Source organism: Flammeovirga sp. OC4 (assembly GCF_000812565.1).
Classification (GTDB): Bacteria; Bacteroidota; Bacteroidia; order Cytophagales; family Flammeovirgaceae; genus Flammeovirga.
Map to the genome: position 1 here is coordinate 1 of NZ_JTAM01000024.1, position 115343 is coordinate 115343.

The 115343-nt window shown below is 35.7% G+C and carries 57 protein-coding genes (1 of these 57 running past the window's edge); 15 read left to right on the top strand and 42 right to left on the bottom strand.

The genetic code is table 11. The features are described 5' to 3' along the window. Positions 1–321, top strand: a 321-nt coding sequence (locus tag PL77_RS32005) for a hypothetical protein (RefSeq protein ID WP_044206950.1), incomplete at its 5' end; no start/stop codon positions are given. A 263-nt stretch (positions 322–584) separates the two neighbouring features. After that, on the top strand, positions 585–1781 hold the full coding sequence (locus PL77_RS15100) for an outer membrane beta-barrel protein (protein WP_044206952.1): 1197 nt from the start codon (positions 585–587) through the stop codon (positions 1779–1781). 146 nt (positions 1782–1927) lie between these two features. Here the strand turns inward: PL77_RS15100 and PL77_RS15105 are convergent, their stop codons facing one another. The 4 genes from PL77_RS15105 to PL77_RS15120 form a co-directional block, all read right to left on the bottom strand. Continuing rightward, positions 1928–3766, bottom strand: coding sequence for a transglutaminase domain-containing protein (locus PL77_RS15105; protein ID WP_044206954.1), 1839 nt, complete (start codon positions 3764–3766; stop codon positions 1928–1930). 429 nt (positions 3767–4195) lie between these two features. After that, positions 4196–5605: a TolC family protein gene (locus PL77_RS15110; RefSeq protein ID WP_172665869.1), complete on the bottom strand. Its 1410-nt coding sequence runs from the start codon at positions 5603–5605 to the stop codon at positions 4196–4198. A gap of 1 nt (position 5606) precedes the next feature. Beyond that, positions 5607–6974: an HlyD family secretion protein gene (locus PL77_RS15115; protein ID WP_044206955.1), complete on the bottom strand. Its 1368-nt coding sequence runs from the start codon at positions 6972–6974 to the stop codon at positions 5607–5609. A gap of 11 nt (positions 6975–6985) precedes the next feature. Then, positions 6986–9148, bottom strand: coding sequence for a peptidase domain-containing ABC transporter (locus PL77_RS15120; RefSeq protein WP_052444451.1), 2163 nt, complete (start codon positions 9146–9148; stop codon positions 6986–6988). Between the two features lie 413 nt (positions 9149–9561). Here PL77_RS15120 and PL77_RS15125 point away from each other — a divergent pair, with 413 nt between their 5' ends. After that, on the top strand, positions 9562–10374 hold the full coding sequence (locus tag PL77_RS15125; protein ID WP_044206957.1) for an alpha/beta fold hydrolase: 813 nt from the start codon (positions 9562–9564) through the stop codon (positions 10372–10374). Between the two features lie 487 nt (positions 10375–10861). Here the strand turns inward: PL77_RS15125 and PL77_RS15130 are convergent, their stop codons facing one another. Both PL77_RS15130 and PL77_RS15135 read right to left on the bottom strand, forming a co-directional pair. Beyond that, a complete protein-coding gene (locus tag PL77_RS15130; protein ID WP_082026560.1) occupies positions 10862–12541 on the bottom strand; it encodes a RagB/SusD family nutrient uptake outer membrane protein in 1680 nt (559 codons plus the stop codon). A gap of 18 nt (positions 12542–12559) precedes the next feature. Beyond that, a complete protein-coding gene (locus tag PL77_RS15135) occupies positions 12560–15709 on the bottom strand; it encodes a TonB-dependent receptor (RefSeq protein ID WP_052444452.1) in 3150 nt (1049 codons plus the stop codon). A 636-nt stretch (positions 15710–16345) separates the two neighbouring features. Here PL77_RS15135 and PL77_RS15140 point away from each other — a divergent pair. From PL77_RS15140 to PL77_RS15155, 4 genes are all read left to right on the top strand, one after another. Then, complete coding sequence (locus tag PL77_RS15140; RefSeq protein ID WP_172665870.1) at positions 16346–17395, top strand: PorP/SprF family type IX secretion system membrane protein; 1050 nt, start codon at positions 16346–16348, stop codon at positions 17393–17395. A gap of 21 nt (positions 17396–17416) precedes the next feature. Next, positions 17417–31057, top strand: a complete 13641-nt coding sequence (locus PL77_RS15145) for a gliding motility-associated C-terminal domain-containing protein (protein ID WP_044206964.1) — start codon at positions 17417–17419, stop codon at positions 31055–31057. A gap of 335 nt (positions 31058–31392) precedes the next feature. Then, positions 31393–31995: a DUF4382 domain-containing protein gene (locus PL77_RS15150; RefSeq protein WP_044206967.1), complete on the top strand. Its 603-nt coding sequence runs from the start codon at positions 31393–31395 to the stop codon at positions 31993–31995. A gap of 188 nt (positions 31996–32183) precedes the next feature. Next, positions 32184–32933: a hypothetical protein gene (locus PL77_RS15155; RefSeq protein ID WP_044206969.1), complete on the top strand. Its 750-nt coding sequence runs from the start codon at positions 32184–32186 to the stop codon at positions 32931–32933. A gap of 550 nt (positions 32934–33483) precedes the next feature. Here the strand turns inward: PL77_RS15155 and PL77_RS30660 are convergent. From PL77_RS30660 to PL77_RS15200, 8 genes are all read right to left on the bottom strand, one after another. Then, on the bottom strand, positions 33484–36039 hold the full coding sequence (locus tag PL77_RS30660; RefSeq protein ID WP_052444453.1) for a carbohydrate-binding protein: 2556 nt from the start codon (positions 36037–36039) through the stop codon (positions 33484–33486). Between the two features lie 2157 nt (positions 36040–38196). Then, entirely contained in the window at positions 38197–39000 is an 804-nt protein-coding gene (locus tag PL77_RS15170) for a hypothetical protein (RefSeq protein ID WP_044207080.1), read from the bottom strand. Positions 39001–39393: 393 nt separating this feature from the next. Continuing rightward, a complete protein-coding gene (locus PL77_RS15175) occupies positions 39394–40821 on the bottom strand; it encodes a DUF1214 domain-containing protein (protein WP_044206972.1) in 1428 nt (475 codons plus the stop codon). 178 nt (positions 40822–40999) lie between these two features. Continuing rightward, the gene (locus PL77_RS15180) at positions 41000–41542 is read right to left on the bottom strand and encodes an HXXEE domain-containing protein (protein ID WP_044206974.1); all 543 of its coding nucleotides are present in this window, start codon (positions 41540–41542) and stop codon (positions 41000–41002) included. A gap of 59 nt (positions 41543–41601) precedes the next feature. Next, the gene (locus PL77_RS30665) at positions 41602–42345 is read right to left on the bottom strand and encodes an AraC family transcriptional regulator (protein WP_052444455.1); all 744 of its coding nucleotides are present in this window, start codon (positions 42343–42345) and stop codon (positions 41602–41604) included. A 356-nt stretch (positions 42346–42701) separates the two neighbouring features. Then, a complete protein-coding gene (locus PL77_RS15190; RefSeq protein WP_044206977.1) occupies positions 42702–43091 on the bottom strand; it encodes a hypothetical protein in 390 nt (129 codons plus the stop codon). Positions 43092–43210: 119 nt separating this feature from the next. Then, the gene (locus tag PL77_RS15195; protein WP_044206980.1) at positions 43211–44761 is read right to left on the bottom strand and encodes a hypothetical protein; all 1551 of its coding nucleotides are present in this window, start codon (positions 44759–44761) and stop codon (positions 43211–43213) included. A 140-nt stretch (positions 44762–44901) separates the two neighbouring features. Further along, positions 44902–45285 (bottom strand): hypothetical protein, encoded by a 384-nt coding sequence (locus PL77_RS15200; RefSeq protein WP_044206982.1) that lies wholly within the window; start codon positions 45283–45285, stop codon positions 44902–44904. A 66-nt stretch (positions 45286–45351) separates the two neighbouring features. Here PL77_RS15200 and PL77_RS32010 point away from each other — a divergent pair, with 66 nt between their 5' ends. Next, positions 45352–45516 (top strand): hypothetical protein, encoded by a 165-nt coding sequence (locus PL77_RS32010; protein WP_172665871.1) that lies wholly within the window; start codon positions 45352–45354, stop codon positions 45514–45516. Positions 45517–45590: 74 nt separating this feature from the next. On the opposite strand, the gene PL77_RS15205 is transcribed toward PL77_RS32010, so the two are convergent. Both PL77_RS15205 and PL77_RS15210 read right to left on the bottom strand, forming a co-directional pair. Beyond that, a complete protein-coding gene (locus tag PL77_RS15205) occupies positions 45591–46076 on the bottom strand; it encodes a hypothetical protein (RefSeq protein WP_044206985.1) in 486 nt (161 codons plus the stop codon). A gap of 441 nt (positions 46077–46517) precedes the next feature. Continuing rightward, entirely contained in the window at positions 46518–47279 is a 762-nt protein-coding gene (locus PL77_RS15210) for a hypothetical protein (RefSeq protein WP_156152380.1), read from the bottom strand. A 70-nt stretch (positions 47280–47349) separates the two neighbouring features. Between PL77_RS15210 and PL77_RS15215 the strand changes: the two genes are divergently transcribed. Beyond that, on the top strand, positions 47350–47955 hold the full coding sequence (locus tag PL77_RS15215; RefSeq protein ID WP_052444456.1) for a Crp/Fnr family transcriptional regulator: 606 nt from the start codon (positions 47350–47352) through the stop codon (positions 47953–47955). A gap of 158 nt (positions 47956–48113) precedes the next feature. Here PL77_RS15215 and PL77_RS15220 read toward each other — a convergent pair whose 3' ends face one another. The 20 genes from PL77_RS15220 to PL77_RS15315 form a co-directional block, all read right to left on the bottom strand. After that, positions 48114–53183 carry a discoidin domain-containing protein gene (locus PL77_RS15220; protein ID WP_044206990.1) on the bottom strand — a complete coding sequence of 1690 codons (5070 nt, stop codon included), beginning with the start codon at positions 53181–53183 and terminating at the stop codon, positions 48114–48116. Between the two features lie 418 nt (positions 53184–53601). Then, positions 53602–54396 carry a family 16 glycosylhydrolase gene (locus PL77_RS15225; RefSeq protein ID WP_044206993.1) on the bottom strand — a complete coding sequence of 265 codons (795 nt, stop codon included), beginning with the start codon at positions 54394–54396 and terminating at the stop codon, positions 53602–53604. A 591-nt stretch (positions 54397–54987) separates the two neighbouring features. After that, positions 54988–56904 carry a hypothetical protein gene (locus tag PL77_RS15230; protein WP_156152381.1) on the bottom strand — a complete coding sequence of 639 codons (1917 nt, stop codon included), beginning with the start codon at positions 56902–56904 and terminating at the stop codon, positions 54988–54990. Positions 56905–56916: 12 nt separating this feature from the next. Continuing rightward, the gene (locus PL77_RS15235; RefSeq protein ID WP_044206999.1) at positions 56917–58314 is read right to left on the bottom strand and encodes a sulfatase-like hydrolase/transferase; all 1398 of its coding nucleotides are present in this window, start codon (positions 58312–58314) and stop codon (positions 56917–56919) included. A 155-nt stretch (positions 58315–58469) separates the two neighbouring features. Continuing rightward, on the bottom strand, positions 58470–61709 hold the full coding sequence (locus PL77_RS15240) for a glycoside hydrolase family 2 TIM barrel-domain containing protein (protein WP_044207002.1): 3240 nt from the start codon (positions 61707–61709) through the stop codon (positions 58470–58472). 179 nt (positions 61710–61888) lie between these two features. Then, positions 61889–64453: a glycoside hydrolase family 2 gene (locus PL77_RS15245; RefSeq protein WP_044207005.1), complete on the bottom strand. Its 2565-nt coding sequence runs from the start codon at positions 64451–64453 to the stop codon at positions 61889–61891. 2 nt (positions 64454–64455) lie between these two features. Further along, positions 64456–66042 (bottom strand): arylsulfatase, encoded by a 1587-nt coding sequence (locus PL77_RS15250; RefSeq protein ID WP_044207008.1) that lies wholly within the window; start codon positions 66040–66042, stop codon positions 64456–64458. A 1-nt stretch (position 66043) separates the two neighbouring features. Further along, on the bottom strand, positions 66044–67468 hold the full coding sequence (locus PL77_RS15255; RefSeq protein ID WP_052444457.1) for a sulfatase-like hydrolase/transferase: 1425 nt from the start codon (positions 67466–67468) through the stop codon (positions 66044–66046). Between the two features lie 24 nt (positions 67469–67492). Next, entirely contained in the window at positions 67493–69421 is a 1929-nt protein-coding gene (locus PL77_RS15260) for a sulfatase-like hydrolase/transferase (protein WP_082026562.1), read from the bottom strand. A gap of 101 nt (positions 69422–69522) precedes the next feature. After that, on the bottom strand, positions 69523–71205 hold the full coding sequence (locus tag PL77_RS15265; protein WP_172665872.1) for a RagB/SusD family nutrient uptake outer membrane protein: 1683 nt from the start codon (positions 71203–71205) through the stop codon (positions 69523–69525). A 9-nt stretch (positions 71206–71214) separates the two neighbouring features. Beyond that, the gene (locus PL77_RS15270; RefSeq protein ID WP_082026563.1) at positions 71215–74250 is read right to left on the bottom strand and encodes a TonB-dependent receptor; all 3036 of its coding nucleotides are present in this window, start codon (positions 74248–74250) and stop codon (positions 71215–71217) included. Between the two features lie 529 nt (positions 74251–74779). Further along, positions 74780–76207 (bottom strand): sulfatase, encoded by a 1428-nt coding sequence (locus tag PL77_RS15275; protein ID WP_052444459.1) that lies wholly within the window; start codon positions 76205–76207, stop codon positions 74780–74782. 4 nt (positions 76208–76211) lie between these two features. After that, positions 76212–77705, bottom strand: coding sequence for an arylsulfatase (locus tag PL77_RS15280; RefSeq protein WP_044207016.1), 1494 nt, complete (start codon positions 77703–77705; stop codon positions 76212–76214). A gap of 36 nt (positions 77706–77741) precedes the next feature. Then, positions 77742–79244 (bottom strand): glycoside hydrolase, encoded by a 1503-nt coding sequence (locus PL77_RS15285; protein WP_044207019.1) that lies wholly within the window; start codon positions 79242–79244, stop codon positions 77742–77744. Positions 79245–79299: 55 nt separating this feature from the next. Then, positions 79300–80019 (bottom strand): helix-turn-helix domain-containing protein, encoded by a 720-nt coding sequence (locus PL77_RS15290; RefSeq protein ID WP_052444460.1) that lies wholly within the window; start codon positions 80017–80019, stop codon positions 79300–79302. A 167-nt stretch (positions 80020–80186) separates the two neighbouring features. After that, positions 80187–82466, bottom strand: a complete 2280-nt coding sequence (locus tag PL77_RS15295; RefSeq protein WP_044207022.1) for an FAD-dependent oxidoreductase — start codon at positions 82464–82466, stop codon at positions 80187–80189. Positions 82467–82619: 153 nt separating this feature from the next. Beyond that, complete coding sequence (locus PL77_RS15300) at positions 82620–84284, bottom strand: sodium:solute symporter family protein (RefSeq protein WP_044207026.1); 1665 nt, start codon at positions 84282–84284, stop codon at positions 82620–82622. 294 nt (positions 84285–84578) lie between these two features. Further along, on the bottom strand, positions 84579–87629 hold the full coding sequence (locus PL77_RS15305) for a discoidin domain-containing protein (protein ID WP_044207029.1): 3051 nt from the start codon (positions 87627–87629) through the stop codon (positions 84579–84581). Between the two features lie 133 nt (positions 87630–87762). After that, entirely contained in the window at positions 87763–89250 is a 1488-nt protein-coding gene (locus PL77_RS15310; protein WP_082026564.1) for a sulfatase, read from the bottom strand. A 177-nt stretch (positions 89251–89427) separates the two neighbouring features. Next, complete coding sequence (locus PL77_RS15315) at positions 89428–90030, bottom strand: hypothetical protein (protein WP_044207034.1); 603 nt, start codon at positions 90028–90030, stop codon at positions 89428–89430. Between the two features lie 323 nt (positions 90031–90353). Here PL77_RS15315 and PL77_RS15320 point away from each other — a divergent pair, with 323 nt between their 5' ends. The 3 genes from PL77_RS15320 to PL77_RS15330 all read left to right on the top strand — a co-directional run bounded on the left by PL77_RS15320 (position 90354) and on the right by PL77_RS15330 (position 95543). Then, positions 90354–91274 (top strand): hypothetical protein, encoded by a 921-nt coding sequence (locus PL77_RS15320; protein WP_156152382.1) that lies wholly within the window; start codon positions 90354–90356, stop codon positions 91272–91274. Positions 91275–91355: 81 nt separating this feature from the next. After that, positions 91356–92921: an arylsulfatase gene (locus tag PL77_RS15325; RefSeq protein WP_044207101.1), complete on the top strand. Its 1566-nt coding sequence runs from the start codon at positions 91356–91358 to the stop codon at positions 92919–92921. A 711-nt stretch (positions 92922–93632) separates the two neighbouring features. Next, complete coding sequence (locus PL77_RS15330; protein ID WP_044207039.1) at positions 93633–95543, top strand: sulfatase; 1911 nt, start codon at positions 93633–93635, stop codon at positions 95541–95543. Positions 95544–96193: 650 nt separating this feature from the next. On the opposite strand, the gene PL77_RS15335 is transcribed toward PL77_RS15330, so the two are convergent. The 3 genes from PL77_RS15335 to PL77_RS15345 all read right to left on the bottom strand — a co-directional run bounded on the left by PL77_RS15335 (position 96194) and on the right by PL77_RS15345 (position 102031). Beyond that, positions 96194–97303, bottom strand: coding sequence for a phosphatidylserine/phosphatidylglycerophosphate/cardiolipin synthase family protein (locus PL77_RS15335; RefSeq protein WP_044207044.1), 1110 nt, complete (start codon positions 97301–97303; stop codon positions 96194–96196). A gap of 541 nt (positions 97304–97844) precedes the next feature. Then, positions 97845–99221, bottom strand: coding sequence for a hypothetical protein (locus PL77_RS15340; RefSeq protein ID WP_044207046.1), 1377 nt, complete (start codon positions 99219–99221; stop codon positions 97845–97847). A 29-nt stretch (positions 99222–99250) separates the two neighbouring features. Continuing rightward, a complete protein-coding gene (locus PL77_RS15345; protein WP_044207048.1) occupies positions 99251–102031 on the bottom strand; it encodes a TonB-dependent receptor in 2781 nt (926 codons plus the stop codon). Between the two features lie 783 nt (positions 102032–102814). Here PL77_RS15345 and PL77_RS15350 point away from each other — a divergent pair. After that, positions 102815–103873 carry a hypothetical protein gene (locus tag PL77_RS15350; RefSeq protein WP_044207051.1) on the top strand — a complete coding sequence of 353 codons (1059 nt, stop codon included), beginning with the start codon at positions 102815–102817 and terminating at the stop codon, positions 103871–103873. A 429-nt stretch (positions 103874–104302) separates the two neighbouring features. Here the strand turns inward: PL77_RS15350 and PL77_RS15355 are convergent, their stop codons facing one another. Further along, on the bottom strand, positions 104303–106825 hold the full coding sequence (locus PL77_RS15355; RefSeq protein ID WP_052444461.1) for a glycoside hydrolase family 2 TIM barrel-domain containing protein: 2523 nt from the start codon (positions 106823–106825) through the stop codon (positions 104303–104305). Positions 106826–107195: 370 nt separating this feature from the next. Here PL77_RS15355 and PL77_RS15360 point away from each other — a divergent pair, with 370 nt between their 5' ends. After that, complete coding sequence (locus PL77_RS15360; protein WP_044207107.1) at positions 107196–108749, top strand: arylsulfatase; 1554 nt, start codon at positions 107196–107198, stop codon at positions 108747–108749. Between the two features lie 599 nt (positions 108750–109348). On the opposite strand, the gene PL77_RS15365 is transcribed toward PL77_RS15360, so the two are convergent. Both PL77_RS15365 and PL77_RS15370 read right to left on the bottom strand, forming a co-directional pair. Beyond that, entirely contained in the window at positions 109349–112525 is a 3177-nt protein-coding gene (locus tag PL77_RS15365; RefSeq protein WP_044207053.1) for a glycoside hydrolase family 2 TIM barrel-domain containing protein, read from the bottom strand. 182 nt (positions 112526–112707) lie between these two features. Further along, positions 112708–114171 carry an arylsulfatase gene (locus PL77_RS15370; protein WP_052444462.1) on the bottom strand — a complete coding sequence of 488 codons (1464 nt, stop codon included), beginning with the start codon at positions 114169–114171 and terminating at the stop codon, positions 112708–112710. A 433-nt stretch (positions 114172–114604) separates the two neighbouring features. Here PL77_RS15370 and PL77_RS15375 point away from each other — a divergent pair, with 433 nt between their 5' ends. After that, positions 114605–115343 carry the 5' portion of a right-handed parallel beta-helix repeat-containing protein gene (locus PL77_RS15375; protein ID WP_052444463.1) on the top strand. The gene runs 725 nt beyond the window's last position, so only the first 739 of its 1464 coding nucleotides appear in the window; it begins with the start codon at positions 114605–114607; the stop codon falls past the right edge of the window.

The following is a 115343-nucleotide window of genomic DNA, read 5'->3' on the forward strand; positions in this document are numbered from 1 at the left end:
GAGAGTACAAATCGTTTTGCCGTTTATATGACGATAGATAAATTTGTTCCTAATTGTGGTGATGTGATTCGCTTCTTAAAAAGTAAAAAGAGAAGTTTTAGTTTATATTCAAAATTGCATATTGAACTTAATGAGGGACTAAAGACTTTGGGATATATCACTTTTACACTTTCCTTTTTTGCTCTTTTAGGACGCTTTCATGGAGAACAAACGGAAGCATTATTTACCACTTTGGCGTTTTTGAACTTGATTAGTATTGCCACATTACTGTTGGGCCCTCAACCTTTTCAAAAAGATTTATTAGAGAATTATGAAAAGTAATTTGAGTAAAACATGAGATTCACTAATTTTGAAACTGAAAGGTGAATACATTTTTTTAGAAAAGCGTTCTATTAAATACCATGCTTATATAAACTTTATCAAACAAACTCTTAAAGTCAAACATTCAAACTCTCTTCTGTAGAATTGTTACTATATACATCCAACAGAAAGTCAGTTCTAAAATCCATAAAGAGCTAGTAAATCATCGTTTTGAGCAAGAGTCACACTTTTAAATTTTTAAAATAATATTGTAAACTATTACTATGAAGAAACTATTACTATTACTTTCAACGGTATTGCTTAGTATTAATATTTATGCTCAAATTTCATTTGAAAGAGGATATTACATTAATAACTCTAACAGAAGAGTTGGTTGCTACATCAAAAATACAGCCTGGAAAAACAACCCTTCTAAATTTGAATATAGAAGTTCTTTGAATGGCAGATCTAAAAAGATTTCAATCACTTCTGTAAAAGAATTTGGTATTGGCAACAGTCTAAGATATGTCAGAAAAACAGTAAATATTGATCGCTCAAGTGGTGATGGTGGCCGATTAACTTCTAATAAAAATGCTATATTCAAACAAGAAACTCTTTTCTTAAGAATATTAATAAAAGGAAAGGGAACCTTATATCAATATTCTGACGGTAATTTAGAGCGTTTCTTTTATTCAAAAGACGGTTCTGAAGTTGAGCAATTAGTTTTCAAAAAGTTTTTAATTAATGGAAGTAAAATTGGAACTAATAACAATTTCAAAGAACAGTTATGGGATAAATTAGGATGTTCAGACCTTGATATAAACGACATTGTCACATTACGCTATGAAAGAAGTGACTTAGTCAATTACTTTATTAAGTATAACAGGTGTGAAAAAAGTAAATTTGTTAACTACAACAAAGCACAAGAGAAAGATACATTTCATATTAGTTTTAGACCAGGTTTAAATGTATCATCACTTTCAATAGAAAATACTACTGGAATTATCGATTGGAAAAATGCCGATTTCGGAACTCGTGTCAATTTTAGATTGGGTTTTGAAGCTGAAATTGTATTACCTTTTAATAAAAACAAATGGGCACTAATTGTTGAACCTACATATCATTATTTTACAACCGAAAAAGAATTATCTAATCAATCTGTTTCTATCAATTACAGCTCATTACAATTTCCTTTTGGAATTAGGCATTATTTCTTTCTGAAGAATAAGTCATCCATTTTTTTCAATGCTTCTTACAATATGGAGATGCTATTAGGTTCAGAAATTGATTATGAAACTGGAAATGATCTTGAAATTGCAAAAGTATCAAACTTTGCCTTTGGATTAGGTTATAAACCAAAAAAGGGTAAATATAGCATGGAGTTAAGATATATGACTCCCAAAGATATCTTATCCAATAAATCATTCTGGGTTTCCGATTACCAAACTTTCTCAGTGATTTTTGGCTTTTCTTTATTTTAATTAAGTGAACACTTACAAGTTAAAGTAACTTCAAACTTTAGGAGAATTAATATCATTTCACTTCCATAAGAGGTAAATCTATAACGTAATTCACCTCTTATGGAACTTATATTATCCGTTGACCAAAAAGGAAAGCACTCCCATTGTTAATTATAGGACATTTCTTTTTTAAAGTTTTTGATGTTACTCAAGTCATCATAGACTGTTTGAGTAATTGCATCACAAAATTTCTTCTCTTTTGTTTCTCGTTTCGCGATAGAGGCTATCTTTTCCTTTTTAAAAACTGACTTAATCTTCATGATATCCTTTATGATCTTTTTTTGACGTAACAATTCTTCGTTCTCATCTTGCATTGCCTCATTCGTCCAAACTGCAACTTTGTATTCTTCACGTTTGGCTAATGTCTGATCATAAAATACTTCTCTTAATCGATCATTGACTTTGTCGTATTCCTTTTTATAAGCAATTTCAGCGTTCGACATAATATAAAGACCTCTATATAAATTGAGTTTGGTATTGATCTGTTTTTTAAGTTCAGAGGTGTTTCTTGATAATTCAATATTATTTTTACTCAACTCATTATTGATTGACTTAAGAGATTTCACTAAGACATCAATACTGTTATCCACTCTTGTGATTTGATGTGATTGGTGGCCTAAAACCTGTAAAGTCACATCTACTTGTAATAATAATTTAAACTGCTGCAGGTAGCTTGTTTGAGAGTAATTCAATGATTTCTTCACTAGAATCTGTTCTCGTTTTTTATCATTCAAAATTTGATTGATAGACTTCAAATTGGCAATTTCAAGTTCAATCTCTTGAATTGTGGAATCTGCCTCTGCGATTTGTTCTTTTGTTACTTTAAAATAAAGAGAATCATAAGCTACTTTTCTTCTCGGTTTTTTCAGCGAATTATAATGCTTCTTTGATACCTTTTCCTCAAAGTGCTTAATGTTATTATTCATGCTTTTCAGGTGCATTTCCTTTTTGGCAATGTTATTTTTATCTAAAGAAAAACGATCCAAATATTTTGCTCTTTTTGCAATCGGCACACCAATATTATGCCTGATCCACAATCCTAATGCTTCTTTTTCAATTTTTGAATATAAAGAAATGTTACTACTATAGGACAACGCCGATGAAGCTGCCTCATGATAATAAATTTGTTTCTTTTGGAAGAATAAATCCTTTTCCTTTTGTGTTGCTTTAGGGTCAAAAATTAAGTTTTTCCCTTTCTCCAAACTTGATACTGCTAATTGACGATGGTTTTTAGAATTATCAGCAAAGGCATTTTTCGAACTCTCATAGAGGTAATCGGAACAATGTAAAGATATATAACGATCTAATGTTTCATTCCCTAATTTTGAATTGGTTACCCTTGAAAAGTCATTTTGAATAAACTCTTTTGAGGTAATAGTCGTTTCCAATAATTGCCAATTAGGATCTGCTGGAAAGTGGGTTTTAATCAAATCTTGAGGTAATGGACAGAAATAAGTTTCAGCTTCTTTTCCATTTTTCACTTCATAATTCACGGAGTTACCCTCAATATCAAAAGTTAACTTCTTCAGTCTGCCGTAATTACTTCCCCACAAGCAATCCACCTGATACCAATTTCCATCAATCAAAACTGCATTCCAATAGTGGTTGGGTTGATACAATACTTTAATGATCGGCTTATTTTCAGTGAAGGTATATCCTACAATTTGTTTACTCACAAGACCCGACCGATGACATAAAGAATCAAATAGGTTAGAGAATTCTTGTGCAGTACCTCTTTTGCGTTTGAGGATTTGTTGTATTGTATAACTTTTAATTTTATACCTCTCTTCAAGGATAAAATTACCCGTGATCCAATCGTAAATATTCTTAGCCTTTTTGTAATCTGATGGCTCGTTGGAAGTTAAATATCGACTTAATTGTGATAGGGATTGCTCAGCGTATTTTGGTACAAAAATCTTATTTTCAGTTTGATTTTGTGAGTACACTGAAGCACAGCTCAATGATAAAATTGTTAGGAGCAATAAAAATGTATAGAAAGATCGAGAATACATCATAGACGTTAATAATAGACATCTCATTGTTTGCACTTACAACGAGGCACCTTTTTGTTAATTAATAAAATAGATCAAAAAATTAATAACTATAGATTAATAGAGAGTACAACCTAAACCTGAAGTCAATGAAAAATATTTCTTACAAGAAGTTATGTATATAACAGATTAGTCTGATTTTTAGCATAAATTTCAGATCAAAACTGTATAAATATTTTTCTTCAAATCCAGGGTAATATTCATTTCATTTTCATAACGGTAAATATGATAAAAAATTTTATTTATCGTTAACTTTTACAAAAAAAAGGATTGAAAAACTTCAATCCTTTTTGTTTTATTGCTAATAACAAGGTATGTCAACTCTTAAAGTGTTGGTGACAAGCCTGTTGTCCAATTTAATTCAGCCACTGACTTTGCATATTCAGCCTTCATTTTGAAAAGCTTTGTTTGAGCTTCTAACAACTTACCTTCACGAACATTCATATAAAACACTGAACTTTCACCGGCATCAAATTTTTCCGTTTCACCTTGCAATAAAATCTCATAATTCTGAGACATTTCACTTTGCATATCTGTAAGTTCAACGTAATTCTGAACTGCCAAGAAGGCTTTTTTGATGTTGTTTTCTACCTTTCTCTTTGTCATAATCAGTTTAAGATCATTATCTTGGATCTTTAACTTTGTCATTTGCAATTTGGCTCTTTCTTTTCTCAAAAAGATAGGCATTGAGAAAGATGCACCAAATTTATAATTTTCATCCAAGCCATATTCCCATCCACCGATTGGTGTTGTACCAAGGTAGTTGTATTTCAAGTTTAACTCAGGCTTCACGGCCTCTTTTGCTAATCTCTGATCTACATTTAAGATGGTTCCCTTCGTTTGTACCTTAATGATATCAGGGTGCTTCATAGAAGCCTCACTCAATAACGTTTCAAGAGTAGGTAATACCTCCACTCCTAGTTCTTCTGGTAAAATATTATCCAAAAGTTCTAATGGCTTTCCTTCCTCATTCCATAAGTGATTAGAAAGAACAAGTTTGGCCTTTTGCAATTCAAGTTTCGATAATTTTAAATTAATTTCTCTATCCTGAATTGTGATTAATGCTTCCGTACCATCAATATTCGCTAAGTCACCTTGACGGACTCTTTCATCAACCGCTTCTTTTCTGAAAATGGCTAAATCATATCCCTCCTCAGCTAAACGATACTGATGATAAGCAAAGTACCAAGTCCAATAGTCTTTGGCAACCTGTAAGATTAACTTGTTGATTTGCTTGATCTGATCTGCCTCTGTCATTTGTTGCATCGCATAACCTTTTCTTAACATGGCTCTACGTTCATCCATGAGCAAACCTTTCAATACTGGAAGTTCAAGACCGATGTACATTAGTCCCTTACCACTGTTTGTATCATTTTCAGGGTTAAGATTAATGCCATCATTTCTTTCATATCCCACGTTGATCGAAGCGGCCCAAACTGGAATCTTTGCATAAGTGTTCCATTTCGTATAATAACCCTTGGTCTTAAATACCTTTTGATCGTACTTCGAGTACAACTTTGGATCTGAATATCCTTTACCCAATCGCACCTGCATCTTTCCCTGTTCAGAGAGTAAAGCAATTTGTTGTGCTACTGGATGATATACCATTACAATCTCATATAAATCATCCAAAGAAAGAATACTTTCTGTTGAATCATTTTCTGTAATGTCTTGTGTATATCCCACATTCCAGAAACTGAGACTCAATAGTAGTGCTATCACAGCTACTCTCATATTATTTCTTTTTTGATTTTGAAGATTTTGAAGACGCATCATAATTATTCAAACTTGGAGGGAAACCGTTGATCTGACGCCAAAGTTCATACCATATTGGCACCTCTTCCAACATTACCCATCCAAATACGCCTGTATCCATTCTTAATTCCATTGGCCACTCATCATCTTTCTCTTTAAGATCTTGAGTGATTAAGATTCTAAATGTTCCGTCTGCTTGGTTCACAAAATCTACTACCTCTACCTTACCACCGAAAGTACCTACTGAAACACTTGGCCAGCCTGAGAACTGAATTGATGGCCATCCATCGAACCTTAAACGAACATGTCTTCCTTCTTCAATTAAAGGTACATCCATCGTTTTCACATAAATAGCTGCAGCAAGATGAGGATTTTCGGGCATCAATGTCATTAACACTTGACCACTCTTAACGTTTTCACCAATACCGCTACTTAATGCTTGTACCACAATACCTTTTTGAGGAGCACGAATTACTCTCATTCCGGCACGTACTTCCATACTTGAAAGTTCGTTTCTAGCTTTTGCTAATGAACCTTCGCTATCTGCAATCTCCGAAAGTGTTGTACTTAATTCCGAATCCGTTTTGGCTATCTTATCCAACATCTCGTTTCTTGTCACGTTTTTACCAAGAATTGCATTTTGGTACTCGTTGATTGCCATTTCAAATTTCGTTCTAGCCCCCACTTCTTTCGAGACAGATTGTTGGTACTTACTTCTCACACCTTCCAACTTCGTCAAAGAAATCAAACCTTTATTATAAAGTTCCTGATTGGCTTTGTACTGTCTGTCGGCGTTTTTCAAGTCCACTTTAGCAGCTTCCCAAGAAATACTGTCGCTTTCAACTTTTAGTAGCGTTTGCTCAATTTTATTATCAAACTGCTTCAATTTGATTTGAAGACCATCTTCTAAAGCTGCAAGCTGACGTTCTTTTGCCAATACTTTATCTCTTTTGGCTGCAATTGCTTCACCTTTTGCCATTATACCTTCTTCCAAACGTAAAATCATGTCTGGGTCAATGTATTTGTCTTTTACTTCGGCAATGGTCAATAGCACTTGTCCTGAGTCAACGTGTTGCCCTTCTGCAACGTTCCATTTTGCAATAGTTCCATCGATCGGACATTGAATTTTTTGAGGTCTATCTTGTGGCATTAACGCCGTCATTTCTCCTCTTGCTCTGATGTTTTGTTGCCATGGCAAAAACATTACAACAAAGAATATGGCAATGATAGCCATGATCCATTGAGCAATTTTCTTTCCTTCAGAAGGGGTGTTTAATGTATTTAGAGAACCAAATCTTCTGTCAAATTCTTGCTGATCAGAAGAGTTTTTTGGAGTGATATTTAACATTTCTATCTGATTTAAGCGTTATTTGATGGTGGTAAAAAACAATGTTGGAAACTTGGATGTTGTTTCACTTCGTCTAAGGTTCCTACTGTCTCCACCTTTCCTTGTGACATGATGGCTACACGATCACATAAATTTGAAAGTATTGGGTCGTTACCTACAAAAACTAAAGTCCAAGGATTATTTTTATCGATTAAGAATGAAAGCACCTTTAATCTGATTTGACTATCCAACTCACGGAATGTCTTATTCAAAATCAATAGTTTTGGACGGTCCACAATACATCTCGCTAATAGAAAACGCATGGTTACACTTTCTGGGAATACTTTTCCGCCAGCTGTAATCAATGTATTTAATCCTTGAGGTTGTTTATTTACAAAGTCTAATAACTCTACACTTTTTAATGCCCATAGCACATCATCGTAAGAAACGCTTTCCTTACCCATTGTGATGTTTTCGAGGATAGTTCCGTCAAACAATTCTTCTTCAGAAAGGTTTTTCGAAATTTGATTTCTTATGCTATTCAAATCGACATCTTTCAACGAATAATCGTCATAAGTGATCGCACCTGTATAGTCGTTAAGCATACTCGACAAAGCAAGCATCATTGCGTCTTTTCCTGAGAAGTTATACCCTAACAAACATAATCTTTCACCCTCTTTGATATGTAAATTGACTCCATTCAACGCCTTTCTACCATTTGGATAAGAGAAATGTAAATCAGCAACTTTCACCTCAAAACCTTTACTTTCAGTAACAGGCATTGTGACACCGTTCTTTTTCTCTAATGGAAGATCCGTCACATGAGCAATTTTGTCTACCGCAGTAAGCATGTCATAAGCCACTTCCATTGATAATACTAGCTTTTCAGAAGCAGAAAGTACTAATACAATCACAATCTCTGAAGCTACGAATTGACCAAGGTTGATTTCTCTGTTGATCACTAACCAAGAACCAATAATCAATAAACCACCCGTTACTAGTGTTTTGAAAATGTAAACGTAAAGGAATTGATTGATCACTACATTGAATTGTTTCTCTCTGTAGTGTAAATAATGGTTCGTAAGGTTTTCAGTTCTTTCTAATGGAAGCGTTGTACTACCTGCTATTTTGAATGAAAGTAATGTTCTTGCCATTTCTTCCAACCAGTGTACTACTTTATACTTGTATTTTGATTCGACCATATTGGCCTCCAATGCTTTTGGACCAGTATAGTAAAATAGAATGATCAATAATGAGATCAATACAATACCAAACACGATGAAAAGTGGGTGATAGAAAGAAAGTAGTACCATACCGAACAAGATCTGTAGGATCGCACCCGATAAATCAATCAAGAATTTTGGTAAACTTTTCTGGATGGTCAACACATCAAAGAAGCGGTTCATCAACTCTGGTGCGTAGCTTCCCATCAACGACTCTAATTTTATTTTAGGCAGACGAAATGCAAATTCAAAGGCGGCTTTTACAAAAACCCTTCGTTGTAAGGTCTCCACCAGTTTTAACTGCATGATTTGTAAACCTCCGGTAAACATCGTCACCACAATGACCAAACCGATCATCACTGTAATCGAATCAATCACCACACCACCTGCTATCAATTCAATGACCGTTTGAACACCAAGTGGTAATACCAAACCGAACAATGAAATCAGTAATGCATAAATATAAATATAGGCAATGTCTTTTTTCTCTACTGAAAGTAATCGATAGAGACGAGAGATGGACCCACTTTTTTCTTTAGTGGTAGCATCAGATATCATTGGGTTATTGGAAATTGGAATAGCATATTCAATTTCCCCTGATTCCAATCTGATCAAGTTCTCTAAGGCAATCGTAAGATTTACTTCTGTTTCTTGCCCTAACACATCCACGACAGCAGCAAGGGTTTTACCGCTTTCGTTTACATAAAAAATAACCGGTAAAGTAGATCCTTCGAGCTTACAAAGCGCTACAAAAGGTGTAATACTTTTCTCTAGGTGCTGGGCCAATGAAGTTATTGTCCCTTTATTTTTTATTATAGCCAGGTTCATACCATCTGAATACCTCACCAAATTCCCCCAAAAATCCTCATCCTGATTTGGGTCAATTAATGGCTCGATTACATCTCCTTCTATTTGATGCTGTATATGTTTAGATAGTAGTTGACTAAGTTTCTTATATCCTTTATTTGTCATAAAAACAGAAGTTGTTTCGTAGTGTTAAGTCTTGAACACAAAATTACATTAAATGTTTCATGATTTAATGAGGTCGAAGTAAATATTTCAAAATTTAAGATTTATAAAAACTTTCACAATAAACTCCTAATAAATGTAAAGCTGAGTAACCTAACTTAAACAAGGAGGGTAAACTATGTTATGTGTTTATTAATCAAATTTTTCAAGAAAAAGAAATTATAACACCGTTACTAATAGCGGTATTTAAAAATATACATTTTAATCCACCAACTATTTTGAAAAACTGTTTATAAGGCAGGCATTCTAGCAATAGAATGTAAATAAGGGATCAAGTTGATCCCTTATTTTTTTATAAATGAATGAGTTGTTATTCAATTTAAAATAAGATAATTTTGTAAAAAAGAATATAAACTATGAAACCACTCATCAAATTACTTTCAACTACCGCACCCAATGTAGTAGTCAACATAGCCTATAAGAAAATATTAAAGCCTCAAGTGTTCAAACTTCGTCCACATGAGATTGAAGTATTAGATAAGGCTGAACAGAAAAAGGTGGAAATCAACGCCATTGGCATTCAAACTTATAAATGGGGAAATGGTTCTAAAAAAGTATTACTCGTACATGGCTGGGAAGGTCAAGCAGGTAACTTTTCTGATATTATTCCAAGCTTAATCGACAACGATTATACTGTATATGCTTTTGATGCTCCTTCTCATGGCTTTAGTGAGCAAGGCAGAACCACAATGTTTGATTTTAGTAATATCATCAAATACATGTTGGATCAGTATCAGATGGATAAAATTATCTCCCATTCATTTGGCAGTGTCGGTACTACACATTGTTTAGCCAATCATGGAAATATACAAATTTCTAAATATGTTATGCTTACAACTCCTGACCGCTTTGAACAACGATTAGATGATGTTGCAGCTTTTGTAGGAATCACAAACAAAGTAAAAACAAGGCTAGTGAATAAATTGGAAACTGAATTTAATTTGAAAGTTAAAGATCAAAATGTTTCTGATTTCGTCAAAAAATCCAATGTAAAAGAAGCTTTGATTTTGCATGATATTAATGATAAAGTTGTCAATATTGAACAATCGGAAAGTGTACAAAAAGCTTGGGGAAATACATGTGAATTGAGACGTATTGAAAATACAGGTCATTTCCGAATATTAAGAACCAAAAGTATTGTAGATCAAATAGTTACATTCCTTGATTAACAAATAAAAAAACCCGAATAATATATTAAGAATACTATTCGGGCCACTTAATTCTGGATAGAAATTATATTCAAAATTAAGAAATTTTCATGACATTTATGCTGTCTTTTTTGGCGACAAAGCACAGAATTTTTCAGAATCTGCGATTCAAGAACGTTAGCCAAGATTTTTATTAAGAAAAAATTAAAATTATTTTCAATTCATCACAAAATTTGGAATTATTTCTAACAAAAATCACATTACTATTTCATTTTCCACTGGTTAACGTGATTTTTATAGCACAAAATAAGTCAATCCCTCTTTTTCTAATGATCTCCCCTTATATCCATCAAAAAAAGGCTGACCCCATCACAGAGCCAGCCTTGAAAAACTAAACTGATCGCTAAAAATTAATGTTTGTCTTAATAGTGAATTGTATAACGCACTACTTTACAACTCTTTATCAAATTACCTTTTCATTTTTATTTCATAAGGTTTAATTTATAAATTAATAGCCATCGTTTTGTTTAAAACCTGCATTGAGATCTAACTCTCTTTGAGGGATGGGTAAAAATTTACGTGTCCAATTAAAAGGCACTTCGTAATCCGAAGGGACACCTACGTCACCTGTTAAGTTTTGATTATTTCTAATGTAGATAGCATCGTCATGCGTTGGAGGTGCCAATTCATAATTACTTACTGTTAATTCTTGATCAGCATACCCGCTTCCTCTTCTGATTACATCAAAGTAACGGTGGCCTTCCATTGCTAACTCCAATCTTCTTTCAAGATAAATATCATCTAATGTAACACCTGACTTTGAAGCCAAACCTGCTCTGTTTCTAATCATATTCACATATTCATCTGCTTTACCTTGGTTTCCAGCTTGCAAGTAAAGCTCTGCTCCGATCAAGTAAATATCTGCCAAACGAATATAGTGGTAGTTTTGATCGTAGTTCAATTCAGGCGTACCATTGTCCGTTCTTCTGTAAGCATGTGTTGTATACTTATAAGTAAACATACCTGTAAATGTATAATGTGCTTCTAACGATGGAGAGAAATCAGCAGGGTCATTGTCAGGATTGCTTGTAAAAACTCTATACTCTTCGTCTACTAAATCTTTAGCATACATGATCGTAGATGCTTTTCTGACATCATCAGCAGTAAATAAAGACTCAAGCTCTCTTGTAGGTCCTCCAAAACCCCAACCTTGGGCAAGGATATCGCTGTTATGACCTCTTGGTCCCGCCATTGTACACTGGTAGTTACCCAATTTATGATGTGACCAATCACCTGTTCCTGTATTGGCAAATGGGATTTCGAACAATACTTCTGGGTTGTAGTTTCCATTTTCATTAAATAAGTCTGCATAGACAGGAGATAAATACGCACCTGAATTTGTGATAATTTCATCTGCCATTGTAATTGCATCTTGAATTGTAAAGTCAGCACCGTCTTCTACAGGTAAAGTAGACTTGTTGTAAACACCTGTATAGAACATAAAGATTTTCAACAATTCAGCCTTTGCCGCATACTTTGTTAACCTACCTAATTCGTTTTCAGGAAGCTCATTAGACATTAATGGAATAGCTTCTAAAATCTCTTTTGCCACAAAAGCATAGCTTTCTTCTGGAGATGCTTGAACAACATCTTCCCAATCATCAATACCTAAAGTTTCTTTGATCAAAGGCACATTTTCAAAAAGCCTTAATACTTCAAAATAGTAATGTGCTCTTAGAAAAATTGCTTCGCCTTCATAAAAAGACTTGATATCTTCCTCATTGGATTTAAACTCAATTTTGTCATAATTGGATAGTAAGATATTGGCTCTCTGAATACCTACATAGCATTTCTTCCACGTTTTCTCACCTTGTTGACTTACTGCTCTTGCATCAAAACGCTGCATTTGTTGCCAACCCAGCATATCTGTACTATTGGCACCACCGGTATAAACATCATCTGACATTACATCTGCTGTAAGTGCTTGAGGCATTGCTTGCCAATCAAGGTTATCATTACGAAGTAATTCATAGATACCCATCAAGGATTGTCTTGCTCCAGTTGAGTTACCGAAAATAGTATCCTGATCTTGTGCATCTTTAGGTGTAATATCTAAAAACTTCGAACATGATGATGCTGTTACGACCAACATCAATAGTGCTCCTATATATAATTTATATTGTTTCATTTTCAGCTCTTTTTAAAATTAGAATGTGACGTTTAAACCCACTAAATAAGAACGTGCTTGTGGATAAGATCCCATATCAAATCCAGAACCCATTGCACCACCGTGACCCATTTCCGGATCTAAACCTGAGTATTCAGTAAATGTTAGTAAGTTGTTACCTGACACATACACTCTCAAGCGTTGTGTTCCAATTTTCTTTGCAATATGACTTGGTAATGTGTAACCTACTTGAACGTTTTTCAATCTTAAATAAGAAGCATCTTCAATGTGAACCATATCATTCATCCACAAGTAGTTGTTGTTCGTGTCATCATGGGTGAATCTTGGCATTGTGTTCGATCCATTTTCAGGCGTCCAGCTGTTCAAGTAACGTGTGTCATAGTTTTGATCACCTAATAAGTCTCTACGTGTAGAGGCATTCATCATCTTACCACCTGCTTGTCCTTGCCAGAACATCGAGAAATCAAACCCTTTGTACTCCGCACGGATGGTTAAACCGTAGGTCCAGTTATGTACTGGAGTACCAATATCAGTACGGTCGTTTTCGTCAATTACACCATCGCCGTTGGTATCTACAAAACGAATATCACCAGGTTTTGCATGAGTACCGAACATCTCATTGTAGCGGTCCGCTTCTTGTTGGTTTTGGATCACACCGTCTGTTTTGAAACCGTAGAAGAATGGCAGTGAATGACCTGTAGCCATTGCCATGTTACCTACTGTGTTGTGCAGACCGTCACCGAAGATAAAACCGTCTGTATTGTTTACAGCTGTTACTTTGTTGTCATTGTAAGCCACATTACCCGTGATAGAGTATTTGAACTCCCCTTCATTATTCTGGTAAGTCAATGCCAATTCAATACCTTGGTTTCTTACCGTTCCTAAGTTGGTGATTGGATCTTCCTGACCTGTATAATCCGGCACTGGCTTGTTGCCCAATAGATCTTGTCTTTCTCTTGAATACAAATCAATATTGGCCTGTAACATGTCATTGAATAATCCTACGTCAATACCTAAGTTGAATTCTGCTGCTGCTTCCCAACGTAAATCAGGATTACCCATTCTTACATTTCCGTAACCCGGCTGAGGTACTCCCGCAGGTCCCAATGGGAATGATGGAGTAGATACAAAAGCAGACATATAACCAAATGGAGGAATATTTTCGTTACCTACTTTACCCCATGAACCTCTTACTTTTAAGAAGTTAACTGTTTCGTTGTACTTCAAGAAATCTTCGTTTGAAATCACCCATCCTGCTTGTAATGAAGGGAAGAAACCAAATTGATGTGCTGGGCTAAAATTAGATGAACCATCATAACGCATTGTTGCACTAAATAAATACTTCTCTTTGTAATCATAACCGACTCTACCAAAGAAAGACATCAGGCGGTGATCATAAAAACCTCCATTTGTTTTTTGAGTATTATCATCAGCACCATTACCGATGTAACCATAATCCCAACCTGGAAGTTGTAAGCCGTTTCTCATCCCCCACATGTCAGTTCCTGTACTTTGACGCATCGTCATACCACCAAGAACGGAAATCTTATGATCTGCATTGATCGTCTTCTCATACATGGCTGTATTTTCCCATTGCCAAGTACTGTACTCATTCATACTTTGATTGACAGAACTATTGGCTACTTGATTGACGGAGTTATAATACACCTCTGGACTATATCCTCTGTTGGCCCATGAACCAACATCTACACCAAAGTCCGTTTTCATTGTCAAACCTTTAATGCTTACAGGCTTTACTTCTACGAATGCATTACCAATAAACTTATTAGATAAATTGGTCTCATACGTATTGTGAATTTTTGCCATTGGGTTCACAATCTCTCTTAATTGTCTCTCTGAAATACCATAATAAGCACCGTTTTCACCTGTTACAGGATTGAATTGGTTGGGGTTGTAAGCAGGACGAACAGGGAAGCTACTATATTCATTGTTCTTGTCATACTCATACACTGGCGTTAAAGGATCGTGCAATAATGCATTTTGAATTGCTCCGCCAAACTGTTCGTGCTCATTGATACCTCTTCTTTCCTCTCTTACAAAAGTAGCATTTACACCTACTTTTACTGATTCAGAAACTTTGTGTGATGTATTCAAACGGAAAGTATAACGCTCGAACTGTGATTTCTCAGGAGCTACAATACCATCTTGTCCAAAATAGCCAAAACTTGCTAAATAATTTGAATTTTCATTTCCCCCCGATGATGAAATACTGTGATTCTGGATCGGGGCACTTTGGAATAATTCGTTCTGCCAATTTGTATCATGTACAGGATTAGCAATTTGTGCATTACTATAAATAGGACTTTGACCTGCGTTCACTGCACCTTGGTTATGCAATGTCATGTACTGTTGAGCATTCAATAACGGCGACTCTCTCCATGCATTTTGAACACCATAGTAACCATCATAAGTAACAGTTGCTTTTCCTGACTTACCTTTTTTAGTGGTGATCATTACTACACCATTGGCACCTCTTGAACCGTAGATTGCTGATGAGGCTGCATCTTTTAATACTTCCATTGACTCAATATCATTAGGATTTAGGAAGTTGATGTCATCCATTTGCATTCCATCCACCACAAATAATGGGCTATTATGACCATTTGAACCTGTACCACGAATACGGATATCTACCCCTGCACCAGGTTGACCTGATACATTGGTTACTAATACACCCGGTGTACGGCCTTGTAAGGATTGTGCGGCGTTTCCTACTGGCGTTTCTGTAATTTCCTCAGATTTTACTGAAGCAATTGCACCGGTTACCACACTTTTCTTTTGGACGCCATAACCTACCACCACAACTTCTTCCAGCTGCTCAATGTCTTCTGCTAGTTGTACCGTGATATTACTTTTTGATCCTACATTGATACTTTGAGTGATATAACCAATAAAGGAGAATGATAGTACTTTAGGTCCATCTGATTCATCAATCATTAATGAAAATTTACCATCAAAATCAGTAATGCTACCGATTGTGGTACCTTCTATAGCGACATTTACTCCGGGTAATACACTACCATCTTTTGCATCTGTGACAATACCTGTAATTGTTCTTTCTTGGGCATATACATTCGACGTGAAGAATAGTCCCATCAAGAAAAACAATCCCAGTACTTTTGATAATTGTATTGGTTTTGTTAGCATAAATGTAAGTTTAGATAAAAATTTAGATTTAAGTATTCAGTGCTAATCATTAAAAAGTTTCTGCAGAAAAAAATTAGGTTTTAGCTTCATTTCATAGTGCAATACTAATAGGATTAAGTGTCAATTAAAACCTTCTTAAATATTCCTCAACATTTGTTTATACTGTTTAATAAAATTAATAGTCCATTAGTTCTCAGAAGTTTATTTTCAATGTGCTTTTTGTTGGTTTTCTATTTTATCAAATAAATAAAAACCCTCTTTTAACAAGAGTTATCAATGTGAATGTTTTTTTAAGAAAAATCGCATTGAGTTCTATAAATTCCTTTCTATTCGTAAAATTCAATTTTTACAGTTAATGTAATGAAATATAAATTTAGCACCCTGTAAACAACGCGTATATTTTAATGAAAGTTAACGCGTTGTATTCTTTATTATGTTTAGAGCTGTAGAGTTAGCTATTAATATTACTATTTAAATAAATAATATAACTATTACATTTTCAGTGTAAAACTTACATCTGTTAGAAATTTTTTTCAAATGGCATTTTTCTAATGTTTTATTGGCATGAATTTATCGTATACACCATTAGACTTTTTGTACTGACGAGAATTTTAAATTAGAATAATGCAATACCCCATGCAGTTCAGGACTTTATTAATCCTATTAATAATTTCCCTTTCTCCATTGGTAACACTAGCTCAAGACCCTCAATTTTCTCAATTTTATGCTGCACCCCTCTATCTAAATCCTGCTATGGCTGGGAATACGTATGATGGTAGGGCAACATTAAATTATAGAAATCAATGGGTGGGCTTACCTGCCAATTTTGAAACCTATATGGTTGGCTACGACCAATTCATTCAAAGTAAAAATATTGCTTTGGGTGGTACTATCCGACAAGATAAATCAAGTATTAATGGCAATAGAAGCTTTACTAATACTAGTGTTGAAGCTATTGGTAGTTATTTATTAAGTATCAATAAAAACCTAAAAATTAATTTTGGGCTTCAACTTGGTGTGATGCAATCCTCTTTGGCTTTTAATGATATAATCTTCAGCGATCAAATTAACCCAGGAGGAGGAATTAGTGGGCCAACTGCCGAAAGACTATTAAATGAAAATGCTTTTGTTCCTGATATTTCAGCAGGTGTTCTTGTATATGGTAGAGGCTTTTGGGGCGGTATGTCCTTTCATCATATCAATTCTCCAAATGTCACATTTATGAATGGGAAACAGAATTACCCACTAAAATTTTCATTAATGGGTGGATACGTTATACCGTTAGAATATGTCAACAGAAGAAAAACAGTGAAAGGTTATGATGGGAAATCCATTTCTCCAGTGGCTTTATTTATGCAACAAGGAGGCTATTCTCAATTAAGTCTCGGAGTATATGCCAATTTAGAACCTTTATTAGTTGGTTTTTGGTACAGAGGCTTACCCCTCATTAAAAACAATGAGGCACAATCTATCAATCATGATGCTATCATACTAATGATTGGCACTAAGATCAAAGGATTCAAATTTGGCTATAGTATGGATTGGACATTAACCCGCCTTCCCCAAGTGGGTGCAATGTCTCATGAAATATCATTAGGCTATGATTTAGATATATATAAAGACTATCGAAAAAAGAAAAAACGTAAGGCTGAACTACTACCATGTTCTACACCATGGGTAAACTAATTTTTTGAACTAAAGAAAATTATGAAAAGATACTTACTAAGCATATTTGTCATTTGTGTTACTAGCTTACTGTTCATTAATGATGCTAAGGCTCAACCTCCTATCGAGTTAGATGATATTTTACTGTGCGGTAAAACAAATAACGGTAACGTGGATTATGAACTTCCAGGGTATAATGGTAATGGCTATAATAACGATGAAAAATCTTATAACTTCCTATGGACGATGACCGTCGTTGAAGGAGAAATAGAAGTTAAAAATGGAGAAACTACTTCCTCTGTTAAGATTCAATTCAAAAAACAGATAGGTGGTTTTGCAATTGCAAAGCTAAAAATTGAAGTATGGGAAGATGGCTGTAGTGAAAACTCTGGAAGTAACTCTGGAGTACCTACAGGTTGTTATAATGTAAAAGAAATTTATGTTGGATTTTATGTTGCACAAGCCTTTGGCTTAAGTGTTTTAGAAGATCCAATTGATCAGTGTGCACCTGCTACCCAAACAATTAATGCAGGTTTTGATAATCTTCCAATCGATGTTTCATTTGATCCACAATGGAACTTAGAAAGTACAACAGGTTTGACTGCTACTAAAGTTACTGACCTTACCAACCAAATCAATCAAGCCACTACGAACAAAGAAACAGATCTACCTATTACAGTAGAAAATATAGATTTTGAACCCACTGCAAATACAGCAACGATAACACTTACAGCAACTTCAGCCTGTGGTGGTACTTCTGCTACTTCAGACCCTATTGTGTTGACTTTTTACAGAACTCCCGAAATCGCCGTTGGTGCCTTAACCGAAGTTTGTGCAACTAACGGTCAAAATTTAGGACAAGTCATTGCAGAAACGACTGATCCATTTACCTACGCTTGGGATATTGGTGGTGCAAGTTCAGGAACAGTGAATTTGACTGGAGGATCATTTACTTTCAATACTTCTGGCACAAACAACAGTGGATTAGTGGTCACGGATGTACAATTTGATCCCGATGTTTTACAAATGTCTGCTACATTTGATATCTCAGCAAGTGGTGCATTAGGAGGTTGTGGTGGAGCCACAGATCAAATAGTCGTTACATTTATCAATAGTGCTTTAAAAACAGTTACTTCTCCTTTTTGTTCACTTCAAAATGGTGGAAACTTTACAGTAGCGAATGAAAATACAGCCTCTTACGGTTATGATTATCAATGGTCCATCAATTCGATTACAGCAGGAGCCAATGTGGATCTTGTGGCTTTTGGTAATGACAACTCAGGTTTACGTTTAGATAATATCGTTTTCAATGGTGATGAATCAGTCATCAACCTTACTTTAGATCTTACAGTTAGTGGTTTAAATACCACATGTAATACTCAATCTTATAATGTTGTCATCAACAGAACTCCTCCTCAATTATCAGAATCAGACATTACTTTTTGTGCATTGGATGGTAGTTCTGGAAATGCAGGTGTAGCAGAAGACACTTCCCCTATTAATGGATATACATACACATGGAGTAAGGTAGGAACACCTGCCAACGGTGATTATGATATTATTCCGAGTGCTAATGGTACAGGATTCACGATTGACAATGTTGCTTTTAATAATAAAGAAGAGACAATCACGGGTGTTGCTCGATTGGATATTACAGGCTTGGACCCTACATGTGGAGACTCATTCATTGAAATTAATATCACAATCAATAGATTACCTTCTGCACAAGGTTTGACTTCAATTGTCCTTTGTGCGGATCAGAATGGAAGTTATAATGTGATCCCTGCCAATGATCCTCAAGATGTGGTCAATGGGCAAACGTATAATTGGAGCTATACTTTAGATGACCCTTCATTAGGTTCACTTACTTTATCTCCAACCACCAACTTAGATCAGTCAGGACTTGATTTTAATAATGTCACTTTTAATGGTTCAAACACCTCTTTAACCGGTCTTGTCCACCTTCAAGTCACAGGATCGATTTGTGGGGCAACAACTACTGATATTCCTTTTACAATTTATAGAAGACCGAGTGTATTAGATATTACTTCGGTTGAATTGTGTGCGACTCAAAATGAATCTTTATTAGAAATCATCACTGCACATACCGATAATTTTAGTGGATATGATTTCAATTGGACGGTAGGTGCAATAAATGGAGGAAATACTACGCCGATCATTTACGGAAATAATAATAGTGGAGTTCGTTTCCAAGATGTCGTTTTTGATCCGAATTCACAGCAAATCACTACTACCCTCGATTTAGTCATTAATGGACTTGCATCAGATTGTGGCAATACAATGTCGATTCCTGTAACGATTGATAGAAACCCTGATGTTTTAGCTAACCTTACGGATTTCACCACTTGTCAATTGGACCTTGCGACTCCTGGTATATTTGTCGTGACACCTTACACCGAGGATTTCCCTACTATCGAATACGATTGGATCAATAAAACAGAAACAGGTGGTACAACTACTCTTACCAAAACTGGAAACGACTTTAGTGGATTACGTTTAGACGATGTTGACTTTGACAATGGATCATCAGTGATCAATGGTAGTATCGAAGTAACAGTGACCGGAGCTGGGGCAGGTTGTACGGCAACTACTCAGACTTTAAACTATACGATTTATAGAATTCCTGATGGTTTACAATTTACGGCTCCTCAAGCTTGTGTGACCAATGGTCAAAATAATGTAATACTTATCCCTGCCAATACAGAAATCGTTTCAGATTTTAATTACACTTGGCAACTATTAAGTATCAACAACGGTACCGCTGATTTTAGTGGAATTGATGCGACTGACAACTCAGGTTTATCAGTAAGTAATATTGCATTCAATACCAATCAATCTCAGATCACAGCTACAATTAGAGCATCTGTAACTAATGTAGACGGAAGTTGTAACGCCTCTTCCGTGGATTTCACAGTAACTTTAGACAGAACTCCTCAAGTCACCAATATTGATGCACAAACGTATTGTTTTGTAGAAGGAGTAATTGATCAAGAAGTATCACCTGAAATCTTGGACGTACTAACAGGATATACGTATACATGGTCTCTTAATAATATTACAAATGGTACACTGACAGGAACAGCTTTTGGTAATCAGGACACTGGTTTTAAGTTGACAAATGTGACATTCAATGATAATCAAGAAACCGTTACTGCCGACGTTGATGTAGAAGTTCAGACAGCTTCTTGTGGATTAGTGACGCATACCATTCCTGTTACCATCAATAAAATTCCAGATGTCATCAACCAAAGCAATATTGCACTTTGTGCTTTTGACTTAGAAACCAATGTTCAAGCCATTACTGCAAATGCAGGAACTGATGTGATCACAGGAGCAACTTATAGCTATACAGTCAATACAACTGACGGTGTGATTACTACTTCTCAAAATGGTAGCGATAATTCTGGTTTGGTGTTTACCTCTATTGATTTTAATGGAAATAATACAACGATCAGTGGTACTATAGATGTAGAAGTAACTTTACCCCAATGTGGTACGGCAACGAATAGCATTCCATTTGTGATTTATAGAAAACCTGATCAACTTACTCTAACAGCAATTGATTTGTGTGCTGAAAATGGTTTAGCTTCGATTACAGCAGTCACTGCCAATACAGATTTCTTTGCAGGCTATACTTTTGATTGGACACTTACCGTGAATTCGGGGGGTACAATGGGTATGACCACCAACGGTAATAATGATAGCGGAGTAGATTTCACTTCAATAACTTTTAATGCCAATTCAGAAGTCATCACAGCCACATTGGATTTGGAGGTTGTTGGTTTGGACGCAAGTTGTGGAAACACAGTGAGTATTCCGGTCAATGTTTATAGAATCCCTGATGTATTTGCCAACCTTACGGACTTTGAAACTTGTATTCTAAAAGGAACTACTACTGTAGATGTCGTGGGTACATCAACGGAAGATTATCCAAATATGACCTTCACTTGGACAGAAAAAGTAGCTCCAAGTAACGGTAGTACTATCACTTTAGATCCTTACGGAACGGACGGTGAAGCCTTACGTTTTATCAATGTTGATTTCGGTAATGGAGAATCAGAAATCACAGGAACAATCACACTAACGGTCAATAATCCTGCAGGAGGTTGTGCTACTACTAAAGATTTTAATTACACCATACACCGTCTTCCTGACGGTTTGCAGATTGGAGATCAATTACTTTGTGCATTGAATGGTGACACCAATATTCAATTACAAAGCTTAAATACAGAGATTGTAGACAATTACGCTTACCAATGGAGTATCAGTAACTTTACAGGAGGTACAGCTACGGTTTCTTCTACTGCTGTTGGTGTTGGATCAGATGGATCTGATTTATACCTCAACGATATTAATTTCAATACAGGTTCATCAACGCTTACTGCAACAATTAGAGGTACTGTAATTGGAATGGACAACAGTTGTGCAGGAGCGACAAAAGATATTACGGTCACTGTTCATCGTATTCCAGATGCCTTCAGGTTAACGGACCAGTCATTCTGTTTGCAAAATGGTGCAGTGACAGAGACATTAGCTTCTCCAGAAACAGATGTGATTACAGGGTATACGTATACTTGGACACACAGTGTTACCGGTGGTACAATTACTACTTCAACAACAGGTACGAATAATTCAGGTTTAGACCTTACCAACGTTGCTTTTGATCCTTCAGCGACTCAGATTACAGGAACTGTCACCCTTACAATAGCAGGTATTGATGGTAGTTGTGGCACCAACTCTCACTCATTTAACCTTACAATCAACCGACTACCAGATAATTTAAGTACTACAGCGGTCAACCTTTGTCAACTGGATGGCGATTCAGACGTAAATGTTTTCAATCCAAACGCTGTTTCAGTAGGTACTTTTGCCTATGTATGGGAATGGGAATCTATCTCAGGAGGAACAGTTACATTGAGTGGCTATGGCAATAATAATTCAGGTTTAGAATTCGATAATATTACTTTCTCAGGAAGCTCAAATATCATTCAAGGTACTTTAAAGACAACTGTCAATAATGTAGATGCTTCTTGTAGCCCTACTCCGATTTACACTACGGTAGAAATACATAGAGTTCCTGATCTGACAGGGCATACAGGGCCTATTGAGTTTTGTGCCTATCAAGGCGATACAGATCAGTTGGTTTTAAATGAAATTGCTCAAGCAATCAACGGTTATGATTTCAATTGGAGTATTGATAATATCAGCAATGGTACTATTGTTTTAGATCCTAGCGGAAATAATAACAGTCAGTTAGAGTTTGATGATATCACTTTTGATGCCGGTGAGGTCTTGATTAGTGGAGATTTATTGTTGGAAGTGAATAATGTAGATGCATCATGTGGTACTATTTCACAAACGGTGCCTTTCTCTATTCACCTTCTTCCTGATGTATTAAAACTGACTGGCTACAGTATTTCCCTTTGTTCAAATGCTACAGTTCCATCTCTAATAATTGACAATGGAAATGACACTGCACTCAATGGATATACTTATAATTGGAGTTTCCAAACGGCTCCTTCAGGAGGTACATTTGATTTACCTACGACAGCTCAACATACCAAAGCAGATCAATCTGACCTTAATTTTTACAATATCAACTTTGATGCAAGTAGTACTGTCATCAATGCAGTGATTCGTTTGACGGTAACAGGGCTATCGACAACTTGTGGCTTCACGGAGAAACTGATTCCTGTAGTGATTGACTTGGAAGCCGATGACCTTAATCTCGTAGATCAAGTGGTTTGTGCTGAAGAGGGTGAAACTAATGTAATGGGTTATGCTGAAGATCTTAATCTATTTGCAGGTGTGACTTCTGCATGGACGATTTCGAATGTGTCAGGTGGTACTATTTCAGGCATTACACAATACGGCAATCTTAATTCGGGAGTATTATTTGATCAAGTCAACTTCGATGCTGATTCTGAACAAATCACTGGTGAATTGACTTTAGTTCAGATGACACCAAACTGTACAGATAAAACAGAAACCATCGATTTCACTATCAATAGAACCTTCGACCTTGGAAGCTATACTTCTATTGAACTTTGTACAACGGATAATGATACAAACACCACTCAGATTTTTGCTCCTATTAGTGATAACTTCCCAACAATCACTTACACTTGGGCGAAAAATGGAACCTTTACAGATGGTGATTTCGATTTAGTACCTTCTGCCAATAACACTGGACTTTCAATTCAAAATATTCAGTTTGACGATGGAAAATCGATCATCACAGGTTCGGTTACTTTAACAGTCACAACACCTGATTGTGGTGTAATCACTCAAGATATCCCTGTTAATGTCACTAGAAAAGTAGAATTGGCAGATGTTACATTAAATGATCTTTGTGTAACGGAAAACTCTTCAGGACATATTTTACATAATGAGGTTTTAGAAAATATAGCAGGATTTAGCTACGATTGGAATGTAGTGACTGCAACCGTAAATGGAGGTACTTTTGATTTGGATATTTCAGGTAATAATAACTCCTTATTGACTGTCAACAACGTTGTATTTGATAATAACTCCATCGAAATCACAGCCGATATTACTTTAAGTGTAAGCGGTTCTTGTGATAACAGCACAGTTACAAAACAAATTAGAATCCAACGTATTCCTGACCTTACAACGCTGACAGATGTTGTGATTTGTGCTTTGCAAGACACCGATGGAGAAACGATTGTCATTGAAAATACAGAAGATTTTGGAAGTGGTGTCACTTACAATTGGAGTATTGCTACTGGAACGCTATCAGGTGGAACAGTCACTTTAGTACCAAGTACCACAAACAACAATTCTGGTTTAGTGCTAGATGATATTCACTTTGATGATAGTATTGATCCTTCTTCCTCTTCTATTTCCTTTACGGTAGATTTAGAAGTCACAGGACTTTGTCAAACCTTGAATCAGTCTTTCACCGTACAGATTGACCGTGCAGTGGACATGAGTATTTTCCCTGCCTCTATCACAGAATGTCAATTGGATGAAGCCACTGATGTAGAAGTAATCGCCGTAGCCACAGAAACGATTGATAACTTTAATTACACATGGAGTATCGTTTCTATCAGTGGAGGTACTTTCAGCTTAGATCCTCAAGGAACGGACGCTTCAGGGTTACAATTGGATGCCATTCAATTTGATGATTCAACGACTCCTAGTTCAGCGACAATCAATGCGGTGATTAGAGTACAAAACACCAACGGTTGTGCGATTGATTCTAAAGATATTCCGGTGACTATCAACCGACTTCCTTCTATCAATGATGTGGTTTCCATTGAAACTTGTGTGGAAGAAAGTGCTTCGGGTGTATTGTTGATCGATCAAGCTTTTGAAGAAATAGATGGCTATGTATATTCATGGTCTTATGATAATACGACATTTACAGGTGGTACTGCAGACTTTGCAGGAGTCAATACAGATGGATCAGGTTTGGAACTGACATCGATTACATTTGATGCCAATAGTGCTACAGTTTCAGGAATCGTTACAGTCAATGTTTCCAACTCTTGTGGTATTGGTGACAAAGACATTCCATTTACTTTACATCGTATTCCTAATACCGCCTCAATCACCTTAAATACAGCTTGTGCACCTTCAAATAATGGCACAGCCACTTTATTCAACGGACTTTCAGAAACACTTACGGATTGGACTTTTGAATGGGATTTAATTGAAGGTTCAGTTAGTGGTGGTTCATTGACTTTAAATAATACAACCACTCAAAGTAATGAAGCATTAAGGGCTGAGAATATTAATTTCGATGCCAACGAAAAAACCATCACAGGTAATATTACTTTAATTATCACATCGACATCATGTAATGATCAATCGATCACACTTCCATTTACCATCAACAGAGAAATTGATTTGGATGCAATCACGCTCAATGAACTTTGTGTGGTACAAGGAAGTACATTGCAGATCTTGAATGCTGAATCTACTGAAACACTTGACGGTTATGCTTACAATTGGACTAACCTTAATATCACAAGTGTAGGTAGCTTTACAGTTGATTCTGACGGAAATAATAATTCAAGGTTATTGGCAAATGATATTACATTTGATGCCAACTCTTTAGTGATCAATGCCGAAATCACATTGGATGTTACAGGAAGCTGTAATACTGCTTCAAGAACAATTCCGATTACTATTAATAGAATTCCTGACCTTTCGAGCATCAGTAATCAATTCCTTTGTTTGGTTCAAAATACCACTGACGAGATTTTGGTCACTGCCTCTACAGAGACCTTAGGAACAATCGATTATACATGGACGATTGATGCTTCAACCTTAACAGGTGGTTCGGCTACTTTACAAGCCTATGGAAATAATAATTCAGGAGTAAGGCTTCAAACGGTCACTTTCGATACTAATTCTGATGAAATCACCTTCACAGTTGATGTCTCATTAAGCAATGCTTGTCAAGGAAGCACTACTTCATTTGATGTGACGATCAACAGACAAGTTGACTTCTCTTTATTCCCAGATACTATAGAGGAATGTTTGATAGACAATAGCACAGGCATTACGGTAATCGATCCTCAAACGGAACAAATCAATAATATCACTTTTGATTATGAAATCGTCACGGGGTCATTAAATGGCGGTAGCTTTACTTTAGAAATAAGCGGTGCTGACAACTCAGGATTGATCTTGAATGACATTCAGTTTGACAATACTTCTGATCAGATTCAAGCTAATGTAAGGGTATTTAATGAAGCAGGTTGTTCATTGGATGATAAAACCATCGCGGTGACAATCCGAAGAATGGCAGATCAAACGACATTAACAGGGGTAAATTTGTGTGTTGAGAATAATGCTACAAATACTGAAGCCATCGCTGAAAATGAGTTTGCGATTGACAACATGGTCTACAGTTATCAAATCATTAATGTAAATGGTGGGCAGATTCCTTCTTTTACTCAAAGTGGCAATAATAATTCTCAGTTGGTATTAGATCAAGTGATTTTTGATACGGATCAAACGAACATTACTGCTGACATCGTACTCACAGTCAACAACTCTTGTGATGCGACTCCTGTCACAATTCCTTTAACTCTTGAAAGAACCGTAGACTTATCGTCTATTACACTCAATGAACTTTGTGCTACTGATGAAGATGGAAGCACGATAGAACTATATGCAGAAAGCACTGAAAACCTTCCTACTTGGTCATACACTTGGACTTTGCTATCCAGTACCGTAACTGGTGGTTCATTTACACTGACACCAAAAGGAAATCAAAATAGCGGTCTTGATGTATCCGCAATCAACTTTGATGAAGGAAGCAATGAAATCACAGCTTCAGTAAACCTGACTTTAACAGGTAGCTGTAACGATGCCACTCAAACGCTTCCGATTACGATTAGAAGAAATGTAGACCTCCAAAGTATCACACTCAATGAACTTTGTGTGATTCAAGGAAGCACTGCACAAATTTTAAATCCAGAGGCAACAGAGACTATTGCTGGTTATACTTATAATTGGACAAACCTTACAATCACCGACGGAGGTAGCTTTACAGTCTCATTTGATGGTAATAATAATTCTAGATTGCTGGCGAATGACATTACCTTTGATGCCAACTCTTTAGTCATCAATGCTGAAATCACATTGGATGTCACAGGAAGTTGTAATACGGCTTCAAGAGTGATTCCAATTATCATCAATAGAATTCCTGACTTGTCGGTAATCAGTAATCAAGTACGTTGTTTAATCCAAAATACGACAGACGAAACATTGATTACAGCCTCTACAGAAACTTGGGGCACGATCGATTATTCTTGGACGATTGATGCATCAACCTTGACGGGTGGTACAGCAACTTTGGAAGCTTATGGAAATAATAACTCAGGCGTAAATCTTCAAACAGTCACTTTTGATGAGGGATCTGATGTGATTACATTCACTGTCAATGTCACATTAAGCAATGCTTGTCAAGGAAGCAACACTTCATTTGATGTGACGATCAACAGACAAGTCGATTTCTCATTATTCCCAGATACAATTGATGAATGTTTGGTGGACAATAGTACAGGCATTACAGTAATCGATCCTCAAACGGAACAAATCAACAATATCACTTTTGATTATGAAATCGTCACGGGGTCATTAAATGGCGGTAGCTTTACCTTAGAAACAAGCGGTGCTGATGATTCAGGACTGATCTTAAATGCTATTCAGTTTGATGACACATCTGATGAGATTCAAGCCAATGTAAGGGTATTTAATGAGTCAGGTTGTTCATTGGATGAAAAAATCATCGCAGTGACAATTCAAAGGGTTGCTGATCAAACTACATTGACAGGAGTAGTTTTATGTTTGACAAACAATGCGACAAATATTGAAGCAATTGAGGAAAATGAATTTGCGATTGACAATATGGTTTTCAACTATCAAATCATCAATATCAATGGCGGACAGATTCCATCCTTTACACAAAGTGGCAACAACAATTCTCAGTTGGTATTAGATCAAGTTATTTTTGATACGGATCAAACCAACATCACAGCAGATATCGTACTCACAGTCAACAACTCATGTGACGCGACTCCTGACACAATTCCTCTGACAATTAATAGATCAGTAGATGTGGCTTCTATTGATTTGAATGAATTGTGTGCTTTTGATGAAGACGGTAGCACCCTGGAATTGTGGGCAGGGAATAGTGAAAACCTTCCAGCATGGACTTACACTTGGATTCTTTTGGATGGAACAACAGGAGGTTCTTTTGATTTATCTACAAAAGGAAATCAAGGAAGTGGGTTGGATGTTTCAGCCATTAATTTTGATGATGGAAGCGATGTCATTACAGGTTCAGTGACATTAAATACGACCGGAAGTTGTAATAATATCGTTCAGACCTTTACAATTACAATCAGAAGAAATGTAGACCTTTCGAGCATCACTGATTATGAAAATTGTGTGGATGGTTTAGAAGACCTGGAACTTTATACTTCCAACGATGAAGAACTAGCTTCTATCGATCACACTTGGACTTCATCTGTCACTGGCGGTTCATTTACATTAGTTCCAACAGGAAATAATAACGCAGGTCTTACTTTGGAAGACATCACATTTGATAATAACAGCTATGCCATTACAGGTACGTTGACCATCAATCAAACGGGTTCTTGTGACGAGAGAAGTCAAACCGTCGATATCAATCTTTATAGAGCACCTGAATTTACGAATAGTGATACTTTGGTATTCTGTCAAGATGAAATCAATACTATTGAAGGAATTTCTTCTGATGCAGGCGTATTTAATATCAGATGGGAAGTGGCTTCTATTGATGGGGCAAGTGCATCGGGTATTAATAAAATCAATGCTTATAACAATTCAACTTCAAATACACTGACCAATGTACAGATGACGAAAGATGATTTCGACGCTTCATCTGGATTGATCACGGTTACTTTCAACCTTATCACGAGCAATTCACTTTACAGCAGTTGTGAAAGTACTCAAGAGGTTGTAGTTCAATTTACTCGTATTCCTGAAATCACGATTCCTGATGCAGAAGCAGAGGGCTGTTCGGCTGTTCCGGTAGTGCTTATGCCTTTTGGAGATGAAGACTTCTCAGAAGATTATAACTATGAATGGAATTTGGATGTTGCTTCATTGGTTGGAACTTCAGCGGATGGATCTACAAGAATCCAAGGTTTAGTACAAAGCTTTACTGGTCAAAACTTATCGATCACGCTTGAGGATACGGATTATAATAATGTCAATACACAACAGATCAATTTTGATGTGACATTGACGGTAACCAATAAAGTAAATGCAACTTGTAGCAATGCAGGAAGTACAAAGACTTTCAGTTTTACCATTCACCGATCTCCTTTAGTAGGTCTTCCTACAGATACATTGGCCGTTTGTGAAGCTGAAACGATTTCAATTCAGTCGTCTTATGATGAACAAAGCAATATTGATTACAGTTGGGAAATCTTGAATGTGGTAGGTGGTCAGCTGTCCAATGATGGTGTGAATCAATACAGCATTAATGTTCACTCTCCTGTTTTTGATAACGATGCGTATGATATTTACGCAGACGTTGTTTTAACGACAGTCAATAAACTGGTTCCAGATGTTTGTCCGGGTATTGATACCGCAAAAGTACATTTCCAAAGAACACCCACTTCGAATTTTACTATTCAAAATACGGTGGGATGTGCTCAGCAAGTGTTAGCCTTGGATGCTTCAACATCTGGTATTCCAAACGGAGAAAATACGTACGAATGGGATTTCAATTACAATGGTACTTTCTCAGCTGATTCTTCCTCTACCCTTCCAACAATGGATAAAATTTACGAAGGAGAAGGAACCTATACGATTGCTTTAAGAATCACATCTGTTCTAGGATGTACGAGTAGTATTTATTCTGAATCAATCACAATTTACCCAAGCCCTGTAGCCAACTTTGACATTCCTGATCTGATCTGTTTGGATCAAGAATTTGAAGCGAACAACAATGGTTCAACAGCAGGAAATCCTGATGGAGAAATCACTTGGGAATGGTATATGGATTACGGTGGAAACAACACCATCTCTCAGGGAAGTAATTCATCAATCAATTACAGCTATCCTCAAACGGGTAACTATCAAATTGCTTTAGTGATCACGAACAGTTCAGGTTGTCAAGATGTAATGATCAAAGAAATTGATGTCATAGGACTTCCTGAAACGACTTTTGATCCATTAGTCTATATATGTGAAGGTGAAACTGCTACACTTAGTATTTCAGGGGGTGAATCATGGGAATGGTCAACTGGAGAAACAGCTTCAACGATCAATGTTACTCCAACTGAATCTCAGAAATACGGAGTGAAGAGTTTCAATCAATTGGGCTGTTTCAAAACAGATTCAATTGAAGTAATCGTTCTTCCAAACGGATCAGGAAGTTCGGAAGTGACAGCTTGTGATTTTGCAGAAGTGACCCTTTCAACCATCATTGATGACCCTGCCGTAGTAAAAGGTATAGAATGGAGCACGGGGGAAACTACCTCTTCTATTGTAGTCACTGAAGCAGGAACATTCACTTATACCTTATTAGTACAAAGTGAACCAAATGCTAATCCATGTACTTATTCGCATAGTATCACAGTCAATAGAGATCCAATTCCAGGTACGCTTCTTCCATCAGATACTACGTTCTGTTTTGAAGACGATGCAAGAATTGAATTAGTAGCTACTAAAGATCCAAATGTTGTTGTGGTATGGGAAGATACAGAGGAAACAACGCCAACAGTAACAAGAGGTGAAGAGGGTGTTTATGCTGTAAAAATCATGGATACTTCAAGAGAAACGGCATGTTTTGAAGAGTACGAAATCAATGTCGTGGAATTATGTCCTCCTAGAATTTCAGCACCAACAGGCTTTACGCCAAATGGTGATGGCTTGAACGATACCTTCTACATTGAAGCTTCCGATTTATTCAATATCACTTTGACGATTTATAACCGTTGGGGAGAAATTATTTTCTACAGAGAATATGCGGATGAATATGAGCTCAAAGACCCTAAAAAAGGTTGGGATGGTACGTATAGAGGCCGAAAAGTTTCTATTGGTGATTATGTGTACACATTGACTTATGAAAGTGAATTATACCCTGGTGAGAAGTTTAGAAAAGATAGCGGCATTTCGGTGATTTATTAATCTCTCATTTAAATCCTGCTCTTCAACGCAGACCCATAATTGAAATTATGGGCTTTTGGGAAGACATCTTATTTTTCATCCTTAGTTCATCACTTCAATGTTCTATAGCATTGAAAATTAATCTACTAACAAAAAACGGAAGTAGATAAAATAGCAGGATTAATTATGAAATAAGGATAGCTTCCCAAAAGCCCACAACTTTAGTTGTGGGTCCATAATACGAAGGAATTAACACCTCCATTAGATTTTTTTGAATTAATTTAATAAAACGGTTTGTCCATATTACTTGGAAAACTATCATATTTGCAAGACTGTAAAAACGATAATTCACTATTATGAAAATAAAATTTGTACTTTACTCATTACTAGCTGGAGCTCTTTGCTTTGGCGGATGTAACAATGACGATGACAATTCTACTGCCTCAGCAAAAGCAGATGTTAGCTTAAGATCTGGTGGAATTTCAGATTCAAATTTAAGAACTACAGCAACGGATATCCCCGGCGTTGACTCTGTAGTGGTATCAGTGGCTACACTTACAGTACAAGTAGGTGATCAAACGGTAACTTTCAACAAAGAAGAAGGAAAAGGTTATGTAGATTTACTACACTTCGAAAGCAAAGATACACTTATCTGGTCTGACGAAACACTTCCTATCGGCGAAGTAGAAAGTGCTATTCTTGGTTTAGATAAGAACGAAGACAGTTATGTGATCGAAACTGATTCGGACATTCATGCTAATTTAAAAGTAGCACACAAAGAGTTATCTTTTGATGTAGAATATGACTCTGCTTTAGCTACTAACACTAAATATATCCTTAAGTTGGATATGGACGGCAGTTTAAGATTAGTGGCTAACGGAAACGGAGATTATGTACTTCAACAAGGTACAGCTGACGCTCCTAAAGAAGGTATATTATATATTGAAAAAGTGCAGTAAGGCTACTTTTTTTTAATAAAAATATTTTTGAAGTCCCTCTATCATTTCAATCAATGACTGAGGGACTTTGTTATAATATCACTTTGTAAAATGATTGCATCACCTAAACATATTAGCTTGTGAAAGTGTAGAAAAGTCTATAGATTTGTCTGTTACAAACGTATCAAAATGACTAATTAAACTAAATAATGGACTCTCGAATACCTATCAGTACCAAGATGGTGTTATCCCTCAATGGTATGTATGGTGTAATAGCAATTGTATCATTTCTGGCTGCTTTTTTTACCGCTTTCTTTACTTTACAATCCTTTGATATTGAAACTTTAATTCACATCAAGGATCATAATTTAGAAAGAAGCAATGGTGAAATTATCAATGTGCTTTATACCAACACAAAAATAAATGGCGTACCTGTTTACCAATATGACTATGTTTTTCACTCTAAAATAGGAGATATTAATTGGACTTCTTTTCAGGGTGGTGATCATTATTCGGAAGGGGATCAAGTAGTTATAGAGTACCAAAAATCTAAACCTCATATTAATCGTATTCTTGGAATGAGCCATTCGGGCGGAGACCTTTTCTTAATCGTCTCATTATTTGTGACAGCCTTATTCCTATTCTTGAATTTTTGGATTGGGAATAACAGAATTAATATTCTTAGTAATGGAGAAATCACAAGGGCTATCATCAAAAAAGATGATTATTCCTTACCTCAACAACAACTACTATGGAAGAGCATGATCTTATCCTATATCACAAAAAATGGATATATTCTTGAAACCTCTAGGATCATCATGTATCATTCTCCGCAAAACACTGAATACACTTTGATTTACCATAAAAGTAATCCTAAGAAAACAATCATAGTAGAGCACTTACCTTGGTTTATACAAAAAGATGTGAGAGGAATTTACAATAGGTTTACTACACTGTAAACTAAATTTTCATCAATTAATATAACTCCTTTTATGAGGGATTAATGGTAGTGTATTGTGGTTCGTGAGGACGTTGTAATGCAACGTCCTTACAGAACTGCTTTTTAGAAGATAATTATAAGACCTTTGTCTTTTGTTTTGTAATTAGGCAATCATTTAGTAGTATCTCCCTTGGCATTGAAGGGAAAAGCGTGAAGAATTTCATGTATTAAGCCGTTAAAAATGATTTTCTTGTCTGAGCGCAGCGAGTTTAAAATCATTTAGGCGAGAGGAATGGAATTTAGCTTTTGACTTCTAAGCCTAGATTTTTTTGCTTCGTTTTTCATCAATGGAAAAATGATGAAGAAAGAAGCTTGAAAGTAGAGCCTATAAATGTTTGTAGAAAGCTTGATTAAAAGTTAACAAAAACTTAGTTTACAATGTAATTACCATTGCTTATAAAAAAAACGAAGCTGAAAAATTCAGCTCCGTTTTTGAAGTTACTTTATATAATTTAAGTACGTATATACCTTGGCCAACTGAATCTGTCCCTATTTAGCCTTAGTATTACTTAGTTCGTAAGTGCCACCTTAATCTTATTCGTTTTATTTTTTCCCGTGAAGGTAATGAAGTAAATACCTTTTGGAAGTACACTTAAATCAAATTGATGTTTGTAGTTAAAATCTATTTCTGATTGGTAAACATTTTCACCATTCAAGTTATAGATCGCAACCGTATACTTCCCTGCTGTCAACCCTTGTACAAATAATTTTCCTGTTGTGGGGTTAGGATATGATTTTATTGCCTGAAAATTGTCATCTACTGAAGAAATAATTTCACGATCTTTACTACTCGCAGCAAAATTCATCTTATCCAGATTCCATTGCCAATCATTATCTCCAGAAGCTACAACTCTAAACGTGTGATCTCCTGCTGTAAGGTTAAATGAAGAACTTGCTTTTAATGACTGATAATTAGTCCAACTCTCATTCGAAGGAACTTCATCCGTTGTTACTACAGTTCCATCTACTAGCAATTGAATCTCTGTTCCTGTCAACATTGGTGTTGTAATAAGATACTCCACTGAATATTCTCCCGAACGTTCTACATTGACATTATACTCCACCCAATCTCCTGCATTGACATAGTTAATACCTACACTTTCTATTTTCCCTACTCCAAAAGGAACAAATGAATCATCATAAGTTCCTCCTGTAGACGTGAAGTCTTCTGCCTCAATTGTAAAGTCAAATGGAGTTGTTGTAGGGGGAGGTGTCACTGTATGGACAGGAATAAATATGAGTTTATCTAAATTCCATTGCCAATCATTTCCTCCAGACGCCACAAGCCTTAAAGTATGAAAACCTGAAAATGTGATGGGTTCACTTCCCGAAAGTGCGGTATAATCATCCCAACTTCCATTATTTGGAACTGCCGTTGTGCAAACTGTCGTTCCATCCAACACCAAGCTGACCTCTGTATCTGAAGTCGATGGCGTAGAAATCATGTATTCTACGGTATAAGTTCCTGAAACATTGATGGTGTACTCTGCCCAGTCTCCAGAATTGACGTAATTAACGCCTCCTGTTCCTCTATTCATTCCAAATGGAACATGTCCATCGTTGAAAGTTCCTCCCGTCTCTTCGAATGACTCTGCTTCTATTTCAAAAGTTTCTCCTTGAATAGGTGGTGCAGATAAAGCATTTACAGTGATTGTTGATTTCGCTGTATGACCACCATCTGTTGTAGTTGCTGTGATGACAGCCGTTCCCTTACTTACTGCGGTTACTCGTCCAGATTGGTCTACCGTAGCTATATTTTCATCACTTGAAGTAAATGTTATTGTCTTATCCGTTGCATTTTCAGGCATCACTTGTCCTTTAAGGCTACCCTTTGCTCCTATTTCTAATGTCATTGTCGAAGGAGTGATAGAAACACTCTCAACAGCAACTGCATTTTCAGAAGGTATCGGCTTATAAACCCTTACCCAATCTACTTCCATTGTATTTTTTGCAGGATCTGCTAAATCTGCATCCGGCGGTGTTTCTCCTCTACTTACTAACCAGCTTTGAGATTCAACATTAATAATAATGTCCATTTCTTTCGTAAAACCATTTCCATTTTGGTATTCACCTGGATCAATCACATTAATTCCATTCGAATTATCACTTGCCTCTTGTAGAGTATTCATCGAGAAAGTAGCACTTGTAGCGTATACAGTCACTTGTGAATAGCCATTCGAACCATTTTTTGGCATTCCACCTACATTATTTCCCCATGAATCCACAGTATTTGCAGGATGTTGAGCATCATAGTAAGTATATTCCCACATCCCATTCATCAACGTTGCAATCGCATTATGGTACATTACTCTTACCAATTCACCATCTATATAGTATTCAAAATGATTTGGTGTTTTCCAATATACACCTAACCTCAAATACCTTCTATCACCGTCATTCCAAGCCCAATCACCCCAGCCATAAGAAGCACTTACTCTACTGTCAGGCCACCAGCTGTTCCAATCTCTTGGTTGATAGTCATGAAATGGATTTCTAATGAAAGAGTGATGAGAAATGTGCGTAAGATGTTTGAACCCATTTACTCCTCCATAATTTTCAATAATATCAATTTCTTGTGTATCATCAGGGCTTAATAACCAAAAACAAGAAGCTAAACTAATGTTTGCCACACTGATCGCTGACTCAACATAAACTGGGTATTGTACTCTACCATTGGAAGTCACACAACCAGCATTGACGCCATTATCAGGTTTTTCCATTTTGGGAGCATTACCATTCCAAGGATTTGCTTGATTGTTTTGATCCCATCTCGAAGAGTTAATAAACAAGCTACCATCTCGTACAGATACATTCTGGTATTTCCAATACGTTGTACCCGGACCATCCCATGCGTTATGATAGAAATTATACCACTTTCCATCGCCAAAGTTTGTTTTAGCATTGACAGGGTTAAAAGTATAGTTAAAATCATCCGATACATTATCCTGTAATTCCCAAATATTTCCTGCACCTGCATTGGCAGGTACTGCTATTCCGCTCCAGTCTTGTGCTGAAACATTAAGATACATCATTATGGCCACTGCCACTAAGAGTACTTTTCTCATATCAATAAACTGAAAATAGATCGTAAATTATTTTAATAACAACAAGTAATAGGATAGAAAGTGGGTGTATTAGTTATCTCTTTATAGTAAGTGCAATAGGGATGAAATATTAAAAAACCTCTTTGAATTAAAAATCAATACCTTAAATAAAAGGATGTAAAGTAAGATGAATATTTATTTATAGTATTACAGAAAATGGGATAAATTCTAAATCAGTAATGAAACGGTTGAATTTGTTTATTCAATGTTATCATTATACCCGATTTTGAAACATTATTTCCTTACTATAAATAATCTAAGTTAGATTAGAGATTTAGTAATATTTCATTCATATTGCAGTTAGAAGTTGAACATAATTTCATTTCATGAGTCTACCACAATTTAAGATTGCCGTCTAAGTTGGTAGACTCTTTTTTTATTAATGCCAATCAGAATTGTAAATAAACACTTGTGGTGTTTGGTTTCGCGTTCACTTGATTTTTAAGTGGGCACCACAAGTGTAGTATCTACGTCAACAAATATGGAGACTTCGGTTTTTGGAATCAATTTTTCAGACTAGACAAAAACTGTATATCTCATCTTATCACTGAACAAGAGGTATTTCGCAAAACGGGAAAAATCACTAGACTTTCAAATAAAAAACTAGACAAAAACTGTATTTTTAACTGAATTTACTCTTCTAATGATATTTTTATATCATTTTGATACTAAAACCCCTATTCAAAAACTGAACAAGTAAACGACCAAATATTTTAAATCACTACCTCAAAAAAATCTATTTTCTTCCCCTTTTTTATTCCAATAGGTTTTTATTCTCCATTCAAATTATTTGAGGAGTACAAAATGAAATCATAATAGTCTATACTGTTCTATAATCTGAGCATAAAAAAACACCCTAAGGACAGTATCCTAAGGGTGTTCATGAACTTAACTCTCTCAATTTTTTTATCACTTTTTTACTAAGCGCATTCATCTAACTTCTGATTATATAAACTACCTTTTTATATTTTTTGTTTCACTTTAAACATAATAAAAATGTAATGATTGTTAAGTGCCAAACATTAAATTCACTCCTACTTAATCTAAGTCTATCGCTTAAATTAAATTGGTTATGTTATTTTGGGAGTTTTTTTTCAGAAAATCTAATGGATAAAAGGTGAGATAAAAAACCTGTTTAGCATCAAATAATAGATCGCACTTTTGAGGAGAAATTATGATGGGTAAAAAAAGAAAAAAAATCTAGGCTTAGAAGTCAAAAGCTAAATTTCATTCATCTCCCCTAAATGATTCTCTGATTACATGTCAAAAGACAAAGGTTTTATAATAATCTTCTAAAATGTAGGGGTGTTGCATTGCAACGTCCTCGCAAACCACAATACACTACTATTTATCCTCCATAAAAGGAATTACATAAATTAATGAAAACTTAGTTTACAGTGTACAAAGCAATAAAGGAAAGGAAATAGAATGGGACAAAAAAAGAGCACTTTATCGATCACAATGCTGGAAGGTAAAGAATCGCAGCGATCAATAAAGTGCTTAAATGCTTAGTGTACTTTAAATAAATTTCAACAATGAGATGAATAAAAACAAAGTCTCTATCCTTCTATAACAGGAGTAAAGATAGATAACAATACATAGAATGAAACTACCCAAAAGGGTAGTTTTTAATAAAAGTTAATATATTTAATAAGGAACCTCATTTTTTTATCCAAATCCTGTCTTTTAATGTCAAAAAATATTCGTGATACGATAAAAGCAAAATAGACTTGTTTTTATATCTCTCTTGTATCTGTAATCCCATTTTATATTCCGTTACGCCAACACTTTTAAGTCCTTCTGGGAAAGTATAAATTGAAGCAGTGTGAACACCTTGGATAAATGTATAAACACCTCGTTTGTAATCTAATTAATCATATACTTTTTTTATTGTTTCATCTGATGGCATAGCATCGAAGAATTCTAAGCCTCCAAGAAATTCAGTTTTCACTAAATTGGGTGTTAAGATATTCTCAGGAACACCGCCTCTTATTTAGGAACTTTATTTTGAACAACTAAAACCGATGGAAGGCTGAATAAGAAACCCAATAAAAGGTAATTAATTGAATACTTGTTTTTCATGTTATTAGAATGTTTAAAGTGTGATTCTATATTTGATTATTTTCTACTAAGAATACTTTTAGGTAGTAGGATTTGAGCTTGTACTCTTAATTGTAATTCAGAACCAAAGTCCGGTCTTATAGCATTGTAGTACAATTGTGTTTGAAGGTTAATAGGTAACTTGCCTCCTAAGAAAAAGAGTTTCCCTCCTCCGCCTCCTACAGGGACAATCCATTGCTGACCGCTTTCAGCAGTCCAATCAGCAGTGATAATTGGAGCAGAGTTAATATACCAACCTTCACCTAATTGCTTCACAATAAATAAGTTGAGCATCATATTATTGACTTCATCTCTTTCTTTATTCCCAGCAACAGACCATACATTATTGGCTAACAAACCAAAAGTCCAATCACCAGGTTGAATAAGTGCTAACACTGAAGGGCCAGTACTCCATTTTTCTGAACCTCTTAGGCTACCACCTGTTGGAAGTTCTACGACTGGCCCAAATCCCCAAGTTACATTTTTTGATTTGGGAACATAAAAAGCGGTAAGTACAACATCACTTAATCCTGATGTCATTTTACCCGTTTCATTTTCAAAATCAGGAATATTTACAATGGGCAGGATTGTTCTCGTGATTATTTTACCATTTGCAAAAGGAATAACAGGCTGAATGTTCATTACATTTACATTTCTGTTATGTGGTCCTTGATTGATATTATAATTGTTTTGGAACGGAAAGCTCATCAAATCAGCAATGGGGTTGGCAGCCTGTTGTGATAATTCCTCAGCAGATTCCTCTTGTCCTAAAGCCAATGTTGAGATGAGAGACAGCAATAATAGATTGATAATTTTTTTCATCTTCATAGAAATATTTTAGTAATAAAAGAGAGATTATCCTTATTGAAAATTACAATTTTCGAAAAGCGATTAAACAACTTTTCTTCATCAGGAGGAACCTCAGTTAAAAGTGTATTTACATAGGTTACAAAGTCAGGAGAAAAGACTTTTTCTTTATCATATTGAGGATAATCTTTCACTTCTTTGAGAGTATCAACTACTTTAATTTGATTTTGGATGTCAAATAAAAGTCTTAACTACGATGAAATAATTAAAAAATAGCTCACAAAGAAGACCTATCAAAAACATGAAAAGTCCATCCTAATTTCCCCACTGAACTTGATGAATAGCATACAATTAAGGCATAATTTTCAGATTTTACAGACCAAACTAAGCCCTAATCACTGTAAGAAGTTATTCGTTTTCAATTTTTACTGCAACAGGGGTCTTCCAATCTTTTAACTTCCCCAGATCAGGCACATAATTTCTAAGAATTATATCTAAATCTTGGTCTTGCCTATTTATGGGTAGCCAATTTTCCTCAGGGACACCCTCTGGCTTTTCGACTGCTACATATATCTCAATCCCCCCTTGCTCATTTAATTTATACCCTGCATTTTTGCCTACGCTATATTTATAGTGTTCATTGGGTATGAAAAAACCATTTTTGTTATCATAAAGTGTCAATGACCAAAATGCATTTGAAGGAGGCAACTCATCCTTACTCATTTTTATTATATAATCGTTCATCGCATTTAAGGTTAAACCATCATTACTGTTAACTGGTGGGTATACAGCCTCTTCCATGGGTACACCAATAGGACCTACGATTGATACATTCAAAATAGCTTCAAGCGTTGTTTTCCCTTTAGGCTGAAACATCATAGGAACTAGCTTCTGTACTTTTTTAAGATCCTTCATTAACGCTAGATTTTCATCTTTTAGCTTATCTGCAATTTCTCGAAATTTTTTGCCATCTAATTTAAGAGCCGTTTGCGGATCAAATTTCTTCCCAGGCTCAATTCCCAAAGGTTTAAAGGCTATTAAGACATTCTGATCCATTTCATTATTCGGGTCAAAATCTACATGATTCATAATGAACTGCATAACCTCCAAAAAATTGTACTCAAATATATCGGCATCTGTTTTTCCTATCTTAGGAAATTTTACAGTGTTACCTTTCTTTGGTTCTTTGCCCTGAAATTCTGACAGGCTTTGAAAATTAAGCTCACTGATTCCTTTTAATATAGCCTGATATCTTTTTGGTTCATTTATATGGGGTGTAATTCTAAAAATTGCAGATACAAAATCTCCGCTTGTTTTAAAAATTACATCAACACCTTCTATTGGTTCTCCCTCATACCCTTCTGTACGGTCGGAATACAACAATAACTTCTCTGGCTTGGAAAAATCTCCCAGCCGCGTGGATTTAGGAATGTTCACATAATGATCATAAGCGGTGACCATTAAAGATACATAGTCAGAGTTAAATGCGGGCATGCTGATGATTATTGGTTCCATTCTTAGGTCTGCCATAATACTAGTGTAATACGAATCATTGTTGGGGCGAGCAATATCAGTCATAGTATGATCCTTGGCACTTGTATCTCTCATAATGGTATTCCAGCCACCTTGGGTCATTGCAAATTTGTTGTTCACATTGTACAAAGCAATATACTGATAAGATCGTCTCACAAGGTTTTCGATTATTGAATCCGAAAGAATGGCAACCCCATTTTGATCTGTTTCAATCTTAATTTTTTTACTCTGATTTGTGTTACAACCTACTGTAAGTAGTGTTAGTATTGAAAACGCAAAAATTAAGTTTTTTAGCTGTCTCATGATTTCTGTTTTGAGTTAATTTAAATTATAAATAAGTCTCCTCTTGTAATTCGTAAAGGATTATGGAGTTCCAACTATCAAGAAGGTATCACTTAAAACCTGAAGCGTATAAAACCAATGCAAACCTTATGAATTATACATATTGATGTATATGGTGATTACGCAATAAATAAAACTTTCAAAAAGACATGAATCGTTCTAATTTTTCAGATACTTTTAATATACCTTTTAGCATCATTGGTAGTTTGTTATTTCTTGCACTAATAGCACTTTCAATTAGAATGGGAAGAATAAGTAATAGCAAAAGAATCATTGACCAAATTGAAATAATTTGATGATGTATTATGACAACAATAACAAATATTGCAACCAACAACCCCAAAAAACCACCAAACACAAGCCCAGGATTATATTTCTTTGTTTTTATTGTTAAGATGATGTGTTGTAATGAATTAAGAATTGTAAAATCTATTAAAAGCATCATTAGCACTACACTCAATACCAGATTTGGAATAAAATAACAAACTGTAGTCCACGCAAAACCTATAAAACTTAGAAAAAATAACCAAAGTCTGGTACCTAACACACTTTCTTTAATTACACCTGTTGGATAATTTTTTTGATGATAATGATAAATATTCCACTCTTCCATCTCGTGGATAAATAATACAATGGGTATTACAAAAAATAACCCTTTTAAATTTTCGATATTAAAAAACATTGCAAACACCTTTTAGTAAGAATTAACTTTTCTGTTTACAAAGATAGAGTCGTTTTGAGTTACGAATCTTGAACGAAATAACTGTTTTTTAATAATACCTTCATTGTCATTCCCGAAACTTGTCTGACAACCCTACTTAGATGAGAATAGTCAGCAAACCCCGCTATATATGCCGCTTCACTCAAACTCTTATTTTGCATAATTTGATAAATAGCCTTTTTTATTCTTAACCACAATATATATCGTTGTATTGAAAGTCCAGTTTGCTGTTTAAACAAAAACCGAATCCTACTTTTTGATAGAGGAATCGTCTCTATTAAAGAATCAAAATCGATATCGTTTGTATTTAAATGATTCATTTTTTCAATCAATTGAAAGATACGCTTGTCCATTGTTCTTCTAACTGGAGTAATCTTTAATAGTCTAAATATTTTCATCTCTAAATCATCAATCTCCTGATTACTGTTTAATTTATCTTGTAAACAGTTTAGCTCTTCTTTTGAGACTGAAAGTGGTTGATATGGCGCAGGGTAGTTATTAACCAATGTATTGCCCAAATCGGTTGTTGGGTCAACTAAGATACATAGCAGTGCACCATCATCTGAAGTGTGTTTATGTGGTACATTTGAATGAATAATAAAATTATTATGCCTATACTCTATGTCATTTATATATAACTTATAATTACCACTTATAACAAAACCTATTTGAATAGCATAGTGTTTATGCAATTTGGTTTCAGAAACTTTCCCTGCATAAATAATAATTCCACTTTCTACAATAATATTTGAGTTATGTTTCATCTATAATCAGTCTTTACAATACGCAGTAGAGTAGCACTTTATAGCCCTCTCAATTAATAACTATAAATGTAATCGATTTCAGTAAACTATCTGTACCCACCTTCTCTCTTCTGAGATATAAGGCTTCGACTAATAACGTGATTTATTGTGTTATTACGATATTGATATAAGTTGAAAACTTAAACAGTAGTATAGTTCGTTGTAACGCCTTTCGACTTAATACAACGAACATTGGAGTAAATTTTCCATTATATTAGCAATGACGATAAGTTAATTATTGCCTATAAAGAATCTTCTGAATTATAAAATGTCGTTCGAATTACAAAACTCTGCTAATGGTATTTTGTAGTTTTGTTTTACTCTTTAAACAATTCTTTATGTGCTTTTACATGATGAGGAAATTCTTCCTCGTAAAACGGATAACTAATTCCAAAAATTGAAATTTCGTATCCTTCTTCTTTCATTCCTGAAATTGCATTTCCAGCTTCCCCCCTTATTTCTACTCCGTCATTTCGAAACACTTTCAATCCTGTTATTACCTGAGTGTCTATAAATTCAAATTCGGGGTCATCAGTAGAAATATTTATGCCATTTTGCAAGCAGTACTCTTTGAAGAATTGATAGGGAGATTCAATATCAATAAATTCAATCAGTCCAAAAGCAACTCCCATTGGAGCATCTGCTTTTTCCAACTGAGTTGTTCCGATTTCCTTATTGTTAAGTAGTATTTTGTATAAACTATTCATAAATGATTTTAAAATATGCCCAATACCCCCTCGACGATATTTGAATTTAAGTTTATCATCATAGTCATGATTAATAAAGTATAACTCTTAATGCAAAGTAGGTTGTTTAAAGAGTTTTTTTATTTGAAGTAAAAATCTAGTCCATCTACTGGATTTGATTTAAAATAGTTTTTGTCTTGATGTACCTCATTTACATATGAGAAAATCTGTTTTGCTCTTTCAATTTCAACTTGTTTGGGTGTTAAAAATAGTCTTACTGCTCGTGTTTTCCAGATTTGTAAATAGTCAAATGCCAATTGTCTTACTTTCTCGTTTTGATCAATTGTTCCAATCATCAAGTCAGGAATTACTGCCCAACCACCAACTTTCGTGAAGAGCTTTAGCATTGACTTTTTTAACTCATAATCATCCTTTTCGTATAGGATTTTTGCCTTATCCAATATTTCTTGTCTTGGAATATGTGATAAAAATTCAATGATTAAATATCTAAGACCTAGATATTGACTGTCCAAGCTTTCTAATGCAAAGGCATAAGCACTATCTTCATCGAGCTGGCAAAGAACAGAAAACGCTGCCTTCTTGATTCTTATTTTTTTATCATTCAGAAATAACTTAACTGTTTCTGAATACTGTTTACCTTGTATTTCAGCAAGCCCGTTTAATGCCCCAATGACTTGTCTGTTTTCTTGTAAGTTGTCATTGTAAAATCTAGCAAAATCAATGTTAGCTTGTTTAAGCGTAAACCTTGCAAAATGTCGTATTGTAGCGGAACTATCCGATAAAAACTTTTTTGCAGTTGTTTCAAAACCGTTTTGGTCTTTTAAGCAATAAAGTGTTTGAGCTCGAATATTAGCGGATTTATCTTTTAATAATTGATCTATTTCGGTTTGCTCAAGTTTTTCAAAATGGTTTATTGTAAATTTCCTAATCAAAAAATGTTTGTCAGATAAAAACAGTTTTAATTCTTTTGAATTGTCTCTAATCAAAGTTGAAATATATCTAGCTAAAATTATCCTCAGTTTGTCTGGGTACTTCTTAAAGTTGTCCATTACATACGCCCTATTTTGGCAGGTAATGAACTCAAGGCTGTCAATGTAGACTCCACTAAGGTCTGTCCGTTCAACTTTTTGAAGCCATTCAATAATTGGTAAATTTTCAATTAAGCTATCGACATAATGAGTTTTTTTGTAGTTATCAATACCGATTAGTGCTGCTTTTCTGACTGGTAATACCCAATCAGCCATACGATAGATAATAAATTGAATAGCTCTTGAACTGTCAACTTGTGAAAGTTTTTTTACTGCTTTTTCTCTTACGTATCCGTTCCCATTTAATGAACTAATGGCTAACAATTCTACAAATTGCTCCTTTGGAAAGTTGGCTTCATAAAAATCTATATCACTTTTTGAAATGTCACAATGCTTAAGAGTATCGTAATATCTCTTTTTACTGTCATTTTTTTGAAATAGATGAATTATCGTCCTGCAGGTGGATTCTCGAATTTCTCTATTGTCGTCTTTTAGAAATTCTGTTAAGCTGTAAATTAATTTTATATTACCATCATTGGCAATTTTATTCAAAGCGTTAGTTTTCTCTTCAGTATTGTTCTTTGAGAAAAACCAAGTCTTATTTGGACGTCTCAAAATTTCTATGCATTGCCAAATTTCCATTTTTTTCTGTATTGTCTTCTAGGCTTGTTTGTAACAGTAAGTTTATGAAATGTAAGTGATTCCAAAGCACAATCCTATCAAGTTTAATAGTTATCGCAAAAAGATTGCACTCTCTACACAATGTTTTATATAGATAATGCTCAGTTATTCTTCCTCACGAGTCTCTTCAATTTATTGGAAACCTTTGGTTGATTGTTTTTACTACCATAAACAACAGCAACATCAAATCCATGTTTAGCTTTTTGCTTTTCATTGAAAATTACGATGTCAAAATATTCAACTCCAACAGTGATTCCATCTTCAGTTCGAAAGAAATCCGATTTTGAACGAAGTACTGTTCCTCCTGGACTTGAAAAAAAAGCAACTTTCTTATTTGTAAAATCATAGGTGTATTTTTCTGTATTCAGGTTAGAGTTAAGGAACTTATACTCATTCTTTGTCAACGTTTCACTTAATATCTTCCCTGTCTGTGCGAAGCAAGAATAAGAGAATACTAATCCAATAATTACAATGCTATATTTCATCTTCTGATTTACTAAGTCGTTTTATTAGCTGCTTTAAAAACTACACTTTCCAAAACCAAGCTTTTCATGCCTAATTTCGTAGTTGATGCTTGTCTTTTAGCTATAAAGATGAGAAAGGAATCAATCTATAAAAAGTTCTCAACTAAAAAAGACTCTCCGGGTAATCGAAAAGTCCTTCCTAATTTCCATACAGTTGAGCGAATGACAAATCCAATGTCTTTGTTCAACTAGGGCTTAATTTTTGGGTCTGAAGACCAAACTAAGTTCCAATTATAACAGCACGTTATTCATTATAATTTATTCTTTTATCTTAATGCATAATTTCCTTGATTAGCAGTAATTTTTGAATAACTAATTGCAGGATAACATAAAAATTTCCCTACATAAATTAGTTTTGAAAAATCTTCAATTACAACTTCAATCATACTTTCATCATCCCATGAGCCACTAACTCCCATTACGAAATATGGATAATATTCCTTATTAAACTCTTTCTCTAGCCTTATTTCAAATACATTCACTTCTTTCCATATATCTGCTTCATTTTCAACCTGAGGATTCAAAAGACCACAAGCATGTTTGTATCCCTCACACATTTTAAATAATGATTCTTGTATAAGTATTTGTAAATTTTGAGGAAAAGTTTGAAGTGAATTAATTATTTTTTGATGATATTCATTAACAACAGTAGCTTTTTCCATACTTATATCTATATACTTTTCTAGAAAGGGGACCCAAACTTTTCCATCTATCCCAGTTTCATTTATTCTTATTTCTTTTAATAATTCCATATTTATAATTTTTATTAAAATTAGTGAAACAATAACCCTTTATTTTAAAAAATCATTTATCAAATTACACTTAGATTTTTTTATTCAAGTGTACAACCATTTAATAAACATCACCTTCACATTATTCCAAAAATTGTGACAGTGGCATATAATAGTTTACTCACTTGAAGGTAGGGAAGAAATTTATACAATCAAATGCAACACATTACTTTTCTATTATATATTACAAATTATCTAAAGGACTTTTTATTTCAATTATCACTTTACTAATCATTTGATTGTGTGTATCTTCAATCGACTTTTTTTTACCGAAAGATGTGTTCAAAATTATGACGAAGAGTGTGGAGCGTAAACCGTTTATGTATTTTAGATTTTATGATGAACCGTTTGAGAGTTTCAAGAATAATAGATACTTTTTGGGGTGAGTAAATACTTATTAATTTAAAAATAAGTAGTAAAGCCAATTCTCAATGAATGAAAATCTTGTTTAAAGGCTCCTTTATAGAAAATATTAAGCCAGAAATCTTCTCTTACTCCATAAGAAAAAAGCATTTCCATTTTAAAATTAAATTGATCTGCTTTTCTAAAATCCTCTATCCCTACGGTAGGTGTAAGTTGTGTGAAGACTTTCTTTGAAAATACTATAGGTGTAATCACCTGAAAAGTTGCTCCATGTAATGCAGAATTGTTGATATCTGATTTTAATCCAGTAACCTCAGAAAGGTATTGGTAAGAAAGAACAGGAAAAAATTGAATCCAATCAGCTCCCATAATACCAAATGTCAAGCCGGGTGCTAAAATCCAGCGTCCTGTTCCTAATCCATTTTCAAAATTACCTGTTGGAGCAAAAATATCTATGGAAGGTCCAAATGCACCCAATGTTTTGGAGTAATCTTTATAAGGCAACCAAAAATAGCGTAAACGTAAGTCGCCTATTCCAAACTTATCTGTATTGCTGTTGTACATCAAGGGCAATTCTGCTAGAAGTAAATGCTTCTCTGAGAATGAAAACGTAAGGTTGGCTCTATAACCACTCACTGTTGAATTGGGGGTACTATTGATCTCAAAATTATTATCTATAAAGGTATAAAAATTGGTAGGTTTTGAAACGTCTCGTTCTTGTGAGTGTTCACTCTGAGCCATTAATGATTGGCTGAAACTTATTATAATTGCGATTAGAGATATTAAGCTACTTCTTTTCATTGATCTTGTTTTTAGTTTATTATTTTAGAAGCTCAAATATCCAAATGAGATTTTTAAGTCCACTTTACAAATGATAAGAAAAGACGAGTATCCCGCAGAAATTGAGTTTTTGTCGAAAGCTTTGGATATAGAATACCCATTGTCTGATGAGGCTAAAAGCCTTCTCTTTCAAAACCTAAGAAGAGAAGAGCGCCAGAAGGGAGATTCCCTATTTCAAACAAAAGAGGAACTCAAAAGAGTATATGTTTTGGTGAAGGGTGCTTTTAAAGATTTCACCATTAATGAGGAAGGAGAGGAAGTGGTACTGACCTTGGGTTTTGAAGGGGATCTCTGTATGAAGTTTTCGTCTTATATGCCCAACTATACAATTGAAGAACAATTTTTACTTTATGAAGATACAATCCTTTACTCTACCGAAATTGACTACTTAAAATCGCTTTACGAAACCCATATTGGATGGGCGAATTGGGGACGGTGTCTTGCTGAAAACCTCGTTTTGGAATGGTCGCATTTTGCTGATCGATTAAGGTACTTGAAAGCCAAAGAACGCGACCTTCTCCTTGTTAAAGAAACGCCTTCTATAGCCAATAGAGTTCCTCTACAAGACATTGCGAGCTATTTGGGAATCACTCCCGTTAGTTTGAGTAGGATTAGAAAGGAAATAAGCACATTGTAAACTAAATTATCGTCAACTGACGTAATTCCTCGATAATAGAGCTTTCTACATTAGAGAAAAAATTGTAATAAAACAATATACCCGAGGTCTATACAGATCTCGGGTATATTTTGTTTAAGAGAACTCAAACAAAGCGGTCGGTCCTTATTTGTCTTACTCTATTGGATTAAAATTCTGAAGATTTCAGATTCTTTATGATTATCAACTCTGATAAAGTAAATACCACTTCTCAATTGATGTTGTACTTCTAATGGTTGATAAAGTTGATTTGAGTTTCCACTAAATACTTTCATTTGTGTTTTTCCAATCACATCAAGTACTGTAATCGTGATCTCTTCATTGATTTGTTTTGTATATTCTATGAAGAAGTGCCCTGTTGAAGGATTTGGATAAACCACGAACTTCGCTTTTTCAAAGTCGCCGATTGAAAGTACAGCGTCAGTTGTTACTGCGACTTCAGCAGCAACAGAATATTGATCGTCAAGTCCTGTTTGAACAAGGTACATGTATGCAGTTGATGCTTCTAAGTTGGTATCTTCGAATAAAGTTGCATCCTGTTCTAACGTACCTACTACGGTATACTCATCGTCTGTCGATACTTTTCTGCTCACTACAATGTGATCATGATCGCTCACATCTGGCAAGGTCCAAGATAGATTTACCACAGTCTGACCTTTTTCCACCACTTCTAATTCAGTTACTGATGCAATCAGTGCTGGAATATCTACTGACGTAGTCGCAAATGACTCCGACTTTCCTAAGTCGTTCATTGTATAAAGGCGGTAATCGTAAGATGTATTGGTTTCCACATCTGTATCTGTCAATGTCAATGCACCGTCCAATAATTCAACTTCAACAAAATCATCTTCATCTTTAATCGATCTTTCAAGAACAAACGCAAAGTCAACCACATCAACTACATTATCCCATGATAATTCCACTTGCATGGATTCATTTACGACTGCCTCTAGGGAAGTTGGTGAATTTGGAATACGAGAGTCAGTAACGACTGTCACCTCTACGGTATCTGATGAGTGGTCATTCAGTGCTGTATAGATTGCATAAACGTATTCAGTTCCTAATGCCAACTCGCTATCTTCATAAGAAGTAGCGTTTTTATTTAAAGAAGTAATAAATGTGAAATCATCTTCTGTCGATAACTTTCTGCTTACCATCACATTGTTGTGATCACTTACTGCTGGTAAAGTCCATGATAAGCTCACCGTAGTTTGCCCTTTTTCGACTACTTCTACATCAGAAACGGCCTCAATCAATGCTGGAACTTCTACTGATGTTGATACAAAAGCGTTTGACTTTCCAGCTTCATTCATGGTATACAAACGATAATCGTAAGAAGTATTAGTATTTACATCAGTATCCGTAAATGTTAGTGCTCCATCAGGTAATTGGATTTGAACAAAATTGTCTTCGCCCTTCAAAGATCTTTCAAGTACAAATTCATACTCCAATTCATCTACAACATTTGTCCAAGTCAATTCTACTTGCATAGATGTATTTACTGTTGCAGATATCGCTGTTGGTGAATTCGGAACACGTAAGTCTGTCATAACATCAATATTCACTGTATCAGAAGAAACCCCATTCAATGCTGTATAAACTGCATAAGTATACGTTTTAGCGGCTTCTACAAAAGTATCTGTAAATGTTGTTACATTCATTTCTAAAGTAGCAACCTCTGTATAGGTTTCTTCTCCTTTAAGTTTTCTACTGATCATTACTTGATCATGATCACTAACTTCAGAAAGCGTCCAAGATAAGCTCACTGTAGTCTGTCCTTTTTCTACTACTTCTAAATCAGAAACGGCCTCAATCAATGCTGGAACTTCTACGGTCGTTGATGCATAAGTATCTGATTTACCTACATTGTTCATGGTATATAGGCGATAGTCATAAGAAGTATTCGTTTTTACGTCTACATCGTTGAAAGTCAATGTTCCTTTATCCAACACTTTCACCTCAGCAAAGTTATGCTCTCCTTGTAAAGATCTCTCAATTACAAATTCATAATCCAATACATCCTCAACCTCAGCCCAAGATAATACTACTTGTTTTGCTTCGTTGACTGTCGCTTCTAAAGTGGTAGGGGCATTTGGAACACGTGCTTCTATGGTAACCGCCACTTCAGCAAGTTCAGATTTTAATTCATCTACTTCACTATAAATAGCATAGTTATATGCTGTCGCTACTTCCAAATCACGATCCTCAAAAGATGTGGTTCCCTTTTCCAAAGTGGCCATTTTTGTATAGGCCTCTTCCGTTGAAAGCTTTCTACTTACTATGATTTTATCATGATCACTTACTTCCGGCAAAGTCCAATTTAAAAGAACAGTTGCAGGTTCCTGTATAGTAACTTTAATATTTGTTGGAGGAAGAACCACTAAATAAACATCTGCCGATGCTGTTGCAAACAATTCAGATTTCCCTACTTTATTTCTTGTATAAAGACGGTAATCATAAGAAGTATTCAGAATTACATCTGTATCCATGAAAGTCAATCCGTCTTTTATCACTTGAATTGGAGCAAAATTATCTTCACCTTTTAGAGATCTTTCAATTACAAATTCATATTCGAAAACATCTTCAACATCTGTCCAAGATAATTCTACCTGCTTCGCTTCATTGACTGTAGCCTCTAAAGTGGTAGGGGCATTTGGAAGGCGTTCCTCTACATAGACCATCATTTCGTAAAGTCTTACTCTATTGTCCGAATAAGCTGGTACATAGTATCTTACTTTACTTGCTTGAACTTTTTCAAACTCTTTAAAATAAACAGCAGCTGCATTGTCCGTCTCAGTGATGATATCCATCCATTGATCATCTTTATAATACTGGAAGCTGAATTGTGTATTCGGTTTGTTATAAATACCTGATCCACCTGTCCATAAACCTACGGCTTGAATCTCATATTCCTCCCCTAAATCTACTGTTAACCACTGCTCTTCTCCACTATTAGATGATACCCAACGACTTGCATTATCAATAATATCTCCATCAACTGCACGAGAACCATCTTTTGAACCGTCTTGCGTAGATGTTTCAGCGGTTTTGTTTAATGCCACATTGATCCATTTTGTAACTAAAACGGCTGCCTCTGCATTTTCAGAACGGAATTCTCCTGCATACCCATAAATAATGTATTCGTAAATATTTTCAGCCACCAAGTCATTATCTGTATACACCGAGTCCGTATTCGATAATTCGGTGACTAACGTATATGCTGTTTCTCCTTGTATTCTTCTTTCTAAACGAAGGCCTACATTTTCCTTTTCCTCTTCAATTTTGGTCCATGTCAAAGTCGCAGTTGTGCTATTTTTCATTTCCGCTTTAAACGTAGTTGGCGTTACCAATCGAGGAGTTAAATCTACAGTAATTGTTTTAAAAGGAGATACACCAGCTGAATTCGTAGAATGAATTCTGTAGTTATATTCTTTTCCTAATTCTGACGTTTCGTCTTTGTAAGAAGTGATTGACAAATCTCCACTATGCAGTTCAGCATACGTATCTTCGCCTGCATTTGATCGCTCAATTACGATGCCTTCCGCTTTAGGATCATCGATGGTCCAAGCAAGTGTTACATGTGTATTTTCATCTACTGAATAAGAGAAAGTAGTAGGAGCTTGAGGTGTTCCGTCTGATTCATAAACTTCTAATTCAAAAAGTTTGACATCATTGTTAACATAAGCAGGAACATACAACCTCACTTTACTTACTTTAATAGCCTCAAAAGTATGTCTATACGCAGCGTGTTCGTTGTTTTCCTCTTTTACAATATCTACCCATACCCCTTCTTTTTCATATTGGAAAGAGAATTGTTGAATCGGGTTTTTATAACCAGCATAACCTGTCCAGAAAGCAAATGCTTCAATATCAAATTCTCCTCCTAAATCTACTTCAAGCCAATGTTCTTCATCATTTGTAGCTGATAACCATCTACTTGAATTCGATATTTTGTCTCCATCTACAGCATTTACTCCACCATAACTTGCTTTTGATTCTGAATCAACTGAAACTGATTTACCCTCTGCAACGTTCGTTAAGCCCGTTGGTAAAGCAGGTAAACCACAGAATTCAGCATGAAGAACTGCTTTTGCACTATTTAGTGTGGGTATTCTAAAAGTACCATTAGGACTACCAACACCAATATCACCCCAGTGAAAACCAGTATACCAGAAAACTGTAGTGTTTGTTTCTTTACCAAAATACTCATTGGCCGCTTTTAAATAACCTGCAGAACGGATCATCTCAGAATCAATTCCATCAGGCTTTCCACCATTGTTTACAAGGTCACAATCATATTTTGAGTTTCCGATTTCAGTAATCACATAGTTATGGTCAAGTGCTTCAAAGTTCTTATCCCAAACTTCTTTAAATTTTGCTTCCCATTCTTCCACACCCCACGATTCTCTTTCAGGATAAGATGAAAAATCATTTGACACGTAACGAGGGTAAGTATGGACTACCCAAACAATATTATCAATCACTTTTAAACCATCTACTAAAACGGTTGGGAACCTTTGGCCATAAACAGTACCACTTACAAGAATAGGCTTATTAAACCACTTTTCACTGATCTCTGCTCTGATGGCTGCATCTTTTTCAATCGTTGACCAAGATGTGTTGGAGTGTCCACCAATATTTTTCCAAATCTTACGAACGTAATCTCTCCATGCCGTATCTTGAGTGGAGGTATTGCCATTCGCTGGTTCGTTTTGGATTTCCCATCCACTAACATAATCCAAATAGCCTCTATTTTCTAAAGAGTCTAAAGCGGCTTGCCAGTAACGAGTATCATGTTCTGGACCTGGATCATCTGCATAACCTACTTTTGGACTTGCCCAAAAACACACTAAAACATATTTTTGAGGACCTTCCATATTGATAATTTCCCCAATGCCATCCAACCAATCCGTCATATCATTTGGGTCAGCTGTACCGTCAATCATAGGTCTAGAAAAACCTACTCGGTAATTGGTAATCGGTTCTTGAATTTGTTCATCTAAAGCCGTAAGACTTTCGGTGATGGATTTTTCCTGGATAATTCGGAATCCTTGCCAATCGGTTTTCGTGTTGTCGTCCCCATAATTATTATTGAGGTTCATACCTGCGCGTTGTGTGATTAGAGTACCTCCCTTTCCAGCTTGTGCCCATGACAAGACAGGGAAGATAATCACTACGCAGAAAAAGAGTAGTTTATTTCCTAATTTCATACTTGAAGAGTTTTATATTAAAAAATGATGTTTGTGTTGCGTTAAGTGTAAACCAAATTATCGCCAAATTTCAATCGACCTTCCTACAAGTAATTATAGGATGTACTTTCAAACTTCCTTCCTCCTCATTTTTGCCTTGAAACAAAAGGTTCGAAGCTTTAAAGTCAAGGCCAAAGGGAAGTACTACCATACGAATTGGGTAGAAAGTCCACAGGTGCGAATGTTAAGCGTTAGCGGCATTCGTGTCCTACTGATCATCAGAAATCTCCTGATTTCTAAAAACTATAAATAGCGAAAACTTAGTTTACTATATAAGTAATAATAATGTTTAACTGAATTACAATTAACGAATATATATGACTATATAAATTGAATTTACTGTTTAATGATTAGAAGTTCGTTTAAATTAAGAATTGTGTTATTTTTTAAAACTATAATACCTAAAGTAATCATAGATGGCTTGGCTATCTTCCGCTCCTTCTTTATTCCAATTTGCAGAAATTGCCGTTAACCAAACATTGATATAATCATGCTCGTATTCAGAAGCGGAATACGATGTACTGTGTGTTTCTTTGCCATCTACAAAGAAGCGAAGTGTTTCGTCGGTCCATTCAAAAGCATAAGTATGCCAATCAATAGCTTGAAAATCTTTGATCCTTGTCAAATCCGCAGGTGGCTTTGGTAAACGCCCTACTTCTTTCCCTTTTTCGTTCCAAATGATAACATGCTGCGTAAAACGGTTTAAACCTTTTTGGCCAGGATCTTCTCCGTGTTCACTAGAATTTTCAAAACAATCAATTTCCGTTCTTCTAATTCCAGGGTAGGTTGTTGCTACCTCATCTCCATCAATTTCGGCTGCCATTGCCCAAAAAGAGTGATGCCAACCTTCGTCTACTTCTCCATCCTGATCGCTGTCTATACCGTTACCCAACTTTGCTCTTACCTCATAATAACCATATCTAAAACGTTCTCTAGAAACAATACCTGCTCCTGTAGCCAGTTTCCCTTCTAAAGGTTGACTCAATTGCTTTAAGTGAAGCGTCAAGTACCCGTTACCAATTTCAACATTTTCTTTTAGTTGAACACTTCTATGTTTATTATCTGTTCGGTAAGCCCATTTTTTAAGATCAAGCTGGTTGCCATCAAAGTTATCCTCAAACTTCAATTCATACAATGAATAATCAATATCTGATTGCTTTTGACAACTGGTCATTTGAAAAAATAAGATGGCTAATATATAGAGAAAATGATTGCTCTTCATCTGTATTAAAAAGTATTTATATTGCTAATATAGCAACTTGTTTTTGAAATCAAAAAAATTAATGTAACAAATACATTTTATATCATCATAGATAGATGATTTGGTGTTTAAATGCATTGTAAACAAAAGTTTTTATTCACTTTTAATCGATCTTTCTACTAACTTTTGTAGGGTCTACTTTCAAGCTTCCTTCTTCTTCATTTTTGTCTTAACACAAAAACGAAGCAAAAAAGTCAAGGCTTAGAAGTCAAAAGCTAAATTCCATTTCTCTCGCCTAAATGATTTTAAACTCGCTAAAGCTCAAACAAGAAAATCATTTTTAACGGCTCATTCCATGAAATTCTTAACGCTTTTCCCTTCAAGGCCGGGGATAGAACTACCAAACTAAAAATGGAGAAATTCCAATGGCGCGAATGTTAAGCGTTAGCGGCATTCGTGTCCTACAGATCATCAGAAATCTCCTGATTTCTAAAAAACACAAACACTCAAAAACTTAGTTTACAGTGCATTAAACTATAAGTGATATTTTTATCGAATAATCAACTACCTCTCTTCCCAGAATTCCCAACTCAAATGAGGCAGAGTGGCATTGATTTCTTTTCCTTTAGATACTCCCATTTTTACACCCTTTGAATCCTTTCCTCTCTCATAAGGTGTATATCGATAGACATCCCATTTTGATTTTGAAGAACACTGTGTGTCAATCGTAAAATTATAGTCTCCTCCTGTTCTATTTGAAATCACCACTGTTCTTTTGCCATTTGGTTTTTCAAATACCAAAATACGAGCATCTTTATTATACTCGGCTTCTTCTACCTTTAGTACTGTTGAATTCCAAGGCATATGATGAATAAAGCTTCCTACAGCATTCCAATTGTAATCGTTATAAATCCAATGTCCAGGTTTCATTTCAGCCGCTGCTTTTTCGAGCTTCATGGCACTTGATCTTATTTTCATTGGGCTATTCACTCCTACTTCAATAGCAAAAGTTTTATGATCACTTCGATCTAAAAATAAAGCATGAGGAGCACCGTAAGTCTCTCCTTCTTGACCAGTATGCGATGGAATTTGATGTTTTCCTTTTTTCAAAACTGTAGTATACACAACGTCTGTTCCTTCTTCTCTTTGGATTACTTTTGTTGTTTTTTCCCAATTACCTTCAGGCACATAACCACCATGTTGATCTACCACTAAATAAACTTTCGTTTCTTGTCCTAAGATAAAATTGAAATCCCTTCCTGGTTTTTTATCTGTTTTCCTTGTCACATTGACAAACTCCATGGCCTTAAATTCTTCGGGCATTTCTTGAATTTGAGGACCACCCTGCCAACGTTGGTATGCATCGTTCACTTCTTTCTTTTCTGAGTTCAATGCTTTCCAGAAACCTAAAGAATAACCGCTCGCCTCTGAATTTTTAAAAGGTTTCAGCGCATGAATCCAATACCATGTGGGATTTCCTACCAGTTGAAATGAATTCATGATATGCTGCACATTATTTAGACATCTTTCTGGAGTGGCTTCACCACTAAGGTATTCATATTCATTTTGAAACCATGGTCTCTTAGGAAGTTCGTCTTCAATCTTTTTCCCTACTTTTCGGACCGATTCAGAATCCCAACCAATGGTATGTACAGCATAAGCATCTACCAGTTTAGCGACTTCAGGTCTGTGCATTCCAACAGCTATTTTTCTTGGGAAAGCTGTTTCTGTATCGCTTAAAAGTAAAATAGTAGGATCATATGCCCTGACCTTTGAAGCAACTGCCGTATAAGCTGTCACATAATCTTCTGCTTTTCCATACCTGCAAGTAGAATACCTCTGCTTATTGGAGACCCAAGGTTCATTTTGTAATCCCCATTGCAACGTTCTGATTCCTGCTTGTTGTAAGGTGATGATATCATTGACGCACGCTTCTCCAAATTCTTGTAAAAAACGAGTCGTGTCCCCTTTGTATATCGGGTCATTTTGGAAGTCAGGACCAAAGCATCTCAATGTATTATAAACATCTTTATTGCTTGTGCCTAGGTAACTTGAATTGGCCTTCCAATACGGAGCAGGAGACCAATATTCAAAAGAGACCCCTTCTACTCCAGCTCTGTCTAGCATTTCTTTTAATTCGACTAATTGCGTGGACCAACGTGGTTGTAATTGCTTTTGTTCCTGATCGGTACCTCTCCAATATAAACCACCGGCAATACGACAAAAACGAAAGCCTTTTAACATCTCCTCCGCAAATCGTTCTCTCTCTTTCACGGTCAATCCATAAGGTACTGAGACCACACTATCTTCTGGTAATCCCGTATTCCCAGAACCGATGGCATCGCTTTGAATTTCAAAACCGATGCCCCAAACCTCTTGTTTCTTCTCGTTGGGGTAAATCTTAAATTCTCCTTTTCCTTGTCCAAAGGCAAAAGAAGAAAAGAATACCATCAAGCAACTTTGTATTAATACTTTTTTCATCAGTACACGCTATTATTTTACTTTGGGATTTTTAGGTTGCACCAATTGATAATCTGCATCATACAAGTCCAATTGTCTTTTTTTCCAAACGGCACCTTCCAAGAAAACCGGATGTGGTAATGTAACGTCCCACTGTCCTAACTCCTTCAACATTTCCTCCGTTTTTTTCTGGTATTTCAAAGACACATTATGCTGCTCAGAAACATCTTTTGATAAATCATAAAGCGCAGGCATTCTATCTGGCAGACGAACTAATTTCCATTTACCTTTTCTGTAAGCCGCACTAATGGTAAACTTCCACATCAACTCTTCGTGGGGTAATTTTTTATTGACTCCTGTAAAGTAAGGAACCAGATCTACTCCATCAAACTTACATTCTTCCGTAATTTCACCACCAGCGGCCACTAACATTGTAGGGGCAAAATCAAGTGCTGAAACCGTCTCTGTATATTTTTCTCCTTTAGGCAATACTTTTGGCCATGAAACGATATAAGGCACATGGATACCACCTTCAAATAAAATTCCTTTTTGGCCATTGTAAGGAGCATTGACCGATGCATTGTGATTAACAGGACCGCCATTATCACTGATAAACATAATGATAGTATTGTCATATAAACCCTCCTTTTTTAGTGTTTCTGTGATTCTTCCAATATTAATATCCAAACGGTGAACCATGGCGAGGTAGGTTCTTCTTTTTGTGTCTTCTATATGAGAAAATAACTGTAGATCTTCTTCCGTAGCTTGAAGCGGAGTATGAGGTGCATTAAATGAAGCGTATAAAAAGAAAGGTTCGTTTTTATGTCTTTGGATAAAGTCTACACATTCATCTCCTTTATCATCTGTGATATAAGAAAGCTTTTGAGGTGTTTTATAATTACACTCGATGGGAGCTTTATACCCTTTCCCATTTTCTTTCGCAATAAAGTAATCGTGTCCTCCGCTAGTGTATCCCCAAAATTCTTCAAATCCTCTTTTCGTGGGGTGATACTTCGGTAAGCTTCCTAAATGCCATTTACCAATTAATGCCGTTTTATAACCTAAATCTTTTAATCTTGTGGCTATTGTCTTTTCAGATAACGGCAAACCTAAATACTCAGGATCAAAGCCAGGCTGATTTCCACCTAAATTATTATCATAACCAAATTTCACTTGATGTCTTCCGGTAATAAAACCTGCCCTTGAAGGACTACATACTGGTGCTGAGGTATAACCTTCTGTACACAACACGCCATCGTGTGCTAATTGATCAATATTGGGAGTATTAATTTGCTTACTTCCGTGAAGACTGATGTCTGCAAAACCTAAATCATCTGCTACAATCAAGACAATATTCGGTCGGGCATCTTGTGCATTTACGTTGAACAGCGTCCAACACAAGATGGATAAAGTATATATTATTTTTTTCATACTTAATGGTTTATTATTCTTATTCCGTAAACTGTTTAGAAAATTAAAGTCGTTTTGGTCTTCATGAATTGCTCTTATGTGACTGCATCAATAGATTGGTAAATCACCTAAATCCTGAAAGGACTTAGGTGATCCAAATTTACACACTGCTTTGTCTATAACAGTAACTTCGATGGTGGTAACTTCTTGTTACCTTGTTCGTGCAGATTATCACTTTTCGTTATTGCTTTCATCCTAAAAGTATAAGACATTTTAGCTGGTTGTAAACGGTACTGTTCCAAAGGCCAAGCTCCCCAAGAGTTGACGCCTCCAACACCCGTTGATCCATGATCGATATTTAGGTATATTTCGTTTCTTAGTTTCACATCATTGGTATGTCTGTTGATCACTTTTCTACCATCAATTTGGCGACCATCAGTACGTTCTTCTGAAGTAAAATCTTCATGACTGTTTCTTAATGCCGTAAAGTTGAAAGCATCATTTTCAGATACAAACAAAATACCGTCCCCGACATTATTTGTCAATGTAAAATATTTTGTATCTGTATGATTACCGTTCTCTTGTGGACGAACATAAGGATAGTATAGATCTTTTGCCTTTGAAGCATACCAATCGATATGAGTACCATAATTACGGTCTATATAATTCTCTTCTGGGCCTCTACCTAAGTAACTCACCTGATTATATGCTACAGGGAATTGTGCTTGAACCCCAAAACGTGGAAGCATTGGTAACTCCTTGTCCAATGGATTTAAAGTTGTAGAAACTGCGATGTCACCAGAAGGGAAAACGGTATACTTTATTTTCATTTCTGCTACCACTTTATCCTCTTCTTTCAACTCATAGTTCATTGTAACTTCAGTGGATTGAGAAGATATTTTCACAAATGAAGTTGTAAAAATATCTTGAGAATTGAACTTCCAAATTTTTGAGCGTTTGTCGAATTTCATACCGAAATCATTGTCCGTCCAACCTCTTTGCATATCAAGGTTAAAACCTTTTTCGAGTAACTCGATATCCTTTTGTTTCCAAGAAATCATCTCTCCTTTTTCAAGGTCAAAGTTGACTGAGAATCCATCACCGTTGACTATCAAATTTGATTCAGACTTATCATTTGTCAGTTGTTTTCCATCTGTGTTCACATACAGTTGCTTACTTGCCTTTTGATAGACTAACTGCTCTGTAGCATAAATATGATCTTTCTTTAAGAGCTTAAAAGGAGACTTCTTTAAAACTGTGAAATTCAAGTAATAATCTACAGTATTCTCTAATTTTGCATTTATAAAAGGGAGTTTAAATGATTTTGTTTCGTAAGGTTTCACACCACTCAACTCTATCTTTCCTTTTGAGACAAGCTTTCCGGCTCCTTTTAGTTCATAATGGATTTCAAAATCAGATAAATCAATAAAAGCGTACTTATTCGTCACCTTAATTGACTTTTGTTTTTTATCCCAAGCAATACCAACATTCTGATACACTTTTTTCACCTCTGACGATAACGCCGGATGCGGTTCACGTTCTGCTGAAACCAATCCATTGATACAAAATGCACCATCACTTGGTACATCTTCCGGACCGAAATCACCACCGTAAGCCATGTATGCCGTACCATTGCTATCTGTAGTTTGAATCCCTTGGTCTACCCAATCCCAAACATAACCACCTTGCAACTGAGGGTATTTTTCAAAAATTTCCCAGTAGTCTTTAATGTCTCCGTTTGAATTGCCCATGGCGTGTGAGTACTCACATAAAATCATTGGACGTTCAGGATTTTTAAGAGCATATTTTTCTACCCCTTTTGGAGAACGATACATTGGTGCTACAATATCAGTGTTCGGGTTTTCTCCTGCTTGTTCAAAAGCAATAGGTCGGCTTTTATCCCATCCCTTCAACATCTTATAACCTTCATAAAATACATCTCCATTACCACATTCATTACCCATTGACCACACAATAACCGCCGACTGATTGCGGTCTCTTTTATACATTCTCTTAATTCGATCTAAGAATGCAGGAGCCCATAATTCTTGATAAGCGGGGTGGTATTCTTTATTGAACTTTCCTTGTAATGCTGCACCAAAACCATGCACTTCAATATTAGCCTCATCACAGATATAAAATCCATTTTCTAGAGCTAACTCATAAAGACGTTCTGGCTGAGGGTAGTGAGAAAAACGAATGGCATTAATATTATGCTCTTTCATTACTCTCAAATCCTTCAACATTGTGGCTTCATCTACAAAGTGACCTGTTACAGGATGATGTTCATGTAAATTCACTCCTTTTACGTAGACAGGCTGTCCGTTTACTCTTAATTGAGCATTCTTAATATCTACCGTTCTGAAACCTACTTTCTGATAAGTATGTTCTACCTCATTACCACCTTTATCGATCATTGTTATAAAAGCAGTGTAGACATTTGGTGTTTCAGCCGTCCAAGGTTTTATATTATCGATTTTTGTATGAAGTACTCCTGTCCCTCTTTCAATCGCTACCTTTGATTCATAAATGAATTTCTTTGTCGCTTCATCTTGTAGTTTTACTGCCACATAATAGACATCACTTGAAGTAGCTACTTTAAAGTCCAATACCCCGCCTTTGGTTGTAAGGTCTAATTCAGTCATCAAATCAAAATCATCCAAGTGTGCTTTAGGTCTAGCCAACAACATCACTTCTCTGTGGATACCGCTTAAACGCCAGAAATCTTGATCTTCTAAATAAGAACCGTCTGAAAAACGATACACTTCTACAGACAAGTCATTCTTTCCTTCTTTCAAATAAGGTGTAATATCAAATTCTGCAGGTGTTTTTGAGCCTTGACTATACCCTACTTTCTCACCGTTTACCCAAACATAAAAAGCCGAAGCTACACCACCAAAATGCAAAATTACATCATGATTATTCCAAGCATCAGCAACCTCAAATGTGGTCTTATACGACCCCACTGAATTTTCTTCTGGTAAAATATATTTCCCTTGATTGTGAGTAGCCTTATCAAGCGTAAATGGATATTTTACGTTAGTATAAATCGGGTAACCAAACCCTTGTACTTCAATCGATCCAGGAACCGTTATTTCTTTCCAATCTCTAGTATCATAATCTTCATTATAAAAATAATAAGGGCGTTCCGAAGGAGTTTTAGCATAGCTAAATTTCCATTGTCCATCCAAAGATTGAACTAAAGATGAATTTTTAATTTTCTTAGAAACAACCTCACTCTCTGTTGCAAAAGGAATAAAGTGTGCCCTTGGTGCTAGTCTATTCACTTGGAATATAGAAGGGTTTTGCCTCTCCAACTCTTCACTTTCTTGCCACCTTTCTCCTTCATATTTTGAGTAGGGACTGCAAGCAAATAAACCTGCAGCCAGTACTGCCATTACTATATTTTTTTTCATGTCAATTTCTCTATTCGATACATTAAATACTTATTACACTGAATTAATGTAGTGAGTAAGAACACTACAACGTAATGCCCCTACTATCTTACTTACATTAAATTTTTAAACTATTTAGCTATCGCTATTCTACCGAGGTTCTGCAATGCCCCGATAAGATCTGAATGATTACTATTTAACTATTGAGCCGTTTCTTGAGTATTCTTTGTAGTTACTTTATAAGTCTCACTCCATTGAGAGGCAAATCCCCACTGCATTCGCTTTCTCATCTGAACATAATAAGTAGTATTAGGTTTTAGATGAGGGATCTTATAAGTTCCTCTCAAGTTAAACGACATTTCTTGTACAAACTCACCTTCTTTCGTACCATATCTCACATCGTATAAGAAGTCTGATGGATGAGAGTCATACCCTATGAAAATACAATTCTTACCCCCTTCCATCTTGAATATAACTGGTGGTAATTCTTCTTCATTTTTCTCAAAAACAAAAGGAAACTTCTCACTTTCACCAAATCCATTGATGGCTACCAATTCGCAATCAAACTTCATGTTTTTCTTTAATTGTCCCAATTGAATGTAAGGGTCAATCGTCGGTTCAGTTTCTTTTAATTCTCCATCTTTTCCTTTGTAATACAATTTGTATTCTTCAGCATTCCAAACCTTATCAAAAACAATTCGTCCTTTAGCAGTTGAATTTAAAATCGACCTTACATGAGGAACAGCTGGTACAGAGAAATACTGATTGATATTAAAAATATCATAACCTAAAGCATCTGTCACTTCTACTTTCAATAGGGCAACATCAGTGTTTTTAATCCAATTAAAAGGCACCTTTAATTGCTTACCTCCTGGATAAATATTAGGTAGTTTTTTGGATGTCGAAGTCAATTCATTTCCTTCTTTATCAAACGTTGTTACTACTAAATTATAATCAATTAACTCATATGCAGGAAGTCCTTTATCAGGCCTTGGCTGTAACACTATTTGGCTTAGTTGTACATCTTTTACAAGGTCCTTGTGCTCTACAAATAAAGTATCAAACGGTGCATATTGTTCTCTAAAATGATAATACGCTCTTTTCTTTTGTCTGTAAGTATTGACCAATCCCCAAGCTCTATTTTGAGACTCTGTTGTCGCCCAGCCTGTACCGCCATGCCACATACTTCTGTAATCATTGAGTGTCCAAAGAGAAGCACCTACACAATAGTCTTTTCCTCTCATTTGATCAAGCATTTTCTTACCCTCAACGGTCCCTTCGTTTGGAAATTCGCTCGTTAATCGTCCTCCATACTCACTCATAAAAATGGGCTTATTCGGGAAGTTTTTATGACATTTTTTTAATGCATTACCCCATCCACCATAAATATTCAACATCACTAAATCACAATATTGTGATGCATCATCTTTCTGGTTTTGTGCAGAGTGCGAAACGTATACCGCTAATCTTGATGCATCTAGTTTTTTCACATGGTCAATTGCCGATTTCACATATTCATTGACCAAAGGGTTTGCCGAACGATAGCCAATCTCATTGCCAACACTCCAACCAATAACTGATGGATGATTGTACTTTGTGGAGATCATTGTTTCTAACCAAGCTTTTGGCATTGGATGATTAGGATCTACCCATTTGTCTTTCCCCCAAAGTGCTACTTCTTCAAAAGTCATGATACCGTTCTCATCCAATAAGTCAAGGTACTCTTTGGGCAAAGGCAAGTGGCTCACACGGGCAAAGTTGGCTCCTAAACTTTTCATCAAAGCGATGTCTTCTAAAATACGCTCTCTTCCTAACGTATTACCGGTAAAGCGATCATCTGGAACAACATTGAACCCTAATGGTCTGAAGTTTTTACCATTTAAGTGCAACTCCATTCCTACTACCTCTAATTTTCTGATACCAAATCGCTCTGTTTGCTCCTGAATCTTGTGATCTCCATCAAAAACAGAAACTTTAGAAAGGTATAAATTGGGGTGGTTGTAATCCCAAAGTTTCACATGTTTTTTAGATAATGTGAAGTTGATGTCAATATCTTTTGTCTCCCCATTGCCTACGATAATATTTCCTTTCTTTCTGGCAATTACTTTTGAAGGGTTATCCTTGCTTACTACTTCAATCTCAAAAGTCAATGCTTTCTCCTCCGATTGATCGTTTTCGAATTCCAAATTCATCGCAATGGAAGCCGTACCTTTCTTAAGATTAGGCGCTGCGATTACTTTCTGAGCAACTAATCTTGACTTATCCGTAATTGCTAGATGTACAGGGCGACGAATGCCTCCCCAATTCCAGATGGCTCCTCTTTTGAAAGTATTATCTACTCTCAATACCAAATCGTTAGGTCTGTCTGTACGAAGCTTATCCGTGATTTTGTATTCAAATGGAAGGAAACCAAAAGGATTAGTTCCTAACTTTTCTCCGTTCAACCAAACCGTAGCTTCATTGTAAACCGATTCAAAATAAAGGCGTACTAATTTGTCTTTTAAATTTTCTTCTGCCTCAAATGTAGTATGGTACCACGCTACACCTGAGAAATTGGCGTATTCGTTTTCGGTATCCCAGTTGCCTGGAACTTCCAACTTTCCCCATTCTTGTGATTGAGGCTGAAGAAACCATTCATTGGCTAAGCCTTTGTTGTAACGGTCAATTTTAAAATCCCAAAGACCGTTCAACGATACTATTTCCTGAGCAAATCCCTGCCCAAGTCCTAGTAGCAGTAAAACACTTGTTAAGATATTTCTCATCATTGTTAGTTTAGTTTCTTTTTATTCTTTTTCTTTTTTGCAGGCCATTCTTCTACAAAATGGTCTGTCATCCATTGTTGATATGCTTTGGTATATTTGCTTGCCTTTTCAGGGTATTGATCAATGATATTTTCCTCTTCTAGTGGGTCCGATTTCATGTTGAATAACATCCACTCTGACTTCCTTCTTTTTACCATTTTCCAATCTCCTTGTCGAAGTCCTTTATTTCCTTCGTGCTCCCAAAAAAGCATCCTGTCTTGATCTGTTTCCTCTCCTCTAGCTAAAGTTAAGATACTCTCGCCTTCTGTTGGGTAAATAGTATTACCTTGATAAGAAGTCGGGTAACTTGCCCCTGCCAATTCTAAACAAGTGGTCATCACATCAATAATATGTGCCGGCTGCGTATTTAGACCTTTCTTCACTTTCATACTTTTAGGAAAATGAGCAATAAATGGTGTTCTAATTCCACCTTCCATTGTTTCTCTCTTCCACAATTTAAAAGGAGTATTACTCACATTAGCCCAATGCCCGTACGACTCAAAAGAATCTCTTCCTCCTGGCGTAACTCCTTTAGATCGATTGACCATTTGATGACATCCTCCATTATCTGACAAGAAGAAAATGACAGTGTTATCGTACATTTTTTCTTGCTTTAGGTAATCCATCAACTTTCCAATATTTTGATCCAATCGATCCACTTGGGCCGCATAAACACTCATTTTGTGTGCTTCTGCTTTCGTGTCTTTCAATTCATTCCATTTTGGATGTTCTCCTTCTGTTATTTCTAGGTTTTCAGGAAAAATACCTAGCGCTTTTTGTTTCGCAAATCGCTTTTCTCGAATGGCCTCGTAACCTACCTCATATTTGCCTTTATACTTTTCAATATCTTCAGGTAAAGCTTGTAATGGAAAATGAGGAGCTATCTGTGCCATGTATAAAAAGAAAGGTTTATGGTCACCTTTAGCTTCGTCTATAAATTGGATGGCCTCATCAGTGAAATTATTTGTCGAATAGAAAGTGTCGGGGTTTTCTTTGGTCTTCACACCATTCTTATACACTTCTCTATTTAAGAATTTTGTAGGGTAAAAGTAAACACCTCCACCAGCTGGAATACCATAAAAGTCTTCAAATCCTCTTTCATTAGGCCAATGTTCTTGATCATCGCCTAAATGCCATTTTCCTGACATGATGGTATGATAACCATTTTCTTTCAAAACCTCTGCCACTGTCACTGTGTTCTTGGAAAGGTAACCTTTATAACCTGGTTTTCCCCAGTCTTCCACCAAATGCCCAACACCTGTTTGATGAGCATACAACCCTGTCAATAATGAAGCTCTTGAAGGAGCACAACGAGGAGTGTTATAAAAATTGGTAAACAACGTTCCATCAGAAGCCAACTGATCTAGGTTAGGTGTGTTGATTTCACCTCCAGTACACCCTAGATCTGAGAAACCCATATCGTCTGCTAAAATCACGATAATATTAGGCTTCTTTGGCAATTCACTCTTTCTATTACCATCCTTCACACTACAGGAGAAGGATAGTAATAATAGAATTGGTAATAATTTAATTAAGTCACTCGTAGTTTTCATCCTATTTTTGAGTCTTGAGTTTCTTCAATTGACCAGGACTTGTGATCGATGGTTTACGATTTTCAAAAAGATCTCCATAAGCATATCTTTTTACTTCAGTCCATCCGGCTGTACCAGGCCACGCTGCAGGAATTACATCATTTTCCCAATCTGTTAAATTCTTCAACAACTGCCCTTCAACTTTTGGTAATTCAGCATTTAACACCTTTTGTTCTGAAATGTCATCCTCTAAATTGTAAACCACATGACCAACACCTTCTGCCTTCACTAATTTATAATTTTTATAACGAGCGGCCTTCCAATCTCCAATTCTCCAATACAATTCATCATGAGGCATTCCTTCTTTTGTACCTTTCACGTAAGGCAATAAATCCACACCGTCAAGTGCCTTAGGCGTTTTGTCAATACCTGCCGCTTTCAAAATAGTAGGCATCACATCCAATGTAGAAGTTAACCCATCATAAGTAACGCCTCCTTTTACTTGTCCTTTCCAATACATTAAGTAAGGTACTCGGTGTCCTCCTTCAAACTCATACCCTTTATTGGCTTTTAATGGGCTGTTATCTCCGTTGCCCGTTCCACCATTATCGCTAAAGAAAAAGACGATGGTATTTTCTTCCAATCCTTCCTCTTTCAACGTCTTCATTACATCGCCAATAGCTTCATCTAAAGAATACGTCATCGCTGCTACTTTTTGTCGAGGGTGATCTTTAAATTTCTCCAAATCTTCCTCTTTAGCTTGTAAAGGTGTATGCACGGCATTGAAAGACAATAAAGCTAAGAAAGGTGTTTCGCTTTTTTTATTGTCACGGATAAAGTCAATCGCTCTATCGGCCAATACATCTGTTAAATAGCCTTCGAAGGCCTCGTGTTTACCATTATGATTAATATGTGTAGAAGTCTTATCTGCTGCATCGTATTTATCAGGGTTAAAGAAATAACCTCTGTGCCCTCCTAAGAAACCATAGAATTCATCAAAACCTCTGCTATTGGGGTGGAAATAGTCTTGTGTTCCTAAATGCCACTTTCCAAAAAGTGCGGTATTATAACCTTTTGTCTTTAAGACATCTGCCATGGTAACCTCTGTAGTATCCATACCAAATTTACCGTATAAAAAGTTATTTTCATGACCAAATCGGTGTTGGTATCTACCAGTAAGTAACCCCGCTCTTGAGGGACTACAAACCGAACATGTAGTATGGGCATCCGTAAAAACTACGCCACCGCTTGCCAAATTATCCAAGTGAGGTGTAGGAATATTTTTGGAACCTTGAAAGCCAAAATCTGCATAACCTGCATCATCTGCAAGGAAAATCACAACATTGGGTAACTTCTCTTCTTTGACCTTAGAAGTTTCTTTTTGCGTCTTTTGACAAGAGGAAAACAATAGGATTCCTACTGATAAATACGATATAAATTTCTTCATGATTATTAATTTTCAAATGCTTGGTTAATAATTAGAGTTCATAATTTCAAGAGCTTGAGATGCACTATTAATCGCGTTATAAATCTCGTGCTTTCTGTTAAGTTTTGCTCGTTCTTTTAAAGAAGTAGTCACATATCTAAATGTCTTTTCAAAGGCTTTGTACTCTGAAATTGGCATCATCTGAACTGCTCTTACAGCATGCCATGCTATGAATGCGTTGTCCGATTTGCCATGATTTTCTAGTACTTTTTTGGCTTTTATATCATGTTTCATTCGATATAAAATTGTTGCTGCTTCTATTTGGTTAAATGGATTTTCATCTTCAAGAAGCTTTTCAATTTTTGGCAAGTCTTCCTGATCCAATTCCTGTGCTCTCAGCCCTACCAATGCCCAATAACGTTGCATTGATACAGTGGAAGCCAAATAGGCCAATTGTTTGTCCTTGTAGTAATGGCCTCTTCCAGAAAGTTCAGCTACATAAAGTATGTTTTCCAAAGGATACACTTTATCGTCTGCCATTGCTTCAAACGGATTGCTTCCTTTTGCTAAACGGTCCATCTGTCCTGCAGGGATAAAATGTAAATCTCTCTGGTTCAATATTTCATTTTTATTTATTGATCTGAATTTTGCCAACACATTCTGATACTCTTCCTCATTCGACAGATCATTTACATTCCATTTGTCCTTTTGATTATCAAATAACCACTCTCCTTTTTTTCCTGCTCCTAGTACTTGATATTGAACATTATCCAATGTTTTTTCCTTTGTATCCTTGTGCATTTTCTTCAAAATATCTGCATTGTCAGAATACTTGTGCCATTGCACAATAGGGTAATCGGTCATATAATTTCTTACGTAAGTGTATCTACCATCTGTCACCGTTCTCACTTGATCAATCACTTCTCCGCAACCATCACGACCTCCCCACACATACTGACGTTGGTAGTCTTGACCAAAAATATTTTCACCCTGCATATACTGAGGTTTTTCAACTCCTGCCAAAGACAACACCGATGGTGCTAAATCCTCAAACGAAATGACTCTATTCTCAAATTCCTCTTTTTCTGCTGCAAGTAGATGTTTATATTTTTGGGGAATGTGCACAAACATTGGTACTTGATGTCCTAAGTTCAAACCCGCTCCTTTGAATCGGGGTAAGCCTTCTCCATGATCCGCAAATACAAAAATGATTGTGTTGTCAAAAAGTCCGTCCTCTTTTAAGCGATTGATGATTTCTCCGATCTTTTTATCTGTCAGTGTAATACAATCATACATTCTTGCCATATAAGACCTCATTTCATCATTGTCAGCATAAAATGGAGGTAACTCAATACTTTCTGGTTTTGTGAGCTCTACTTCCGATAAAACATTTCTAACTTTTTTCTCATAAAAAGCATGAGGGTTGACCATGGTGTAAGACTCATGAGATGTCATTAGATTAAAAACGGAGAAAAAGGGTTGTTTGCTATCGGTTCTATCCCACCATCCTGTTTTACCTTTACTAAAGTCCCAGGCTTCTTTTACTTTATTTTTTTCTTCTGCTAAGTTGTAATCTGTTTTATTATTATTCGTTGTAAAATAACCCGCTTTCTTTAAGTAGTAGGGAAATGCTTTGACATCAGAGGGTATTTCTATTGTACTTCTATGATTGGCTGTCCCTAATCGATTGGCATGAACACCCGTAATGATACATGACCTTGATGGCGAACAAACTGTTGCAGTAGAAAAAGCATTATTCATCTTGAAACCTTCTCTTGCTAAAGCGTCCATATTCGGTGTTTTTGCCTGTTTATTGCCATAAGCACCTATAAAATGAGGAGAAGTATCCTCTAGTGTAATCCAAAGAATATTAGGTTTTGGATTATTCTCCTCATTGGGAAGAGATGTAGAATTGCCAGCGCAAGACCACATTAAAAAACATAAAAAGTAAAGTAAATATCTAACAATATGCATAGTTTAAATTTGTATCCAATTCTTGATTTCTTATCAGGTTTTTAAAAACAAGGAGCCTAAGAAGCTCCTTGTTTTTTCTACTTTTTTACCTTAAAAAATTACTACCAGCCAGGATTCTGGCCTAGGTTAGGGTTAGTCACACTTTCCTGAAATGGAATCGGCCAAATATATTGACGTTCAGGAAACACTCTATTTAATAATATGTTGTGATTGTCTAAAACATGATCGTAAGTCGGTAATCCGTTTTCATCAAATTCAGGAATGGCAGAGAACATGTTACTTTCTTCTGAAAGTCCTTCTGTTTTGATACCAATCATAGGACGGTTCAATGCCACATCTGCCAAATTCCAACGTATTAAGTCCATATATCGTAGCCCTTCGTTCGCTAATTCCACTCTTCTTTCTCTACGAATAATTTCTCTTAATTCTTGTGCATTTGTTGTTATCACTTCAGGGTAAGTTCCTCCCTCCGCAATTTGTTGAGCATAGGCTCTTTGACGTACACGGTTGATCGCATCTAATACAGACTGATCAATTTGACCAAGCTCTAATTTTGCTTCTGCATAAATCAAAAGTGTTTCTGCAAATCGATAAAGAATAATATCTACGTCAACAATATCAATACTGCCTCTCATGGCATCAGAAAAACCTTTCTTAAACAACAATCCCGCTGGATTTGCAGAACCTTGAGTATTGGATAACCAAGAGTCCATATTTTTGATACTCTTCTCTTCTTGAATATCCCAAGTCTCCTTTTTGAATGGCTCCCAATAGATATTCATCAAAGAATCTCCTGGAGTAAGAATGCTCATCTTCAAACGAGGATCTCTATTTTCAAAAGGATTCAGGTAGCTGTATGAAGCTGCATCATCATCGATACGTAAACCTTCAGCCGTTTCATAACTATCAATCAACTCATACGTTGGAGTTGTGGAAGCGAATCCACCAACATTTCTCTGAATATCATATTGGATATTTCTCTTTTCACCGTAAGCAGAGGATTGTGGAAGAGCAATGATAATCTCGTTACACTGCTGACCTTGTTCTAAGAACAACTCTCCGTAATTCGGATATAAATCAAACTGACCATAATCCATCAAGGCTTTGGCTGCTTCGGCCGCTACCTCATAACGATTCGTATACAGGGCATAACGCGATTTAATAGCTAATGCACTTGCTTTCGTAAAACGTTGTACATCTGCATCACTATACGTTTCTGGTAAGTACTCAATCGCAAAATCAAGATCTTCCATTGCTTGATCAATGACTGTCTCTTTATCTGTACGACGAATGTCATACGCTTCTTCCAATGGAATTGGCTCTAATAGTAAAGGAACATCTCCATAGTGAGTCGCCAAATACAAGTATTGATGTGCTCTTGTCAATAATGCTTCTGCTCTCAGCTTCAGCCATGTTGCTTCAGGCGTTACACCTTCTGCTCTGTGCATATAATGAAGCATCATGTTAGCACGGGTGATTGATTTATAACAATCTGTCCATCTACTCTTAAATGTCTTCGATTGAGAAGTCGAAGTACCTTTGTATAATTCGTGTCCTGTTCCTGATCTAGTAAATACATTATCGGAGTATTTATCTGTATCAACAGGGAACATAAAATCTCTGTAAAATTCATTTGCTGCTACTTCCAACTCTGCTTCTGTAGAGTAGAAATCACCTGTTGATGGAGAAGTTCTTGAATACAGATCCAAATCTCTACAAGAAGTATTGAACAAAACCAACGCAGCAACGGCTATATTTCTTAGATTAAAAATCTTTGTCATCATTTTCATTTTTTAGAATTTCAAGCTGATACCAGTCATATAAGTGGTCAATAATGGATAATCCGTTGATTTGATTTCCGGATCCCAACCTTTTGGCATGTGATTAAATGACCATAAATCATTTACTGAAGCATAAATTCTGAACTTCTTCACACCTACTTTCTTAAGTAGTGACTTTGGTAATGTATAACCTAAAGTGATGTTCTTGATCCTCATGTAAGCACCATTTACTAACCAGAAATCTGATTTCTGATAGTTTGATTTTGAACCTTGATCAGAAAGTCTTGGATATTCTGCCCCTGTATTTTCAGGTGTCCAATAGTTACCTACAACATATGAAGGGAAGTTTCTGAATGAACCACTAAAAGGTTGAACTTGAGCATTTGATAGCATTACATCTGTTTTGCCTACACCTTGTAATATTAAGCCAAAATCAAGGTTTTTGTAATTCACATTGAAGTTGGCTCCAAATGTATATCTTGGAAGTGAACTACCAATCACTACTCTATCTTCCTCCGCGTTGATCATATCACTTTCTCCACCTGGCTGCTTTTTATAACGAATATCACCTGGCTGTTCTTGACCTGTTAACTTGGCGTGGTCTGCATGATCATCTCCAAAGTAACCTAAGTTTTCATAACCATACCAAGCTTTATATTCTTGGCCTTCCATTGTTACTTGATTACCCAATTGGTTCGCCCCTTTCATATCAACCACTGTGTTTTTGTTGTCAGATAGGTTAAAACCGATTGAATAGTTAAGATCGTCATTAATAATATCTCTCCAATTGACTGTGATTTCCCATCCTTGGTTATCCACAACACCAGCATTTTGTAATGGAGGGTTAGCATAACCTAAGTAAAGTGGAATATCTAGCTTTAATAAGATGTCATAAGTAGTTTTGTAATACCAGTCAAAGTTGACATTTAAACGATCATCCAAGAACGCCGCATCAAATCCGATATCATAACCTTCTGTAGTTTCCCATGTGATATTTTCAATGGCCATATCTTGCTGAGCGTAAGACGTTAAAGGAACAACCTGACCACTTGCATACACATATGAGTTTGATCTGCTCATGTTGGCCGTATAAGCGTAGTTACCCACTCTTTGGTTACCTAAGCGTCCCCATGAACCTCTTACTTTTAAGTTAGAAAGCCAATCGGCAGACTTTAAGAATTCTTCATTAGAGATGTTCCAACCTGCTGACACTGAAGGGAAAAATCCCCATCTATGATCCGAGTGGAATCTAGAAGAACCATCATATCTAATGTTGGATTGAATGTAATATTTGTTCTTGTAATTATATGAAACTCTAGAGAAGAATGAAGACAGTGCATTCTCATTTTGACCACCCTTGTTGCTCCACATATCTGTGTTACCTGCATTAATTTCATCATAATCAGGCAATACATACCCAATACGCTCTGCCTCTAACGTTTTCTCTCTGTAATAATTACTCTCGTAACCTGCTAAAATTGAGAAGCTATGTTTGTTGATTTTTTTATTATAAGTAATTGTGTATTGTTGGTTGATCGAATACGATTCTTTACGCGTATCTGACAATTTATCTTGACTCTTACCCGTATTACCTATCCAGTTACCTTCCGTATCATAATAATCAATCACTCTCAACATATTCTTTGTATTGTTGAAATTAAATTTTGGAGCTAACTGTGCTGAAACTCTAAGATCTTTAATTGGCTCAAAATCTAATCTTGCTCGGAATCTTGCAAAGTTGGTTTGATTGTCTTTGTAACCACCTTTATTTACAAAAGCGACAGGGTTTTGACCATCTTTACCATCAGCAAAAGTACCATCGCTCCAATAAGCAGGATAGAAAGAAGGAATGTTTCGAGCACTTGTGTAGAAGGAATTCGTATGATGCCCCTCATTAGGCTGTTCTTTGTTGCTTTGTCTTAAATACATATCCAAAGCACCTTTAAACTTACTGTTTATCTTGATGTTGTTGTTCAATTGTAAAGTATATCGTTCCCAATTGAAATTCGGAATTAAACCTTCTTGTGTAGAATAACCAAATGACATTTTTGATCGAACGACATCGTTACCACCTGCAATTGAGAAGTTGTGTCTTTGCTGAACAGCATGATCCTTTAATAATTCATCTTGCCAATCTGTATTCGGGTATAAATCAGGGTTAACCATAGAGTTATCTCTATAATTATCAATATAATACTGCTCCCAAAGTGGTGCTAAACCATCGTTTTCCTTATACTCATTTTGCATTCTGAAATAATCCTGAACATCTACCATTTCAGGTAATGTTGTTGGTCTTTGAACCCCCACATCACCACTATAAGTAACTGTCAGTTCTCCTTCTTTTGCTCTCTTTGTTGTAATGATAATTACACCGGCTGCTGCTCTTGAACCATAGATAGCTGCTGAAGCTGCATCCTTCAATACTGTCAATGACTGAACATCTTCAGGATCAACATCATCAATGTCACCAGGAGCACCATCAATCATCACTAAAGGCGAACTATTGTTCAATGTTGTCTGCCCCCTAATTAAGATGTCACCTGTAGAACCTGGTTCGCCACTCGATCTTGTTACTGTCACACCTGGAATAGAACCTTGAAGTGCTTGAGAGAGTTGTGGTGTTTTTCTTTCTGTGATCATTTCTGAATCTACTGTTGCTACTGCCCCAGTTAAATCCGCTTTTTTCTGTGTACCGTAACCTATAATTACGACTTCGTTTAATTGTTCTTGTGCTTCTCTAAGCACAATGTGTAATTCTGTACTTGTTCCTACATTTACTATTTTTTCTTCGTACCCAATGGATGTCACAATGATTTTTGAATTTGCTGGTACAGCCAATTTAAAACCTCCATCAAAGTTTGTCATTGTACCTGTTGTTGTACCTGCAATAATAATGTTAGCTCCGATAACCGGAATTCCAGCTGGGTCTTTCACCGTTCCTGAAATTGTTATCTTGTCCTGTTGTTGCGCTATGGCAGTATTCCAAAGGAAAACCCCCATCATACTAAGTAATAATATGCGCCATTTCATCAATACTGTAATCGGCATAAACTCTTCTTTAAAAAATATTAGCGAAAAAGTTAAAAATTGTGTTGTCGGCAATTTTTACGTTATCTGTTATAATCAATGCCTGCCTTAATTATATTGCTAATATAGCAATTTAGTATGTACTTTCAACACTAATTATAAAAAAATGTTATTTTAATGAGAAAATTTTAGCTAATACACTCTAAAAATGAATTGATGTTCACTATATATTAAAAATAGGGCCAAAATTCCTTCTACAGCACAAATCTGAAATAACTATATCGTTGATGTACTTTAATGGGTATGATTAAAAAATGTAAGCATATCGCAAACTTCCAATCAATTATTCAGCAGGTTTTATGTCCTACTTTCAAGCTTCCTTCTTCTTCATTTTTCCATTGATGAAAAACGAAGCAAAAAATCTAGGCTTAGAAGTCAAAAGAATTAAAATGTGACTTCTATCTCGTTCAATAAAAGAGGCAGCTGATTATTATAAATAAAAAGCTGCCGGTTTAATTTGCTTAACTACTATTTTGTATTTATTACTACGTTAATGGTTCTTCTTTTTACCACGTTGGAATGGTGGTCTATAATTTTCCTTGGAAGGCTTCATTGCTAGACGGGCGTTTGTTTTATCCATCCATTGTTGCAAATCTTTTAAAAGTCGATCTCTTACCTCTTTATTTTTTAATGCTAGATTATTGGACTCCGAAATATCTTCTTTGATATTGTAGAGTTCTACCATGTTATTTTCATCGATTCGATCCACTCCCCCATCAAGAATATACTCTTCATGGAAGAATAATAATTTCCAATCTCCATTAATAACTACAGTAACAGGACGGTTTCTAAAGTAGGAATCTCTACCTCCTCTTTGATTTTTCCCATCCAAATAATTAGGATAATGATAAAAGATAGACGATCTCTTTAATGTTTCGGCTTTGCCATAAAACAGTCCCTTTAAACTTTCACCATCCAATATTTTATTTTTAGGCGTTTTCAATCCTGCCATATCTAAAAATGTTGGATAGAAATCTGTATTGACAACAGAAACGGTAGATGAAGAACCTGCTTTTACCTTGGGCGGATACCAAACGACCATCGGTACTCTTATCCCTCCTTCATAAAGCATTCCTTTCACACCCCTCAACGGATCTTGATGAATTTTCCCCAAAGAACCATTATCCGAAGTGAAAATGATGATGGTATTGTCATCAATTCCAAGTTCTTTGACTTTCTTCAAGATCGTCCCCAAGCTCTCATCTGTATGTTTCACCATACCTGCATAAGCGGGGTTGTTGTGTAATTTCCCTTTTTCTTTTGCCTGAAAATAGTCTAACATCTCTTGGCGTGCTTCCCATTTTGCATGTACGGCATGATGAGGTAAATAAAGGAAAAAAGGTTTATCTTTATTGTCTTCCATAAATTCACAAGCCTCATCTGTCAACTTATAAATATCCTTTGGATCATTGGTTTTCTTGAACTTAATTTCTTTGGGTTCAGTCGATTGATCTACCATAAAACCTTGTTCAGAAGCCTCTCCTGCAATGTGCCATTTACCAAAAATTCCCGTCACGTAACCACCATCTTTTAGTGCTTCCGCCATGGTATAGTTGTCCAATGAAAGTTCCTGATCAGGTACTGGTTCCAAACGCATTTTATCTTCGGGGCCTCTTTTGGCATCCCAAACGGCAATCTTACCATGACGAGGAGTGTACTGACCTGAGATCATTGAAGCCCTTGACGGAGCACAATTGGGGCCAGAAGAATAAGCATTGTAAAATACCATTCCTTCTTTTGCCATCTGATCTAAATTAGGAGTTTCATGGTAATCAGATCCCATAAATGAAGGATCTTTCCATCCCATATCATCTACAAAAAATAAGATAATATTGGGCTTTTTCGGTTTCTTGTCTGCTCCAAAAGTTGTCAAAGACCAACATATAGACAGCAATAATAGTGTAATAACTCTTTTCATTGTATTAAATATTATCTACTGGAAAACGGAAAGTTTGATTGGGGATTCTAGCTGACTTAAACAACTCTTCTCCTTGTTTTACAATTTCCGGATTTTCTGCTGCAACATCGTTCTCTTCCCCCGGGTCTGAAGGTAAATGATACACTTCAATTTTACTTTTAGCTTTTTGCTTCAACTTGTTTTGCACAATTTTCCAATCTCCAATACGAATTGCTCTAGATCCACCTCTTTCATGAAATTCCCAATAGAAATAATCATGCTTTTCTTGCTTTTGAGCTTCTCCAATTAAAGTTGGCAAGAAAGAAATACCATCAATGTTTGCTTTTTCGTCAATGTCAGCATCCACAATATCAGCCAATGTTGGGAAAACGTCCCAGAAAGCCGAAGGATGATCTGTTTCAGTATTTTTCTTGATAACATTTGGCCAAGAAACAATCATAGGTACTCGTATACCACCTTCGTAAAGGTCTCTTTTAATACCTCTGAAAGGACCATTAGAATTGAAAAACTTAGGGTCGGCACCTCCTGCTGAGTGTGGGCCATTGTCTGAAGAAAAGAAGATGATTGTATTCTCATCCAAACCATGCTCTTTCAATTTATCCATAATTTCTCCTACAGAGATGTCTAAATGATGCATCATAGTAGCAAATGCTGCTCTTGGATATTCTTGATCTGCATACGTTCCCATCATAAAACGTTGCTCATGTGTCAGATTTGGATTATGGTTTCTCTTATTTACATACGGTTTACCTTTTGGATATACTTCCTTGTAGTGCTGGAAAATGGAATCTTCTGGAGCTACAACTTCCGCGTGTGGAATGGTATAAGGCAGGTACAAGAAGAAGGGTTCATCTTTATTTTCGTCAATAAAATTCAACGCCTGATCATGAATTAAATGATGTGTATATTCTTTTTGTCCTCCTTCTTCATTGCCCTCAAGCATCACTTTTTCACCATTATGACGTAAATACAAAGGATAATACGTATGTGCTAGTCGCTGACAGTTATAACCATAAAATTCATCAAATCCTTGATTATTTGGTGCTCCTTCTGAACCTGGGTACCCTAACCCCCATTTTCCAAACATGCCTGTTTTATAACCTTTTGACTGCATCATTTTTGGCAATGACGCAATATCAGCTGGAATTGGGACTTGACCTTCTGGCTTTACTTCTTTGTTTCCTCTGATGGGTGAATGACCTGTATGTAAACCGGTCATCAAAGTCGATCTTGAAGGGGCACAAACTGTACTTCCTGCATAGTGACTATTGAATTTCATACCGCTTTTAGCCAATGCATCAATATTAGGCGTAGTAAATTTTTCTTGTCCATAGCAACTAAAATCGCCCCATCCTGCATCGTCTACAAGAATAAAAACAATATTAGGTTGCTTAGCCAACGACTTCTTACCATCTTGACTTTGCTGATATTTATTCGTGGAACATGAACTGAATAGACATGCTATGATGAATAAAAAATAATTGAAGTTGTTTTTCATATTTATGCTGTTTGTAATAATTCGTTTCTTTTTAATTTACTCCACAATTGTGGTAATGGATCTTGGTTGAATAGAGAGCTTACCTGCACATTTTTGGTGTTTTAAACTTTCTGTAGAAGAAGTGACATACACCTGTTTTTGTTTTTTGGAAGGTATTGTAATTTCATAAGGTTCATCTGCTAAATTTACAATGACAATCACGGTTTGTTTTTTGGATTGGTAAGCTGAAATCAATAGTTGGTCTTCATCATATTGCCCTTCAAGTGCTGCAGTAATTCGTTGCATACCCGGACGTACAAATCGTGAATAATTACCCAACGCCCAAAGGCATTTCGAATCTTCTAACACTGTCTTATCCTTTTTATCCACGTAAATTAAGCCATCTTTATAATCATAAGGGCTGACTGCTATCCACCATTGCCATGAAGACGCATTGGCAATCGTAAGATCGTAATGCATTACTTTAGCGATGTACAATGCAGGATCAATTCCTAAATCTTTACCTTTTCCTTTTACTTCCTCATTATTTTCAAGCAAACAGTATTCGCTTTGGTAAAAAGAAAGATTTTTATAATCCTTCATTAAGTTTCCAATCACTTGGCGACTACTTTTCAATTTACTTAAAGGTGATGTGGTAAAGTAAGCATGTGCTGAAAAAGTGGGCGAAACTGACTTTAAATCACCAATATAATTTACACTTTCAGGATGGAAGAAACTCCATAATTGATGATCTCTGTCCGGGCGATTTGAAGAAGGATCGTACACATAGTTGTACTGAGCACTTTCTGCTACTTCAATCTTTGTCTTTAATTTATTTTGTTGGAAGGTTGCATCCATTTCTCTAATCACAGCTGCCATCTCTTCATTGTGAGCAGCGGTTCCTTCTTGACCGTTTTTCTTTCCCCAATCCCATTGAGGTTCATTGAAAGGTGAAATTAGATTAAAATGGAGCTCTTCTTTCTCCATTTCAATTAAAAATTGGGCTAAAAAATGTGCATAATGGGAATAATTCTCTTTCGAAAGGTTTAATGAAGTTTCTCCATTTCCATGAGCAAGGTGATTCTTGGTAAGTGCAATTGGTGGTGAATTAGCAAATGCTGTAAAATGCTCAACCCCCAATTCTTTTGCTTTTTTGAGAAACCAAAGCTGACCTTCTTGATTTGTAATTTTTACTTCTTGCGTCAGTGAATCGTAAATACCAAAAGACCTTCTCCACGGGTCTTTAATCTCTGATTCCTCCCCTTGTGCTGCACTGCCAGCACCAATATTAAACCGCCATGTTGAAAGGCCAATACCTTTAGGAGATCCATCTTTTTCAAGTTCTTTTGAAAAAAGCCATTGGGCCATTTTCTCTTTTTGGGGTTTCTCCCACTCTTTGCCAACATATTGAATACTCCAAGCATCAGAAGCTCCAAAATGATCAATCAATTGATGGCGTTCAGAAGTTTTGAGGTGAAGTTGGAGAGAAGAACTACTCTCTTGTGCCCAAAGTTGGACACAAGAAAGTAGTGTAATGAATATAACACTAAGTCTTTTCATTTCTTTTAATAACAGAATACTTCGTCAAATGAAACGATAGACTTTAGGGTTGAAATTATCTTCCGGAAGCCGCTTGAAAAGCTGATTGTATTTGAAGTGTTGTTTTCTTCAATAACTCAATCACTTCTTCATTGGTGTGGTTTCCATCAAAATCAGAAAGAGCTATAGCGATTTCATCTGCCGTGTTCACTCTTACTGCAACACTAGTCTTTTCGTTCTTGATAATACTATAACCGTTCTCCTTATCGATTTTCAATTGGTCTAAATATTCCTGACTCAAGTTTAAGTCCTTCGCTACAAAATCAAGGTCTAATTGCTCTCGATGTGCTAATAATATTTGTCCTATCGAAGATTTTTCTAAAGGATAAACGGCCATTTTACCAATAGCTTCCATTGTTGACATACCCGGTGTCCAGTGATATAAATAAGAAACATGGTTGTTCCACAAAACACCAATTGCTACTACACAATTTAATTCCAAAAGTGGTTCAATGTACTTAAATGCAATCTGAAATACTTTAGACGCATGTAGTGAATGCGCTGCTAAAACATGGACCGCCGCTCCTGGAATGTATCTTCTTTGGTTATCTTGATAAGTATAACCCAAAAAAGAAAGCGTTCTAAGAAGTCGGTTTACCTTGGTTTTTTCCATCTTTAGCATCTCAGATATATCTTTCACTGAAGCCGGTTTGTCCAATACTGTTAATGTCTGCAACACCTCCAATCCATCAATTAAACCCTGGATTGGTTGTGCCGGTCTTTTTGATCTAATCATAGTCAGTCCGCTAATTAGAAAATTTTATTATATACTGCTGAATTATTTCTTGCAATGTACAAAATTGTAACAGCCTTTTATTAACTTATTTAATCAAAAAGAGGGGCAAAATTGTTTTTTTTTACAAAAACATCAACAATCCGTTATTTCACTATTAGCAATAACATTTAATTACAAATAACATCAAATAATGCAACTGGAATTCTACTATCCTTGCGATCCAATTCAATCACTAACTTGGAAGTTTTTACTGGCTGATCCAACTTCACATCACATAATGTTGTGTGATTTGATGCTGTTTGGAAAAGGCATTTCCCTGTCTCATCCTTGATTCTAAAAGATTCAACACAGTAAGGTACAACTGATTCTGGATGTCCAAATTGAGTACTTTCCATGGCGTGATCTAAGTCGGCATCAAAGAACAATTTAATCAATGAAATCTCTTGTGCCTCTTCCCACTCTAAAGTCAAAGTTGGGTAAGCATCATCTAATGCTGCAATCCATGCATTGGTTGATTGTACTGGACGAGTAACTCCTGAATCCAAGTGCTCTTTTTTACCAATGAACAAAGGTGTTTTTAATTGCATCGCAATATTTTGGCCTTCAGGACGACGTTGTGGTGTCCAGAATTCAAACCCATCAATTCCAATTTCCTTTGGTGGTTCTTGCTGCCCAAAGTTAGAGACTGCTTTATTTTCTTTTCTAAATACTGATAAAATACCCGTGATTCTATCCTCAGAATAATTCAATTGGAGATCCACATTCGGAGCAAAACAAACAAACACATAAGTGTCTCCTAAAGCTGAAACATCAAACTTTAAATCAACAAAATGACGTCCTGCTTCCACTTCTGTTGATTGGATACCAATCACTTTTTCAGGCGTGAAGTTTGTCGCTTCAAGACTTACTTTTAATTCAACATCTACTGTTGTTTCCTTGGCAGCAATAACTGGAACTCTAAGAGAAAGTGTTTGCTGATCCCTTGTAATAGGCAACATCTGAGCAGATGGCATTTCTAACGTTTTCCAAATATTTGAAGACCTTAATTCTGTCAGGTTTAATTCTGAAGAAACAGAAACATTCGCTTTTGAAGAAATAAAACCAGATTTATCCAACTTAACATGAGGGATATAAGATGATTTTTCTAACAGTTTTTGTTGAATCTTCTCAATGTGTTCTTTTTCAATAGTTTCATAAGGAAGTACATCATTTTGAATAGAATAAGCTGCCGCTACTGCTACTCCTTCTGCTGCCACTGCACTTGTCAACATCACTCTTGTAGAACCAAATGCCACGTGAGAAACACTTACAATTCTACCTGCAAAAAATAGATTGTCGATATCTCTACTTATAGCTGTTCGTAAAGGTATCTGATAAGTACCTTTTGAATGCCACTGAGTACAACTTGGAAGCGAAGAATACACGCCATCAGAAGGGTGCAAATCTAACGCCCAACCACCATGAGCAATCGCATCATCAAATCTTCTTTGTTCAATGATATCTTGCTGTTTCATCATGTACAATCCTTCAAAACGACGACTTTCACGCTTTCCAGGTACTGTACCAACCCACTCTAAGGTCATGTTTTCAGCCTCAGGGAATTTTCCTGAATTCTTGATATAATTCCAAATACCATATACCACTTTCCAAAGCTCATATTTGATATTTTCGGTCTCATGGATCGTATCTAAACGCCCTCCATATTCAATCCACCAATAATTACAGCCTGTATGATCGGCTTGAATATTTTTAAACCTAGGTAAATCTTCAATATCCTTCAACGCATAAGCTGGAGGTGTGAATTTCACTGGTTTGTCGGTGTTTTTGGTGTAGAAATAAATGGTATGTCCTAGAAGCTCACCATACTGCTCTACATTTGGAGCCATTTTTTCACCGAACTCCTCAATGGTTTCGGCCCCCATTCTGAATGATGCACCGGCTAAGAAAGAAAGTACTCCGTCACCAGATGCGTCACAAAAGCGTTTTGCACTTAGGTTGTAAAGTGTTGAGTTTTGGCTGTTAAAAGCTTTTACAGATTGAATTTTTGTATCTTCATGAGTTACCTCAAAAGCTGAAGTATTCAATAGTAAAGTGATATTCTCTTCCTGCTTTACTTTTTCGATCAGAATTGTATCAAAAATTAAAGCATTACCTTCTCTATTTCTATAAAGGTTTTCTTCTAGAATTTCACCTGTCACACCTGTTTCTCTCGACCATCTATTGTTATTTCCCATGTGAGAAGTAGCTCCTAAAGCCCACAATCTCACCTCACTGGAAGCATTACCTCCCAATACTGGTCTATCTTGTACCAAAACCACTTTTACTCCTTGTCGAGCTGCTGTAATTGCGGCACAAGTACCTGATAGTCCTCCACCTACAATTAATAAATCCGTGTCAATAGCCACCTCTTTTAGGCTCCTATTTTTATTATAAGATTCCTGAATCATAATTCTCTCGTCTAGTTTTTCAACTAATTTTTTTGAATAACTACTCTTTATTCATTTATAATAATGAAGCTCCAGTGTTGGAAAATGTGATTCGCATTTCCAAAAGTGATAAGGCAGACACACCACTGGAGCTATTTCTTATTCTTTAAGTATTTAAGAAACAACCATTTCTTTTTCTTCCTTGATTACATTCTTTGCTTTTTTTAGTAAGCTATAAGCCAAAATGGCGATGATCACTCCTATACCGACTAACCATGTCCAGCCATCTTCACCCGTTAGGGCAATTCCAAAAAAGAGTACACACACCGCAAATAATGAATAACTCATTACTTTCAAACTAAAAGCATTGGTTCCTGCTGTTTCAACCACCTCCTCACGTCTTTTCGCAATTTCATTTACTTGATGACTCACCATGCTATTTTTTGACATTTGAATCATTTCGTTGATTGCTAATAACGTAAATGGCACTACCACACCTATCAACATCTCAATGGCTCTGCTTAATCCTTCCCAATCAATCACCATTGGCAGAATTTTAAGTAATACATTAATCAATAAACTTGCAATCGTAATTTTTATGATCTGTGATTTTCCTAACCTATCTGAAAATAAACTCCAAATTGGAGGAGCGTAAAGGGAAGTACCCGTAACCGCACTAATACTCAAGACCACATTGACAATACCTCCAACTGATGGAACAAGTAATGCAACACCAATGGCAAACACTCCGCAGAAAATCGTCGCCATTCTTGCAACTTGTATTTTTTGTTTGTCTGATAAATTAGGTTTTAATTTTAAAACAATATCATTTGTGATCACTGCAGCTGAAATGTTCAATGAACCATTGACCGAGCTTGCTGTTGCATATAACATTCCTCCGATCATTAACCCTAGCATTCCTTCTGGAAGTACTTTTTGACACATCAACAAATAAGCACCTTCTATTTCTAAACCTGATAGGTTAGGATCTACCACCTTGTAAATCATTGGAGGTAACATCCATAATATTGGACTGAAAATATACAATCCCCCAAATAAGTAAGCCACTTTTTTAGCTGCTTTTGGTGTCGATACTGATGTGTATCGTTGAACGTAAGCCCAGTTACCGCCTATGAAAATTGAATTATATACTCCAAATGACAAAAGGAATAATGGAGTATATTGTTTATTGACTAGGCCAAAAAATCCTTCTGGAGAGTTTTTGACAAAATTGTCCACTCCATCTACATAATTCAATGCCAACGGAATCACAATAATAATTGCGGATAATAAAATCACAAATTGTAATACATCTGTCACCATCACGGCTTTTAATCCGCCAAGTGTGGTATATAAGATCATGAACACCCCCAACACCAAAATACAGGTGTAGATAGAAGCATCGAGGGAGACACTAATGATCTTTGCTACAGGGTATAAAAATGCACCAGTATAGGCAAAGGACATCAATAAAAATAAATAAGTAAACACTTTTTGAGTATCTCCATCAAATCGAAATCTCAAATATTCCGCAACGGTAACAGCTCCTGTTTTATGCCATTTATCTACGATAAATTTACCTACTAAGAAGCCTGCTATACACATTGTCCATTGAATCGCTATTGCCACTGCACCATATTCATAAGCAATTGCACCCCATACTACAAAAGTTCCTGCTGAGAAAAAACCCATGAACAGCGACAGACCACTCATGCCCCAAGGGACTGCTCCTCCTCCGGCGAAAAAACCTTTTAAATCTTTCTCTCTTGAAAATGTAATTCCTACACCTAATACAATTAGGGAAAAAATCAGTATCACTAAAAAATCAAACGCTCCCATCTTAAAAAACTAGTTTCTTTATTATATTGCTAATATAGCAATAATAGATTTAACTTTTAAATATTTATTCTACTATTTTAAATTTCTTACTTAAAAAATAGAACATTCTTGAAATCCTTCGATGCAAAGTATTGCATTTCACATTGAACGGACTGTAAATCATGGAGTAAACTACTCTTTTGAATCGAAAAATTCTGTCATTTTATATGAAAAAAGCCATCCCTTTATCATGTAAAACAATAAGGGATGACTCCTATCAACTTATAACCAACTATTTATTCGTTACTATAACTATTACTTGATTAATATTTTAAGGTGATCAGAATTATTGGATGACCTGATGTAATAAACACCTTTTGGCAAATCTGACAAATCAATCACTTCTGAAGGTTCTTGAATTTCAATTGTTTTGACTTCTACTCCAACCCCATTGATTACGTGAAGGATTTCTTGTGCTTTCAGGTTTCTGATCTGGAATAATCCGTTATTCGGGTTGGGATAAACCACTTGATCAAAAGCAGGAACGTCAACACTTGTAATCGTCGAAGACTTAATTTCGAAAGTTTGGCTTATTGCAACTGCAGCAAAAATCTGATCTGTTTCAGTCGTTGTCGCTTTTACAGTTACAGTACCAACTGCTTTTCCGACCAATTTTCCGTCTTCAATCACTGCGATTGAAGCATCGTCAACAATGTAATTAATTTCTTGTCCGTCATAGATTGAAAACGCGGTTAAGTTTACTTCTTCATTGACTTTAAGTGTTGTAACTTGTTCACTCCAATCAATTTCATCTTGATATTTCACCACAACGGCTTTTTCCAACCTTTCTGATTCCACAAACTCTTGATCGGCTTCAGCGTAGGCTATTACCGTTATATTCCCCACTTCATTACCTCTCAATGAACTTCCTTCAAGAATGGCAGCATCAGAGTCCTCTTTCAGCAAGTATTTCACTTTAGACCCAGCGTTCGCAGCTAATGAATAAGATCCACCTACGGCCAATTTAGAAATATCTTGATCCCAAGTGATGGTGTTTTCTCTTCTTGCATTAATTGTTTTGTTGAATGTCACTGGTATGTCATTCGCAGTATTTGTAGTTGCTGAAATTTGAACATTGCCCGTACCAACAATGGTAAGTAAGTTTGTCTCGCTGATTGTTGCAATGCTCTCATTACTTGTAGCAAATGTGACAGGTTCTTCTGTTGATGAAGTGGCTTCCATCTGGAATACGTCTCCAACCATCATTACTCCTTCCTCTAAATTCCAATCGATTTCAGTATCATCTGCCGCATAAACTTCTAACTCAAACATACGCATTCTTGTATCGGTACCTTTGTCTAAGTTGTTGACCTTAAGTTTTACTTTTTGAGCGGTTACCTTGTCAAAGAATTGAATATATTCGGGGTTTCTATTATCAGTTTCTTCTAAAACTTTTACCCAGTTACCTTCAATTTCAACACTCAATTCAAAACCAACAACTGGATTACTGTATACACCATCAGAACTACCTGTCCACATGCCTACACCTGTGATATCAAAAGATTCTCCTAAATCTACGACTACTTCATGGGGTAAAGGAATTCCTTTTTCTGTAACCCAACGACTCGTTTTGTCGATCTTTTCACCATCGAGTAGGTAAGTTGCAGAATATTTCTCGTCTTGGTTCGTTACGGATTCAATTGTTTTTCCTTTGGCCACATTGACCAAAGCACCTGTTACTACTTTAAATGATCTCACTACAGATGAAGCACCATCAAATTCTTCATTACCCATTTGATAAGCTCTGATTTTTACTTGTCCTTCTCCAGAAAAAGTCATCACTCCGTCATTGATCACTGCAGGGCCATCAACCACTTCATAGTTTACTTCTAAACCAGAACTTGCTGTTGCATCCAAAGTGTAAGTACTTCTTAAGAACTGATCATCTATTGATGCAAACTCAATCGTTTGAGGTTTCAATGAAGTAGCTGCACCATTAGGTTCTAAAGTGATTTTTAATGTATTTACACTAAATGGTGAAGCATCGAATGAGATTTTATCTACTGCTTGTGAATAATTTACATTCATGATCTCTTCTATATCATAGGCTTGAGTACTTAACCATGATTGAACCGATGAGATACCTTGTGCTGTTCCGTTATCATTAAATTCAATGGAAATCGTTTGTGCTTCTGGAGCAATGTTGGTGATATTTACATACACTACATTTTCATCCCCATTTCTCATACAAAGAACTCTTGTAAGGTCCATGTCTTTCATTCCCCTTTCTGGTAAACAATAAGATCCTAGAGGGAAAGATGAAGTTAACTGCTTAAAGCCATCATACACTTTTGACTTTACAGGAGAACCACCTGAAGGTGTCTGAAGAAGCGCTGCATTGTTTCCTGATGAGTTATTGATATTGAAGATAAAGAAGTGATTCACTCCACCATTGATGGCATCACTAATACGCATGCCCATTGAAACATCACCAATATAATCAGGTTCAGATTGTTCAAAGATTTCATAAAGCCCATCCCCTTTTTGTAGCTTACCTGTTTGCTCATTGTTTTGGAAAGGTAGGCCATCAATGTAGTCATAGATCTCTTTATAGTTTTTCTCATCCCATCCGTTTCTATATCCGTGTGTTGAAACGACATCGATCTCATCATACGCTTCAGGGATTTCAGCTTTCCATACATCAAACCATTTGATCACACCTAAAACACTCCATTGACTTGTACCGCCAATATGTGGCATTTTCATTCCTTTAGTATTGATCGTAGGGTCTTCAATCATTTCGCGCAACTTAGGAATTGAATATTTATACAACCCACCATAGTAAACAGCAAAACCTGTTCCTCCTGGCTCGTTGAGCACATCTAACTCATCAATGGTTACGCCTCTGTCGTGAAACCCTTCAATTACGTCATAGTAATACTGAGCCATTTTGTCGTAAATCTCAGGATCACTATCATCAAATTCCTTTTTCTTATCTGGATCTTTTCTTAGGTCTTCAGGAATGTCTTGCACACACATTTGTACTTTAATATCCGGATTAATTTTTCGGATATCGTTCACAAAAGCAGTGAAATTATTGTACTGTTTTTCTGAATCACCAGATGGTCTTCCGTTGATATAATGCTTCACAAAGTCCAAATGAATGTCTTCCGCCACCATTTTAGCGGCTAATAACCGATTCTCCTCAGACATACTCAACCAGTGACCAATATAACTATCACAAGTACCTCCAGCACCTAAAAATTGTTGTTGTTTTTTACTTATGTCTACAGAAATACTCTGTGCCCATAAGTTTGAGGTCGCCAATAGTAAGCTACCCAATAAAAAAGTAAGTAGTTTTCTCATCGTATTACGATTAAAAATAAGTTTAATTGAATATTTGTTCACTTAAAAAATAGGCAAAACAAGTCCGACTATCTTAAAAAGTCTTTACAGTAATATTCAATCGATTAAAAAATTCATTTCACTTATAAAGTACCTATTGCCAAAACTGATTTCTCAATTTATAAGGCTTAGTTTTCTTTTCTTTTTCAGGATTGAAATGGGGATTTTTAACAGGAAGTTGAGCATTCGTCTTCTTCAACCAATGCTTTAATTCTTTCTCCATTTCAATGGCTACATCTTCATTTTCATCAATCACATTACTCGCCTCTCCAATGTCTTTTGATAGATCATAAAGTTCATCTTTCTTACCATATATTCTATAAAACTTCCAACGCCCTTTAAGAACAGCACTGTAAGGTTCAGCACCTTGTATATGGTAGTGAGGATAATGCCAAAAAAGTGTTCTGTCTATCGATTCTTTTTTGGTTAAAACTTGACTCAAATCTACTCCATCAACTGCTTTCTTCTTGTATTTTGTGGAAGTTAAAGACAACAATGTAGGCATGAAATCTATGGTCATCATAGGGACATCACTTTCAGCCTGTATTACTTTTCCTTTCCATTTCACTATCATAGGAACTCTTACCCCTCCTTCATAAAAGTTTCCTTTTCCTGTTCTGTAAGGATAATTGCTTTTGGGTTTTCTGCCTTTCTTGTTGGCTTTTAATTCCAACCCTCCATTATCACTACTCAAAACAATAATTGTATTGTCGATAAGCCCTTCGTTTTCTAATTTTTCAATAATTTGACCTACAGCGTCATCTACATGTTCCACCATAGCTGCATAGGTAGGATTTTGATGATGCTTCCCTCCTTCGCCTTTACCGATCAATGATTGATATTTCTTCACCTTTTCTGGTTTGGCTTGTAAGGGAGTATGAACATTGTAAAAATTAAATTGCAAGTAGAATGGTTTTTCCTTCGCTATTTCTATCTGATGGATGGCTTCCTTCACCAATCGATCAGTTAAAAATTCTCCTTTTTCACCATCGGCTAACGTTGGGTTGTTATACGGAGAAAAGTAACTTCCTTTATTCGTTGCAGGCGAACCTGCTTTCCAACCGCCAATATTTACATCAAAACCATGAGACAAAGGCCAATCTTTTTCTTCATCTCCTAAATGCCATTTTCCAACATGAATCGTTTTATAACCATTTTTTCTTAATTCTTCTGGCAACGTTTTACTTTCTGATGGCAAAAATAATTGCCACTCTGGAATTTTCATGGAAGCATAAGGCATAAACCAGCCATCTATCCAGTCCGTTATTCGTAATCGAGCAGGATATTGCCCCGTCATCAATGCTGCTCTTGAAGGAGAACAAACCGTACATGCGGCATAAGCATTGGTAAACTTCATACCAGTGCTAGCCAACTTATCTATATTGGGACTTTGATGGAAGTCAGAGCCGTAACACGACAAATCTTTTATACCCATATCATCCACAAAGAAAAAAACAATGTTAGGTTGTTTTTGATCTTCTTGCCCTAATCCAACCGTTGAGATAAAAAAGGGAAGTAAGAAGCAAATCAATAGATGATAATTAATTTTTGTCAGATACAATAAACGATGAATGCTGTTCATAAGTCTATTTATTTCGCTTTATAGTGTTAACCGTACAATTATAAATATTAATTGCTATAATAGCAATTAATATTTGATTATTTTTTTAAAACATGAATAATTACTCCAAAAACAAGCTTGCACTACCATAAATAGTAGTGCAAGTTGGTGTTCCAAATTTGTATTTTCTTCGTTGAATTAGTTGCGTAGCTCAACCCCAATTTTTTCAGAGTACTTGACAATAATAGTATTGTATCTACCTCTAAACTCTTCAAACTTCTTTTTTTGATCGACATCAAAGATTTCATTGAAAGCATATTCCTTAGTGGTCACCACCAAAGAATCGATCTCTAAATATTGCTGACTATCTACATCATATACTTTTCTAGCACTAATGAGCATCTTATTCATTCGCTTCAATTCGGTTTTCAATTCTCCTTGCTGTTCTTTTGTGATCGAGAACATTTGTCTTAAAACAGAAAGCTCTTTACGTGTCAATCTTGAAATTGCCAAAACAGTAATTTGATTTTCTGTTAAGATTTCGTTTCTCGACTCTTTAAACTCTTTTTCAAGTTTCTTCTTCTCTTTTACTGAGTATTTATCGATTTTTCTCAACTCTGTTAGATACTCTACACGTTGCTCTTTCAGAAGATCAATCTGTTTGTCAGTTAAAGTACCTCCTAATGTATTATTCAAGTAAGAGATATAATTCTTAATTTTCTTTTCAATTTTAGCATCTTGTGCAAAAACAAATTGCCCCAATAGCACAAGAAGAATGTTTAGTGAGATTAACTTTTTCATAACCTAAAAGTTTAATCGACAACAAACAGAATCAAAAAAGGGGTGATGTTCCAATATGAAATGAATGATAAACTATAAATGAAGTATTCGCTGTTTACTTTATAGTAAAATGATAATTGCCTTTTATAATGATCTGTTTGTTATCGTTTTTCTTCGTAAATGGAAATTTTAACAATTTAACTTCGTAAATATGGTACAATTATATAAACAAATTGCTATATTAGCAACGTTGTCGGTAAAATTATTGATTTTACTATTATAAAAGAAAGTTTCTGTTGGAATACAATGTCTCTGTTTACATTGATTTTTTAATTAATATTAAAATGAAACGAATTAGTATATTACCATTACTTATTATGGCAGGTAGCATTTTCACTTCTTGTGATAATGAAGAAAGCCTACCAACACGACCAGCATCTGTTAGTTTAGAAGGAGAAAGTCTTTTTAATGTTGAAAATGTTGGTGACACTATTAATTCCTACTTTACAGCTAAATTTGATGGCACTCCTCCTCATGATTTAGTTTATCAAGATTCAAAAGGAAATCAATACACATTCCATGCTGCTGAAAGTCGTATTTATGAAATACCGGTAGTTACTGACGTCTCTTTGACTTTCACTCCTATCTCAACGAAAGGAAAAGCGGGAGAAGGTGAAATTGAAGGGAATGCACAAGTATTATTGACTAGTGAGATTGGTCAAATACCCTTCTCTTATACAGGGTATGTTCAATCGTTTAATGGTAGCAATACAGGAACTTGGTATACCAACCCTGATGAGGCTCATGTCGACGACCGATTGGTGGTTAGAAATCATAAAAAAGATCAAGTTCATACACTTTTAGTCATCAATTTGTCGGACCTTGGTGAGTTATCGGATGAAAATAAAGTGATTCTTTCTGTCTATGGAGGAATGGAAGAAGGAAAAAACGCTCCTGTTAATTTGGCTATTTCAGGTATTGCTGAAAAAATTGAAGCGGGTACTTTATATGACGATATCATGGCGATTGAAGATCAGTTTGAATTAATCGCTGAAGATGAATTAGTATTTGACTTAGGAGAAATGAGACGATTAAGTTATGAAATCACTGATTTCTTAAAAACGAGTCAAAGTAACGGTAAAGACTATGTTACCATCAAATTAAGTGATACTAAACAAAATGCGAAGCCATTTATTTTACACACTCAATTTGAAACAGACGCCAACTTAAAATCATTCAGTTCATTAGTTGGACTTGTAGAATAATAATCAGTTAAATCTCGATAAAACCCATGTAGTTTTTACTTGGGTTTTTTTAAAGTCTTTTCGATAATAATTATTTTAATGATGAAAAAATTATACATCCTTTTAATCATCTCTTGCTCAATACTGGGATGGGGATGCAGCAAACAAACTTCAAAGTCGAATTCTAACGCTATTCAGAAACCTAATATTGTCTTAATCTATCTAGATGATCTTGGCTATGGTGATATAAGTGTCAATGGAGCGAAAGGCTTTACAACGCCAAACATTGATTTCTTAGCTCACAACGGTATAAACTTCACCAATGCTTATGCTTCTTCAGCCACTTGTACTCCTTCAAGGTATGCACTGATGACTGGGCAATATCCTTGGAAGAAAAAAGGAGCACATATTCTTTCAGGAACTGACCCTTTATTAATTGATACAGCTCAGATTACCCTTCCTAAAATGCTCAAAAAAGAAGGGTATCAGACAGCAATTATTGGCAAGTGGCACCTAGGGCTTGGACAAGGTGAAAAGAATTGGAATGAGCATATTTCTCCTGGACCCAATGAAATTGGTTTTGATCATTCCTACATCATGGCTGCTACTCAAGATAGAGTACCAACGGTTTATATTGAAAATGGTGATGTGGTAGGCCTTGATCCTAATGACCCAATTGAAGTCAATTATAAAAAGAACTTTGAAGGACAACCTACTGGGAAAAAGAACCCAGAATTAACGACCATGAAATGGCATCATGAGCACAATAATACCATCATTAATGGTATTCCGAGAATTGGTTATATGAAAGGTGGTCAATCTGCACTTTGGAGTGATGTTGACATGGCAGATCATTTCTTGGGTAAAGTTAAAAATTATATCAAGACAAATTCTTCCCAAAAGCAGCCCTTTTTCTTGGCTTATACCATGCAACAGCCCCATGTTCCAAGAACTCCTCATCCGAGATTTGTCGGTAAATCTGGAAAAGGACCTAGAGGTGATGTGATTTTAGAAGCAGATTGGTGTATTGGAGAGCTAATAAAAACTATTCAAGAAGCAGGTATTGAAGAAAATACATTGATCATTTTATCGTCAGATAATGGTCCTGTACTTAATGATGGATATTACGATGACGCAGTAGAGCTTTTGGGTGATCATGACCCTGCCGGTGGTCTAAGAGGTGGAAAATACTCTCTTTTTGAAGCAGGTACTCATGTTCCATTTATCACGTACTGGAAAGGACAAATTCAGCCACTAGCTTCCAACGCTTTAGTGTGTCAGTTAGATCTTTTTGCATCGTTGGCTACTTTGGTGGGAAGTGAAGAAAAAGCACCCGATTCTGAAAATGTTTTAGATGCATTTATGGGGAAATCAGAAGAGGGACGTCAAAATTTAGTCATCGAAGCCACTTCTAGAACTGCATTTAGAAAAGGAAATTATGTTTTAATCCCTCCTTATAAAGGTGGAAAAATTAACAAGAAAGTCAACATAGAGTTGGGTAATAGCAAAGAAATAGCTCTTTATGATCTACAGCTCGACCCTTCTCAAAGTAAAAATATTGCTTCAGAAAATCCTCAGCTTGTCGAAGAATTATATGGTGAATTCAAGGCAATCAGAGGTGAAGATAAAAAGCATAAATTTGAATTAGAACAGACTACTTATAATTAGTTTAGAATTTTATACAACTACACTAAACAAACAACTTGGCTCCCGGTACTTTTACCGTGGAGCCATTTATTTTTAATGACAAAATACACGGTTAACTAAATTTTCATTAATTAATATGATTCCTTTTATAATGGATAAATGGTTATGTATTGTGGTTCGTGAGGACGTTGCAATGCAACGACCCTACAGAACTGCATTTTAGACGATTATAAAGAAACACTTTTCTTTTACTCTGTAATCAGGCAATCACCTAGTAGTATCTAAATCGGCCTTGAAGGGAAAAGCGTTAAGAATTTCATGGAGTGAGCCGTTAAAAATGATTTTGCTGTTTGAGCAAAGCGAGTTTAAAATCATTTAGGCGAAAGAAATGGAATTTAGCTTTTGACTTCTAAGCCTTGAATTTTTTGCTTCGTTTTTGTTTCAAGACAAAAATGAAGAAGAAGGAAGTTTGAAAGTAGATCCTCTAATTACTTGTACAAAGGTCGATTGAAAGTTGACGATAATTTAGTTTACAACGGGCTAAACCAAACCGTTTAGAAACATGATAAAACCTCACTGATATTTTTAATGTATTGATTTGGTTATTGTTTTATATTGAATTATTTTTATTGCTATAATAGCAATTTTATTTCTAAAAGATCAATGATGCTTTGTAAGCATACCACATTCTAGGATAAAAAAGCTAGTTACTATTCAACAACAAACAATGAGATGAAATTTATCTTTAAACTCCTTTTAGTAAGCATCCTTTTTTATGGGTGTAAAACTTCCGCTCCAACCACATCAAAACCAAATATACTTTGGATTACCATTGAAGACACTTCCCCACAATTTATTGGGTGTTATGGTAATGAAAACGCACATACTCCCACCATTGATCAACTAGCGGAAGAAGGTGTTCGTTTCACCAATGCTTTTTCAACAGGTACGGTGTGTTCACCAAGTAGAAGTACATTAATTACAGGAGTTCGAACTTTTGAAATGGGCACTGGTAACCATAGAAGTTTTTACCCTATCCCTTCAGAAATTCATGGCTTTCCCTATTACATGAAAGAAGCAGGTTACTACGTTACCAACAATGCAAAAACAGATTATAACCTTAGAAATGGGAAAGCATTTATTAAAGATGCATGGAATGAAAGTTCTAAAAAAGCAGGATGGTGGAATAGAAAAGAAGACCAACCTTTCTTTGCTGTCTTTAATTTTGAAGACTCGCATCAGTCTCGTACTATGACTAACCCTTATTCATGGTACACTGAGAAAATTTATAACAAGCTCAATGAAGAGGAGAAAATTGATGAGGGTGCATTCAAAATGCCTCCTATTTATAAGGACACTCCTGAGATGCGTAAACAGTTTGCGAGAGTTTACAATGCAATCTCAATGACAGATAAAAAAATTGGCCATCTTCTTGAAAGACTTGAGAAGGATGGTTTAAAGGAAGAAACAATCATTTTCTTTTTTGCTGACCACGGAGAAGGAATGCCTAGAGGGAAAACGAATGGTATTGACTATGGCTACCGCGTTCCTTTTGTGGTGTGGTTTCCTGAAAAATACAAACACTTATCACCTTGGGAAACCAATGGCGGTGTTACAGACGAACTCATTAATTTTGAAGACCTTGCTCCAACACTTATTGATTTAGCCGGAGGAAAACTACCCCAACACCTCAAAGGTAGAATACTTATAGGTGAGCATCGTTCAGAGGAAAAAGAGCTTATTACTTTATCCTCTGACCGATCTGATAACGGTATTGATTTAGTAAGAACGGTGACGGATGGAAGGTATATTTACTCTAGAAACTTTATGCCTTTTATTCCTCAACAACGCTATATCCGTTACATGGAAATTTCAGAGATAGTAAATCAAATGCGTATTGATCTAAAAGGCGATCAATTAGATTCTCTTCAAAAAAGTATATTTGAAGCAAGACCGAAAGAATACCTTTTTGACATTCAAACTGATCAGTGGGAAACGCATAACCTTGCTGATAACCCAGCTTACAGCCAAATCAAAGCAAAGATGAAAGAACATTTAAAAACTGAGTTGTTAGAGCGAAGAGATGTGATGTTTTTACCTGAATATGAAATCGCTAAAATATCAGCAACTGGGACACCCTATGAGTTTCGTTTAGATAACGAAAAATATCCTATTGATAATATCTTTGACATTGCCTTTCTTTCTGGCGAACAAACGGATAAAGCATTAAAAACACAATTACAGTTTTTAAATAGTACTGATTCGATTGAAAGATATTGGGCTATATTGGGTCTTAGAAGTCAACCGAAAAATAAAATCTCACCTTATAAAGAGAGCCTTCTTAAATCTGTACATGACCAATACCCTCCTGTGTCTATTATTGCTTCTGTTATCGCTTATGACCTTTATGGAAACAGTGATGCAAAAGCAAAATTGATAGACTATTGCCTAAGTGAGAATATGCAAGAAGCTTTACTTGTTATCAACCTCATGAACTATTTAAGTGTTGATCAAAAAAGTCCTTTCATTCCAACCATGCAGAAGGTTTACGAGCTTAAGAGAGAGTATAATGTAAAAGTAGCTTCGTTAGACTTTTTGGGAAGCCTTGGGGTAATCGAAAATAATTACAACAATAAAACTTAATAGATAATTACATTGTAAACTAAATTATCGTCAACTTTCAATCCGTATTTCTACTAGATTTTATAGGGCCTACTTTAAAACTTCCTTCTTCTTCATTTTTGTCTTGAAACAAAAACGAAGCAAAAAATTCAAGGCTTAGAAGTCAAAAGCTAAATTCCATTCCTTGAGCCTAAATGATTTTAAACTCGCTGCGCTCAAACAGCAAAATCATTTTTAACGGCTCAATACATGAAATTCTTAACGCTTTTCCCTTCAAGGCCGATTTAGATACTACTAAATGATGGTCTGATTATATTTCAAAAGACAAAGGTTTTATAATAATCTTTTAAAATGTAGTGCTGTAGGGACGTTGCATTGCAACGTCCTCGCGAACCACAATACACATCTATTTACCCTTCATAAAAGGAATTGTATAAATTGGCAAAAATTTAGTTTACAATGTAATAATTAAGTTGTAAACTTAAATTATCTTCAACCTTCAATTGATATTTCTACAAGCTTTTTATGTTCTACTGATCGTCAGAAATCTTCTGATTTCTATACACCATAGATATTCGAAAACTTGGTTTTCGTTGTTTAAATAGTTACAATCATTTTATAGTTCTTCCATCGGGTAATAAAGAAAAACCGATGGAAGAACTACTGCTGTTTTATTGTTGTAAAATGGTCTCTAACCAAACTTTATACTCCGCAATAATAGAAGCATGCTCTAATTTTAAAATCACTTCATTATTGTATCTCAGAGACCTTGACCTGAAGTTATGAGCACCCGTCCATACTGCACTGTTTTCACCATCTTCAATTAAGATCGTTTTGTTATGAATTGATCTTGCACTAATCCATTTTACAGTACAGTTTTCATAATTTGCGGCCCATTCATTGAGTGTCTTTTCCCATGATACATCCAAGTTGTCTGTCCTTGACGGAGGAGCCATGATATTTAAGGTTGTACCTTGTTCAAGTAAAGCTTTAAGAGTTGATTTTAAAGTAGGGCGATCATCTTCCCATTTTGAATTCATGATAGTCACTACCGCTGAACTACTTACACCAGCAAAAATATCTACAGCAATATCACCTCCCGTGATTTTGGGTAAAAACCCCACAGTTGCTTCTCCATATTCTTCCCATTCAAAAGTCCACTCTCTTAACTTCTTTTCTGTATGAGCCACTACCATATCATCATAATTCGCTACGAAAGCATTATATAAACCTTCATCAGCCAACATCACCATGTCTTGATATTTTGGATTATCACTCGAAGTGAAATTATAACTTGTCTGTAATACGATATTTCTTCTTATTGAATCAGAAGTCGCTATACCCGAACTCAACAAGTATTTATTATGATTGATTGATTTTGAAGAAAGGTAGTTGTTATACCTTAAAAAAGTAGTCACACTATCTTGTAATAGTTTCGTAGTATAATTGTTTACAACATCAATATCCAACATAACATGCACTTCTACCCCTCTTCTCATCGCTTCCAATAAACGGTCTCTAATCGTACCCGTAGAAAACTTAAAAAGATTGACATGTATCGTTTCTCCGCTTGGAGTTGCATCAATAATGTTATTTACATTTTCATAATAAATGCTTGATGATTGTTTTAAGTCCTCATCCGTAGGAAGTACAGTAATGGGAAATTCCTCATCAAAAGTAAAAGTATGTACAGGAATTTCAGGAATCTCCGTACTGATAGTATCTGAAACTTCACACGAGAAAAAGAAAAATGGAAGAAAGAGAAGGAAAAGATGTTTCATTAGTTTAGAAAGAATTGATTTGATCTACTTATTATCGGTCCATAGTTTATTACCGTGTTCACAAAGCCTCCATATTTATTAGGATAGAAAACATATGTCGCGTTTCTAATGATATGAATACACAAAAAATGCTTCAACTCAACATTCACACATCAATGGATTTACTACCCTCTAAATCTAGTAGTCCTTCTATTGGCATTGAAGGGAAAAGCGTGAAGAATTTCATGGATTAAGCCGTTCAAAATGATTTTCTTGTTTGAGCGCAGCGAGTTTAAAATCATTTAGGCGAAAGGAATGAAATTTAGCTTTTGACTTCTAAGCCTTGAATTTTTTGCTTCGTTTTTGTTTCAAGACAAAAATGAAGAAGAAGGAAGCTTGAAAGTAAAACCCTCTAAGCTAGATTAAACGTAATTTTGTAGCTGACTTAGAATATTTAATGATGGACTATTAATACCGATATAAGATTATTATTCAGATAAAAAGAAAGGAATAAAGCACCGAAGTACTTTATTCCCTTTGATATTAGTATTGCTACTACACATTATTTAGTACCAAACGCACCAATGTATGAAGCTGAATTTGGAACTGAGAAATTCTTTCCAGCTACAGAGATTGACTTGTACATAGGAACTACCTGATCAGAACCTGCATCTTTAGCAGCAGCAGTTGCTGATAAGTGGAAGTCATATTGTGCCCAATCCTCAAATTTCACTGTTTCGATTGGCGTATAGAAAGCCTCTTCACCTTCGATTGCTTCGATTTTGAATGCTTCAACGTTGAAGTTTACGAAACCAGGCTTACCTGTAGTGATAGAAGATTCAGATACTGTTTTTAACACACCGTTGCTTGGAGCAAACTCATTTTGGATGATGTCATTGTAACCATAGTAGAATTGGTTTCCGATTGTAGTGTTTTCCATATCTACGTTTGTATCACCTGTTTCAGGGTCTCCAACGATACGAACACCATAACGGCAGTTAACGATGATGTTATTGAATACTTTACCTCTTGCACCTTCTTCGATGTTTACAGAACCACCACGGCCTGACTTTGATCTTCTCCAACCACCAGAAACGATAGTGTTGTTGTAAGCGTTGATGTTCGTTTGAACAGCTGCTCCATTTTTGTTAGACCACTTAGGACCGTTTGTAGCAATGTGGTAGAAAAGGTTGTAAGCAATATCACCAGTAGTACCTGCTTTGATGTTTAAAGCCTCACCACCTGTAGCACCGATAAACGCGAATACATTGTTGTAGAATGAAACTTGACCACCTTCAGGACGGAATGCGTCATCTACCATATATGCAATTGTAGAGTTGTGAACAACTACTTTAGTCTCAGAGTTTTCAGAGTAGAAACCATATGATGGGTCACCTACTTCAAAACCTAATTCTCTTTGGATAGAGATGTGCTCATCTGTTAAGATACCGTTCGCAAATTCCATTACAACGTGATCTAAAACGAAAGTTTTTGCTGTAGAAGTACAGATAAAACCACCCCAAGCTTGTAAGTTGAAGATGTTTGCTTCAGTTCTGTCTGCTGTAGGAACAGTAAAATAGATAGGATCCTCAGCAGTACCTAAAGCGTGTAAGTTACCATCGATGATAAATTCTGGAGCAACATCTTTATCTGCTAAAACTTTTACACCTGGCTCGATTGTTAAAGTAACACCTTCTTTAATTACAACGTGATTGCCAAAGTTTACAGTGATACCTGCAGCCCAAGTTTCGTCTTGAGTGATCTCATATACTTCAGTGATCGTAATGTCTTCAGCCTCTTCTTCCTCAGGAACAATTGGATTGTCAACATCTGGATTATCATTATCTAAAATATCAGTGTCTTCGCTACATGATACCACAACGAATAGTGTAGAAAGGATCAAAAGACCTTTTACAAGTAAAGAGTTAAAAGTTTTCATTTTGAACTTAAAAAATTGATTTGAATAGATTATAATTTATACTTAATACCCAATTGGAAATTACGTCCGTAACGTTCGTCTCTCACTTTAAGGTTATCGCCAGGATCACCTTGTAATGGGTAGTTAGATTGTCTTTCATTGGCTTCTTGATTCACATAAAGTACAAGTGGTGTATCAAGGAGATTTCTTGCTTTCGCAAATACTGTTAAACCAAAGCCGAAGTGTTTTTCAATTGAAAAGTCCATCTGCCATCTCGCTTCTTGCCAAATGTCCTTTTCATAGTAACTTACCAACTGATCGATTCTTTTGCCTGTAAATACATTGGCTAACTGAACATCAAGACCATGCTTTTGGTTTTTGTATAAAAGTGAAATATTACCGATATGTGCAGACTGTCCTTGTAATGGACGAGTTTGAGATACGTCTATTGGTATATTACTCGAAGACGGATCATTAGGATCTTCTCTTACAAAAATCACCTTGCTGGTTGTAATACTTGATTGTGTGTAAGTATAATTGGCCTTGATTCCGAAGTTTCTGAAGTATTTTGTAGCGTCAATTTCTAAACCGTAATTAATAGCGGTACCAAAATTATCAGGCTGCAAATACGGTCGACCTCTTGAGTCTCTTTTTATTCCTTTCTCTATTGGATCTTGGATATTTTTATAAAAAACGCCTACAAATAAATTATCTCTTGCACCAGGGAAAACTTCGTAACGTAAATCAATATTATCAGCGATTGTTCTCTTCAGATCTGGGTTTCCTCTTTCAGCAAAACCTGAATCCGTTGATTCTTCACCAATTGAATAAGGAACGATTTCAAAGAAGCCTGGACGGATCACAGAACGGAAGTACGATGCTCTTAAGTTAGAGTTTCCATTTATCTTATAACGGAAATGTAAACTCGGTAAATAATCAAAATACTCTTGTCCTCCTTCAGGATCTACACCATATGGAGGGTGTCTTAACGTATATCCTTGTTCTGTATGCTCTACACGAACACCACCTACAATTTCTGTACGTTGAGAAGGTTCATATTTGTATTCAATATAATACGCTAGGATATTTTCATGTGCATCATAATTCAATGCATTTGTTCTTCCGCCTTTAGGGTTGGATAATGACCAATCCACTTCATTATACTTCCAATCTTCACCCGTTTTTGTCTCATTGTTTAACGGTTTAAAGTTGTATCGGATATAATTATTTGTACGCTCTTTGTTTCTATACAATCCCCCTAATTTCAACTCACCGAAAGTGTTAAAATCAAAAGTGTTGTTGATATAAGCAGAATAATCTCTATCTGAGTTATCTTCCCAAATTCTAAATTGTGATCCAAAGTCCTCCACACGTACCTGATTCGGTACACCATTGATAAATACGGCATTTCTCGTAAAAACAGCCAAATCTGGGCGTTCTCTTGTTGCTAATGAATAAACCGCTGACCAATCCAACTTCCAAGCAGGTAATATCTGATGATCACCTTGCAACGTTGAGTTTTGAATTTGTTGCTTTGTTGTTCTTATTCTAGTTTCAAAAGTAGCCGTACCACTATTACTCTCAGGGTCGTATTCACCATCCCACAGTCTATAGCGTACAGATTCTCTTACCTGATCTTCTCTTTCATAAATCAAGGCATTGTACAAACTGATACTGTGCTTGTTATTAAAGACATAGTCAATTTTATTATGAACACCACCTCTTGTCATAGCCGATGAATATTGTCTGTATTCATACGTTTCTAAATCAAGAAGATTGGAAATTTGATTGTAGCCCACATCATAATTATGAGTATCTGAACCTCTATGTAACTTTTGTAAACTACCGGCTAAAACTACACCTAGTTTTCCATCTAAGAACCTGTTACTTACCGATGCTCCTAAATTATAATCAATCGGATTGTAGGTTTCTTTTGGCACCAAGTTGTCCGTTGTAAAATCATCAAAAGAAGCTGTGTATCCTTCAACCGCTCTGTTATGTGGTGCAATAGGATTAGTCAATGATTGATCATAAGTAAGGAAAGGTTGTCCTCCATCTTCAGAAAATAATGAATTCATACCTCCAGAAGCATTGAGCTTAAAGCTAAAATTATCTTTTGCATTTTTCATGATCAAGTTCATCGCTCCACCTACAGCATCACCTTCCATACTCGGTGTCAATGCCTTAGTTACCTCAATACGATCTAATAAATCAGACGGGAACATATCCAATGGCACGTATCTGTTTTTATTATCAGGCGAAGGTATCTTTACTCCATTTACAAGCGTATATGAATAACGCTTTGGCATACCTCTTACAATAGCATAACTACCTACACCTGAGTTACTTTGCTCTAATGATACACCCGACACTCTTTGCATGACATCTGCCACGTTTAAGTCGGGTGAAAGCTCGATAGTACTTGCAGAAACGACATTCAATACCATAGGTGAATGCTGTTCAGTAGCTCTTGCACTGGCGTCTGTATCTAATTCTCTCGAAGCTCTAATTTCCACTTCTGCCAACTCTTGATGATCTTCTTTCAAAATGAAATCAACAACTGTCTCTCCACTTACAGTTATAGATTTAGTTTGCGTTTTAAAACCAACAAAAGAGGCCTTAAGGTTCACAGTAGAACCTTTACTTATTCCCTTTATTACATAGGTCCCGTTAAGACCTACCATGGCACCGTTCATGGTACCTTCCACTACAACAGACGCACCTATCAGTGCTTCTCCACTTTTGTCTGTTATAGTCCCCTTTATAGTTTGTGCTGATACAGAAAAAATCGTCAGATTAAAAAGTAAGCTCAGCAGTAAAGACTTGTACATTTGTCTAGTTTAGATTGATTACGGGGGCAAAATTGAAGAACTGTTATTTAATTTCGTGTATAAAATAGATTACGTTTTTTTGTAAAAAGAATGAACCTCGGGTGAACAAATGAAGTTTAAATGAATTGTATCTTACAGAAAAGAAAACTACTTATTAACAATGAGTATTCATTCAAATTCTTATTTTAAAATTAACAATTATGTCAATAATAATAGTCAGCTCATCAACTAAATAGATGATATATATTTAATTTTCAGTGTTTTATAAATTAATATCAATATTTTAATGCTAACGATTAACAAGGTACACTACTTCATTAACAATTTCTTATTTTTATCGTTAACATTACACCTTAAGCCTTCAATTCAAAAAATAACTTAAAATGAACACTGATTTACTTTTTTATTTACAGTTCATATCCACATCCCTATTTCTTAACTTTAAGAAACAAAGAAGAACCTATTTTATGATTCAAAAGAGAGTAGTCAACCTTTTCTTCTTATTTTGGAGTAAAATTCGACCATGTAAAGCAATTGATAAAAAGTAATTTTTGGAAAACTTGAAGCACATTTCCTATTAAAACCTACCTATTACCTCTAATGAGGTTCTGTATTTGTCCTTAATCCAATTGATTTATAAGAATTACGATACATTAATTATAATGTTTCCTTTCATCTATTAATTATTGGTGACAATCTGATTATATTGCGCTTTCAAAATTATTTTATTGAGAAATAGATTAAGGATTAACTTTAATCATAATATAGCTCCAAAAAAATTCAATGGGAAAGAATATTAATTTATCAAAATACTTAACTGAAGAATTTGAAACACGAGAAGGTTTAGATGCCTTACTTGAATTTGTAGTATCTAGCTGGAATGACATTCAAAGTCTAGAAGTTGATAGTAGTTTGGAAAATTCTGAAACTCCAAATGACCAAATTTTGAGTTTCCTTTCGTCAATAGATGCTCAACTTGATTATGGACAAGGCTACAGAGATTTTGAAAACAGTCTCTTACCTTCTTTGCAAAAAATATCGGATCGAATTAACAAACAGTATGATCTTGTTTTAAATCCGTACTTCAAAAAAAGATCCATTACAAGCGAACAAGAGCGTAACGTTGATATTAGAGATCTTACGAACCTTATTGTTCTTATGGAATCTTTGTTGATCAATTATGACTTGGAGGAGTATGATGAGGATATTGAAATCTATAAGAAAGTATTCTTAGACGGTAAAATTGATCAAAAACCATTTGGAGTAAAAAACTTCTTAGCTAAAACAGTCGGTAAGTTTTTGGTTTTGGCCAACAACAATGTAAAGTCTTACGAAGACAAAGCATTGGCTGAAAAGCTTGTGGCTTACAAAAAACGATTAACTGCAGATATTTTGTTCTTGATCTTCAATGTAAGTTGGTTACCAAAAGAAAGAACTTATAAGAACACATTGATTTTGAATTTGCTTCAATCAATGGAATTAGGTGATAATCTTGACGATTATGGCGATATCATGACACAGGTTTTGGCTTATACTCAAAAAGTGAAAAACTTGAATCCTAGTATCGTGCGTGAATGTACGGTATTCCACGATTACACTTTACCAAAGTATTTAGAGTGGAAACAACTGGAAATCAGAGAAAGAACTTTCAAACCACTAGGTGAAGTAGAAGAGTTTAATATTCTTTTCGCTAAAAAATTAGGTTTCTTTACGGTTGATACCATCCAAAGTAATGGCAATAGTGATATTGTAAGAGCTGGGTATCCAATTGTAAACGGACACTTTGTATGGGAGAATATTCCAATGGGTGACAAAGCCAATAAAAAAGTAGTTTATCAGTAAACTACTTTCTATAGATATAAAATCCCACTTTCAAGTATGAGCTCGAAAGTGGGATTTTTTATTTTTGAGGCTATTGTTAAAATAGATTGTAACGTAAATTATCGTTAACTTTTAATCCATATTTCTACTAGATCTTATAGGACTTACTTTCAAGCTTCCTGCTTCTTCATTTTTGTCTTAACACAAAAACGAAGCAAAAAAGTCAAGGCTTTGAACGCAAAAGCTAAATTACATTCCTTTCGCCTAAATGATTTTAAACTCGCTGCGCTCAAACAGCAAAATCATTTTTAACGGCTCAATACATGAAATTCTTAACGCTTTTCCATTCAAGGCCGATGAAAGTACTACCAAACGAATTATTTAGAAAGACCACTGGTACAAATGTGAAGCATTAGCATCACTTACAATATAAAAGTAGTATACAAAAGATTACAGTACAATGGTATTGATAATCAACTGTTGCGATTTCAGGCCTTCTCCCTCCACTTCAATCTTGATATTACCTTTTTGTCCGTTGGATTGTATGATCAATAAACATTTACCATTAAATGCTTTCCTGTTCAAGTCATATTTAGAAGAACTCATATCTAAAATATCACCGTTTTCAATGCCAATCAAATGACCACCTCCAGTTACTTTAAATTGTAATTCGTTTGAAGCGTTAGGCACGAATACACCATTTTGATCCACTACAGACACTTCACAATGTAAAACATCTTTTCGGTCTGCCTGAAGCACTCGTTTATCTGTAGTCAAAGTCGTTGTATAGGCCTCTTCTGCCGTTTTAATGGTTTTAGAAGCTTGAATTTTATCATCCGTATAGGCTACAACTTTTAATTCTCCTTTTTGGTAAGGTACCTGCCACACAATTTGACGGCTCTCATTCATGGGTTTTCTACCTAAAGATGCCCCATTAAGAAATAACTCTGCTTCATCACAATTTGTATAAACCACTACTGGAATCTTAACTCCTTCTTTTCCTTTATGAGACCAATGCGGTAAGAGGTGCACCATCGGTTGATCACTCCATAAACTTTGATAGAGGTAGTAGTGATCTTTAGGGAAACCTGCCAAATCAATGATACCAAAATTTGCGGTTCTTGCAGGCCAATTAAAAGATTCTCCCAAGTAATCAAAGCCTGTCCATCTGAAATTACCCACATAAAAATCCATTTGTTCTACCCTATTCCAATCATCTCTCACTCCTATTCTTACAATAGAGTTATCATAAGAAGATTGGTATTTTGGTGAAATTCCTTCAAACACTTCCTCTTCAGAAAGATCTTCAATTTTATAGATTTTTGGTTCTAATTTCTTAAAGTGTTCTGGCTTTTCCCAAGGAGCTGGATTGTCTTTGGTTCTGTACCATGTTTTTGTTCTGTAGACACCCCTTGTCTGCAAAGTATGTGTAATCTCCGTTCCGATAATAAGTTTTTGCGGGTGATCTTCATTGTATTTTTCTAACACATTTTTAAATTCACCATGACCGTTAAAACCAGCTATATCAATGTGATCTCCTTTATAGCCTCTTCCTTGAGTGACCGGTCTTGTTGTATCCCACTTTTTTGCTTCCTCTACCAAAAGCTTTTGCTGCTCATTAGTGTACCCTTTCACCTCATTTCCTACACTCCAAATTACAACAGAGGGATGGTTTCTATCTCTTTTGATAAACGTCTCAAGATCCTTTTTCCAATATTCCTCGAAATGTAAACCATAATCAAACTTCGCTTTGGTATTCCACCAACCATCAAATGCCTCATCCATTACCATAAAACCCATTGTGTCACACATTGTATAAAATTCCGGGGCAAACGGATGATGTGCCGTCCTTAAGGCATTACAACCCATGTCTTTTAGCATTTTCAATCTTCGGTACAATACATCTTCTGGAACAGCCACACCCAATGGCCCCGCATCTTGATGATTACTTAAACCTTTTATTAAAATTGGCTCATCATTTAGAAATACTCCTTCATTTGGTTTCCATTCTACTTTTCGAATACCAAAAGTGGTGGAATAGCAATCTATTTCTTTTCCATTATGAGTAATAATAGTCTCCATGGTGTACATAGAGGGGGATTTTGGAGACCATAAGTTTGGATTTTCAACTTCAAAGTCAAGTGCTATTTCTTGCTGTTTTTGAAATTGATATTTCTTCACTGTACTACTCACTAACTGTCCTTCTTTATCCAGCACATTGATCTGAACTTCTATTTTTGCCTTCCTTTTCTTTTGATTTAAAATAGAAGCGGCCAAATGAACAGTTGCCTTTTCTGTGCTAACTTGAGGAGTAGTGATAAAAAGGTCCTCTTCTAAAAGGTATGTTCTATTTTTGGTTTCCCACCATACATTTCTATAAATACCCGAACCAGTGTACCATCTTCCGCTTGGCAATTTGGAATGATCCACCTTAACGGCAATCGTATTTTTTCCTTCTATTAAATAGGGCGTCAAATCATATTCAAAACCTAAATAACCATTAGGATGAAAACCGAGATGAAAACCATTAATCCAAACATCACTATTCAAATACACTCCATCAAATCGAATACTATAAATGGTGTTGGGATCAATTTTTTCTAACGTTATATCTTTTCGATACCAACCAATTCCGCCAGGTAAAAATGCACCCGAAGTACCAGAAGGATTCTCCTTTTTAAATTCTCCTTCAATACTCCAATCATGCGGTAAATCTAGTGCTCTCCATTTCGTGTCATCAAATGCTTTTGCTGACGCTCCTTGTGGATTGGTTAATGTAAATTTCCAATCAAAATTAATCGATTTTACCTGTCTTCCCTCCGAAGAGAAAACGACTTGGCACAATGCCAAATAAACGCCTATAAATAATATAATTTTTTTCATTTCTATTAAAATAAAAGATTGTGGAGTTGGGTTAGGATGTATTTGATTGAGACAGACATTTTCTGTATTGGCAAACACCTTCTGTTTCATAAAGCAAATCTATATTTAAGGGCAGAAAGTAGAGTACACATACACGTTTATAACTTAACTGATCATTTTTGTAGTAATTTTAGTCGTATTTATGCTAGAATTTATCAAAAAAAGGGCTGTTCAATACCAAAATGCACCCTTTGGTCTTTGAGTTGAAAAATTAGATTTTGATAAATAGACCTAAAGTAAAAGTCTGTTTTTGTATCAATTTTGTCCAAATAAGTAGCACGATTTAATAGATTGCTACTTTTTTAATTATTTATATAAAGTCAATTTCTGTTGATATAGTATGTTAGTGTTGAGAGAAGAAAAAAGATATTTTCACTTCCTCCCTACTCTAATCAAAAACATTATTTTTTTAATATTTGAAATGAAGAAGATCAACTTATTTTTTACCATTGTGGGATTACTGACATTGATAGGATGTCAAAAACAAACTACCACCAACAACGAGGCACAAAAGGAAACGAAACCTAATATTATTTTTGTCTATTTAGACGACTTAGGGTATGGTGATTTTAGTGCAAATGGTGCAAAAGGGTTCACAACTCCTAACATTGATTATTTAGCAAATAATGGTGTCAATTTCTCAAATGGCTATGCATCATCTGCCACTTGTACACCTTCAAGATATGCCGCTTTGACGGGTGCTTACCCTTGGAGAAATAACTTAAGAATTTTACCTGGAACAGCTCCATTGATCATTGACACAAAACAGCCTACTGTACCAAAAATGTTACGAACGGCTGGCTACTCTACTGCCATTATTGGGAAGTGGCACTTGGGGCTTGGTTCAGCAGATAAAGACTGGAATGAGCACATTTCTCCGGGTCCTAATGAAGTAGGTTTTGATTATTCTTACATCATGGCAGCAACACAAGACCGTGTTCCAACAGTTTACATCGAAGATGGTGATGTGGTCAACCTTGATAAAAATGATCCGATCCAAATTGACTACAAGAAAAAATTTGAAGGAGAACCTAATGCGATTGATAACCCTGAAATGCTCACGATGAAATGGCATCACGGACACAATCAAGCCGTAGTAAATGGCATCCCTAGAATTGGCTATATGAAAGGTGGTAAAGCAGCCTTATGGAGCGATGTAGATATGGCTGATCATTTTCTTGCTAAAGTCAAAACCTATATTACTGAAAAGTCTAAAGAAGATAAACCTTTCTTCTTAACTTATACCATGCAACAACCTCACGTACCAAGAACTCCTCATCCCCGTTTTGTCGGTAAATCTGGAAAAGGTCCAAGAGGTGATGTTATTTTAGAAGCTGATTGGTGTGTAGGTGAGTTATTAAAAACAATCCGTGAAGCTGGCATTGAGGAAAACACTATGATTATTTTCTCTTCTGACAACGGCCCTGTATTAAATGACGGCTATTACGATGATGCTGTTGAACTATTGGGCAACCATAACCCAAGTGGTGGTCTAAGAGGAGGAAAATATTCTTTGTATGATGCAGGTGCACACGTACCATTTATTACTTATTGGAAAGGAAAAATCAAAGGAGGTAAATCTGATGCTCTCGTAAGTCAATTAGACTTATTCAACTCTCTCGCATCTCTTGTAGGTAGTGAAGAAAGAACTGAAGATTCTAAAGATGTACTTCCAGCGTTATTGGGAGAAAGTAAAGAAGGCAGAACGTCTATCATTTTAGAAGCTACAACTAGAACTTCTTATCGTAAAGGCGATTTTGTACTTATCCCTGCGTATAAAGGTAATAAAATCAATAAAAAAGTGAATATTGAATTGGGTAATAATAACAAAGTTCAACTATTCAATCTTAAAGATGACCCTTCTCAACAAAACGACATTGCTGCTCAAAACCCTGAGTTAGTAAAAGAATTAATGGAAGAGTTCACTCAAAAAAGAGGTAATTTTAATAATACACAAGAGCTAATTCTGAAGTAATCAATAGTACATCTTTTTTAAAGCACAAGTATTTTGAAAGCAATAATACTTGTGCTTTTTTTATGTCCTCCATCATGTATCAAAAGATAGTATTACTGGCTTTAAGGGGAACACTACTAAATACATTGTAAACTAAGTTTTCGTTAATTTATACAACTCCTTTTATGAAGGATTAATGGTAGTGTGTTGTGGTTCGCGAGGACGTTGCAATGCAACGTCCCTACAGAACTGCATTTTAGAAAATTATTATAAAACCTTTGTCTTTTAACATGTAATCAGACCATCATTTAGTAGTATCTCCCTCGGCCTTGAAGGGAAGAAGTAGCAAATGAATTGGGTAGAAAGTCCAATGGTGCGAATGTTAAGCGTTAGCGGCATTCGTATCCTACAGATCATCAGAAATCTCCCGATTTCTAAAAACCACAAATAGTAGAAAACCTAGTTTATAATGCAGTAACAAAATCCCAATTGAATTAGAGCGTATTAAAAACAAAAGACCCTTCAATAGTATTGAAAGGTCTTCCGAGTAAAGATATTTTCTATAAAAAGATTAACAATTTCCCCTTCAAGTTCGATGGTGAAACCATGCTCAATTCATGTTATTGTGTCCTATCGGACTGTAATGCTTTTAATGTAAAAGACAACTTACACTTTGAAGGATCTAATTGGTATTTCTTCTTGGCTAACCCTCGTTTTGACCATGAGTTTTCGCCTCCAACACCAGCTTGTTTATCATCAATACAGATATAAATTAAATCTCTAGGTTTGATATCAAAAGTATGTCTTTGTGCTTTAGAATTTCCTGGATCAAAATCTGAAATAGGATTAAATAATGCATTAAACTCTACTGTTTCTGCTGCATTTATCTCTAAACCATTTTCCTTCGCATCCATCCATTTTACAAAACGAACATCAGTACGATGCCCATTCTCTTGCGGACGGATATAAGGCACATATAAGTCTGCTACTTTTGTCGTATATAAACCGACAAATGAACCATTGTTTCGGTCTATATAGTTTTCCTCTGGACCTCTACCATAATAGTTTACCGTGTCGTATTTCTTATCAATGGCAAAAGTCAGCCCATACCTAGGCATAAACTTCAAAGTTTCAGGTCGATCTGCAATTAACTCACTCTCCACCTGTACATCACCATTAGATTGCACCCAATATATTACTGTATTTTTAGCATTCAAAGCATCTAACCCAATAGTATAACTGATACGATAGTGTCCTTTCTCTTTTTCAATTTTTCTGTCAATGATTTTTCCTTTTTTGGCCTGATCTCTCCATTCAAAGTAATATTGATCTTTAGGATTTTTGGCATTCCAAGCCCCAAAATCGTTATCTGTCATTGCTCTCCAAAAGTTCAACTTTGGTCTTTCCTTTATTAAATCTTCTCCGTTTACTTTATAAGAAGCCAAACCTAATTCCTCTTGATCAAACACGACTTCAAAACCATTTCCCTTTAAAATAAGCTGATCATTTACTTCTTTTAGTTGAATCTTAGCTGTTCCCTTTGATGCACTTACTGAAACTTTGTTTGCAGATTGAAGTAAAAACTGATTGGATGAAAGTAGGTGTCCTTTTTCGAGTAAGTTATCATATCCATCATTGATAACATATAGGTTAATAAAATACTCTTTATCAGCCTCCATTTGATAAGAAAAATCTAATGAAAAATCCACTTTCTCTTGTGCCTTCACATTTAAGTTTTGCACAACTCCATGATCGGCTAAAATACCATTTTCATACAGTTCCCATTGTACAGTAGTATGCTCAAGTCCTTTGAAAAAGTTTTCATTGTACAGCTGGAAGTTTTGACCATCAACATGTATAAAATGTTGGTTTTGGTAGATGTGCTTGATCTCCTGAATTGCTGGGTGAGGTGTTCTATCTGACCCTATAATACCATTGGCACAGAAGTTTTCATCAGTATGGATGGAATCGGGTTCATAATCTCCACCATAAGCATAATAGATTTCGCCATCTGTCGTTTTTTCCTCTAAACCTTGATCTTGCCAATCCCAAATAAATCCACCCTGAATTGTTCTTTCTTTACGTACCCAATCCCAGTATTCCTTAAAGTTACCATTGGAATTTCCCATAGCATGACTGTATTCACACCAGATAAATGGGCGTTGTTGATCGAGTGGCAATTGATTATTTTTCTTCAAATACTTGTTGGTCACTTGCTCCATGCCCATATACATCCATGAAATGATGTCCGTAGTTCTTGGTTCAGATTTTTTATAATCTGATCGTTCATAATGCACTACTCTAGAGGTGTCATAAGCATGAGCCCAATCATAAGCGGCTTTGAAATTACTTCCATTTCCGGCTTCATTTCCCAGCGACCAGTACACTACAGAAGGATGGTTGAAATCTCTTTTCACCATTCTTTGTACTCTATCAACATGTTGTTCTTTGTAAAGTGGATTGTTGGCCAATGTTTCATCTGCTTTATAGCCATAACCATGAGATTCTATGTTCGCTTCATTACACACATAGATGCCATATTGATCACATAATTCATAAAAATAAGGATCGTTGGGATAATGGGAAGTCCTCACCGCGTTGATATTGTATTTCTTCAAATCAATAATATCCTGTAGCATCATTTCCCTAGAAACTACATGACCATTGACAGGGTCGTGTTCATGACGGTTGACTCCTTTCAATAATACGGGCTGACCATTGACCAGAAACTGTCCATTTTTGATTTCAGTTGTTCTAAAACCAATTTTTTGATAGGAAGCATCCAAAACCTCACCACCTTTGCCCAAAAGTGCCACTTCTAATTGATATAAATGAGGTGTTTCGGCAGACCAACTCGCCACCTTTCCCATTTGAATATTTTGATCTGTAATTGTTGTGGACGCAGCTTTATCTACCTCTACCTCTTTTGTGTTTGTAAAAACGGTGACGCCTTTTTCATCTTTTACAGACACCCTCAACTTCATTCCTTTTTGCTTTTTATTCGAAGTATTTTGAACATCAATCGAATAGGAAAGCAATCCATCTTTATAATTTGCTTTATCTAAACTAGGGTTTAATTTGATGTCTCTTACAAACGTTTTTTCAGTCGCAAATAAGTAGACATCTCTTTCTATACCACTAAGCCTCCAGAAATCCTGATCTTCCAAGTAAGAACCATCACACCAACGATATACCTCTACAGCAATATCATTTGCTCCTGTTTTTACATACTCCGTCACATCAAACTCAATCCCTGTTTTAGAACCCTGAGCATAACCTACTTGTACACCATTTACCCACACATAGAAAGCAGAGTTCACTCCTGCAAAATGGAGAAAGATGTTTTTACCTTTCCAATCTTCATTCAGCATAAAGTCCCTTTTATAACTCCCTACTGGATTATATGCATGGGGAATATAAGGAGCATTTTTAGGATGTGGATAGATAATATTGGTATAGATAGGCGTTCCATACCCTCTTCTTTGCCAGTCAGAAGGCACATCAATTTCTTTCCAATCGGAGACATCGTAGGCCAACTGATAGAAGTCCTTTGGGCGATCATCTGGTTTTTCGGCCCAATTAAATTTCCATTGCCCGTTGAGCAATTGATAGTTTTTTAAATCCTGTTGCTCCTTTCTAAAATCAGTACTTTCATAATGAGTAAATGTACTGTGAGTCGGTAAAGTATTTACTCGTATTACATCAGGATTTTCCCAATGGGGTATTTCTTGGGCAAATGTGGTCATAGAAGCCAAGCTCATTGCCACAATTAAGGCATTTGTTAGCGGTTTATTCATTTCTATTTATTTTAATAATTAAGCAACAGGATGAAATTTTAATGGATGTGGAAAAAGTGAAAGTTTCACCTCTCATTCCAACTATTATTGATCATCCCGATCTACTTCTTATTTACTTATAAGTAATACTATGATTTTAAATTCTTGATAAAGCAAAAGCTTAGTGCACGTAGCACTTAAAATTATTTCGATGGGGAATGCGTTTTTTGCCCGAAGTTAAATACTGTGGACTCCGTTCTTGCATTCTCCATTATTTTGCTCATTGCCTCCGCAATTTCAGGATAAGTTGAGGCTATATTTTTCTTTTCCTCAGGATCATCCTCTAAGTTATAAAGCTGTGGTATACTTTTTCTATTTTTGAAAACATTGTATCGTATAGCTTTCCACTTCCCTTTTCTTAACGCCTGTCTTCCACCCTTTTCATGAAACTCCCAGTACAGAAAATCATGTTGTTCTTGATCGTCACTTCCCATCAAAGTAGGATAAAATGATACACCATCTAAAGCATCAAAATCTTTAGTATCTGTCGCCAATAATTCAGAAAATGTAGGAATGAAATCCCAAAATGCAGAGACTAAATCAGTCTGTGAACCTTTCTTGATTTTGTTATTCCATTTTACAATCAATGGTACTCTAATCCCTCCTTCATAAAGGTCACGTTTATACCCTCTGTAAATACCATTACTATTAAAATAGTCTGGGTCAGCTCCGCCTTCTTTATGAGGGCCATTGTCAGAAGTAAAAATGATAATCGTATTATCAGCAATCCCCAATTCTTCCAGTGTTTTTACAATATCACCTACTTGATCATCCAACACATTGATCATGGCAGCAAAAGCAGCATGTGGTTCTTTTTGGCTTTCGTAAGGACCTTCTCGGTACCTTTCTCCTTCATCATAACCTTTATATTCTTTTTCAGGCAGATATTTCCCACGATGTTTTTCCATATACTCTTCCGGTGCCACTAACTCCGCATGTGGTAAAGCAGAAGGATAAAACATAAAGAAAGGTTTGTCTTTGTTTTCTTTTATAAAAGTAATCGCTTTCTCGTGTATAATTTCAGGTGCATACTCTTCTTTTGCTTTTCCCTCATTTCCTTTGAGCATGATTTTTTGATCATTCTCCCATAAATGATAAGGGTAATAGTGATGTGCTAAACGCTGGCAATTGTAACCAACAAAAGTATCAAAGCCTTGATTGTTGGGGTCGCCTTCTGAACCTGGAAAACCAAGTCCCCACTTACCAAATGCCCCTGTTGCATACCCTTCTTTTTGGAACAATTCGGCCATAGTAAAAACAGAATCTGCTAAAGGAAACTGTCCTTCGGGTCTTGCTTCCTTATTTCCTCTGATCATTGTATGACCCGTATGTTGTCCTGTTAAAAATGCACTTCTTGAAGGCGCACAAACCGTCGCCCCTGAATAATGCTGTGTAAACAACATCCCTTCTGCCGCTAACTTATCAATATTGGGCGTATTAAATTTTTGCTGACCATAACATGATAAATCTCCATAACCCAAATCATCTGCTAGTATAAAAACTACATTAGGTTTAGGTTGAGTAGTAGTTTCCTTTGTTGCCTCTGTTGTTTTACAACCAAAAAATAGGCTTATAATAAAGATGTAATAAAGTACCTTAGATCTCATTTCAATTTCAATTTGAGGTTTGGTGAAAATTATACTTTAAAAGTACAGCTATTTCAAAACCGTGCAGGTGACTATGATTTTTATTTTTAGTACTATGCTTTTAGACTGAAAAATGTCATTTTTAAACAGCATTGTGCTAAAATTTTGACCTTACAAAAGGGTACTATACTTTGTTTTGAAAAACTTGATAACACGTTCATTTTCTCTCAATCAAAATGTGCCCTTTACTATTTATAATTTACACTATCGGTCATAAAAACATATATGCGATTTTAAACAGGAAAAGTTGTCTTTACAACCTCAATTTTCATTTTGAATAAACTGTTCAAGTTTTTGAAGAATTTATACCCCTTATTTTGACATTTTCAGTGGATATTGGCACCATAAACCACAATCAAAAATTTATAAACCTAAACAAAAAAAAGTAATTGAAATGAAAATAGTGAACCAACAAACATTTTTTATCCTCCTCTTTTTATTTTTTAGTCCCTGCCTCTTTGCAAAGACATATTATGTAAACTTTGAAAAAGGAAATGACAAAAATAAAGGGACATCCAAAAAGGCTCCTTGGAAAACACTTTGGAAAGTAAACCAACAAGTATTCAAACCTGGTGATGAAATTTTATTTGCAGCCGGAACAGCCTATAATGGGCAGCTCAATCCAAAAGGATCTGGGACGAAAGAGGCTGTTATCAAGATTGACCGTTATGGAAAAGGTGAGAATCCTCAAATCAATGGACTCGGTCAGAAAGAATCTGCTGTATATCTCTATAATGTGGAATATTGGGAAGTGAGGAACTTAAAGGTGACAAACAAAGGAAAGCAAGCCAAAGCCCAACGAAGGGGTGTTGTAATTAGAGCGGAAAACTTTGGAGATTGTCATCATATTGTATTGGAAGGACTTGAAATTTTTGACGTTAACGGTCTTCTAGAAAAGAAAAAAGGAGGAGGATCTGCTATTCTTTGGCAAAACCAAGGAGAAAAGAAAAAAACGCGATTTGTAGACCTTCAGATTTTGAATAATTATATGCATCACTGCGAAAGAAACGCCATTAATTCTAAAGGAAATATCAAAAGAACCAATTGGCACCCAAGTACCGGTGTGGTAATCAGAGGTAATTTGATTGAAAATATACCTGGGGATGGTATAGTTCCTTTGGGTTGTGATGGGG

Excerpts from the sequence above, each read along its gene's own strand:
- PL77_RS15250 (WP_044207008.1), bottom strand. The coding sequence starts at position 66,042 with ATGAAAACTACGAGTGACTTAATTAAATTATTACCAATTCTATTATTA.
- PL77_RS15315 (WP_044207034.1), bottom strand. The coding sequence starts at position 90,030 with ATGAAAAAGTTAATCTCACTAAACATTCTTCTTGTGCTATTGGGGCAA.
- PL77_RS15285 (WP_044207019.1), bottom strand. The coding sequence starts at position 79,244 with ATGAAAAGACTTAGTGTTATATTCATTACACTACTTTCTTGTGTCCAA.
- PL77_RS15205 (WP_044206985.1), bottom strand. The coding sequence starts at position 46,076 with ATGGAATTATTAAAAGAAATAAGAATAAATGAAACTGGGATAGATGGA.
- PL77_RS15220 (WP_044206990.1), bottom strand. The coding sequence starts at position 53,183 with ATGAAATTAGGAAATAAACTACTCTTTTTCTGCGTAGTGATTATCTTC.
- PL77_RS15230 (WP_156152381.1), bottom strand. The coding sequence starts at position 56,904 with ATGAAAAAAGTATTAATACAAAGTTGCTTGATGGTATTCTTTTCTTCT.
- PL77_RS15320 (WP_156152382.1), top strand. The coding sequence starts at position 90,354 with ATGAAACGAATTAGTATATTACCATTACTTATTATGGCAGGTAGCATT.
- PL77_RS15155 (WP_044206969.1), top strand. The coding sequence starts at position 32,184 with ATGGACTCTCGAATACCTATCAGTACCAAGATGGTGTTATCCCTCAAT.
- PL77_RS32010 (WP_172665871.1), top strand. The coding sequence starts at position 45,352 with ATGCCTAATTTCGTAGTTGATGCTTGTCTTTTAGCTATAAAGATGAGA.
- PL77_RS15125 (WP_044206957.1), top strand. The coding sequence starts at position 9,562 with ATGAAACCACTCATCAAATTACTTTCAACTACCGCACCCAATGTAGTA.
- PL77_RS15310 (WP_082026564.1), bottom strand. The coding sequence starts at position 89,250 with ATGAACAGCATTCATCGTTTATTGTATCTGACAAAAATTAATTATCAT.
- PL77_RS15235 (WP_044206999.1), bottom strand. The coding sequence starts at position 58,314 with ATGAAAAAAATAATATATACTTTATCCATCTTGTGTTGGACGCTGTTC.
- PL77_RS15265 (WP_172665872.1), bottom strand. The coding sequence starts at position 71,205 with ATGATGACAAAGATTTTTAATCTAAGAAATATAGCCGTTGCTGCGTTG.
- PL77_RS15115 (WP_044206955.1), bottom strand. The coding sequence starts at position 6,974 with ATGTTAAATATCACTCCAAAAAACTCTTCTGATCAGCAAGAATTTGAC.
- PL77_RS15325 (WP_044207101.1), top strand. The coding sequence starts at position 91,356 with ATGAAAAAATTATACATCCTTTTAATCATCTCTTGCTCAATACTGGGA.
- PL77_RS15360 (WP_044207107.1), top strand. The coding sequence starts at position 107,196 with ATGAAGAAGATCAACTTATTTTTTACCATTGTGGGATTACTGACATTG.
- PL77_RS15110 (WP_172665869.1), bottom strand. The coding sequence starts at position 5,605 with ATGAGAGTAGCTGTGATAGCACTACTATTGAGTCTCAGTTTCTGGAAT.
- PL77_RS15190 (WP_044206977.1), bottom strand. The coding sequence starts at position 43,091 with ATGAATAGTTTATACAAAATACTACTTAACAATAAGGAAATCGGAACA.
- PL77_RS15295 (WP_044207022.1), bottom strand. The coding sequence starts at position 82,466 with ATGATTCAGGAATCTTATAATAAAAATAGGAGCCTAAAAGAGGTGGCT.
- PL77_RS15270 (WP_082026563.1), bottom strand. The coding sequence starts at position 74,250 with ATGCCGATTACAGTATTGATGAAATGGCGCATATTATTACTTAGTATG.
- PL77_RS15370 (WP_052444462.1), bottom strand. The coding sequence starts at position 114,171 with ATGAGATCTAAGGTACTTTATTACATCTTTATTATAAGCCTATTTTTT.
- PL77_RS15145 (WP_044206964.1), top strand. The coding sequence starts at position 17,417 with ATGAAAAGATACTTACTAAGCATATTTGTCATTTGTGTTACTAGCTTA.
- PL77_RS15300 (WP_044207026.1), bottom strand. The coding sequence starts at position 84,284 with ATGGGAGCGTTTGATTTTTTAGTGATACTGATTTTTTCCCTAATTGTA.
- PL77_RS15195 (WP_044206980.1), bottom strand. The coding sequence starts at position 44,761 with ATGGAAATTTGGCAATGCATAGAAATTTTGAGACGTCCAAATAAGACT.
- PL77_RS15330 (WP_044207039.1), top strand. The coding sequence starts at position 93,633 with ATGAAATTTATCTTTAAACTCCTTTTAGTAAGCATCCTTTTTTATGGG.
- PL77_RS15175 (WP_044206972.1), bottom strand. The coding sequence starts at position 40,821 with ATGAGACAGCTAAAAAACTTAATTTTTGCGTTTTCAATACTAACACTA.
- PL77_RS15215 (WP_052444456.1), top strand. The coding sequence starts at position 47,350 with ATGATAAGAAAAGACGAGTATCCCGCAGAAATTGAGTTTTTGTCGAAA.
- PL77_RS15350 (WP_044207051.1), top strand. The coding sequence starts at position 102,815 with ATGGGAAAGAATATTAATTTATCAAAATACTTAACTGAAGAATTTGAA.
- PL77_RS15225 (WP_044206993.1), bottom strand. The coding sequence starts at position 54,396 with ATGACCAGTTGTCAAAAGCAATCAGATATTGATTATTCATTGTATGAA.
- PL77_RS30665 (WP_052444455.1), bottom strand. The coding sequence starts at position 42,345 with ATGAAACATAACTCAAATATTATTGTAGAAAGTGGAATTATTATTTAT.
- PL77_RS15290 (WP_052444460.1), bottom strand. The coding sequence starts at position 80,019 with ATGATTAGATCAAAAAGACCGGCACAACCAATCCAGGGTTTAATTGAT.
- PL77_RS15200 (WP_044206982.1), bottom strand. The coding sequence starts at position 45,285 with ATGAAATATAGCATTGTAATTATTGGATTAGTATTCTCTTATTCTTGC.
- PL77_RS15140 (WP_172665870.1), top strand. The coding sequence starts at position 16,346 with ATGCAGTTCAGGACTTTATTAATCCTATTAATAATTTCCCTTTCTCCA.
- PL77_RS30660 (WP_052444453.1), bottom strand. The coding sequence starts at position 36,039 with ATGAGAAAAGTACTCTTAGTGGCAGTGGCCATAATGATGTATCTTAAT.
- PL77_RS15255 (WP_052444457.1), bottom strand. The coding sequence starts at position 67,468 with ATGAAGAAATTTATATCGTATTTATCAGTAGGAATCCTATTGTTTTCC.
- PL77_RS15345 (WP_044207048.1), bottom strand. The coding sequence starts at position 102,031 with ATGTACAAGTCTTTACTGCTGAGCTTACTTTTTAATCTGACGATTTTT.
- PL77_RS15335 (WP_044207044.1), bottom strand. The coding sequence starts at position 97,303 with ATGAAACATCTTTTCCTTCTCTTTCTTCCATTTTTCTTTTTCTCGTGT.
- PL77_RS15340 (WP_044207046.1), bottom strand. The coding sequence starts at position 99,221 with ATGAAAACTTTTAACTCTTTACTTGTAAAAGGTCTTTTGATCCTTTCT.
- PL77_RS15365 (WP_044207053.1), bottom strand. The coding sequence starts at position 112,525 with ATGAATAAACCGCTAACAAATGCCTTAATTGTGGCAATGAGCTTGGCT.
- PL77_RS15100 (WP_044206952.1), top strand. The coding sequence starts at position 585 with ATGAAGAAACTATTACTATTACTTTCAACGGTATTGCTTAGTATTAAT.
- PL77_RS15170 (WP_044207080.1), bottom strand. The coding sequence starts at position 39,000 with ATGAAAAAAATTATCAATCTATTATTGCTGTCTCTCATCTCAACATTG.
- PL77_RS15240 (WP_044207002.1), bottom strand. The coding sequence starts at position 61,709 with ATGAAAAAAAATATAGTAATGGCAGTACTGGCTGCAGGTTTATTTGCT.
- PL77_RS15135 (WP_052444452.1), bottom strand. The coding sequence starts at position 15,709 with ATGCTAACAAAACCAATACAATTATCAAAAGTACTGGGATTGTTTTTC.
- PL77_RS15260 (WP_082026562.1), bottom strand. The coding sequence starts at position 69,421 with ATGCATATTGTTAGATATTTACTTTACTTTTTATGTTTTTTAATGTGG.
- PL77_RS15275 (WP_052444459.1), bottom strand. The coding sequence starts at position 76,207 with ATGAAAAGAGTTATTACACTATTATTGCTGTCTATATGTTGGTCTTTG.
- PL77_RS15180 (WP_044206974.1), bottom strand. The coding sequence starts at position 41,542 with ATGTTTTTTAATATCGAAAATTTAAAAGGGTTATTTTTTGTAATACCC.
- PL77_RS15305 (WP_044207029.1), bottom strand. The coding sequence starts at position 87,629 with ATGAGAAAACTACTTACTTTTTTATTGGGTAGCTTACTATTGGCGACC.
- PL77_RS15245 (WP_044207005.1), bottom strand. The coding sequence starts at position 64,453 with ATGATGAGAAATATCTTAACAAGTGTTTTACTGCTACTAGGACTTGGG.
- PL77_RS15355 (WP_052444461.1), bottom strand. The coding sequence starts at position 106,825 with ATGAAACAGAAGGTGTTTGCCAATACAGAAAATGTCTGTCTCAATCAA.
- PL77_RS15150 (WP_044206967.1), top strand. The coding sequence starts at position 31,393 with ATGAAAATAAAATTTGTACTTTACTCATTACTAGCTGGAGCTCTTTGC.
- PL77_RS15120 (WP_052444451.1), bottom strand. The coding sequence starts at position 9,148 with ATGACAAATAAAGGATATAAGAAACTTAGTCAACTACTATCTAAACAT.
- PL77_RS15210 (WP_156152380.1), bottom strand. The coding sequence starts at position 47,279 with ATGAAAAGAAGTAGCTTAATATCTCTAATCGCAATTATAATAAGTTTC.
- PL77_RS15130 (WP_082026560.1), bottom strand. The coding sequence starts at position 12,541 with ATGAAACAATATAAATTATATATAGGAGCACTATTGATGTTGGTCGTA.
- PL77_RS15280 (WP_044207016.1), bottom strand. The coding sequence starts at position 77,705 with ATGAAAAACAACTTCAATTATTTTTTATTCATCATAGCATGTCTATTC.